Raw genomic sequence first — 115343 nt, 5'->3', positions numbered from 1 at the left:
TACCTTCGCCGTTAGCGCCGAATAATCCGATATGCTCGCCTTTTAGAAGACGGAATGAAACATCCTTGAAGATCGCACGATCTCCAAAACCATGACTTAATCCTTCTACATTTAATATGCTCATTTATGGACACCTTTTTCTTATTTTTCTCGCTATATTATAAGCAGGATTACACAAAAACTCAATGGAGAAGCAAAAAAATATCATATTATGGACCGTAACGCGCAATATCTCAGGTAGTCTGTTCCTATCTCTCTGATGGAGATATTGCGCTGGCGATTACTCACTATCTTTTATATGATAGTATGCAGAGATACATTATGGAGTTGAATTGAGGTTCTAAGGAGAGACAATGATGAACAAACTTGTATTTTTTCTAGGGCCAGCTGGGGCAGGCAAAACGACATTAGCTAAAGCGATCGCTTCCCGGCGTAAAGTACCCTTCTTTGATATGGATATTCTATTACGTCCAGCGGCAGACGCCATCATGACCTTACACGGATTGGACCCGGCAGACAGAGACTCTGCCGATTACAAAAGATTATGCCGTGATTTGGGCTACCGGATTACGATGGATGCAGCGCTAGACAATATAGGCCTGAATGTAGATGCATTTGTGGTTGGACCATTTACTAAAGAAGCTGCCAACCCTGACTGGATCAGCAGTGAGTTATCTCGAATCGGACGTTCGCTGCAAGATGTTGAGGTTAAAGTTGTCTTGGTCGAACTAGCCAATGAGGAATTGTATCGGACACGAATTCACGATCGACAATCACCATTAGATGAATGGAAGTTCCAGCATTGGGATGAATTTCGCAAATCATTTGGAAACCGCAGTGTGAAGTGGCCGCTTCCAAGTTCTAATGTGAAAGTGATCGATAATTCTGATCCAGACATAACTAAGACTGTGGCTGTGGTGGAGCATTTTATCTACGACTAGGAATTAATTAGCTCTTCAATGATCATTCGTTTACGAAAAAAAAGACCGGCAAAGAGAGAACTCTCTTGCCGGTCTATTAAAATATAATATCAAAAAGTTTGGAGATTCAATTAATTCTTACTTACTTTCCAAGGCTTTCGCAAGAAGTGAGGCGTAACACTTGGAGCCCTCTGGTTTAAGATGCACACCATCTTGGTAGAAATAATCGTCTTTTCCTTCACTTGCAGAGTACCAGTCTACTACGGTCGTATTACTATATTCACTGGAAACTTTTGAAATATTGTGATTCACATTATTCTCCCATTTTCTTGGAACCCGTGTATTGACCAAAAAAATCTGCTCAGCATCACTTAATGAATCCAGTAAATTACGTAATTGCTTTGAACTAAAGGATCCGTTAGTCCCAAGCTCGATTATAACCTTTTTACCCAGCCGGCCTTGAGCTTTAAGCTGATCCACTACCTCCTGAGCTTTAGCCATCTGCCGACCGATCTTTCCCTCGATGACAATGCCAGGTAATTCCTCTGAAAGGTATGGTGCTGCATCCAAAATGACAGAATCTCCAATGGCCGTAACATCCGTTCCAGCTTGACTCTTCTCAGCCACAGGTTTCTTTTCTTCAGGAACAGATTTTTCCACTTCTGATTCAGGCTTTGCTATTTCTGTATTTGTAGTTCCCACCTTAGTATCAGCTTTTTTTACTTCAGGTTCAGTTGTAGCTGTTGCAAAGGCTGGTATTGATGGTTTATCAGTTACATTTTCGTCTATCGCTTTATGATCTGCGGGATCATTCTTTCTTCCCATATCTTGTTGTTCTTGCTGCTGCAGTCGTTGTTCTTGCTGTTGCAGTTGTTGTTGTTCATACTGCAAATCTGCCAATTCGATCGCAGACGTATCCGATCCAGCGTTTAACAAATAACCTTTGCATGCGATTGGGATAAGAATCACAGCAATAATAGCCATTAAGAAGCCTGGACGAAGACCACCCCTTCGCTTTACACTGATGTTCTTCCAAGTTTCTTTAAATGAACCTCGACGAATGGGCTCCTCCACATACTTATATGACAATGCAGCTAGAAGAAAACTTACTGCTACCTGAATGATAATCCGAAGCATGCTGCTTTCTTCAGTACTCACATTCGGACTACTAAGGATAATGACTGGAAAATGCCATATGTACAAGCTATATGATCGCAGCCCGATCCAACGCAAAGGTTTACAGCCTACGATCGATCCCAGACGGCTAGCAGGATGAGCTAGAACGGCAATAACTACAGCTGCAATCAAAGAAATCACTAAAAACCCACCACGGTAAAGTAAATCATCGAACTCATTAACCTTATTAAAAAGTACCAACAATAGAATGAGTCCTAATCCCCCTACAATATCAAGCACACGCCGAGCCGGTTCTGAGACGTTATCATTAAGTTTCTGACTTGGCCAAGCAACTGCAAGTGCTGCTCCAATGAGAAGCGCAAATAAGCGGGTATCCGTTCCATAATATACTCTACTTGGGTCTGTCCCCGGTACGTAGATCAATGCCATGGCTAAAGCCGAGACTGCTGCGCAAGCCATAATCCATGCAATAAGCTTACCTCGCCGACGAGCGATTTTCATCACGATGATGAGAACTATTGGCCATAGAATATAAAACTGTCCTTCAATAGAAAGCGACCATAAATGTCCGATAGGAGATGGTGGGCCAAAGCTTTCAAAATAGGAAACATTATGAAATATTAGCCACCAGTTATTGAAATAAAATAAGGAAGACATAAAGTCACCCTTGAGCCCAAACAATCTTGATGGTTCTATAATTAAAAGCCATATGGCAACCACAAAAAGCATAACGGCCATCGCAGGCAACAGCCTCCGCGCCCTACGAACCCAAAAGTCTACAAGGTTCAGCCTTCGGTGCCGCTCCCACTGGCTAATGATTTGGTCAGTAATGAGATATCCGGAGATTACAAAAAATATTCCAACGCCGAGAAGTCCACCCTCAGCCCAATTCAGATTCAAATGATATGCGATTACAGCGAGTACTGATAAAGCCCTTAGACCATCAATTCCTGGCACATAACGCCTGCCGCCTACAGATTGTATAGAAGACTGGCTCCTCATATTATTTCTGAAAAGCTTCGTGTTGTCTTTCATAATGTTTCAGTCCTTACCGTCGATTTATCGTTCATAAGTAAGACGCTGTAAACGTATGAAAAGTTCTGTAATCAAGTGAAAATGTTATAAAATAAAAAAAGAATGAATGGTTGATCGTAACATTTGTCCATTGTGCTCCCTACATTAACTCAGAGGTTTCATTAGTTAGGATGCAGGGGGACCTCTAATAAGTTTGCTGATTTTCTAATTTAAAAATAATTTCTTCAACTTCGGTGCCCCGTAATTCTACAAAAAAAGGCTGAATAGCATCATTTAGACAATACTCTAGCCGCAATCTGAGGTTTTTCCATGTGAGCATATCCATCGCTTGTTCTATTGAAAAAAAACCCACATCCAAGCTTTCGGAACTAGTAGCAGGTTCGCCGCCGATGGCTTTCCCTAGAAATAGGTTAGTACAAATAGATCGATCAACATTTTGAAAAACTCCGCAGAACTTATTAATCTCTATATCAATGCCCGATTCTTCTTTGGCTTCCCTGATTGCTGCTTCTATAAGGGACTCCTCCTCTTCAACCTGTCCGCCTGGCATCTCCCATCCTCTACGCGGACCTTTTATTAATAAGATTTCTTCTTGATCATTGAATACAACTGTAGCTGCTGAAAGAATATGTTTGGGGGGATTCATATCCATTGTTACCTCGCTCTAAATTTATTCTAAGCCCTAATTAATTCTGAATACAGGTCCTTTGGGTGAGAAAGGCAAGTCATTTCCCTTGGGCAAAATATAAGCATGGTCTCTTTTAATGGTCAGCTTGTCACAATAACCATCTGTAATAATTAGAAATGGTCCTTTTTTCGGAAAATCCTCAGCTTGTTGAATCAAATCAATAGCTGGTTGTAAGATCGTTCCCCCTCTTCCCTTCACTTGTACCCGATCCGCGATAGCCTCGGGGGGCATGTAACCTGCATCATAAGGACAAGCATCACAAAAGATAATCCGTGCAAAAGGAACATCACGAGCCTGCGCATAACTTGAAATGGCCCCTAATGCTTTGGCCAGAAGCTTTTTATCCATTGAGCCTGAGGTATCTAAAATAACTCCAAAAGTACGGCCATCATCTGCAGCACCGCTATGAACCCACTGTGGTCGAGGGATATCAGGCGTAGAAGATTGACGTCTGCTAATTCGTGAATAAGATCTGGTCTTCTCAAGCGGTGAGAAATAATGATCAAACCAACGAGCAAGCTCTACATCCCATTTAATAGGTGGCTGGCCCAGCGCTCTAATCTCTTCAACTAGTCCTGATGGCAAAAGACCGCGGCTTTGCTCTTCATGATACATAAGTCCTTGTTGCATAGCATTCTTACAAAAATCATCAAGCGTTTGTCCTTCTCTCACATCCCAAAAGCTAGATGAACCGTTATCTAAAATATCACCAAGTCCATTCCCTCTCAAGGTTGCCCGTTTCTTATAAGTGCGGATATCTCCGACCATACGATCATAAATCGTTTCAGCAGATAAACCTTTAAGCTCAGGATCTAATAAGAGTCCAATTCGCGGATACTCCCCTACACTCATTTCTATTAGCCAAAGATTTATTACGTAGTCACAAGCCACATTCCAAAGATAATGATCTCGACCAAGACATCGCTCGTGATGCTGAAGCCCCGCATGCAGAAGCTCATGCGCCATCACGAAAATACACTCCTCGTCGTTTAGTCCGGCTGCAGGGTTCATAAATATTTTGCGCTCAATAACGTCAATGGCAGCTATGGAAATATCAAATCGCCGACATATCGCTGGATCTTCTATAATCTCAAAGCCGGCGGCAAGCGCACCTAATAAAGGATATCTGTCCATAAACCATCGTTTTGCACGTTGTGGAGCGGTTAATGAAAGTGCAGGGTCACTAATAGTATTAGCATGGCCTCCAGCAACACTTACTGCATTCGTCACAGCATTAGATAACCCATAAGCAAAATAGGCTTCCCAATCCGGTGCTTTTCCCCAGTATCTTTTGGTGGTTTCTCTAACATTCATATCCAGTTTTGAAACACCCGCAGTCCCAAAATATCTGGAGGTGTCCGGAATTCCTTTTATCATAAATTGCTCGTAAAGCTGTTGTTCATCTTTAATTGTAAGATCAATTCGCGACTCCATATCTGCGGGTACTTTCCCAAGCTTCAAGTCATTTAAAAACTTTGCTATGTACACATCACATGCAACGTTCCACGCCACTTGATTCTCTTTAATCTTTAAATGTCCAAGACCTAAATGAAGAAAACAATGTGCCAAAACGTACATCCATTCAGCAACCTCGCCACGCCTTTTAGGATGAGTGTAAATATAACCGTTATTAGTGACAATTGCCCAGCCGTCTTCAGGATAGGGACTATTTTCATTATGAATAATCGAAGCTCGAACAGATAACGGTGCAAAAATAGGATGATCCGCGATTAATGAACATGCTTCATTAAAATTTTTCAAAGCGGGATTATCTGGAGTTGTTTTTTTAGCCATATTTACCCCCGCTCTTTTATTGCTAGACGTGGTAAATCACGTACAATTTCAACCATTAACCAATCTGGAATATTATCACTTTGCTCCTGCTTAGCAACTACTAGCTGTGCAATTTCAAAGCTAATGACGGACAGGTCTTTAATCAGCTTTTTAACAGTGTGTGCAAATTGGCGATGTCCATCTCGTACGTTATCTTTAATCGGAGGGAGTTCTTTGATAATCTGGGCACGCAAGGATTGCGCCAGGAAATACAGGAGATCCCGATCTTCTGGAGCCGTTGGAAATGAGGATTTACCATCTATAATTTGATTAAGTTCATATTTTCCAGTTAGATTTTTATAAAAAGCCCTGAATTGTGTGGCGTGAGAAGGTGTCAGTGAACCATTCGCTAAAATCCCCACGGCATCCACATTTATATCATCCCCAAACTCATGTAGTGCATCACTAAGCATATGCCAAGAGCGTGGCGTGGAGAAAGGCTCTTCAGTCTTTGGAGGTGCACTCCACAGATGATCGGGACGCAATTCCAGATATTCAATAACCATAGGATGAATGCTATTCTCATATGCCCAAGAGATCCAATTCTGAAAAGATACATTTAGCTGTATATGGAACATCCGATTGATAAGCGCGGAGGACATAGGTTTAACAATTGCACTATCTTGTGCACGGTTACCAGCTCCTATTACTATAGAGCCCTCAGGTAGGTGATAATCGCCGATGCGGCGTTCGTGGATAAGACTATAAAAAGCTTTTTGCACCTCTTGAGAACAGGCATTAAGCTCGTCTAAGAACAAGCAATACGGTTCGTCCCGAGCAATCATTTTCGGAGGACAAAATTGGCTCTTGCCGTTAACGATTTGAGGTACCCCAATGATGTCTTCCGGTGCTAGTTGAGAACCCAGAAGAGAAACACATGGAAGACCCACCTGATCAGCAAAAGCTTCTACAAGAGAAGACTTTCCAATACCAGGCGCCCCCCAAATAAAAACAGGGCGGATCACAGAAACGTTTAGAAGTACTTGCATAAGTTGAATAGGTGTTACAGGAGTTGCTAGGTTCAAATAAATGCTCCTTTTTTATATGATATATCCTCATTATCTATTCTAAATATATTAAAAACTACTCAAAAGGATTTATTAAAGCTCTAAACAAGCTTTGTCATTTAGGGCATCCTGAATATTACGGGCAAGCCACTCTCTATCCTGCTCACGCTGTGACTCCGAAAACTCTTGAAATAACAAAAGCACTAATTCCAGTCGGCGCTTCTCAATAAAGAGCGGGAGCTCTTCTAGCCATTTATTGTCGAGTGCATACTCTCGATTATACCCTTTCATAAAAGACGTCAGCGTGGCTGCCGCAAGACTAGAAGTTCTACTCTGCTCTACCTCCGGTTTTCGCCAATCCCCAAAGATGGTCGAATAATAAACGGCAATGGCAATATCATGCACCATATAGTCGTATCCGCAATCATCAAAATCAAACACGATGATCTGCCCCTCATGCACGAAGAAATTACCCGGATGCAAATCACGGTGACATAGTCCATAGCCTTCTCGATTCCGCGGCAACTGGTTAATCCGATCATTTATTTGAATCAACTTTTCAAAAAGCTGCTGTTCAACAGTACCAAAGTTAGCAAAGTCAAAATCTAGCTTACCCTGATGTGGTCTTGCCAAAACAGTCTCCGGATTGTATTGCAGAGTTAAAGCATGCATTCTTCCTGTTACCTCACCCCATTGCTCAAAAAGCTCCGTTCCCCAATTGGGATCGGAAGCATTAACATGACCACCTGGTGCTTTCTCCATTACACAAATCATAAATCTTTCCTCATCTTTGAATAACGTTTGTACCAAGCTGCCATCCTGAAAGGGAATGGGGCGAGCCAGTTGCACGCCATGTTTTGCAAGATGGTCCATAAAGTCAAGTTCAGAGATGACCATCTCCTGCTCCTGATGAGAATGATGTGTTACACGTAAAATATATTCATGATCATCTTTTGGAAAGCTATAGACAACATTTTCAAAACCACCAATATACTTAATCGTTGTCCAATTGACTTGAATCTGTTGTGCAGCTTGTTTAAGCATTTCTTCATCGAATTTCACCTGCCAGTTAGGCATTTCAATCACGCTCCTACCTTCTAAGAAAACATCAATTTAAATGGTATATTTTGTATAGCAGTGCTTTATAAAGATATTTTAACACTTCACTACCAATAAAAGAAGCAATCAAAAAGGTAGGAGCAGCCTAGAACTTTAACAAAGTTCATGACTGTTCCTACCTTGATCATTTTTCATTACTTAAGAGCTTAATTTCTATTGGTTACTTTATTGCTGAAAGCTCATCTTCCGTTACCCATTTATGATTTTTCACTTTATCTCCACCCGTAGTAGGTGTGTAATCAATCATATATACCGTAGTATGTTCAGCTGAGTTAATTTGAGCCGTTGCACCTTTCATATCTTTCATATGGTCAGCTTCCATTATGACTTCCGAGCCGGATTCATAGGGTTTGTCGGCTGCTTTTTTGATTTCCTCATGAATAATCCACTTGTGATTTGTAACTGGAAATCCGCCTGTTGCGGGCCTATAAGAAACGATATACGCAGTGGTATCAAAAGCTCCAACTATCGTTGCTGTTGCCCCTTTCATACCTTCCATATGCTCCGCTTGGATAATCGCTTTACTTCCTATTTTAAAAGTAGGATTCTCTGACACCTTCAAATTTTCGGGTACGTCACTTGAACTAGAGTGTGAGGAATTTTCCATTATCTTATTGCCATAACTATTATCATTACCACATGCGCTTAGAGTGAGTGCGGCTACGATTATGAATAGATACAATTGCTTTTTCATATATAAAACCTCCGAAGTTGATGTGCCTCTGATTATTCATTTACCCATTTCATAGGATCACAAACCTAATGAAGTTTTTTCGAAAATGTAAAATGGATTATTAGATTACCAATAAATGAGTGTTGTCTCAGTTATTGAAGGTTATTTATAATGTTTTCTGAAAGGAGGCTACTACAATGAAGACTAAAATATTCACTTTGTTGCTTCTTTTGGGTCTGGTAAGTATGGCTACTATGATTGGTTCTGCTAGTGCTGCTCCGGTATTAACCGTAGGGAGTTCTTCTGGAGATGTGTGGGATCTTCAGTATCGATTAAAAACTCTGAATTTCTATACTCAGCCTTTAGATGGTGTATATGGAGCACAAACGAAAGCTGCCGTTGCTAAATTTCAAAAGGCCTACGGATTAAGTGCCGATGGAGTTACTGGTACAAAAACTTGGAATGCTCTAAAAAAATACACGCTTAATATTGAGGAAATGGATATTTTGGCGAAAGTAATCTACAGTGAATCGCGCGGTGAGCCTTATAAAGGACAAGTCGCAGTTGGTGCTGTAGTTATGAATCGCATACAATCTAGTCAATTTCCAAACAATATAAAAAACGTTGTATTTCAAAAAGGCGCATTTACAGCCGTATCTGACGGCCAGTATTGGCTTACTCCAAACCGGACTGCCTATTTAGCTGCTCTTGATGCTGTCCGAGGTTGGGACCCAACAAACAATTCGATCTATTATTTCAATCCAGATACAGCTACTAGTGCATGGATCTGGACTCGTCCTCAGAACTTAAAAATTGGTAAGCATATATTTGCGAGTTAACGCTTCAAATAAATGTAATAGCCTGTCAACCATTACGGTTGACAGGCTATTTTTTGCAATAAAAAATATTTCTTCTAAAATGAAAACAAAAAGCCCCCTAGTCCGAAAAGGGACGAGGAGCCGCGGTACCACCCTAAATTAGAACTATTCTGTACAACAAACAGAAATGTTCTCACTTAAATATTTAACGGTTAAAACCGGTACACCTCTACTTGCCAACAATGGTTTCAAGGGACTGCTCCGGAGTGAACTTCGATCAACCCTTTTCTCTAGAAACGCTCTCAATCTCCGGCGTTTCCTCCCTGTAAAGAGGTATTGAACTACTTTTCTCCATCAAAGCATTTGTTTTGATTAGCTTTATCCATTACAAAAATTAAAAATCATCTTTAATTCATCATCAAAAGACTTCTTACATTCTTCTTGAAAGCTGTTACCAGTATATTCTTTTAGTGTCTTTCTCCAAAAATGCTGGGCTCTCCTATTAGTAGCTGTGGGATTGGTTTGTAGCTCCCATTTTCCAATATGAAGATTAAATACCTCCTTAGCCGCACGTTCAGCGATTCCCGTACCTCGGAAGGGCCGCAGGATAAAGAATTCGTTTAAATAAAATTCACAACCTGGTGGTGTATGAGGTGGTGTCGCTACTAATGCAAAACCAGCAGGAATTCCATCCTCTTTTATTATATAAGGATATAAAATCCCCGGCTTCTCCCACCATATGTCGAAGACTTTATTCTGTTCATTCAGCGTCTGTGTTTCATTATCCTCGTATACCCCGTATTGATTAGGAAGGTTCCCCCATATCTCTGATAGATCGTGTAAGTATAGTGGGTAGAGATTGTTAATCTTAAACTTCGTTGTGCTGTCAGTTAATGTTACGGTGGTATTCATTTTGTTCTCCCCCTTCTATCGAATGCTTGAATATATTTTTGGAGATCATTCAGATAACGTTCTGTATAGTTGTCTTTTGTATAATCCTTAAGCACTTTTCGCCAGAAAGCTATGGCAGGTTTATTATTTTCCATTTGAGCTAGTTTCCATTTAGCTTCTTTAAATAGATCAAGTGTTTTTATTGCGGCAGCAGTACCTATTCCATTTCTTCTATATTTCTGTAAAATCATAAAGTCATAGATCACATGAGTTGGATCTGGGTCTGTATCTAAGTTTTCAAAAAGAACAACCACAAATCCAGCTACGTTTCCTGAAACCTCAATCAAATATGGATTCCATCGATGATCCCCTTACCTCTTTATCTTCAAACGTTACTGGAACAAGATTAATTTCCATCATACCTCCACGTTTTTCTCTAATTTCACTTCCATACTCAGTATAATTACGACCACACACTAGTAATATGCCATGTTCAATTAGAATTAAATTTTATATAACGTCATTATTCTTCTAAAATAAAAAGAGTTCATCTGAGTTTTACACTCAAATGAACTCCAATATAATTAACTGATGATTAAGTTAGATCTACAATAACCTTGATCGTTTCTTTTGCTGCAATGGCTTTATCGAAGGCGGCTTGAATATCCTCTAATTTATATGTCTGTGTCACCATTGTAGAGATATTCGTTTTCTTGTCGTTTATATGTTCAATTACCTTTACAATATCTTCATGTGTGTATCCACTAGCTCCAACTATGTTAACTTCTTTACTCATCACTTGAGCAAGGTTTATAGGTACTTCATTTTTATAAACGGCAATGATTGCTATTCTTGCTTGTGGCTTTACAATCTGCATCACTTGTTCAAATAAGATTGGAGCGCCCGCCGCGTCCACAAAAGCATCTACATTGGGTACACTCACACCGTATACGTTCACTTCGCCGAAGTGTTTGATTAAACCCTCTGCTAATGTTTCAGTCGACGTATTAACTGTTAATGCGCCTAATTCTTTTGCTTTATCCAAACGCCAGTTGTCAATATCCACTACGCAAACATCTTTAATGCCTTCACCAATTAATCCTGCAGCTGCAGATAAGCCAATAGGACCAGCACCAAGAACTACGATTTTGTCTCCATGTTTGGGCAGTACGCTAAAAGCGCCATGGAAGCCTACGCTCATGGGTTCCATTAATACGGCCTCTGTTGCCGAAACGGAATCATCAAATTCATAAAGGTTATAATTAAGTGCTGCATCTTCAATTAAAACATATTGTGAAAAGGCTCCTACCTCCAACGAATAACGGCGACCTGCACGTTTTGCAGTAATTGGATTCACACCTACACGCATGCCAACTGTCAAATCATTTTCCGCATCAGAACCTAATTCGACGATTTCACCAAACATTTCATGTCCAAACTCTGAGCCGAAACGGATACCCATTTCTGAGCCTGCTTTTACTATATTAATATCTGTACCACAAATTCCCCCCGCTAAAATACGAACCAACGCATCTTTTGCTCCTACTTGAGGCATCGGACGCTCTTCTATCCCCACACTATTTTGACCGTGATAAATGCCGACTTTCATCATTCATTAACACTCCTTATTACTATCTATTACTTTCATGGTAGTAGTTATTAAGGAGCTAAGCAATCTACAATAATACTGAAAGCGTTAATAAAGCAACAGTTGATAAATAAGTGTTAATTAAAATTTAAATAGTGAAACAATTCACTATATCTTTTTATTATTTGCAGGTATAAATGGATTTAACTGTATGATTCGTTCTGCTAAATATTTAGGTGTATAAGGCATATCATTGCCTAGCCACATGGAAATTGTACCAATGATAGCCGATGTTCCATACCAAGCTGCAATATCAGATGGAGTATCAACGGTTAAGAAATCCTCTGTTTTTTTAATCGATTGTTGTTCTGTAGTTGTAAATATCAATTCATATAACAGATCCATCAATTTCGGTGTGAAATAAGGAATGTTTTTGGTTACAAGCAACACCTTATACATATGAGAATTCTCTGCAATATGCTCAAGCAATAAAATCAGCGAGGTAAGTTCATCCCCTGGTTTATAGGATTCTTCAAATTTATCTATGAGTATTTTCTTTAAATCTGCTAATAAATCATCCAAGATACTATCAATCAAATCATTAATATCTTTGTAATGTAAATAAAATGTGGCTCGATTGATTTCAGCCTTTAGCGTAATAGCGTTGATCGAGATCTTATTCAGTTCTTTCTCTGCTAATAAATCTATAAAAGCATTCCGGATTGCTTTTCTTGTCTTTCTTATCCGTAAATCTAAGTATGTTTTGTCTGCCATGTATCTTCCACCTCGTAGTTAATGAACATACTGTCAATTATAATACAAAAAGCCACGTCAGAGCTTCCTCTAACGTGGCTTTTTGGGATTATAGCTATTTTTTTGTGTAAACAATCTTCTTAATACTGTCCCTTGATAGGCAATATTCATCCGAAAGCTGGTCAACCGTTGCTCCAACGGCAAACCTTAAACAAATCTCAATATTTCTAGATCTTAAGTATTTTCTGCTCCCTGACTTCTCGCCCCATTTTACATGTGCTTCTTCAGGCTTAGGGATATACACCAAACCACCGTTAATATATTTCTGAATTTCCTCTAATAATTCTTTTGGAAAAATCGTATCTGCATTTACATATTTCATAGTCGCTCTGCTCCTTAAACTTTTTTTGAGTTTGAAGGTAGCAAAGTCTATTCTAAAAACAACCCTGCACAGTGCACTGGCGGTAAATCAATTTTTATTCGCTCTATACAAACAACCGCCGTTGTTTATAGTCTAGACTTTGCATAGAGCTTATCGCTAATTTTCTCACTATTGTCCGCCCTCCTTTGTTTAATGTGTAATTACTTGTTCCAAAATGCGTTCCGCTGTCTTCTCTCCATTTGCAATACAATCAGGAATACCCACACCATAATAAGAACATCCAGCAAGGATTACATTCGGATAATGATCTGCAATCTTCTTCTCTAAGGATACTACAATCTCGTGATGGCGTTTGTGGTAATTTGGCATAACATCATGCCATTTGGTCACATCGTGGGTAACTGGATGTCCAGTAATTCCAAGACTGGTCTGTATATCATTCAACGCCACCTTTAATAATTCCTCTTCTGAAAGCTTAATCAAGGACTCATAATGCGGTCCTGAGCTTTTATAAAAGAGTCTGACAAGCAGACGTTGTTGACCAGACGTGTGCTCCCACTTGCGACTTGTCCACGTACAAGCATTACAAAGAACATCGTCACTGTTGGCTGTTATAAACCCTGTACCGTTCGCTGGCAGTTGACTGTCAGGGATATCAAATCCTATATACACACTAATCATAGAGCTGTTAAACAACTGTTTGAAATCTTCATTCAGCGCTTCGTCTTGAAGTAATGCTTGTGCAGTAGAATGCATCGTTCCTAGTACGGCAAAATCGCTCTTCAAGATTCGTCCATCTGCCAGTGTTACCCGGTACCGTTCTCCATCCTTTGCAATGCGCTCTGCCCGAATCCCTTTGATGATCTCAACATCGGACAGCTGTTCTTCCATGGCATCAATCAGAGCAGATACGCCACCCTTAAAAGACATAAACTTCTTATCGCCGTTCCCCTGGAATTTAGCCTTATTCGCGGACAATCCCTGAATAATACTTCCATATTCATTTTTATAATCAATCAAATAAGGAAGGGTCGAGGCAATGGTAAGTTCGCTCAATTTCCCGGAATATACACCTGATAGGACAGGTGATATTTGCTTCTCGACAAGTTCTTTTCCAAAGAAAGCTTCCAGAAAGTCACCTACAGAATCGTTTTTCGTAAAACGATCATTCGGAGTATAGAAATCTTTAAGTGCTTCAACTTTACCTTCAGCAGAGATCAAATCTGTAGTAGCAAGCGATTCAATACTGAGAGGGATGCCAAAGACTGCATCTTTAGGAATTTGCTTCAGCTTACCTTCTGTGTAGATGTATGATATTCCTGTCGCGTTATATACAACCTCATCCTGAATGCCTAATTCTTCAATCAATGGTGCTACATTTGTCTTGCGAGTGACAATTGAATCAGCACCAGACTCCATGATGAAGTCATCATGCTGAAGTGTTCTGATTTTGCCGCCCAGTCTATCGCTGGCTTCAACCAAAATGATTTTTACATCCAACTTATTATGCTGTATAGATTTCTGTAGATAGTAAGCGGTAGACAATCCAGTAATTCCCCCGCCAATCACGACGACCGTTCTCAAGCGTTGACACCTGCCTCTAAAGTTATAATCTGTTAAATTCAATTGAATACATTATATCATAGGGATTTATATGTAATAACATACCGTTCGTGTCTTATATGACACAAAACACCCCCCAAAAATATAAACCTTCAGAAAAGTCAAAAAAGCCGCGATTATCGCGGCTAATCCTTATATATTCTCCTGTTTTAAAGCATCAATAATATTTTCCTTCTTCACTTTTGAACTGGAGTACAGCATAGCTGAGCTAACGATGATAAATACAGCGACTATGACATACAAGATACTCATCCACGGAAGTGCGAATCCATAGGAGAAACTACTCATCATGGATCTATAAATCAAGTACATCACGACTATGCTAATCGGAAGCCCGTAAAGTAGTGATTTTATCCCATAGAAGATACTTTCATAATTAATCATTTTATTAAAACCGTTTGGCGTCATCCCTACAGACTTCAACATCGCAAACTCTCTTTTACGAAGTGATATGCTAGTTGATATCGTATTGAAAATATTCGCAATCGATATTAATGTAATCAAAGCAATAAAACCATAGGTAAAAATAGACATTAACATGATCATCTGCTCACTATTTTGTCTATTTTGAAACACATTTTGAACATAGACATTCCGTTCTTTCATCTCTTCAATGGCTTGTTGTGTCGCTAATGGATCAGAGCTGTTCAGGTTTAGTCGGCTTTGTATATCGTTACTCATCGTATCATTTGTTAATTGATCGAAGACTTGGTCAGAGACAATGATGTTTAATCCACCAACTTGTGCTGAATGAACACCCATAGGGCGTTTATCAGTTAATGCGACGATTTCTACTGGTGATAATTTCGTCTCTTTTTCTGTATCCCAATCCGTATAAATTAAATCAAGCTTCTGACCGATTTCCGAATGAAGAGCTTTGGTCTCAATAATCTTTTTGGCGTTCTCATCCTCAAAGGTGACGGTATCATTCACAATAGCTGACATCTGATTGAGATCCGTTAATTGTTCATAACTTACACCGACGGATTCTGCATAGGTTCTCAAACCCTGTTCATTTAGGGCATGGATCTGAATGTAGTAAGGATATTTCCCATTCTTTAAAATACTGCTATCCTTCTCCACGATCTCTTGCAATTCTTTTGCCATATCTTTTTCATCAATCCATGAACTCAAGCTTAGTTCCCTGACCACATTATATTCCGTTATATTAGGTAAGGCAGTTATCGATTTCGTCAGCCGATCTACTTTTTGAGCGTCCTCAGTCCCCATATAGACTTGGATATCATAGTTCAAACCATCCTGTGAGAGTTCTACCGACTTTCTCATATTAGAAGTGAACGAAGTTACGGATAAAAATAAAACGATACTAATGACAAGTGAGAATACAGTTGCTTGGTACCTGCGTTTATTTCGCTTTAAATTCTTCAAACCAATCTCTGCTTCAATTCCAAACAACTTGCGAACGAACTTGGATGTTTTCACCGCTTTACCAGAGAGCTTAACATCGGTTGATTGTCTGATCGCATCAATTGCCGAGATCTTTGAAGCTTTTCGGGCTGGAAGATAGGTGGATATAAAAATCGTCATAATTGAAACTACACAAGCGGTTAGAAGAGATAGAGGTGTAACAACCAACGTTAATTTTTCTGTTATCCCTAATACATCTTGAATCATCGAATTGATGAACATAAAAGTGATCCCGATTCCTGTAATTCCGCAAAGGATCCCAATAGGTATACTAATTAAACCGATGATCATCCCTTCAAAAAACACTGAATTCTGCTTCTGCCTCTTTGTAGCACCTACGCTGGAGAGCATTCCTAAATGGCGTGCACGTTCCGAGACAGAAATTGCGAAAGCATTATAGATTAAAGAAACGGAACCAATGATAATCACAGTCATAACGATGACTGACAATGAAAGAAGTGTGTTACGTAAGCCATCGTTATTCGTCACACCATAATAGCGGAGCAGACTATTATTATAAGAGATCGACTCGATATTGTTTTCTTGTGCCAATTCCTCTGCATGCTTGTATATGGAGCTATCCACCTTATTTAATACAACCGTCGCTGTGGTTTTTTCAGCTGCTCCAATCAAGCTTTCATCCACATAACTTAGAGCAGTATAACCCGGGGACCATGTTGGTTCCCAAGTAGGGCGCTTTATCACTCCCACAATCGTGTAGTTCATTGGTTTTTTATGAATGATCTCTTCATTCAGGGTATCCTCTTCAGTCCGTAATCGTTCGTTCTGAGATAAGGGCTGCCCACTATTTTTATCATCCCTAGTGACTCGCTCTCCGACATCGAGAGTTAAAGTTTCACCAATCTTGTATGTTACTTTAGCGTTTTTTGCAATTTCCTCAGAAATGACTACTTCATAGTTAGTCTTCGGGAGTCTTCCATCCAGAAGTTCAATCGGAAATTGTTTAAAACCAGCTAAATTATATTCCTTAATATACCAATAGGGCTTGTTCTCATTCTGTCCCCCCTCTAAAGGGGCATAGCCACGATCATTTGAGATGACAAGTGTTTTCGTTGCATCATCCGCTTCTATCGCTTTAAGCTGAGCTTTAGTAACATTTCTATATTGGACATGCCATTCTCCATTTGTTGAGATACTCTGCTGCCTCATTAATTCCATAAATGAAAAACCAAGCGTTGCCACAGCCGTCACCATAGCCACAGAAATGATGACTCCAATGATAGTAACCAATGTTCTTCGTTTATTTTGCTTCAAATGTCTAAGCGTTAATTTATTTACGATATTCACGGACGAATCACCTCATCTTTGGCGATCCTTCCATCTTCAATGGTAATCACTCTATCCGCTTGTAATGCAATCCGTTCATCATGAGTAATGACAATCAGTGTTTGATTATAGGTTTTATTAAACATTTTTAATAAATCTATAATTTCACCACTGTTCTTACTATCCAGATTACCGGTTGGCTCATCTGCCAGCATGATTGCAGGATTACTAATTAACGCTCTACCAATAGAGACCCGCTGTTGTTGCCCGCCTGAGAGCTGATTTGGGAGATGGTTTAAGCGATTCTCCAAATTTAACGCCTTTACAGTATCCGCAAATTGTTTCTTATCTACCTTGTGCTGATCAAGGAGTAAAGGAAGTGTGATGTTCTCTTCGACCGTTAAGACCGGTATAAGATTATAGAATTGATAAATCAGCCCAATTTGTCTGCGTCTAAAGATCGCCAGCTGTGTTTCATTCAATTCATAAATATCCGTGTTATCTACGAATACTTTGCCGCTTGTCGGTCTATCCACTCCGCCTAATAAGTGCAGAATGGTCGATTTCCCGGAGCCAGATGGCCCGATAATCGCTACGAATTCACCTTTTTTAATCGAAAAAGATACATCATCCAGTGCCGTTACCGCTGTTTCGCCTTTTCCATATGTTTTAGACAGATGTTCAATCTTTAAAATGTCCATTGTTAGACCTCCATTTGTTGATGAGATCAGTATATCTGTCTACAATGACTATCCAGTGACTCTAAAGTGACATTCTAGTCACTAAGCTACAAGTGCTAAATGACTTGCTTATAAAATTTAATCTGAAATTGTGAACCCTTTCCCACTTCACTCTTCACATCGATCGTTCCGTTTTGTCCTGTGATAATGCTTTGTGCCAAGGCAAGTCCAATCCCTACACTATCTTCGCTTGCATTCTTACCTTTATAGAATCGTTTGAAGATATAGGGGATCTCTGCCTTTGGGATTCCTTTGCCGTTATCTGTAATGATAATTTCCGTAAATAGTGCATTTTCTGCAAAAGAAATCGTAATCTCTCCCCCAGCAGGTGTGTGCTCTACACAGTTTTTCAGAATATTAATGATCGCCTCAGTTGTCCAATTGAGATCACCGGCAAATGTGGTACTATCTTCTCCATCAATCAAGATCCGTTGTTCTTTAATATCCATTGGAATTAACATGGGCTCCAAAGATTTTTGAACTAGCTTGTTCACCAGAACAAGATCTTTTTTAAAATGAATGGTTCCTGCATCGATCTTGGAGAATTTTAATAAAGAGGAGACTAGCCAGCCAATTCGTTCGAGCTGAATCGTAATTTTCCGGGTAAACTCCATTCTCTTCTCAGTGTGCAGCTCAGGATCACTTAATAAATCTGCCATCACAGTCATGGAAGTAAGCGGGGTTTTGAGCTGATGAGAGATATCCGAAATCGCATTGGTGAGCTTCATTTTATCTTGTTGTAATTGCGCACTCTGCTCGGATAACATCAGCGTCACTTTATAAATGTCATTCTTCAGGATACTAAGCTCACCTTCCTGATTATCACGAACATCGAGCGAATAATTCCCACTACTGATTTGGCGTAGATACCCTGAGAGCTTTTCAATTTCACCATATCTCCAGCGGGTAAACAATACACTGCAAATTATAAGCAAAGCTGAAGTCCCAGCTGTGAGCCCTACCGCCTCTAACGATATAAATGTCGCCATCGCTGTAGCCACAAGACTGATCAAGCACATCGTAAACAATAACCATCTAAATTCTCTATTACGAAGCATCCTAATCACCAACCTTATAAACCAACCCTCGAACTGTTTTGATCAGTGTTGGTTCTTGGGGGTTATCTTCTAACTTTTCCCTAAGTCTTTTTATGTAAACCGATAATGTATTGTCGTTCACGAATTCACCTGCCACATCCCAAATCCGTTCTAACAATTGATTTCTTGAGAGAACCTGACCAACATGGTTAGCAAAGATCAGTAATAATCGATATTCTAATGCGGTCAATAGCACTTCATTGCCGTTCTTATAAACCTTTCCTTCAAGCATGTTAATCCGTATATTCTCTAATTCGATATTGGATTGGGTCTGAGCCTGCTTGTTATATCTCCTTAAGACGGATTTAATCCGCGATAGCAGCTCCCGAATCCGAAAAGGCTTGGTTATGTAATCATCTGCCCCCATATCGAGTCCCATCACCACATTGACTTCATCATCAATTGCCGTTAAAAAGATTACTGGTATATCACTTTGCGCTTTCACGATCTTGCACAATTCATAACCGCTGCCATCCGGCAGTGAGAGGTCAAAGATGCATAAGGTGAGCTCTGATAACTGCTCAGATAACACCGCTTTGGCTGAGGTGGCGTCATAACATAGAAGGGTTTCAAAATGATCCTGCTGTAATGAATATTCAAGTCCTGATGCTATCGTTCTATCGTCCTCGACAAGTAAAATTTTCATGGATGATCATCCTAACCTTATAATATATTCAATCGTTCCATTCGTTCCGATGACCATTCTCTCATAATTATAGAGTTATACCAAATTACAATTCATATTAAAGTATTTACAACTCCACGGTAAATATAATAAAAACGTCTACTCCATGGAATAGACGTCTCTAAAAGGTTATATTGCAAAAGCACCACACTTATATTGATGTATCTGCTGAAACCCTAGCCGTAGTGCCGATTTTTTTGAAGCTTCATTATCTAGTGAACAATCCCAGTAAGGAATAAAGCCATTGGCAAGCACATCTTCAACTACTAGCGTTGCTAAATGTGTCCCCACTCCTTGTTTCTGATATTTAGGAAGGGTTTCAATTCCGATTGCGTGTGTATCCTGTGTAACAAAACTAGAATAACACACACCCATAACCTCAGATCCCTCAACAGCAGCATATCCGTAGCCTTTTTCGGCAAAGTCTTCTTTCGATGACCAGAATAAATCAATATTTTCATGTACAAATTCTATATTCTTTAGATCTAAGTTCTCCCAATCCAGCATTTTAAGATTTATAGTTCTAATCCCATTAGTCAGCGTCGTAGGCGGCTTGTGAAGTAACTTGAACACCATCTGTTCAAACGGATATAGCTTCCTTGAAGGAAACATCAATTCCAGATTCCATTCATCATGTTGACCAGAAACTTCGAAATGTTCCATCCCGAGTTCCTTCATTCTAGGTACAATATGATCTGTTACATAACTGTCCAGTGCATGGATAAAGGCTTGATTGGTGTGATCACCGATAAGATAAAACCCTTCAATCCCCTGACTCCATACTAACGCACTCTTTGGTGCTGTAAGTTGATCGACAAAGATCCAACCAGGATTATTGCCTTCAATCACAGAGAGAGTTTCGGGATGGATATGCTCGCCTTGAAGTAGTGGCTTCACTTTATAATAATCCTCATGAGGTATTTCATGCATACAAACACTCCCCTTATTTTCCTTACAGATGCTGTATACATAAGTATAAAGTAATCGTCCTTCATCGGCTGGTAAAGTTCATTCATAACTGAAAATTACTGTCCACGTATAACTGTTTTTCTAGCCTTAATTATTAAAAATGAAGGTCTCCTTCTTTCATTTATTAATTTGGGCATCTTCTCAAGACCCTCAAGGCTGGATTCAGGTTCAACAATTCCTTCAATAGTCAGTCCATTTTGGATCAAAGTATTAAGTAATGTTGAAAGTTTTCTATGATATTTTATGACACCATCGATTCCCCAAAACTGTGATCTGAGACCTTCTTCACCATAATTATCAATGGGCCAATGTAGGATATTATGATCGGAATCTTTAACCCACCCACTTTGAATCTTATTTGATAAAACAACAGGATGTTCTGAATTCGATTTCTTCCATAGAGCCCTGTATATAACGGATCTCAGGTCGTTTCCTTGCCATAGCTAACATCTTCTCTGATATATCTACACCTGTTACCTGTGAAACGTGGTTATCAATCATATAGTTTGCCATTTCACCAAAACCACAACCCAGATCGAGAACATTTAAATCTTGTAGGACAGGAAGCAAACCTCTTATCGCAGGTTGTTCAATAAAGTCATTGTATGTAATTCTTGACTCCCTTAAGTTCTTATACATTTGAAAAAACTCAGGGTTGTCATAAATGTTCTGTTGCATCATACACCTCCACGATATTATTGATGTTTACGAAGCCGGTTGTAATATAGCCAAGTGCGAGTAACATATGAGCCAAACATTAGAATTAATATGGCGTACAAGATCAGATTTATGATCTGCAATCGATCCAGGTTAGAATAAGTCGATAATCTTACATTTAAACCAATGATATACATATATAAAATAGTGAGGGGTAAGAACATAGCAGAATACGTTAAAGCTATACGTCTAGCTAGTTTCAACTGATTTAACTTATCGCTGTATATTTGCGGTTTGGCTTTACCTGGTACATATTCTCGGCCCCATAAAACCCATTTCTGACTCCATGAACTCGATTTATACAGACATACCCAGCCAGAATCCGTATGAATGTTGAAGTAATTGGTCTCAGCAATATTTTGTAAGTCCGCACAATAACACATCTTACGAGGCTTCCCTTTTTTAAAATAAAAGGCAGTTCCTGTTTTGCCAACGCTGTACAGATTATATCCCTTTTCTTCCATTCCCTCTAGCCACTCTTCAAGTCGATCCGGCGAATACATCCATCCAATCTTCCACTTCATAACAAGTTGACCTGAACTTTTCAAACGCTTCTCTTCATTCTTACTTAGCCTGTCTTTCAGAGGGGATGTCCCCTGACCATTTTGCTTGTTTGGTTGTATGAATTCTCCTGTTAATCTTTGGTTCGTCTTGTTTAATGTGATCAGCGAATATACGGTGAAAATGCATAAGATAATGCTAAGCCCTAATGCAGTAGCGGGAATAAAACCAAAAGGTCCGTTGAAGACATTAAAATGACCAGACTTGGAAATACTCAATGCTATCGTACTTATTAAAATTACATTGAGTAATGCAACCATTAAATAAATCAATATCCCCATAAAAATATACATGATCTTCTTGTTATGCTTTACGATTCCCTCTCGATCAGGGAGAGCTCTAATCTGTTCTAAAGGCAGCCGATTCATCGTCACAACCCATTTGCCGCTCTGTAACACCTTCGTCCATCCGAAATTTAATAGACCCTTAGAGAGGGATTGGTTGGGAACTTTATCGAATACGATTCGATAGTTTGCTGCTTTCGGTTCGCCCTGCTGAAAGTAAAAATATCTAGTTAAACGGTTGATTCGGATAAGTTCGTAGCCTTTTTGGGCCATAGAAGCTAACCATTCTTCAGTTTTCTGAACATCATAACTCCAAAGGGGTCTAAATATTTTGATAATCATCTATGTCACCTCCATATTTTATAGCATTCTCATGTAGCTCTTTAAGCCTATTAATCTCCGTAGCAAGAATTAGCATCCCTATGTCTGTTCTTTCGTAAACTGTTTTTCTCTCTTCATCAGCAAAAACAGTAATCATCCCATCTTTTTGCATCTTCGTTAACGTGCCATAAACTGTACCTGAACCTAACAAAAGACGTGCTTTCGTGATTTTCTCCACATGCTTCACTATTCCATATCCATGACGTGGTTCATCTAAGGATAGAAGAATATAGAATGCTGTTTCAGTCATGGGTACGTATTTCTTCAATACTTTCTCAGGGTTCAACATGCCCAGCTCCCTTTATTTATACGTCGCATTTAAATATGTCTTAACGTGACTATATCACGTCGTGACATAGTCTACAATATTAATGCTCGAAAAAAATAAAAAAAGTGTGTAGAATCGCTTCATCAGCCATTCTACACACTCTACATTTAACTGCTCCAACCTGCCTAACGAATATCTTTTACACGAATATTACTTCCTAACAGACTCGAATCACTACTTAATCGGAATGACGGGTAATTCTCATCTGCTTCAAGTCGCATCTGTTCATCAAATAAAGACTCCTGTTGCCGGTCAACAAAAAAAGTAAAAGGCTCTTTCTGAACTTCAATATCTGTAGCATGAGGTACACTAATGACCTGAATAACGATCACGCCATTACAACCACAGCCCTCTGTATCGAAGAATAATTTAAAATATCCTGGTCGTTCACCAAGGCTTTTTTCTAACTTTTCAATAGTTTGGGAGTTCAATTGTATGAACATAGGATGATCTACTCCTTATTTATAATCGAGCTATTACTTTCCCAAAGTATAATTTGATTTTCTTCCATCCTCGTGTGAGTGCCATCACTTCTATTTTGACAAACATGAGTCTGAGCATAAATTAAACCGCCTTCTGCGTCTCCCGTTCACCACCTAGCTTAAACACGAGAATACCTCCAACAATAACAATCACTCCGACCAACTGCTTCCAAGTAAAAGGAACCTTTTCAAGCCCTAACCAGCCTAGTGAATCCCAGAGCAGTGCAAACCCAAGCTGAGAGATTAATACGATCGAAATCGCATACGTAGGGCCCAACCGCTTAGTACCTTGCACAAGGCATATTACTACCCCAACACCGATCAAACCACTGATCCAATACCAAGGCTCCATATTTCTCAAAGTAAATATACGGTTTCCTTCAACGATAAGACTCATGATAAATGAAGCTAGGAATCCCATCCCTAACACTAAAGTTGTCGTGGCCCAAGATCCAACCTTTTCATTAACTTTTGTATTAAATATATTTTGCAGACTCACTAGTGATCCCGCGATAAGCGCTAATATCAAACCAATAATCATAACTTAACTCCTCCATTTATCGACTTTACGCAAGGCCATTAGAATTTCAGTATCACTACGCCAGCGATCATCAACCCGATGCCGATGAACTGCGGCAGTCTCATTTTTCTCTTTTCCATTCCAAACCAGCCTTTAATATCAATTAAGAACGTCAGACATAGCTGAGCAATCAACAATGAGGATATCGTAAACGTAACACCAATTTGCTGAATGGCCGTTACTTCACTAAAAATAATAACAGCCGCAAAAGCGCCACCGATCAAATATAAGGGTTTCACTTGCTTAAAGCCTCCCCTTTTCCCATCTCTAACGAACAAAAGAATGAGAAAGGACATGATGAACCCTGTTAATTGTGTAATTGTAGCCGCCTGCCAAGTCCCGATATCTTGACTAATTCGAGCATTTGACACGCCCTGTAGCGTAATACAAGCCCCCGCTAAAAATGCAAATATAATTCCTCTCATTTCTCTCTCTCCTCAACTTCGATCTCTTCCATATTAAATAGCAATTCAAGGGTTTAAAAAAGGACATCTGTCCTTAATGAGAAGAAACGTTGCTATCGCCCAACAACGACCTTTGGCTCGTAGAAATAAAAAGACCGTCTCAAGCCAACTTGCTGGCTTAAAACGGACTTCAAATGCTGTATATGGTTGATTATGAGAGCAAATTCTTCTCATGCAATTGATCAAAAATAATTCGGGTAACAACAGACACGCGATCCCGATCCTTATAGCTTAACCAAGATAATTCCTCGATTTCGGACGCTGGCATTAATGTCCCTTCATAATCCGCAATATAACAGGTCATTTTGACTGTAACACCCTCTGCTTTCCCATGAGCTTCTGCCTCAAACGTTCCAAAATAAGAAACAGTCTCTGTCTTGATCTGAACAGAAATCTCTTCCTCGATTTCGCGCACGAGCGTCTCTTCGTCTGTTTCTCCGGCTTCTCTTTTTCCTCCCGGTAAATAATACATATCTTTCCCTTTGGAACGCGCACATAAGACTTGTCCATTCTCGATATGAATCCAGGCGATTTTATCAATGATTGTTGTCATATTGTTCTCCCCATGCCTTTTTTTCAACAATTATATCATACAGCTGAACGTATACATTTATGCAACGTCAGCTTTAGATTTTTGAACGCGAAGCTTAGATTGAGGTAGGTGATGAAGCAAATAGTATACAGCAACTGAGATAAGCGTCACGAACCCTGCAACTTCGTACATCATACGGTAATCTGTATAAGAAGCAACTACACCCATAATATAAGAACCCGCTCCATACCCCAAATCAAATAACAAGAAAAAGGTTCCATTGGCGCTTCCTCTACGTTCTTTATCGGCTAATTTAAGTGCAAGCGTCTGAAAGCATGGCATAAGTGCGCCATACCCAACCCCCATGATGATGCCTGAGAACATCAGCATGAATCCGGATTTAGCTTGACTTAAGCTAAGCAGACCTACAGCGAAGATCAGAATTCCGGGATAAATGAGAATATGTTCATTATATTTATCGAATACTTTACCGATTAGCGGTCGAAACAGCACAATCATAATCGCAAAGGCCACAAAAAAATAACCGGTAAGCTGTGATTGGTTAATTTCTTTTGTAAAAGAAGCGATAAAACCAGATAAAGAACTATAGGAGAACGCAAGCGTAAATCCAACAAGCGAGATGGGCAGTGCTTTGGGTTCTATGACGTCACTCCAGCGAAGACCCTTTCGGATCTTCACAGGTTCCTTAACGGCTTCTTTAACCGTATCCTTCTCTTCTTTGGGCATACGAACGCCTAATGTGAATAACAGCGAAAGCGCAGCAATCACACATACACCTAACAGCAATACATGAATGTTCTCATCTTTCCATAGAAAAAGACCCAAAGCTGGTCCAATGACCATCGCAATGCTCATAAACATACTGAAATAACCGATACCTTCTCCTTGGCGTGAGAAAGGGATTAACGTGGAAGCTATTGTACTTGTCGCTGTCGAGGCAACCGCATAACTCATACCGTGAATGAAACGAATCACCAGAAACAATACAATTCCATTAGCTCCGAAGTATCCTATACAGGCGAGTAGAAATAAGACTAGCCCAATAACCGCCATTTTCTTTTTACCGAATTTATCAACCCATTGTCCTGAAAAAGGACGGATCAATACACCTCCGAGGACATAGATGGTAATGGCTAACCCCATTTGCTGCTGATTCCCGTGCAAGCTTTCCTTCACGTATAACGGGAATGTAGTCGCCAGAATGTAAAAGGTCAGAAACATAAAAAAACTACTCAAACAAACAACAATAAAATTCCGGGTCCATATCTTCTCTCTAATCACAGCAGACTCTCTCCATCCTACCTATATCTTTTTATATGTTACAATAGTATAGGACCGAAAATTAATTAAGTAAAATACAAATTATATGATGGATATATCACATTAGAGTTATGAATAAAGAGAGGTCAATGTTATGGAATTCCTTCAGCTTCAATATTTCCGTGTAGTTGCTCGTCTTGAGCACATGACTAATGCCGCCAAAGAATTAAATGTATCTCAACCCTCACTTAGCAATTCCATCCAACGTTTAGAGAAAACCTTAGGTGTTCCCTTATTTGAACGCCAAGGCAGAAATTTAAAATTGAACGAATTCGGAAAAACATATCTTCGTCGTGTGGAGCAAGCATTTCTGGAACTGGATGAAGGTCAGCATGAGCTCACGGATATGGCCGGACTTGAACATGGAGTAATATCTATAGCAGTAACACTACCGTATGTATTGCCCACTTTACTAAAAGAGTTTCTTACCCTTCACCCACACGTTCGGATCATTCAGCGTCAGCTTGGCTCAGCATTAGAAATGAGAAACGATCTGGAGAGTGCAGTGATCGATTTTTGCATATCTTCGACACCTGTCACCGGACCAGACATCGAATGGTTTACCTTAGCAGAAGAGGAATTATGTTTAAGTGTGCCTAAGAATCATCGTTTTGCCAATCGCGAGAGTATTTCTTTGATTGAAGCTGCTGGTGAGAATTTCATTTCTTTGTCTTCTAGATCTAATTTCCGTGAAATTACAGATGCATTTTGCCGTCAAGCTGGATTTGAACCGCTAATTGCTTTCGAACTCGAAGAAGTAAGTGCCGTTCAAACCTTAGTTGAGATGGGGCTGGGTATCACCTTTACTCTCCCTTTAGCCTTAAGCAGGAGAAGTAAAAACACAGAAATCGTTCAATTGAAAATAACCGATCCGCTTTGTCAGCGCACTTTTGGCATCGCTTGGAGCAGAAAACACTTTTTATCACAAGCGGCTATACAATTTCAGAAATTTGTTGTGGATTTTTTTAGTAAACCTCATGAGTATAGTTAAGGAGAATATGCCATCTTATATCAACCGTAATCACATCTAATAAGCTACTTATACCAAGAGGATTGTAAAGCGTACATGTTTGCATAAATGCCATTGTGATGTACTAAGTCTTGATGATCTCCTACTTCAGCAATTTCTCCATGATACATAACATAGATCGTATCAACATTCTTCGCCCAACCCAAGCGATGTGAAATAAAAATAGCTGCTTTATCTTGGCAGATTTCTAATAATTTCGTATAAATCTCCATCTCGGCATTCGGGTCAATTGCAGAAGTAGGTTCATCGAATACTATAAGTTCCGCATCATTGTATAACGCGCGCGCAATCGCCAGCTTTTGCCATTGTCCCCCTGATAGCTGCCTGCTTCCTTCTACTATTTGCCCCAAATTCACATCTAATCCGCCTAATTCATGGAGCAAATCTATCAGCTCACATTGTTCTAGAACCCTTAGTATTTTAGCATCATCTGAAGGTGTATTCGCATCGCCCAATAGGATATTTTCTCTTAGTGTCAGTTCAAACTTCACAGCATTCTGAAATACAACGGACACCTTACCGTGAGGTTCTAAATGATCCTTCCAGCAAATCGTTCCGGAGCTTGGTCTATATTGACCTAATAACATTTTAATCAACGTAGATTTCCCTGCTCCATTTTCCCCGACGATCGCTATTTTCTCACCCGGCTTTATGGTCATATTGATGTTAGATAAGACATTCTTGTTCGATTTGGCGTATTTAAAATAGACATTTGAAACGGTAATTGGGAGCATAGAATCAGTCGAATTATTTATGTTATTTTTGCGAAAATCCCTGTTCTTATATGTAAGTACTTCATTTAAGTCATATAATTTGCTACTGCTGATGTAAAGCTTGCTTAACGGCCAGGTCAAACTCATAATTTTACCACCACTCGATAACAGCGCCAGAAATAACACCGAAATTGTTCCAATTGTAACTGTATTAGACTCCCCCATTTTGTTTAACAGGTACACTAGAACTACAAAGATAGCACTCGTCTGGACCATAGCCACGACCATCCCTGTTTTGATCTCGAATTTTCTGGCACTAAATCTTTTATTATGCTGCTTCTTCATAATCATTGCCCAGAGATTTGTAAAATAAGAGATGGAGTTATAAATTCGCATTTCTCGAATCGCATTAGGATCTTCCAAAGTGTTAGCAAGATAGTCTCCCATTCTTCCATCGAAGGTGAGCTCTCTTCCTGTTCTTCTCACTTTGATTTCCGTAAATAATCGAATGCATAAGGTAGTCACGATCATAAGTGTTACCACGAATGTGACCAAGAAATAACCACTTGTCGCCGACAACCAGATGATGCTTATTAGTCCTGAGATAATTCCTACACTCGATACCAAAAAACCTGTAATCCCCTCTAAATCTTCTCCAACTACCTTTTTAGCTCTTTGCAGTTTATTTCCAAACTCTTCATCATCAAAATCCTCAAAATCAACCCGGTTTGCAATATCTATCAATTCGGATTGAAAAGCGAGGGTTAGTTCCGCATTCATTCGATTCTTCATCATGTTGGTTATGCTTAATGAACAAGCTTGTACGCCATGAATCACAACAAACCATAGAATAGGGAGCAGCGTCATAACACCGCGAGCCACACCGTTAATGATATTCACTTGGACAGCGTAAGAATAAAAAGTTAATAAACCACTGATTATAGGGACTATGATAGTGATTGTTGAGATCATCGGACTTTTTCTAACCATTCTCACGAGTATCATTACAAGATTAGTGATGTCAGACTTCAGCATGGATTTCTCCTTTCTTATACATATAAAGAGGACTGGCGATTAAACATCTTTTTGTATTTACCATCCACCCTCATTAATTCTTCATGCGTTCCACTTTCCACGATTTCTCCTTGCTCAAATAGAAAAATTCTATCGACGAATTTGGACATATACAGCCGATGAGTCACAATAATGGAGGTCCGCTGCTCTCCTAATTTCATAAAGGTATCGAACGCCTGTTGTTCCGCATAAGGATCCAGGGCAGCAGTCGGCTCATCAAAAATCATAAGAGCGCCGTCATTGAGATAGGCTCGAGCAATCGCTAGTCTTTGCCATTGTCCCCCAGACAAATCTATCCCTCCAAACTGAGGACCTACTAAAGTATCCAATCGAACACCATAATTATCGGCTTCTGCTTTTTTCATCGCGGCTAATAATCTTGAATCGTCATGAATAGTAGCCATATTACCTAATGCAATGTTTTCTCTAATTGGTCTTTGTAACTTAATGAAATCCTGAAAAACAACTCTGGTATCCTGTGTCACGTTATGCGCTAAGACTTCATTCTCACCTTTAAACCACTGGATGTTTCCAGCTGTTGCAGGATACAACCCTAAGATCAACTTAACAAGCGTAGATTTACCCGAGCCATTCTCACCTACAAAAGCAATTCGTTCACCTGGATGAATAGTCATGTTTACATTACTCAGGGTATTCTTAGCGTTGGTAGGATATCTAAAAAACAGCTGATGAACTTGGACCTTCATCGGATCGGTGTTCCTATTGGAATTCACTTCCTGATCTCTAAGCACCTGCTCTTCCAAATCTAAATAAGACGTATAATCCTCGTACCGTAAACGACTCTTCGCTAAGTCAGCGTAAACTCTTGTTAATGCAGGAATAACGATAAATAATTGACTGGATATCTGAAGTAATAACACAAAAAGCCCAGCACTCTGTCCGCTACTTCCGATCGAAATCGCTAGAATGGCAATCGTAGTCCCATTTAATAAGATCATGATTAAGCGTTGGGAGAAGTTGAGGGTTTCAGAATAAATAACCTTACGGTGCATTTGTTTGAAGTTATTCGTAAAGCTCTCTTTCATTGAGGAAAACAAATAGGAGGACATTCTGTACATTCTTACTTCCGGAATGGAATTTCTGTTAATCAACAAATCGACTAAATAGTTGATCATCCGCACAGAGGAGGTTTGATTCGCTGAAATGGACTCTACTTTCTGTGACATTCGCTTCATAAAATAAAGCTGTAGAATCTGCACCCCTAAAATAATCAAAGCCAGAATATAGAAGCCATAAACAGATAAGACAACCATTAACACAACTAATGTTATTAGGTGAACTGTCACACCTGTCCATTGGTCTAACAGATCAATCAAGGAAAGTCGTTTTGCTTTTTCTCTTTTAGTTTTTGTAGCGGGGTCCTCCAAAAGTGCCGTAGATAATTTAGAAGTCTTTTCCAAAATGGTATGTTCCAGTTCATATATACTGGTGGATGTTAAATTGGTGATAGCAATGGCTCGAAGAGAACTATTAAGGCCCGCGAGATATAACATTACCATAAGCAAACTTACTAATAACAAGATATGTTGGTAGGTGTTAGGATTGAAGTTCTGAATGAGGTCAACCACATATTTCGTTGTGAATAATTCTCCAAAAAGGATTGGGGCACTCAGTAAGTTAGTGATAAAATATAAAAGTGAGTTTCTTCTGTCTTTCACATATAATAGTTTTACAACATAGAGAAAGTCAGGCAGGCAGCATCTCTCCTTATAAGTGTATTCCATTCTGTAAACACTTTCATTGTTTAGACGTGGAAACCGATTATAACGTTTAATGTTTATAATTGGAAGAGGTAATTTTCGAAATGACCAAACGAACAGGAGTGTACATTCATGAAACTTCAATTTAACTTATTCCCGGGCGGATTGCCCAAGGCGCTCACCATGAGCTATGATGACGGACAGAAACACGATATTCGCTTAGCGGAGATTTTTGATCAATATGGGATTAAAGGTACTTTCCATTTAAATAGCGCAATGATAAACGCACCCGGATTCTTATCATCTGCTAATGTTAAACATTCGCTCAGAAACCATGAGGTATCTGCCCATTCCGTTACCCATCCACATCTAGAGCGTCTACCTTTACCTATGGTAATCGATGAGCTGTTCGAAGACCGTAAGCGACTAGAGAAACTAGTGGATTATCCGGTACGAGGCATGTCCTATCCATACGGTACATACTCTCAGGAAATCATTGCTCCTCTACAGTCTGTTGGGATTGAATACAGCCGAACTGTCCATTCTACCAAACAGTTTGATATGCCTTTGAATTTCATGGAGTGGCATCCAACATGTCATCATATAGAAGATCTGCATCACGTATGGGAGCGATTTACAACGGAAGGGCCATCCCAAAAACTGAGACTCTGTTATGTTTGGGGTCATAGTTATGAATTTGCACAGCAGAACAATTGGGAGCTTATCGAATCCTTTTGCCAACAAGCAGGTGGACATTCGGATATTTGGTACGCTACCAATATAGAGATTTATGATTATGTTGCTGCGCTATATTCACTGAAGATGAGTGCTGACAAAACGGTCATCCGTAACAACTCAGCTATTGATGTTTGGGTATCCGTAAATGATCAACCTGTTCAGATTAAGGGTGGAAGTACGATGATGATGAAATAATCCAAAATGCAAAAAAGAGCGATTTTAAACATCGCTCTCTTTTTGCTTATTACATAAAAGTGATTGAAATTATTTGGATTGAAGTGTAAATGTCACTGTTTTTGCTTTTTCCTCAAGGATTGGAGTATAGGTGAATGTCATTACATTCCCTTTGCGACTCTTCAACACTAACATTCTGGTCAATACATATGGATCTCTGCCATCATTTACTCTATCCCATTCCTTACGATCCTCACTGATAATTAGTTTTTCATAGAGATTAATGATTTCACCGGTGTTGCTATAAACTAAATATAAGTGTGTCGTATCTAATAAACGAACGAGCACAACGTCTTCCGCAGCATACTCCACGATAAAATCTCCGGTTGCTCCTGTTAACTTTTCCATCTCAAATAACTTGCCCAAACCGCCATCCTTAGTAATATATTGAACGTTCTTCCCATCGGTCATATACACCTGAGTGGAAGGCACTTGTGGTGCATGGATATAAGCCGAGTTATTGTAATGATAGTCCATTTGCTTGAGAATAGTGCCCGCTTTGACCAATACTTGATAGCTGCTATTGAAATCGGTGAACATGGCATAATGATTGTCCGTTAACTGGAGTAAGTCCGTACCATTGCCCATTTTTCCAATCTCAAAAGCGTAGTTGTACGCAGATTCCTTAAAAGGTAGTCGACCAATAATTACTGGTTTCCCAGTTTCCGTTGCACGGTAATACAAATCGCCGTTTTTTTGAGATATCCAATAGGATCTTCCATCTACAGAAGCAGAAACCAATCTAGCTTCATCTATAATTTGGATAACCCCATCCGTTTTATTAAGCCCCGCTTTACCTCCAAGTACACTGACCGCTGAGATCAATGGCACGTACACCGAGCCTTTTATAATACGTGGGGATTTTGTTAAAGTCACCACGGCCTCGTTCACTTTTGACTTTACAGTACCTGCCGTGAAGATAACCTCACGCTCAGGACGAACCAGTTTGGCCGTTTTGGACGGTTGATCCCAAGATAATGTATACCCCATAGTATCTGCGAGTGATTTCAAGGGTACAAAAGTTATTTTCTCCGTGATCACCTGTTTACTGCTGATTCCGATTTCTTTATAGTTGAATTGAATTTGGTTTTCTGCTTGGGCTGATACCGATCCATACCCCGTACTTAAAATCAAAACAGTCAAGATTCCTAGCGTTACCTTCCATTTATTCATTTCTTTTCGTCTCCCTTGACTCTATAGTCATATGTAATTAGACGACAGGATTTGGAAAAAGTTTCTTGTTTCCGTTTTACGTATAAAAAAGACCTGATCCACGGTAGACTACCGCAGTCAGGTCTTCTGTCTTTTATAAAGTAATCTTAACTTCTAGCAAACTCATAAAACGCCAAAGCGTCTCCCCATGTGGGGAATCCTGCTTGCGCTAGTTTATCACTGCCTCCGCCTTTTCCATTGTAGGTACTAAGATGCTCTTTGAAAAAAGCTCCACAGGAGATCTCCGCGCTGCCATTCTGTGCAAATACAACCTTATTCTCAGCAGAACTAGCCAATAAAACCGGAACATCGCATTTCGCGGTAAGCTTGTTAGCTAAACTTTGTAAATCTTTCAGCGATTTATCCTCGAACACTTTTGAGATCAGCTTTCCTTCTTGCTGTGCTAAAAGCTCCTGTACGACATAATCATCATTCTTCTCTTTAAGTAGGGTAATTTCAGCTTGCAGCTGCTTTTGTTCATTCTCCCATTTTTCAATGCGATCGATAATTTCATCTTTTCCCGTATTGAACTTGGAAGATAGAGCTCCAACAATTTGCAGACTGCTATTAAATTCCTCCAAAGCACGGTATCCACATTTAAAATAGATCCGCGTATTGCCTTTTTGTTTCTCCGCTTTCAGAAGCTTTATTATACCAATCTCACCTGTTGAAGATACATGCGTACCACCGCAAGCGTTATATTCAACATCTTTAATTTCTACAATCCGGATGTTTTCCGTCACTTTAGGTTGTTTGACCAATTTAAGCTGTGAAGCCTCTTCCCCTGTTACAAAATAGCTCAGGATACTATGGTTCTGGTAAATCTGCCGATTAACCTCCCACTCTATGGAATGAAGTTGTTTAGGCGACAGTTCTGAAGCTTCTATATCAATGGTGCAATAATCCTCACCCAAATGAAAGCTTAGAGTCATAAACTGGTACAAATTGAGACAGATGGCTGAGAGCAAGTGTTGTCCACTATGCTGCTGCATATGATCAAATCTTCTCTTCCAATCGATCTGACAAGTGACGGATAAATCATTAGGCAGACGTTCCAGCATATGCAAGACAAGATCTTCCTCACTGATTACATCAAGTACCGGAATATCCCCAATAGTCCCTAAATCACAAGGTTGTCCACCGCCATGCGGATAAAAAGCGGTCTCCTCCAAAACAACATAGAGTCCATCTTCTCGTTCTATGGTTTCAGTAATACAGGTCTCCCAGTCAGTAAGGTATGTAGAATTGTAGTACAGTTTGTTGGTCATATATGTATCCCTCTCTTTTATACGTTTTCGGCACATTAAGCTTATAGTATCATATCGGATTTCTAAGACAAACTGCACAATGAAAAACGCCTTGCGGCGCTTTTGGAAGGAATTCACTCTGTTGTTCTACTTTCAGTTGTCTTCTACCTTGTACATCAGTAATCCTGTACTCTCATCCAAGAATTCCGCTGTCATACTCTAGAACCATTACCCCTGTTCAAGGAAAATAATGCCCTAGCCGAGCAAGCGCTTCACAGTGTCATTTGGACTTTATGGCACCACCGTAGACATGGTTTGAATTTCCACAACGTGGTTCGCGAGCCAAGGACCCACCTGTGGGGGTATGGTTGGTTTAGTGCGAATGATATTGAACTGCTCTTATTAATCAGGACGAGTGGGATCAATTATGGAATAGTGATGATTATCTATGTAAGCATCAAAAGCATCTATGCCTTCATATAAAATTATACGCGATTCTTTTGGGGTAATTGGTACTACCCACAAGACATTAATTATTTCTTCACCTATTTTTATTTGTTCTAAATCCTCACTTTCTCCTCTTAGTTCATCAATCAAAAGGGCTTTTGTAGTCCAGTTTTCTGGTGCGAGTGCGCTCTCAGTCATTACTCGTGGTACTTCCGAAGATTGGATATGTTCAATATTATGGGCAATTATGTCACAGAAATATGAGAATATGCGATCAATGTTTTCTTGTCCCAAATCGGGTTTTAAAGCTATCATCCATTCATTCTCAATAGGTTTTCCAGTTTTCCGAATGGAATTAGATAGGCCGACTGTTGCGAATCTTGCAGGATTATTAACGTCAATTGATGGAAAATAATATAACTCAATATATACGCCAATCTCCGGTTTTGTCATTATGACTCTATATTCTGGCATAGACCATTCTTTAATATATAAATTGAGAATAATTGTTCTCCTAATGTCGAATTCCAGAATGATCCCTCGGCATGACTCTTTATTGATTTGCACATCCATCACCTTTTTTCAATATTGGTTTTTTGGTTTAGAATTTGGGCTGGTATCATCGTCCTCCTTCATCGTTCGCGGTCTGCCATTTCAGTAATTGAAAGGGCAGATCTCTCCAATTAAGAAGTTATTAATCTCTTTTCGATGAATGGTGCTTCATGACTGCTTCTTGAGCTTTAAGGACAATATCATCTACTTCGGAAAGCTGACGCTCAATAGAGGCTAGAGTCTTTAGTAAAAATAAGCCAAGACTTTCATCACCTAAGGATAGTTCCAATTCGGCGAAACATTCGATGTCTTGGAGTTTTTCTATATTTTTTTTGTTATTGATTTTTTTAGGGTATTCGATGTATTTATAGAGGGTTAAGACTGCTTCTTCCCCCTTGGTTTTAAAGTTGTGAACAGTTCCTTTGAATAGAGTGTCTTTGAATCCTTCCTTAAGCCTACCTTGTTCATTCAAGGCATCCAGATGAAAGGTTGCTAAATATTTTTCGTTTCTTACGGCATGATCATTAATGCTGTAGGATACATTCTCTTCGTCAAGAATCTTTATTATTTCATCAATTGACTTGAACTTCAATCTTGCAAATCTCGCCGGAGAAAATTGCTTGCGCAAAGAATCTTCATTATTTGAAAGGTATGCCTTAAAAGAAATTTCAGCATTTCCTTCCAGGAGTTCTTTGAAATAAACAAGATGCCTTTCATCTACCATATCTGCCTCCTGCAACTCTTGAGCTTTTGGGTATAATATGTTTACGAGTTATTTTTTTGACTTAGGATTGGAGATCATATTGAAAAATGTGGCCCAAAGAGTGTATGATGCCGGAGAACTGATATTTTGAAGCGATTAATCCAGATCTCTAGCCCAGCTAACTAACTCTTCATCGTCGAAGTTATATGGATATTCGTAAATATTAGAGTAATAGTACTCCGATTCTAATAAATCTCTAATTATATTGAAAACCTTATTGGTGGCATGAAATCCATTCCTGATGGGCGCGGTGAAGGCAAGCGAGCCATTATGAAATCCATCTAAAGAACCGGAAAGCTCTCGTTTGACTATAGATTCAGCTGTCTCTATCTTTTCTTTAATAAGCTCCTCTTTGTAAATTTGAATGCAGAAATTTCCACCATGTTTTATTAATTCAAACTCTCCATTGGGATGGAGTTTTATTGTATCTCCTTTCGCAAGCCCTAGAGCCAGCCCAGGAGATGCACATAATTTGAATATTTTATCGCTTATGCATTCTGCAGGAAGCTCTTCAAAGACTGCTTCCTCTGAATTTATGCCGGCAAAAACATTAATTAAGGTTAATTTATGTTCCATACGAATACTCCTCAAAACTGTCTTTTTAATGTATGAGATTTGAGATTACATCCTTCATGTATCCGCTATCGCTTGTAATTCAACGGGTCGATAATAAAGGAGGTTCCTCTTTTTTGAAAGGGGTTACTTCAAAATGCTTTCAAGGCGGCAATGTCATGTGCCTTGTTAATAATTTGGGCGTTGCTGGCCCTGTTTTCTCAAATCTAGGAAAGATATTCAAGAAATCATAGCAGGTACTAAAACGCCTCGTCAAGTGCTGGAAGCGGTAGTCAAGTCTTCGACGCCGGATATACTCGGATAACGAGATTCCGGTAATGAACGGAAACCCAACAAATCCGATGTATAGTAACATTGAGCTTTACTGCCAGTATGTAGATTGAGAATCACCAAGGATTGTGCAAGTAATTCAACAAAAGAAAAGTTCAAGTGGTATCTCTGCTTGAACTTTAAATGGTTATATTGAGGTGAATCTGGCGTTAAATCAATTCTTTCTCACTATTTCGTAACTCTACTTTCCGCTGTACCAAACCAAATACGCTATACGCATTTTACCAATAAAGCGAACGAATAAAATACTTATTTTCGGAGCGAGGCATTATATAGGTGAGTGTATACAAACCATGTAATGCTTGCTGTTAATAATGCCGACGAAATCAAAGCTGTAAGAATACTATATGTTTGCCAAATAAGTATCGTTGGCCAATCTAATGCACAGCACATTATACATAGGGCAATCGTAGCAATCAGCAAAATAGCTGTTACGATTATTTGCTTTTTTGTCATTGGCTGCCGCTCATTCGTTTTCCTTCTGCGTAATCCTAAGATAAAGAACAGAACAGCCAATAGGCAAAGAATAATTGTGGTAGACGATAAAATGATGTCCAAAAGCTGTGTGCCGCTTATTTCATATGACTGCGTTAGATTGCCGTCTAATATATCTTTAACTTTTAGTACCATGCTTCTATTGATATTTGCGCCGTTGGTCAGCAAGCAGACGGCTGTTCGTTCATTTGGCAGTATGGCCACTTCGGTTCCGAAATTGGGATTGCCCCCTGGGTGTTCTATAATCGTTTGGTTGGCGTTTACCGACCAGCCCGCTGCATAATACATTTCTTTGACTGCCGGAACAGACATATCGCCCTGATGTGACTTTTCGATAACCGTATGGAATATTTCGGGTATGTCCTGCACAATACCCATCTGTATGCCCATCCAACGCGCCATATCTTTTGTACAAGAAATGATGTAGCCTGCGGGTTTATTCCCGGAATAATCCGGTGCGTTATATGGAGTTGTCATAAAAAAGGAAGAACGGTAGCCCTGTGCCAACTGTCCGGTGGCTTGAGCATCTTCTTTATAAACATACGTCTGGTGAAGACCTAACGGCTGAAATACCTGTTCCCTCATAAAGTCTTCATAGCTTTGTCCCGACACAATCTCAATAACCAAACCCAATACGTCATAATTAACGGTTCCATAGCTATACTGTTCACCGGTAGGGAACGCCAACTCAGCATCTACCAGCATTTCCACAGTCTTTTGCAGCAAATCTGGTGTATTGCCTTGTGGAATATTTTGAGAATGCCTATTATTTGTTAGGCCGCTAGTATGGTGAAGAAAGTTATTGAGTGTAAGGCTTTGCATATCAACAGGTTTGCCTTGATATTTTAACGTAAACCAAGGTAAATATTTTTGGACTGTGTCAGTCATTGACAGCAGCCCTTGCTCCTCCAACAGCAGAATACCCATGCCGGTAAAAGCTTTACTGACCGAGGCCAACTCATATAGTGTATTTTCACTTGCAGACAACCCACTTTCACGGTCTGCATACCCGGAAGAAAAGTAGAACACTTCATCATCAGCAAGTATTGAGATCGACATTCCCGGCACACCTGATATACGACGGGCATCATCCAGCAACGCCTGTATTGCCGCAGATTGCGTATCTGACAACGACGCATAACTTTGTGTTGCGAATCCTGAGAATAATATAAGTATTGATAATACAAAAACAATAGTCTTTTTCATAAACTCTCCATTTCGAAAAAATATAAACAACCCGTAGTACGCCTTATCTGCCTAATGCGTCGTTCCATTATACTTAATGCTAGACGTTCAATGATTAGATTACTATTGTAAACTTCACAGACCCATGTATATTATTTCTTGTTTCGCAAAAAAGGCCCTCTGTCCCATCTTCCATTTCCTTTATAGTATTTCATTAGGTATCAGTGAGGTTTTTATTAAATGAAGTATTACCAAGCCCTTATCATTTTTCGACCAATCGAAATATAGACCTCTGTCAAGTTGGTCTAACAGCAAAAAGAAAGGAGACTAACTAATATGACTAGTCTCCTTTCTTTTATAAAAATTTCGCCCTATTATGATAAAGCTCAGTGTAGGCAAGTTTCATTAATCTTTCCATGTTACCTGCCATCCATATGACTGAAGTTTAAAGTATTTATTAAACTCCGCGACTACGGACTTTGCATTCTCTTTCGATGTTGCATGAAATATAGTTATATCGACTATATTACAGTCTGAAATTTCCTCCAACCCTTTAAGTCTTGATGCATCTACTCCAATCTGCTTTAGACTCATACAATTTTTGAGTATTGTTAAATCTCCAACCGGATAAGTGAATTGCTTTAATTTCTTCAATTCTCCTATAACCTCTATATGTGATTCATCTATTGCACAGCTATCCGTCTCAAAAAACGTTAGATTCTTTAAACCTTTTAAGAATGATAAATGTGGTATAGTCACTTGTTTGAGCTCTAGTTTTATTAACTTACTAAGGTTTGAAATATAAAGCAGGTTGCCAACCTCCATTTCTTCTAAACTTAGTTCCTTCAAATTTTTTATAGTTCCTATTAATCCCCTATCAATTGAGTTCATTCTACATAATCTCAAACTCTTTAATTTCTTTATATCTTTCAGTTTATGTATATCTTTTAATGGAAGTCCTATTAATGTTAGCTGCCTTAGCCCATCTAAAGAAACTAAGTACTCCAAATCAGACTCTTTAAAGGCTTCTGATCCTATCACAAGTTCTGCTAAAGAAGGCAACCGTTTAAGTACATCGAAATTAGTAATTTCATCCGCATGTATAATAAGTTCTTTAAGATTAACCATATGGGTTAAAATATCCAAAGATATTGCTCCGTATTTTTGAGCTTGATCAGCTCTAATAAATACCATTCTCTTTTTTTTCAATGTTTTTGAAGATACAAAACCACTCTCAACATCGTCTTTAAAATACTCTTCCCAAAATCCGCTTACAGGGATAAGGCTGTTCTCTTCGATATCCATTTTAGTCAAAGCCAAAATATCATCCAACAAACTTCCACTTTCACGGGATAATATGATTACATCATCTTCTTCACTAATACCAATACTACTATTTCTGAGGCTCGAATCGATAAATTCAAAGAAATGTCCCAAACTTTCCGCAATAACATATGAAAAACTAGAATTGTGATCTATCGTTATAATTTGCCCATAAACGCCCTTTTCTCCGGGGTCTAAATCAATTGCCAAATATGAGCCTCCACCATCTTCGGCAAAAGGAATCCAGCCTTCTCTGTAGTTCCCATCTTTTATTATATCTGGTTTGCTGGATATAATATCGTATGCTGATTCCAAAAGGGACTTCCAGTTGCTTACTATCGATTCAATGTTCATCCAACCAAGACCAGCCATAACGCCAAAAATCTGCTCTCCTTCTCCATTAGAATTCATGTATAACTTTCTAAAATCTTCTGGGAATTTGCAGTTCATCATGCTCTCAAAAAGATTTATTTCTGATTCCTCGACTGCTGGATTCAGTAATTCCTCTACATTTGGTATATGCGATTTTAATGTCTCGATAAGTAAACACTCTTCTTTTTCGTTAACTAATGACATATAGTGGCCCCCATTCTACAAAATCATAATAGTTTCAGTAAACGTCCTTGGTTGATCATCAATCATTTTGTTATGAATCATCTTCAACAGTTCCATCAATAATTAATTCTATCTTACATATGGAGCATCTATTTCCTGATTTAGCAATATCGTATCATGAATTTGTAAATATTGTTGTATTAAGTCATATAAAAAAAACTAAGAGTCATCTTAGGGGTTAAACCCTATTTATGATACGTTTTCCCACATTTGAACTTCAACTATCCTGCCCGTTTGCTGAATAAAGGCAGCCGATCACATTGACTGACCGGCTGCCTTATCGTGTTTATTGAGCTATCGTTACCCGTCAGATCAATAAGAAAGAAAAACAGTATCCTCCTAATGTGACAGGAAAAAGCTTTACTTTGATCGTTGATACAAGGATCAGAAGGTTCAGAAGTTCAACGAATTAACAAGCACAAGTAACGTCTTTTAAATTTCGTATAGCAATAGCATTGAGTCGGAGCGCTTCTATGATTGAATCTCTTACTGCTAACAATTCAAATCTTTCGCGACTGCCAATAGGCAATCTGCAAAGCAATGCTTCAATTCTTTTAAGGCTTTCCTTCAGAACCACTCTTTGCTTACGCAAAGCATTCAAAGCTCTTTGAATTCTTCTCTTCTCTGCAGCAGTCATAAACTACCACCTCTTTTCGATTGTGATAGTATATGAGATGCGACAGAGCTCCTATCTGCTTGTACATTCCGGAAGGTAAATGATTGATTTTACTGCTTTTTGCTAGCTTCCATGATAGGAACGGACCAATCTACATTAGTGTACAATCGGTTGACTATCGTGCGTATTAATTGAAGCTGATTAGGGATTTTAGTAAGACCAGCGGCACGGAACTGAAAAAAATACTTTTTGTTATCTGATTGTGATTCAACAATTTCAATATATCCATCTTTCCATCCAGATCCTCGGGGAGAATAAGCACCTCTTCCTGTAAGAGGCCACTCTTTGCCAGCGACATCCTTAAATATCCACTCACTGTTCATAAACTCATTTCTGAATTTTCCACTAAAGTGTAATGAACCCTCCTTCTCGTTGCTATTGGTATTTGGTGGCGATTCCACTGTAAAGTCAAATAACTTCAGCTCATCTCCATCAAAATCAAAGGGAATCGGATGTTCCTTCAACTTGGAAGGCTCAAATTGCACGCTCGAACCATCCTTCTCAGGAACAAAATATCCATCGAACACGAAAGTATATGGTGTATCCTGTGGTAAAGTTGGAAACGTATAGCTCCAATGCATTTGTCCAGGCTTATCACCTGGGATCGAAGAACTTGACATTACGAAACTCTTACTCGGAGATTTTCTAGGATTTACACTCTGAATCTCTTCTCCCGCGCTATTCTCAAAATGGAACTTCATGCCTTGCTGCTTCCATAGTTCACCAGGAGAACGACTCAGTGCCTCTTCACTTAACTTCGTATCAAATTCAAAGCGGACACCTTGAACCATATGAGTTAAACTTTTCAAGGTCACTGTTAAACCATCCGGAGATGTGTAACTCCCCCTCAGTGGAGTTGAAGTCGTTTGTTTATTCGCTTCAGTCATATCCATCGAAAAATTGAAATTCCAATCTCCTTTAAGAGTAGGAATGTTCTTTCGTTTACTTCCCAATTCAGTAATATGACCTTCGATTCTAATTTGGTCGGTTTGTAGTGGCTCCGAGAAATTAACGATCATATAGTAAAAATCATCGGTAAATCCCATATCATACAATTCCCCTACGACTTTCCCTTGATCATCCTTAACTTCTATGCGGTTTCCATCAGCAAAAACCAACCGTTTTCTGTCATGTTTCCCATTTGGGCCAAACAATTGTAATGCAATAATTACCCGTGTAGGATCTGCAACTGCTTCATCTATTTTTATTGTATAGCCTTTATCCTTCACCTTAATATTAGGATGTTCTACCAACCCAAATTCTTGTGCCCGAAGAAGGCCTATGTCCATATTATTTTTCACGAAAAGAGAACGTAAAGTCTCCGCTAACGAAGGTACGGAATACAAAATCACGGCACTCAGAACAATCAGTAACAATGCCGCTCCCATGGCTATTCTTAGTGACTTAAGTATCTTCGGATTCTTTCGCTTCCTGTCAGGTACCGTTACTTTCTCTAGTTCTACGAATTCTATTGAAGCCATAACTTGAGCAGTAAAAGAATCTGGAAGCTTCTCTTCAAACAATGCTTGCGACCACTCCTCTTGTTCTTCTAATAATGCATGATAGATTAAATTGCAATGGGCACAAGCAGCGATATGATCAACCTTTTCCAAAGGCTGGGAGGTCGGTGTACTTAGAATATATTGCTCTATCTCAAATGGACTTAAGCACTTCATCGCTCTTCACCTCCTGGGGTGTCATGATTTGCTTCAATCGCTGCTTTGCACGATAAAGGTCATTTTGGATCTTACTTAAAGGGACCTCTAAGAGCGTACACATTTCTTCATAGCTTAAATCATTGGTGTAACGAAGCAACAAAGCCGTCCGATAATTAGGCGGTAGCTTCTGCATTAACTGATGCAGCTCTGTGCGATGCTCCGATCGAATGAATTCTTCTTCTGGATTATCTGAAAGAGATAGTTCAGCAAGATCGTCTGGTAAGCTCGCTATAGGACGAGTTTTTTTCCACAAATCCTTCAGTAAATTAGTCGCGATCGTATACAGCCAAGCCGCAAAGTTTTTATCCAAATCATGTGAGGCTAGCTTACGATAAGCTTTTATAAAAGTATCCTGAGTGATGTCTTGTGCGTCTTGGTGATCGGCCCCCATTCCTCTCAAAAAGGCCATAGATTATATTCTTATATCGATTCACAAGATACGAATAGTCTTCCTTATGACCATCCAGAACGTTTAGGATCCATTGCCTTTCTTCCTCTTTTTCAACTTTCGGTACATGTCCCTTCACCCTTAAGCCTCCTTGAAGCACGATACTCTATAGACGATCCCTAACAGAAAAACTCTCACTTCATACAAAAAAAAGTAGATCTTCAATTGTATTGAAGACCCACTCTGTTATCTAACCTCGAACATGCCCCATCTTTAGCCCAAATAGGCTCACCCAAGTGCTAGTGATACAAGCCTACTCCAATATATAAGCTCTTCATCCTGCCCGTAAGCCCCAATACATTGAAATCCTAAAGGCATGTCATGAATAGTGGCTGAAGGAATGCTAACAGTTGGCGCTCCTGCGTATGACCAAATGGCCGTCATTCCAGCCCATCCTGTCCGTGTTCCCCACAATGGAGCAGTTCCTGCTTGAGCGGGCGAGACCCAAATATCAATCCCCTCTGTCTTTTGAACATCCAGTAGATCATATCTCAATTTGATTTGTCCTCTACGATATCGCTCCAGTTCTTCCTCTTTGATGGTTTGACCTGATTCAATACCAGCGCGCATCGCCGAACCATAGTAATCTTTATATTTTTCAAATCGTACAGCATGCACTTGAGCCATTTCCCCTTGCACTAATCTCAACATTGCATCCCCATAGATGAAACTATCTTCCCATGGCATCTTAACATTTTTTATGATGAAGCCCGCCTCTTCCAACTTCTTAATCTGGCTCCAAAAAGTATGTTTAGCGTCCTCTTCCAATAAAGTCATGAATACCCCTTCTGGAATACCAAGCACGGGTTTACGGTTAGATTCGAAAGGCCTCCATTCCGAGATGAGTTCTGAAGAGATCCGCTCCATGCTAACCATATCCTGTGTGAAAAATCCTATCGTATCAAATGAAGGGGACATCAACTGAACACCATCCAAAGGGATACGTCCATAGCTTGGCTTAAATCCAACAACACCACAGAAAGAAGCAGGTGCCATAACAGAACGTAAACTTTGTGTACCTATCGCAAATGGACACATCCCCGTGGCAACTGCCGCTGCAGACCCTGCACTAGAGCCGCCTGGTGTATGATCCAAATGATGAGGATTACGAGTTGGGAGATGCCCGGCATATGCGAACTCTTCGGTCACCGTTTTGCTCGTGAACCATACTCCTTTTTGCCGCAGCTTTTTAATAAAACTGCCTTCTGAACGTGTTAATTCCTGTGGAGGAAGATTTGAACCGGCACGAGTGGGCAAGCCGTCTATATGAATTAGATCCTTAACTCCTACTGGAACTCCGTATAATGATGGTTTTGGGAGCTCATGATAGGTTTGTCTTAGCAGCGCTACTTCACTCATGATTCTATCTGTTCTTTTCTCTTCCGATACAAAAGCATGGATGTGAGGCTCCAACTTATCATAACGATCTAAATGCTGATTAAGGAATAGCTCGAGTGATGAGTCAATTGGCTCTAATCCTTGGAACTGTGTTAAAGAAGATGTATGGATATACATACCTAACCCCCTCCACAATTTACCGAACTAAGATCCCCTGGACTATGATTGTATTTATTTGGAATAACTTCATGTTAATCGTAGTCCTTTGCTAAGGCAAGAAGTTTAATCACTGCATACAAAGCGCACATAATCACTGCAATTCCTGCGAATATAAGAATTGTCTCCACTTGGACTCTATCAGCTAACGGACCAAACAGCACCATCCCGAGTGGCAAAGCACATGAATTCGTTACTTGGACAAGACTAAATACCCTACCTTGCATATCCGGATCCACATTCTGCTGCAACAATACTGTCAAAGGAGCGTTAAAGCAAGGCATCGTTATGCCTATCAACAAGTTAAACAATAGGTACACTGCAAACATAGGAGCGACGCCAAGTCCAACCATCAGCAAACCGTAGAAAGCACATGCTAAAATGTTGGTATGCATACGAGACTTAAAGCCGCCCCATGATGCGATTAGAACCCCTCCAACTAACGCCCCAGCACTGAAAGTCATCTCACTTGCGGTCAATCTCCATACTTCTGGACCAAAGGATCGACTCACCATTAGAGGGGTTAAGAAGGCGGCTGGACTAATCAGTATCATTACGACAAATAAATAGATTAGTAATTGCTTAATAAAAGCATGATCCTTTAGATACTTAAATCCTTCCTTAATGTCTTGTACATTCGATTTCTGACCATCCTCCACTTTAGCGTGAGCTGGAATAACGATTATACACATCATACCGATCCCAATAATTGCAGTCATCACATCGATAAAAAAGGCAGTTTCAATGGTACTAATCGACAGGATCACGCCACCTGCAGCTGGAGCCAGAAACATCATCAAGGATGAAATACTGCTGTTTACTCCGTTTACCTTCATAAGCTGATCTTTTGGAACAATTTGAGGTATAAGTGCGTTCACAGCAGGAACCTGTATGCCCGTACCTGCTGCTCGGATCAGCAAAATTAAATATAGCAACCAAATATTGTTATAACCCATCAAAAACATCACAGCGAGAAGAAGTGTAGCGATCGCAATCGTACCATCTGCTAGCATGATCATTTTTTTACGACTATAGCGGTCGATCCATACCCCAGCAAACAGCGAGATGGCCATCTGCGGGAGAAATCCACAGACGGTTGATATCGTCATCATCACCCCTGAGGTAGTTGTTAGAGTGATATACCAAATAATCGCATATTGAACAAGCGAAGATCCAAATAAAGATATGGTTTGAGCTGTTAGAAATAGGGTTATTTTTCTTTTCCAATGATCATTCATGGTTTGCATTAGTACTTAACTCCTTTATTTCTGGTCTCATCTCCTATGTTGAGCACACGATCAACCCATCCCTTATAAAATTGTTCTTCATGAGAAACAAGAATCACAGTTCCACCAAATTGGATTAGAGCTTTCTGTAAAGCATCTTTTGTTTCAGCATCTAAGTGATTGGTCGGCTCATCCATGATTAGAAAGTTGTATTCTGAAAGCAGTAATAGGCACAGCTTAACTTTTGATTGCTCCCCGCCGCTGAGTGTACGTATTGACTGTGTTACAAGGTTATCTTTAACAACACACTGCGCTAGATAGCGACGTATTTCCTTTACAGTCAGTTTGGGATCATAAGCTGAAATCACCTGAATAGGTGTCATTGTATCGTCTTCCCAAGTTAAATCTTGCTCGAAATAACCCACTTTAACTTGTTCTGCGAACTGAAACCTACCGGTAATCCCTTGGATCTCTCCAACCAACGTCTTTAGTAAAGTTGATTTCCCGATTCCGTTGAACCCCGTAATCACGAGCTTTTGTCCACCGCGAATGGAGAACTTCAATTTAGGCAACAAAGGCTTATCGTAACCTACGACTAAGTGATCCACTTTTAGGGCTACTTGTGACGTGCACGGAAGCTCCTTAAAGCGAATAGACGCTTTGGAGACAAATGTCGGAGCAGCGATTCGTTCCATTCTATCCAGCTGTTTCTGGCGACCACGGGCAATTTTGGAATTAACACCTGCACCGTTTTTTCGAATGAATTGCTCAGTGGTTTCGATTTTTTTCTGCTGTGCATGATATTGCCGGATATGACTCTCTCGTAAATGTTCCTTCTGCTTCACAAAATCCGAGTATTTCCCGTGGTATTTTTTAATCGTTTCGCCCTCAATATCGCAAATACTAGTGGATATTTTATCGAGAAAGGCATAGTTGTGAGACACTACAATGAACGCTTGATTGAATGCAATCAGATACTCAGCGAGCCAGTTAACATGTTCCTTATCCAGATAATTGGTTGGTTCATCGAGTAATAACACATCAGGTTGTTCAAGTAAAAGCTTGGCCAGAATGACTTTCGTCCGTTGCCCCCCGCTTAACTGCTCGATGGGACGGTCGATTCCAATCGCGTTGATCCCTAGACCGGTAACCATCTTACTGATGTTGCTCTCCATCGAATAATAGTCTAACGCTTCTAATCGTTCCTGGTAGTCTGCTGCCTTTTGTAATAACGTTTCGTTGCCAGTAACAGCGCACTCTTCATAGAGCTCATTTATTTTTCGTTCTAGTTCATATAATTCTGAGAAAGCCTGTCTTAAATAATTATGAACCGTACGGTTTCCATCCATGACAGCATATTGATCGAGATGACCGATTGTAATATTGGGCTGCCACTTTATCATTCCATCATCCGGGATCACTTCGCCTGTCAAAATGCTAATAAACGTACTTTTCCCCGTTCCATTCTGGCCAACCACACCGACATGCTCACCCTTGTACAATTCCATAGAAACATTCTTGTATAGAACCTTATCGCCAAAAGCATGTGATAAATTAGAAACCTCAAGTAAACTCATTTCCTATTCCTCTTTTCTAAAATTAATTAAGAACGCAAAAAAAGCAGAAGACACTGCACCCTTAGGTGCAAGCCTTCTGCTTGTCAGTACACGAATGAACGGCACAAACATATAAATGTCAGTGTAGAAACTGAGCAATATAACACAAAAGGCTGTAGACGAAAATTGTCTACAGCCTCTTAATCATTAACATCGGAAGATGGCGTAATCAAATAAGCATGAATAATCACACTAAAATGACCTAGCTATCTTTCGATGATATAAAAAGCGATTCGCTTTTCGATTAAGCTCCGGACAACGTTTCATCGTTTGTATCCGTTTGTTCGGAGCAGCCTCTGGTATATAACTTTACAGTTTCTACATGAATCATGTTAAACCATCCCTTCGTTTGGCTACATTTTAAATCGTGTACCCGCACTTGTCAACCACCATCCGAGAGGTGCTGTTATTTTTTGCTGGCGCGTTTGACCGTACCGATCCTAGTCCCTTGAGGAATTGAAATGAACTGGCTCTTCGATACACCAATAAGCTGTGAAGTATAAATACTACTATGTCCGGAGAATAAATAACTCACCACGCAAGCGATGAACATGTATACAGCACCCTCTGAACCAAATAGCTCAATCCCCATTAAAAAGCAAGCGATAGGTGTACTGGTAGCTCCACAGAAGACAGCAATGAATCCGAGAGCAGCCAGAAACGGTCCATATACATGTAAAATTCCAGCCAAAGCATTGCCTAATGTGGCTCCAATTGCAAATAGCGGAGTAACCTCACCACCCTGAAATCCTGTTCCTAAGGTAAAGGCGGTAAAGATCAGCTTCCATAAAAAAGCGAACGGCGAGACATCTCCCTCAAAAGAATCCTTGATTAATGGAATTCCGAGGCCTAAGTAATCACGGGACCCTACAAGGAATACTAAGGCAATGATAATCAAACCACCCACTGCACCTTTTATCATTGGATTGCTTATCATGGCGGTGAAGGTTCTTTTTAGAAAATGAGTCAGTTCACTGAAAAGCATACTCACGAGACCAAAAATTACAGAGGCCAATACCACTTTTAGAATAATCATTAAACTTAAGGTTGGAAATTCATTCACGACATAGTGAGTATGATGAACGCCCCACAATTGAGTGGTGACCAGATCACCAACAAAGCTAGCCACAAAACATGGAAGTAATGCCTGTTGGCTAATAAGTCCAATGGTTACTACCTCTAGACCAAATAAGGTTCCAGCCAGCGGTGTTCCGAAAATAGAACCAAAGCCTCCGCTAATCCCGCACATTAATAGTATTTTGCGATCTAACGAGCTGATTTTGATTAATTTCCCAAACCACTCCGCGAGGCTTCCTCCCATTTGTACAGCTGTTCCCTCCCGTCCGGCAGATCCACCAAACAAGTGAGTGACCAGTGTTCCTAACAATACTAAGGGTGCCATACTTAATGGAATAGTCTCTGTACCATCCTGAATTTGTTCTATAATAAGGTTATTTCCTTTAGCGCTGTTTTTTCCGTAACGCATATATAAGAAACTAACAAATACTCCCCCAAGAGGCAGCAAATAAAGTAGCCATGGATGCTCTAAACGTACATCTGTTACATAGTCTAAGCTTTTCAGAAAGAAAGCCGAGGCAGTTCCCGATAAGAGTCCAACCACACTTCCGAGTACAATCCATTTGATAAATGTACTCCAAAGTGCAAATTGACTTCTTTTCTTCGCGAATTCATGCCATCGTGCAGACCATTGATTCATAACAGCAACTCCCAAAGTCAGTATAAATTAGTCTCTGGCAACAAAACAGACTCCTACCAGTGAAGCTTACTCTGGTAGGAGTCATTAGTCTGAAGAGACGGTTGTGGCGAACTCCATCGCCTTGTTATATGTTATTCTTAATCCTCAGAATCTACGTTATGATACACTTGTTGAACATCTTCTAAATCTTCTAAGGCATCAATCAATTTTTCGAATTGAGTTTGTGCATCTTCAGGAAGTGTTACATAGTTCTGTGGAAGCATGTTCAGCTCAGCAACCGTAAATTCAGTGATTCCTGCATTCCTGAACACTTCTTGTACGGCATGGAACTGATCAGGTTCAGCATACACGATAACCGCTTCATCCTCTTCCAGTACATCACGTACATCTAGTTCTGCATCGAACATCATCTCAATCACTTCATCGGCAGTTTTACCTTCTACACCGATAACAGCCGTTGAGTCAAACATGTAGGCTACAGATCCGCTGACACCCATATTCCCGCCATTCTTACTGAATGTAGAACGGATCAAAGGCGCTGTACGGTTAACGTTATTCGTAAGTGCATCGACGATGATCATCGAACCGTTAGGTCCAAATCCTTCGTAACGAAGCTCTTCATAATTCTCATCACCGCTGCCTTTGGCTTTATCCATTGCGCGGTCAATAATGGCTTTTGGTACATTGTAAGTTTTTGCACGTTCTAATACAACCTTCAAGGCCCGGTTTGCTTCTGGATCGGGTTCACCTTTCTTGGCTGCTACATAAATCTCAACACCAAACTTTGCATAGACGCGACTTGTGTTGGCGTCTTTGGAGGCTTTCTTTTCCTTAATATTATTCCACTTACGACCCATATTGTTCCCGCTCTCTTTCAACATGAATTAAAAACAATTGTTACTTATTATACCCTTGATTAATAGCTCTAGTAAAGTGCGCTGGTAGGTTAATCCTCTAAGCTGTCACAATACACGCATAAAAAAGACCCCTGAATCAAACAGGAGCCTTCTAAAAACTTATTTTATTTATACCCAAACCTCTTGGGCTGTTTCAATTACGAGACGTATTTTATCCCACTGCTCTTCTTCGGTTAGGATATTTCCTTCCTCGGTTGAAGCAAATCCACATTGAGTACTTAAGCAAAGCTTCTCAATATCAACATATTGTGCCGCTTCTTCAATACGCGCTTTGAGCTGCTCTTTGCTCTCAAGACCACCATGTTTCGTAGTTACTAGTCCCAATACCACAAATTGATCTTTAATAAAACGTAAGGGCTCAAAATCGCCCGCCCGCTCATTATCATACTCCAAGAAAAAAGCATCCACTTTACTATTCGAAAAAAGCTCTCCGGCCACAGGCTCATAACCACCAGCTGCGAACCATGTGGAGCGGAAATTACCTCGGCATACGTGAAGCGCAATCGTCATATCATCTGGACGACTGGCAATGCTCTCGTTAATCAGCCTAACGTAATCCCTAGCCAATTGATCTGGATCTGTACCTCTGCTTCGTAAATGCGCCCGATGTCTACCACTACACAGAGTTCCCCAAGTTGTATCGTCTAATTGGAGGTAACGGCAGCCTGCATCATAGAACGCTTGGATTGCAGTTCGGTAAACAGCAATAATATCTTGGAATAGGGTTTCTTGATCCGGGTAAACTTCATTCCCGTTAAAATCCTCCACAAAGTGAAATAAAGCGGGTGAAGGGATCGTCATTTTCGGAATTCGGTCTCCGGCCATTTGTTTCAAAGCGATAAATTGGTCGATCATTGGATGATCTTCAAAGGCAATCCGGTCCACGATTCGAAAAGATTCCGCGCGCTGAGCCGCTTCCGCTCTTCCTTGATTTAAGTTAATTTTCTCAGTTCCTTTAATCCCTACAAAGAAATCGAGATGCCACCAGGAACGGCGAAATTCCCCGTCTGTGACCGCCAATAAACCCACTTCTTTTTGCAGTTCTAGTAGTTTGGCGATTTCAATATTCTCAATTTCATGAAGCTGACTGCCCGTGATTTCACCATTGTCATATTGGAGGCGGGCTGTTTTTATCTCATCCGTTCGTAAGAAGCTGCCAACGATATCGTAGCGAAAGGGTGGAGCATTTCTCTGGGTGCCAATTACGGGTCTAATCATACCGATCCTCCTACTGCTATAGTAAAAAATGATTTAGATCAAAATAACTTCCTGAAACCAGGTCATTCAAAATCTCGATATACTTAGATGCCATTACACTCGGTCTGCGATCTTTATGCGCTATCCAGCCAACCGTAAATACTTCATTGCTCTCAAAAGGAATCGTCTTCAGTCCATCACCATTTAGATCAGACGCCAGAATTCCTGTGCCTACCGTATAGCAATCCGTACCCATTAATAAATTGGTCAGTGTCGCTCGGTCATTCACCTTAATATTCTTCTCAATTTGTGAAAAGCTTAACATTTCCTCTGAGAAGTGCAGTGAATTGTTCTCACCCTGTTCAAAAGTGATATAAGGGAACGGCACAATATCATCCTGTGTAATGACGTCCTTATGAGCCAGCGGGTGTCCGGTTCGAACATAAAGATGCGGATCGGTATTAAAAAGTGGTGTGAATTTCAGATTGCCATCACTAAACAGTTTATTCATATGCTTATAGTTACTCTCGTTAATATAAAGAATTCCTAAATCACTGCGCAAGGTACGTACATCTTCGATAATCTCGTAGGTTTGCGTCTCTCTCAAGCTAAAGTTGTATTCTGAGACATCATTGTGCTTCATGAGATTTACAAAGGCGTCAACCACAAAGGCGTAGTGCTGCGTAGAGATGGAAAAATAGATCGGACTACGCTTTTTCCCCGTATAACGATTCTCCATAAGCTCCGTCTGTTCAATAATTTGACGGGCATAACCCAGGAATTCCATTCCCTCAACGGAAATACTGATTCCACGGTTGGTCCGCTCAAAAATCGTAATCCCCAGTTCACTTTCTAATTCTTTAATGGCATTGGACAGGCTCGGTTGAGAAACAAAGAGCTTCTTTGCCGCCTCATTCATGGAGCCACTATTTGCAATTTCGATAGCGTAGCGGAGTTGTTGCAACGTCACTCCTATTCCCCCTGTTCCAGACCTGTTAGTTCAGTATTCTGTTTCATGCTAGGTGATATCGTAGCATATTTTCATATGGCAATCCAAGATAATCCTTATCTTATTTACGTATTAAGAGTGCTTTAGCGTGTACGCTTCTTAGCAGCATCAATTTTGGAGGGGTCAAGTCCCTGCCAAATATTCGGCATATCGACTTGCTCAGGGTGCTCAAACACAAGAAAAGCCGTAGGTAAATATCGTTCCCCATATTGAGAGGATGGCTTGTTCATAATCTCGTTGTCTTTTACCAGCACAGTAGAAGAACCTCCATCCAAATTGGCAGCAATCACTGCTCCATGCTTAAGAAGGATTTGCTGCACATCGTATAGATTTGCCCCAATACTATAAGTAGGTTGTCTTCCATCAATAATAACAAATATAATCGCTCCGTCAGCTCGCTGGCCCATCGCTGTTCTTGGTGCAATTCCCCAACCTTCAGCCGCGTTCTTAATCAATCCTTTTCCATTGACGATTAAACGAGGGCTAAAAGTCACTGCCTCCTGAACACCCATTTTACTAATCTCGTCTAAAGAATAATTTCCAGCAACCATCTTCCCTTGTTTATCAAGACCTACGATTTGCGTGGATTTCTTGCCACCGAGACCGTTGTAATATAACTTACCTTGTGAGATCACAATACCGATAGGTTTAAATCCGTTACCTTTCCAGTTGGGGTCAGCGAATCCACCACCGTTAACTCCAGCGATAGCACCTGTGCGCTTCACCATACTAGTTACTTTCTCACCTGACCCTACTTTATCCGGAATTCCCAAACGAACTTTAGTAGGATCATTAACGATCATGACATATCCGGAATATCCAGTACCTGATACATTTTCTATCTCGACCAGTGGTTTCTCTTTTACTTCTGGTTCAGGAGTGATGGTATGTGTGTCCTTTTCGACCCCCATCTCTTCAAATTGGGCGCTATATTCAGTCACTCTGTCCTTTAATCCGTCCTCGCCAATAATATATTTAGCCATGTAGCGGTGCTGTGTTGTAATCAGTGTATCAGCGATTGAATAGCGCAGATTTTTAGCCGAAGGTGCAAAGTAAAACCAGCCGCCCCCAGCAATCAACAAAATTAAGCAGAATAAAAATACTTTGGATAGTGTTCGGAAAAAGCTCCGTTTCTTACGTTTTTTTGTTGGCTTCTTTTTGCGTACGGTGGAACGTTGAGGTAATGATGAAGTGCTCACTTCTTTTTTCCTCCCTGACTATTACGGAATTTGAAAATAAATGTCTAACTTTATCATAGACGATAAATTTTATGAAAAGTTACTATTAAGTAACAACCTAAAACAAATAAGTAACCTCCTAAAACAAAAGAAGCAGGTTTCGGATAACCCGGAAACCTGCTCATCTTCAACATTTTTAGTGTCTACCCGCTCCGCCACCACTGCTGGCACTACCCCCACCACCTGATGATCCACCACCGCCGGAATAACCTCCTCCACCGGAAGAGCCACTATCATTGTTAGAGTAGCTGCTGCTGGAAGAGCTGGAAGAGCTGGAAGAGCTAGAAGAATGTCTACCTGCACCTCCGCCACTACTCGAACCTCCGCCTCCACGATTCTCGTTACTTGAGGAATATCGTCCCGCTCCTCCACCTCTAGTAGAGCCGCCTCCACCGCTGTTTCCCCAGAAGCTTGACTGTGTGTTATTTGATGGTGTGTTTCTATGATGGTGATGGTGATGGTGATTATTATAGTGATTATTATAACGTCTGTGCCAACGTCTACCATAACCGTAATCCGCTTGACCGTACCAATTCCCATACCGCCGAATATTTCTTGGGCTATACGGATTAAATGGCAAACCGTACATTTCAATATATTTATTGCGTCGTGAAAGACCATATCCGAACAGTATGAGCGGAGCAAATATCAACAAGTAAATTAGAAGGCCTTTTCCTACACTAACACTAGTCTCCTTTGCTGAAGTGGTTGTTGTGGAAGAATTGGCGGCTGTAGTGCCTCCACTATTTCCCGTCGCTCCAACGGATTGATCCGCTCTAGCCAATAAGAAGCTGTACAAAGCATTAGAAGTCGCCGTAGCTCCCGTTCCGTAATCTTTTTTCACAAATTGGGGCTCAAGTACAGTATCCAAAATATTGCTGATTGCATCATTAGTTAGAACCTTGTCGATGTCCTTCCCTTGCAGAACATGATAGTTGTCTCCACCTATGTCTAGCACGAGCATAACATCCTTAGGGCCAGCAGCAACGGAGGCAAACTTCATGTAGGTATAATCCTGAAGCGTTTTATCTCCTGCGTTCTTTACAGTAACCACATAAATTCCGCTGCCAGTTGTAGTTTTATATCTGTTGCTAGATTCGTTCAAATAATCCTTTGTTACTTTTTTGAGTACACCGGCATTATCGGATACATAGTTTTTGGTGCCGACATTCTCCACCCAGGTCCCACCCATGGCTTGAATAAAAGCGCCATAAGTTTTACGTGCACCGTTACTATAAGTTTTAGCTGCAAAATCCGGCTCAAGATATTGAGAGAGAATATCTTTAATCTTACTGTTAGGCAACGTGTCCTCAATACCCTTACCTTGTACCGCCCAGTAGTCATCATCTTTTATAGAAAGCAGTAGCAAAAGCCCGTTATTCTTATCCGCAGAGCCTACGCCCCAGCTATTGAATAGCGAAGTTGCATACTCTTCCATCGAAACTCCATTTGTAGAGTCGACTGTCACCACTACGACTTGAGCACCCGTATCCTGATGTAATCGAATCCCATAGTTCACCATGTAATTCTCAGCTTTCTCGTCGATCACATTCGCAAAATCATTCACATAAAATGACCCAGTATGCTTAGGTACAGCTGTCTTAGCTGAAGTTAAAACCGGAAGAAGCAAAACACTTAACATCAGGGTGGCAAGTGTGGTAAGAAGCATTTTTCTAAAAATTCTGTAGTTCATATGTACCTCCTGCTCTATCATAATCTCTTTTATTTATCGGTTACGCATGGCTTAAGCAATAGTTCCATTTTATTCTATTCTGTGTATTACACAGCGAAGAATGAACTGAGAAACTTTAGTCCCAATTAATTAATCTATTCATATTTTTCCCTCTTTCTTACTAATCCAAAAAAAACAATCCACTTCTTAATTCTACTAATCCATATGTACTTATTTCACTATCGTAAAATCTTTCTCACTCTCATTAAGAGGCAGATCACTCATAGTTACTTTCTTTACAGATGCCCGTTTCAATGATTTCATGCAATGGACTAGAAAAGAGATTCGCTGCTCTTCTCCTTGTACTTCTACCTCTACACTTCCGTCGTTTAAATTTTGTACCCTACCCGTTAATTTCATTCTTTCAGCAATCGTATATATTTCCAAACGGAATCCTACGTTTTGAACTCTACCTGAGAAAACCACTTTCTTTCTAACGACAGGACTTGAAGGAAAATCCAGTAACTGAATACGATTTGCATGCCAAATCACATAATTATTTCTAACTTTTTTGAACACATTCACACGTTTCATACTCCTTTTTTAGAGCTACTACGATTTATGCTATATTGTACCATAGCCATTGGTAAAATAAGGGGCTGAATTGATCACTCTTTAATTACTAAATACACAAAAAGACTCAGCATTCCGCTGAGCCTCCTTGTTTGTATTAACCTCAGTGCTAGAAATTAAAATACTCCTGATCTGCACCCATCCGATGGGTTTGATTCAATTCGTTAATTCTAGCCACTTCTTCTGTATTATCTTAGGTCAAACCAATCTATTCGTTAAAATCAAACAGAGTAGTTGTTAAATAACGTTCACCAGTATCCGGCAAAATCACCACAATCGTCTTCCCTTTATTTTCTGAACGTTTAGCAATTTCTGTAGCTGTGTATACCGCCGCACCAGACGAGATCCCTACAAGTAACCCCTCGGTCTTGGCAATTTCACGCGCTACATTAAATGCGTCTTTATTCTTCACCTGAAAAATCTCATCGACAACCTCTTTATTGTAAATCTCCGGAATGAAGTTAGCCCCAATCCCCTGAATTCCATGCGCACTAGGCCGGCCACCAGATAATACCGGTGAATCAAACGGTTCGATAGCGACGATCTGTACCGAAGGGTTCTTAGCCTTCAAAGCTTCCCCAACCCCTGATATGGTGCCTCCAGAACCAACACCCGCAATAAAAATATCTACATTTCCATCAGTATCCCGCCAAATTTCCTCTGCAGTTGTCGTTCTGTGAATTTCAGGGTTAGCTGGGTTGCTGAATTGTTGTGGAATGAAAGCATTTGGAATTTCCGCTGCCAATTCCTCTGCCTTTTTCAGAGCACCGCTCATTCCTTCAGCTCCAGGTGTTAATACAAGCTTAGCACCAAGTGCAGCCATCACCTTACGGCGTTCAATACTGAATGTATCCGGAAGTACGATAATCAACGGATAGCCAAGGCTAGTAGCAGCCATTGCAAGGCCAATGCCGGTATTGCCACTTGTTGGCTCAATAATTACAGAATCTTTGTGAATTAAGCCTTTATCCTCAGCATCTTTGATCATCGCATACCCTATACGATCCTTGACGCTACCTCCAGGATTAAAAGACTCTAACTTGGCAAGGATTTTTGCTTCAACGTTCTGAGATTTACTATATTTCGAAATTTCCAATAACGGTGTATTACCAATCAAATCTGTTACGCTTTTATATATTTTAGCCATAATAATCTCCTCATTTCATATTCCCCCATCAACTTACTTAGTATTAAGTCTAACAGGATTTAGAGGATTTTCAACCTGTCGTACTACGCTTAACCGAAACACTAGACTCTCGCACAATTAAACGCGGATCAAGCTGCACCCTTTGGTAGTCGCCCGTAATATTATCCTGAATGCGTTGCAACAGAAGCTGAGTAGCCAATCGGGCGACTTCATTGCCCATGATCGAGACCGAACTAATCTGCGGACTTGTAATGGTTGTCCATGCGTTATTATCCACCCCTACCACTGCCACATCCTCAGGAACACGAACGCCTAACTCTTTAAATCGGTTTACGATCCCTATAGCGACCATGTCATTTACAGCATATATTGCATCTGGCATATGGGTCAGGCTATAGAAATAATCTGCAGCTTGTACCCCCGTTTGCAAGGAGAAATCCTCGCCAAAATAAACCAAAGAAATATCCACTTGATTTAACGCCTGCTGATAGGCAAGATAACGATCTTCAATGAGATCCTTCTGAGCTCCTGCGTAAGCAATTCTGGTTCGGCCAATATTGCTTAGATGTTCCATGATTAGCTGGCCCTCAAAACGTGACAGGCTTACGATATCCGCTTTCACATTCTCTGTAATGCGTTTCCCGTAGTTAATGATCGAGACAGGAACACTCGATTTATTAATTAGCTCTACCATAGTCTTGGGATAAGCAAGAGGCATGATAATGAGACCATCAACATGTAATTTCTTGATCTCACGAATCGTTTCGAGCTCTGTCCGCGGATTTCCGGAAGTATTAATCTGAATGACTCGATAGCCGTCCTGTTTAGCTGCTTGCTCCACGGACCAGGCGATATCTGGAATAATGGCATTTCGAATGTCGGGAACGGCCAGAGCGATTTGCTTCGTTTGGCGAATCTTCAGACTTTGTGCAGAGGTATTAGGTGTAAAACCCATCTCCTCAATCACTTGCAGTACTAATGCCTTAGTCTTGGAACTAATTCCCTCCGAATTATTAATCGCTCTTGAAACAGTAGCAATACCTACTCCCGCTCGTTTCGCTACATCCTCTATGGTTACTTTGTTTTTATTAGCCAAGTTGATAGTCCCCTCATTTTCGGAATCGTTTCCGTAATCATAGCTAGTATTAAATCTATCCGTCTCATTCAAGCCGTTTTTCCAATGTATTTATTATAACATATATGTACTTATAAAAGCACTTATAGCAAGTACGACACAGTCTATATACCCCTGCTATTGCTAAGTTCAGGTGAATTTTTTCACTAATTTTCGATATTAATATTTTAGTATTTAAATTTGACAATATGAAAATTATGTGACATATTTGTTCTCGGAAACGTTTCCTCTTTTCCAGGAGAAAAACACTATTTATTATCAATTAATTAATCTAGGAGATGAATGATATGCAAGCATTAAGATGGCATAACGTCAAAGATCTACGGTTAGAAACGATTGAAGAACCAGCAGCACTTGAAGGAAAAGTGAAAATCAAAATAGAATGGTGCGGGATTTGTGGCAGCGATCTTCACGAATATGTAGCCGGTCCTATTTTCATTCCCCAAGGTACAGATCATCCCCTTACTGGTGAAAAAGCGCCAGTCGTAATGGGACATGAATTCTCTGGACAAATCGTTGAAGTAGGTCAAGACGTTAGCAAGTTTAATGTTGGTGATCGAGTTGTCGTTGAACCAGTTTTTGCATGTGGTGAATGTGTAGCTTGTCGACAAGGCAAATACAATCTTTGTGAAAAAATGGGCTTCCTAGGTTTGGCTGGAGGCGGCGGTGGATTCTCAGAATACGTTGTAGCAGACCAACATATGGTGCACAAAATTCCTGACAGCTTGTCCTATGAGCAAGGCGCTCTAGTAGAACCTTCTGCAGTTGCTCTGCATGCTGTTCGTTCCAGTCAATTGAAGGTCGGAGATAAGGCTGTAGTATTTGGCGCTGGTCCTATCGGTTTGCTTGTAATTGAAGCTTTGAAAGCTTCCGGTGCAGCTGAAATTTATGTTGTTGAACTCTCAGAAGAACGTAAAAGCAAAGCTGAGGAACTTGGTGGTATTGTAATCGATCCTAAACAATATGATGTGGTTGAAGAAATTCAAAAACGTACCGATGGCGGCGTGGATGTTGCTTTTGAAGTCACAGGTGTCCCTCCCGTTCTAACACAAGCTATCAATTCCACTAAATTAAGTGGTCAAATCATGATCGTTAGTATTTTTGAAAAAGATGCTACGATTACTCCAAACAACATCGTACTTAAAGAACGTAATTTAACTGGTATCATCGGATACCGTGATGTATTCCCAGCAGTAATTAGTCTCATGGAACAAGGTTACTTCCCTGCGGACAAATTGGTGACTAAAAGAATCAAATTGAACGAAGTAATTGAACATGGGTTCGAGGCGCTTTTGAAGGAAAAAAATCAAGTGAAAATTCTTGTAAGTCCTAAACAATAACCATAAACAGCCAAGTGGCTGATCTATAGAGCAAGAGTCCTTCTCCATAAGAGAGGGACTCTTGGCTTCTTTTATATAATTATGAGTACTTCTCATTTAATAAATAGTGCAGATTCTCTTTTACCGATGGCCATTCGTTATCCAAAATACTAAAGACAACATTATCATGAATCGAACCATCAGATCTAATTCTATGCTGGCGTAGAACCCCTTCTTTTACAGCCCCTAATCGTTCTACCGCTCTTTGCGACCTCAAGTTAGTCTTCACCACTGTAAACTCTACACGAATCAGCTTTAGCTCTTCAAAACAATAGTGAAGCAGTAATGACTTAGCCTCGGTGTTCACACTCGTTCTCCAATATTCAGGTGAGATCCACGTACATCCGATTTCAGCATTGCGATGAACCAAATCCGGATGCATGATTCGAGTGGTACCGACGATTTGTCCAGTAGCTTTTTCAAGGATGACGAAGGGAATTTGCGATTCATTGTTTTGATTTGCGAATGCGGTTGTGATTAAATCCTGTACCTGCTCGTCCGACGTTATTTTTCGCCAAGTAAATTCCCAGATGTTTGGATTTCTTAATACTCTCGCTAGCCCTTCTACATGGCTGTCATCCATTGGAATCAGCTTGACTGTATTGCCCTCCAAGATTGAATTACGAGGTTGGATCATTTCGCACACCGCTCTCTTAATGATATATGTTGGATGATATCCGCAATTTCTTGTACACGATAAGCGATATGATCTGCCCCAGCATTCTCCAGTTCTTCTTTAGGTCCGTAACCAAACGTCACACCAATAGATTCTACTCCACAACCTATAGCACCGATAATATCATGTTCTCGGTCCCCAATCATCACAGCTTCCTCCGGAAGGATAGCATTCTGATCTAGTACGTACTGTATCACGTCTTTCTTTTTAGAACGGGTGCCATCCAGATTACTACCACCGATATGCTCAAAATAATGAACTAGTTTATAATGCTCAAGAATTTGTTCAGCAAAAACAGTAGGCTTGGAGGTAGCTACATACAATGAAAATCCTTTATTCTTGAGGTCTTCCAGCAATTGCGGTATACCATCAATCACCATATTCTCAAGCATTCCAACGGTGCTGTAACGCTCACGGTAGAATACAACTGCTTGTTGCGCTTGTTCCTCTGAGAACTGATGCAGCTCGATAAATGAATCATAAAGAGGTGGGCCTATGTAAGGAAGAAGTTTATCCAAATGCTCGATCTGAATATCAAATTTGTTCAATGCGTATTCTACGCTTTTTGTTATGCCTTCTTTAGGGTCCGTTAATGTACCATCCAAATCAAATAAAATACTTTGTAATCCTCTTCCCACTGCTGTCTTGCTCCCCTCAATTGATATTAATGGATGTATTTATAATACCTTCGTTTCTACATACTTTCCACATACTTCTCGAATACGATCAGTACGAAAGTTATTTTTATATATCGGAGGAGTATTTTATGAACATGACCCATTATATGTCTTTGCTAGCGGATAATCAGCCTTGGAACTTGATTTTATTTATGGCGATCCCTGTGATTTTTGCTGAGACGATCACCGTTACAGAGTTCATTATTTTGTTCACCAAAAATCTAAAAGGCTCTTTACGGACCTTTAACAAATTCTGTAGCATTCTGGCGGGGTTGTACTTCACAGGGGTATTCCTCTACTTGTTTCCTACCGCATTCATCCCTTTGTCAGTGAATGGTGAGTGGCACACATGGGTTGACGTGGTAGCCGTAGGCTTCTATTTGAGCGGAGTGCTTTTCTTATTACCGCTAGCTTTGTTAGATCTTGGTCTGATCGCTCGTAAACGAACAGATGAACAGAAAATGAAGCTTCATTTTATACTCATCAGTGGATTCTTGGTTGTAGCACATATCGCGATGATATTCGGGATGATCAATCCGGAAATTGTGGGCAGCATGGGTGGAATGGGCGACATGATGCACTAACTTAACATATAAAAAAAGCAGATCAAGGCTAGCCCTTGGTCTGCTTTTCTAATAGGACGCGATAGTTATCCCGCGCTTTGAACAGATATCCCACTACGCTTCTTGCGCAATAAAAACATAAGTGGTAATCCAAACAACACGATGATAGAGCCGACTACAAATACATCATTCACACCCATAGTGAACGATAATAATCTTATCGAATCTGCATTACCTGCACCTGAACTGATCAATTCTTTAGAGTGCAGTATGGATCTTGTGGACAAAATAGAAGTGAACACCGCAATCCCAAGTGAGCTTAACACATTCCGAACCCAGTTGTTGATCGATGTGGCATGACCTGACCATTCGACTGGAATTTCCTCCATAGACGCTGTGCTACTCGGAACGTTAGCTAATCCAATACCTAAATTCCGAACCACCATTGCCCACATAATGAAGCTGTAAGAAACATTTGTATGCAGCCGACTCATCATGAATAAACCGATGAAAATAAATAAAATACCAGCAGAAATTAACTTCACAGGCCCAAACTTTGGATACATCTTACCTACGATTGGACTAAGTAAAGCCAGAAGAATCGAAGATGGCAATAAGATAAGCCCCGTTTTAAGTGTTGTTGCTCCTTCTACCGTTTGTAAGAACAATGGAGTTAAGTAAGTTCCAGCATACATTGCTATCGTCACCAAACTATAGATACTAAGCATGGCAGTAAAACGCCGATTTCGAAAGACACGCAGATTCAGCAGTGGTACTTCCGCCTTCAGCTCGTGCAAGACGAAGAAAACTAAAAGTACGATCCCCACAAGTATTAAGGATAGGGTCTTCCATGAGCTCCATCCCCAGCTATTGCCTTGGCTAAATGCGGTTAATAAAGATAAGCTGCCCAGTACAACAGTTAGGAAGCCAGGAATATCAAATGATTTCGGAACATTCATTCGATAGTATGGAATTAACGTTACGGTTAGAATAACAGCAATGATCCCAATGGGAATGTTAATTAAAAATAACCAGTGCCAGCTAGCATACTGAAGTAACCATCCGCTAAATGTCGGACCTATGGCTGGGGCTACCATCGCGGATAGCGACCATAGGCTCACGGCGAAAGGTCTGCGTTCAACTGGAATCACTTGGAATATAATCGTCATCGTACAGGCCATAATCAGCCCGCTGCAAGACCCCTGAAGCATTCGAAATACAATCAAAGAGGTTGGATTCCAAGCTATTGCACAGAGTAAGGAGAACATGGTGAATCCCATCAAAGCGAATAGATACAGTCGCTTATAGCTAAATCTGCCTCCCAGATATCCGGCAAGTGGTGCAGTTACTCCCGTTGCTAGCATAAAACCTGTAACCATCCATTGCATAGTGTTCAGGCTCGAATGGAAATGATTCATTAAAAGAGGAACAGCTATGTTGATGGTCGTTGTACTTAAGACAGAGACGAAGTTTCCGAAGAATATGGCAATCATAATAGGCCAAAAATGAATTTTACTTTCTTGTTTAACGTCCATGCTACCCCTCCTTATCTTTTTATATGTCTACTTTTACATATATAATTTAACTTAAATAATGTTATAATCATATTGAATATATGTCAATGATGACATATGCCTAAAAATCACAATAATAACGGATATATAATAACTGGAGGGCTTCAGAGTAATGAATACACTGTCTTATGGACTTCTTACTTTACTTAGTGCTAATTCGTTGTCTGGATATGAATTAACACAGAATATCAAACCGTTATGGCGAGCAGGACATAGTCAAATCTACCCTCTTCTAATGAGCATGGAGCAGCAAGGTTATATTTCATATCAGCTCATTGAGCAGTCGGATAAGCCGGATAAAAAGGAATACTCCATTACGGAAGCAGGACTTGAGCAATTGCGGAAATGGGTGGAGACTCCAGCGGAGCCTCCAGTTCTACGGGACGAGCTACATTTTAAACTGTATAGTCTATGGCTCTCCAAACCCGAGGAGGCAAAAGAACTTCTACAAAAACGAGCGGAATTTTGTAAAAGTGAGCTAGAACGATACAAGGTCTTGCTGAAAGCTAACGAAGTCTTACGTGATGAACGAGGTGAGACTCGTGAATTAAAAGCAACCACTTTTGGACGCTACTTACTCATTCAGAAACGAGTGCTGGATATGGAGAGCTCTATACAATTTTGCGAATGGGCACTTGAAGAGCTTGAGCCAGCAAAATAGCTTAGTTGACTGCAAGTAAAAAGAGACTTCGCGTATACACGCAAAGTCTCTTTTGGCTCTTACTTTTCGGATTTTGTTAATCTAGGCAGTTCTACCTCGCATCGGGTTCCAACTCCAGGCTGACTTGTAATTCGAATCTTACCGCCGTGTAATTCTACAAGCTTTTTAACAATTGAAAGTCCAAGACCTGTACCACCATATTGCCTGGATCGTGATTTCTCAACTCTGTAGAATCGTTCAAAGACATAGGGTAGTTCTTCCTCAGGAATACCTATTCCGGTATCCTCTACAATAAATACAATGGAATCCCCGTCGACATCCTCATCTACATGGACAGTAATCTCACCTTCATCCGTATAACGGATCGCATTCTCCAGAAGGTTCATCATAATCTGTTCCATACGCTTTTCATCTCCACGAACCCTATACGAAACTCCATGATACATAATCTTCAGCTGAATTCCCTTTTCTTTGGCTTTCAATTCCACTCTGCGTACCGCTTGTTCTGCCATGTGCTTAACATCTATCCAGTCCAGCGTAAGTGAGATCTTGCCTTCTTCCATCTTTGCCAGTTCAAATAAATCTTCTACCAGATGCTCAAGCCGATGCGCTTCCTCATGGATAATATCTAAATACAGATCTCGTTCCCCTTCGGTCTCATAAAGTCCATCCTTTACAACTTTGGTATACCCTTTTAAATAGGTGATGGGTGTCCGCAGTTCATGAGAGATGTTGGCTAAAAATTCCTGACGCGTGTCCCTGTATCTTTGCAGATCTATAGCAAGGTCGTTAATAGCTCCTGCCAAAAATCCGATTTCATCGTTACTACGTATGGAAAGTCTCGTTTCCAATTCACCGGCTGCAATTTTTCTAGTCGCCTTCTGCATCTTGATCAGCGGCCTGGATAACAACAAACTAATTATTCCCGTAATTCCTAGTGCCAATATAAAGGCCCCAATTCCTGCGAGCAACAGTAGGTTACGGATAGAAGCCAAGGATTGCTTCATGTTCTCTGTAGAGGACATTACATATAGTGCAGACTGGATGGTTTGACCCTTTGAAATTGGTTTTCCAGTGATGAAATATCTGTGTCCAGTAGGATCTGTATACTCAAAATTCACACTTTTTCCGGCAAATATCCGACTAATATCCGAAGCATTTATGAATGAACGATCTGCGCGGTCATGAACACCCGAATGGAGAATGACACTACCGTCTTTTGAAATATTAAATATACTCACGTCCGAAAACTCTGCAAAAGTACTCATCATCTGCTCGTTTGAACTATCCGGTGATTCAGCCATTCCGATAAAATGCGAGGTTAGCTCCTCAGTTTCTTTTTGCATCTCGTTGTAATAAAAACTGGTAAACATTCGGTCTATCGTTATCCCAAGAATAAGCAAAACAACTAAAAAAACAGACATAATAACTGACCCGAGCTTCAGTCCGATAATATTATTCTTCATAGATGATTACCTGGGATCTCAAATTTATAGCCTAACCCCCATACCGTTTGAACAGGATTATAAGACAGACCCGCCTTATGTAATTTCTCGCGAATATTCTTAATATGTGTGTCGATGACACGGTTCTCACCCTCATAATCATTGCCCCATAAACGCTCCACTAGTTCTTCTCTCGTAAAGACACGGTGCGCATTTTGTGCCAAGGCCGTTAGCAGATCAAATTCCTTGAGTGTAAACTCAACTGCTGTATCCAGAATATGTACCTCACGAGCATCCGGGTAAATCGCTAGCTCAGGGTAGCTCAGAACCTTTTTCAGAGGTTGTTGGGTCGATGTAAGCATTGAACGCCGTACCAAAGAATAAATTCTTGCCACTAATTCCTCTGGCTCGAACGGTTTGGTGAGATAATCATCCGCTCCTATGCCGAGACCACGAACCTTGTCCTTAGTTTCCGAGCGAGCTGTTAGCATTAGAACGGGGACAGAGCTTACCTCTCTAACGGCTTTACAGACCTGCCAGCCATCCATATCTGGCATCATCACATCCAACAGGATTAGATCAAAGTTCTGTTGTTTCAGCAAAGTGAGTGCCTCATGCCCCGTTGACGCTTCTCTAGTCGTTATTCCTTCTCTTGTTAAATAAATCCGAATTAAATTCCGCATGTTCCATTCATCGTCAACGATCAGTACCTGAAGCTTATTCAAGTTGTTCACCCTCTTCGTAGCCTAGTGACCGGAATGTGGATTGCCTCCTGCCGCCGGTGAGATTTCCAGCATATCATCGATTTCGCTTTGGGCACTTTCTTTTATTACGTTGATGTCCCCAGTTAACCAAGCATGATTATAGGGGCCTTCTGCTGGTGAATCTTGGAATTTAGGTTGAAGGGTCATCATATATTCCATCACGGAATCTGGCAACCCGTCTTTTTCCGTAAAGATAAGCGGTGCATGTTTCCCTAAATGCGAAAAAGGTGCAGCGGCGATTGCCAGCATCGTTGAATCGGTAGTCAACAAAGACAAGTTATGTCCAGGTGTCGTTATGCCCCAGCCGAAACCGTTGCTGGCGTCCTTAAAAGTAGCAAAAGCAATGGCATTCTCATAAATGTCTTTTCCAGCTATACGGGTTACTGTGCCGAATTCCTGTAATTGCTTTTCTACTGCTGTAGATACAACTTTTTCAGGTCCTAAGATATAAATTGTAGCCGAACCTCCACGCTCTTTCAAAGCATTAACCGTAGGGTCTGGAATTTCATCTTTTGTTACATAGAGAAGCGGCTCTGGCATATGGGCGATCCAATTCACTGCAGGCAGTGTGTACTCAGGACTATCCATAGAACCTACAATGACTGCCTTTGGAAGTTCACCGGAAGCTTTTGCATAATATGTATCAATGGCTTGTGCTACAGCTGCCGGCTCGTCCCCTTCAATTCGGTCTACTTTCAGATCCAGTGTCTTTAATTGTTCTTCGACATTGGAAGCCATGGGTCCGACGAGCACTACTTGTACACCATTATTACCTTCTGCGCCTAAAGGATTCAATCGCTTAAGCTCTGCTAACGTTGCCTCAGGGACACCCTCTTTAGTTGTAAAAAGAATAGGGCCATTATTCGGATGATGGATCAAATCCGCACTAACCGCGGCAATCTGCCAATTGCTTACATCCGTTAATACTACACTTGAAGGTCTGTTGTTCTTCGTCTGTGCAGTCCATAGGGTTTGTGAAACGATAACTGCTGCCTCAGTCGGGTCAGAAGTGTTTATACGAGTTGTGTTTTTTGATGAGATCCATGGTTGATCCACTGACGATATAGAAGCTTGCTTATCTGATCCAGATGGGGCATTATTGCCCGATTGACAGCCAGCTAACACTGCACTTAGAAACAATGTTACAGCAACTATGGGTATGATTTTTTTCATCTTAAACCCTCCATTTTAATTTCTCGCTTAATTTAGAGTAGTTTAGTCTATAAATGTGTAGAAAGTATGTAGAATTTAAAATATATAAAATTTGTATATGATGCAAAAAGAGCACCTGTAAGCCATGAACGACTTAGGATGCTCTTTTACTTTAGAAATTCCGTTTCTGCAATTACCAGTGTTTAGCGATAAAGGTATCCCGTCCGGATTGCTCACGATCCTCTTTATAATGCTTGGGATTCTTGTGATGATAGTCCTGATGATATTCTTCCGCTCGATAAAAGGTTGGCGCTGGAAGGATTTCCGTCACAACGGGTCCTGAGAATCTGCCACTCACAGCAACCTGCTCCTTCGAGGCAAGGGCTGCTAAACGTTGTTCTTCGTTATAGTAAAAGATGGCTGTCCGGTATTGTGTTCCTCTATCCTGAAATTGTCCACCATCATCCGTGGGATCAATCTGAGGCCAATATAATTCAAGCAGCTTCTTGTATGAAAAAAGCGATGGATCAAACGTAATTTGTACCACCTCGTAATGTCCTGTTGTTCCTGTTTTGACTTCTTCGTAAGTTGGGTTCTCGGTTAATCCTCCAGCATATCCTGATACAATCCCTTGGATACCTGGTAACTCCTCGAACGGTGTAACCATGCACCAAAAGCAACCACCTGCAAACATTGCTTGTTCCATATGTTCAAGTCTCTCCCTATCCATCATCATCTAGTAAATAACATATGCTATGACGATAATGCTTCTAGGTTATAATGTCAAAGGAAATCATTCATTTACATTCGAATTCGATGCTTTAAGGCGTTATAATATAACAAACAACGGAATTAGAAAGGAACAACCTATGAATAAAAATCGTTTGGGTCAGTCCGATTTATATGTAAGTGAAGTAGGACTCGGATGCATGTCCTTAGGTACGGATGAGGCAAAAGCCATTTCCATCGTCCATGAAGCGCTCGATCAAGGCATTAACTTTTTAGATACAGCCGATCTGTATGATGAGGGTCGTAATGAAGAGATCATTGGTAAGGCGATTCGCCACCGCCGCGGTGAGGTGATATTGAGTACAAAAGTGGGTAACCGCAGAATTCCAGGTCAAGAAGGCTGGAGCTGGGATCCATCAAAATCCTATATTAAATCCGCAGTCAAAGACAGCCTAAGACGCCTCCAAACGGATTATATCGATCTGTATCAGCTGCATGGCGGAACGATCGATGATCCGATGGATGAGACTATTGAAGCCTTTGAAGAACTTAAGCAAGAGGGGCTAATCCGATATTATGGGATCTCTTCTATTCGACCTAATGTCATTAGAGAATATGTAAAAAAACCAAATATTGTCAGTGTAATGAGCCAATACAGCATTTTAGATCGACGTCCTGAGGAGGAAATCCTCCCTCTGCTGGCCGAGCATGGGATCAGTCTTATTGCCCGGGGTCCTTTGGCGGGTGGCATCCTTTCGGAGAACGGCCGCAGTAAGGCAGAGAAGAAGTACTTAGATTACAGCAGTGAGGAGCTTCTGAAGTTGCATGATCAGCTTATCCATGAAACGAGCCACTCTCGCCCCTTAGCACAAACTGCACTTCATTATCCGCTAGATCATCCATCTGTAGCGGTTATCATTCCTGGAGCGAGTAGCATGGAGCAGTTGAAGAATAATGTAACGGCTGCTAAGTCAGCCCCACTGTCTTCGGAGGAAATTGAAATGATCCGCGGGTTGAGTAAAGCGAACCGCTACACACTACATTTGTAAAATAGTCTGTCATTCATAAAATTAAGAGCGCCAGTTAAGAAACTGGCGCTCTTTTTTATTTTCTTTTACCGATGTATAACAAATGGGATGAGATGCCTAAGATTGAGGGATCATTTGCTTTGGATATGAGAAAGTTAATCAAGCTCTCTTCCCCCTCTTGGTGAGTCCAATACTGTTGCTGCTCTGCAGATAACATGGCTGCAATACTTGATGAACCAATTAAATCTATCGACTCAAATCCATTCCTTTCCATGAAAGGCTGAATCTCATCAATATTAAAATAATATGCACCTGTAAATCGGCCCTTGTCACTATGATTAAAGATTCCGCTCTCATAGAATTCATTGATGGTGTTCATATTATCGTTCGGTTTCCACTGCTGCGGGGATTGTAACGAATTAATGGTCATTCTCATTCGACTTTGAAAAGCCACGAATACTAAGCCATCTTGCTTGGTCACGCGGTGCAACTCTTTTACTGCTAAAATTCGTTCCTCTTCCTTCTGCAAATGATACAAAGGACCGAGCATCAATGAAACATCATAATTCTCATTAGGTATTCCTTCTAAATCAATAGCATTTAAGTTATGAAACCCGTCAAATTGCTCAGTTAATTCTAGTTCAGCTGCCTTTTCCGTTGCAACTTCAACTAATTTAGGTGTGATATCTGAAAGGGTTACTGTATATCCGAGCTTAGCCAGTTCGATCGCGTATTTACCGGGTCCCGCGCCATTATCCAGCACCTTCCCAGCTGATGGCATATATTTCTTGATATAATGGAGATTAATAATGAACTCTAAGGGTTCTCTATCCAGCCTGCCCCACTCATCAAAGCTAGAGTAATAATCAATAATATTGCTCATCAACATAACACCTGCCTTCTTTTGAAATATATTATCTTCGATATGTCGAAATTTTTCTATAGTTCTTTCTTACATTTTACCATTAAAAAGTTTATCGACGGTTTATTGATCATGTCCTTGTGCGGCTCGTCAATTTCAGAGAACTCAACTAGTCCATAGGTTTCAAACTCTTGTGTAATGGATTCAGCATCATAAAAAAATATTTTTACGCCATAATCTGTCTCGTAGTAATTTTTATCCAATAGAGTACCTTTTCCAAACATAGGAGCTTTTTTCGAAACTGTTGTAAAAATCATATAACCACCTGGCTTTAACTGGTTGTAGCAATCCTTAATGAACTTTTCTCTTTCACTTTTATTCAACAAATGAATAAGACCATGGCAAAATATTCCCTCATAGAGGTTATTATCATAAGGCATGTCATTCACTGAACCATGAAAAATGCTAATATCAATTCCATTTTGCCTCGCCAAATCAATTGCTGTTTGAGAAATCTCAATACCCGTTACATTTATCCCACTCTCTATAAAAACCTTTGCATTTCTGCCATATCCAATCCCTGGTACCAATATGTCTTTAACATTCCTCTCAAGGAAAAAGTCCTTAGTGGCGATCGCAGAGTCTGTAGGTTCAAATCCCCACATCGTTTGTTTTTCTAAAAAGCTTGATTCCCAGAATTCCGTCATATTTCATTCTCCTTTATATTAAAGTTATTACGGACTTATATTATCTTTAATTATATTCAAAAAAGAACGGATCTTTACTCCGTCTTCATTGTTTTCGCCAAATCTGCAATTTTCTTGTTTTCCAAGTACTGCTCCATCTGTCTTTCAGCGTCAATAACAACCTGTTGAATCAGGCACTCGCTACCGTGATCCAAGCTACATTCGAACAAAGATGCAGTCCCTTCGATCGCATGGATAATATCCAGAAAAGAGATCTCTTCGGACTTCCGTCTGAGACGATACCCACCGTTTGCTCCGGGTGCAGATTGAATCAATCCAGCCTTGACTAGCTTGGTCATCATTTTGGACAGATAGGTTTGCGAAACACCCAGCTTCTCAGCAAGTAATTGAACACCTACAGGCTTATCGGACGCCGCCGTCACCAGATAAAGCATTGCATGAAGCGCATAGTCTGTCGCTTGGGAATATTTCATTCAGCACCTCCATTAACGACTTTAAAAATCCATAATAACTCTAATTGTTAAAAAAGACAAGCATGTGCAATCAGCTGCTTTCTTCTATACTCTGGAAAGAAATTCAGATCTATATAATTTCCCTTACAACTGGTTCCGATGTTGAAATAATATCAACGACATGGTCAATACAACAGATCCCATAGTGCTTATATGGTTTTGGAAAATCCTTTGATGCGAATATTCCATTAGAAATAAAATCAAGATACCTTGATTTCTTATAAATCCTAAATGTTTTTCCGTCAAATTCCTCGTAATCATCCCAAGAGGTAAAGAATTCATTTCTAATCGAATATGCAATATAGGAGTGAAAATCAACTTGTATTATGGGAGAGCTTTTCTCACCATCCATAAATGGTTCAGCTATATCACTAGCTTTGCTTTTACAAAAAGATAACCTTAGTTGATTTACCTCCGGCTCTATTAGACCAAAGAAAAACACATCCTGCAATTCTTTTAAATCTGTATATTCCATCTCATCTCCCCCTCATCACTAATTTGTTCTTACTCCATGTACTACTATTTCCTTTGAAGACAATACTCTACTCTTTCGCGTTACGGTTAGCTTTAACATGTTTAAGCTGAGCAACTATAATGACACTAATAATGACCAGAAGGAACCATGAACTGATCTTACTGACACTAACCACATGCCATACCTGATTCTGATCTGGGTATTTCCAAGCATTAAAGAATGTAGCGATATTCTCAGCTAACCAGATAAAAAAACCTACTAAGAAAAAAGCCAGTGTCAAGGGCATCCAATAAGTAGTGTTTCGTACCCGATAAATGATCCAAGTCTTCCAAAAAACAATGAGTACAAGCCCCTTTAGCCACCAGCGAAAATCAGGAATGAAGTGATGCGTGAAAAAGTTCAGATAGATAGCTGCTCCGAGCGATCCAGCAGCAGCAAGTCCCGGCCAGCCCGTCATATCCATTTTCAGTCTACGCCAAATTTGACACATATAGCTCGCGACGCTCGCGTACATAAACCCGCTATACAGTGGCACTCCAAACACCTTGGTTAGCCCGGGTTCAGGGTATGACCATGACCCCATTCTTATCTTATAAATTTCCAGCAGCAAACCAATAATGTGAAATACACAGATGACTTTAATTTCATCTAGCGTCTCTAATCCAGTACGGTACATAAGGTATTGAACGGTAAGCAATATAATAAGAATGGCATCATATCGGTAAATGTAAGGCAGATCTATTACGTTAGAGAGAGCTAAAGTCCCAAAGATCGCAATAGGAAATATGCAACTCATCGCCTGATGATAGCCAAAATGCAGAAACTGCGTTGTTGATTTCAATGATGATCTCTCCTTTCCAGGCAATGCTGTTCTTTTCAATCTGCGGAGTCGATTACTCATTACGATTTAAGCATCCTCGTCCATTAGGTATTCTAAAATATCTCCAGGCTGACATTCTAAAGCTTTACAAATCGCATCAAATGTTGATAGTCGAATCGCTTTTGCTTTTCCATTTTTCAATATAGAAAGATTGGCCATTGTTATTCCAACCCTTTCTGTAAGCTCTGTAACGCTCATTTTTCTTTTAGCTAACATCACGTCAATATTCACTATAATCGCCATTATTTTCACCTCAGACTGTTAAGTCATTTTCTGATTTTATTTCTATGGCATTTTTCAAGAGCTTTTGAAGAACAGCAGCAAAGACCGCAATCACAATTGGAGCACAAGTCATGACAAGTCCAAGTACGATTAGACCTGGTGCATCGGCTTCCTGTGCCATTTCGTAAATAAGTGGCATACCTGCCGCATATAAGATACTGATGATGATTGCACAGTAAATTATATTTTTTAAAGCCTTAATGGATAGTTCTGAGAACGCTTTGTTCTTGTCAATATAGCTTAGAAGTCTTAACGCCTGATATAAAGCTACGAAATAGGCTATCACTGTTACATACACCCCTATAAGAACGGGATAAACCAAATACACCGGATAATCTCCAGCTGCCTTGTTAGGTATCGTAGGTAACCAAAAAATACACAAAGCAAGAACCGGAAGTCCAATAAGAATTACAACTATCTTTAAAAAGAGTGTTTCTCGTTTCATAAACTGCACCTCACAAAGTTAATAATCTGGATTCAATTTATCACATAATTTATCGTTATTCAATATATTTTGATTGTATTACAATTATTTTTTATCATTAATATATCGCCTTATTATTTTTCACCTCCAATTATTGCACATCAAAAAGGCCCCCTTCTCATAAAGATTGAGAAAAGAGCCCTGCCTCTACTATTCATTTATTTCTTAAGTCTCCTCGTCACTTTTGTATTCTAAAATATCGCCAGGCTGACAATCTAAAGCTTTGCAGATCGCCTCTAATGTTGATAATCGAACCGCTTTCGCCTTTCCATTTTTCAATATAGACAGGTTAGCCATTGTTATTCCAACCCGCTCCGAAAGCTCGGTCACGCTCATTTTTCTTTTAGCCAGCATCACGTCAATATTAATAATAATCGCCATTGTTTTCTCCTCAGACCGTTAAGTCATTTTCTGATTTTATATCAATAGCTTCCTTCAAAAGCTTTTGGAGCACCGCAGCAAACACTGCAATCACCATGGAAGCAAAAATCACAACCAGCCCAATGACAATGAACCCTGGGGCATCATCTCTCTCCGCGACGAGATAGAAAAGTGGCAATCCCACTACATAAATTCCACTGATTGCAATTGCACAGTTCCTGATATTTTTTAATACCTTTACAGATAATTCTGAGAAAGCGTTGTTGTTGTCAATATACCCTAACAATTTGATCGCTTGATACAATGCAAAGTAAAAAGGTATCGCCGATGCATACAAATCAATGTACAAGAGATATTTAATATAGGTTTGATCAGGGTATAATTCTGCTGCATAATTCGAAATCGCAGGCACAAAAATTATACACAAGGCAAGAACTGGAAGTCCAATAAGAACAACAGCTATCCTTAAAAAAAGCGTTGATCCAAGTTTCATAAAACACACCTCACAAAGTTATTTTCAAAATTGAATCTAACATATAGTTTATCGTTTTACAATATATTTTAATCGAAAAATAGTGTTTAATGACTGTTTTATATTTCACGACTAAAAAGGCCGAGCTAATCGACTATTAAAAGTCATTAGCCCGGCCTTTGTCACCTTTTTATATCTCTTTATGTCTCTTTATATCTAATTTTCTATTCTAAAAATAATTCTAGAACTGACCGAGATCGATAAAATTCAAATCCATGTTAGCTTCATCTTCAGCCTGCTTGGCGGCCTCTGTTGATATTACTTTTCCTTCGTACTCAAGGTTACCGCTTGTCAAATTGAATACATATAGACGATTACCTTTGAAATTCTTATACCCCATAATATAGAGATGGTCTTGTTTAAAAGCATAGGTAATGTTTTCACTTAAATCTATATTTGTATTCTTCAGAGTAGTCTCATATTCTTTACTCACGAGATCGTAAGAAATAACAGTTAATCCTATATTTTCCTTACTCGATACAGCTTTTTGCAGGAAATAAATTTTCTGTCCATAGGCATTCATAATATTATTCAATAACATTTCATGCCCTTGGAATGTGAGTGGAGAGATTTGTCCTGTCTTAACATCCACTTGATATGCCTTTCTATGATTATCTCTACTAATCCTTAAAATCCATTGCTCCGTGTGCTCCAGATTTTGATTGGCTAGCCATGCATATTGAGTATCCCCGTCTGCCGCTACAGATTTACCGCCTGGTAACGCGAGCGGCTCATTCTTAATCTCTTTTGTGGTTAGATTGACACGGAGGATCTGCGGTTCAGATACATAACCTTTGGCACTGTGATTCATAAACACCATAGCAACAAGCTGCTGATCAATAAGCTGTACATTTTGTACATACATATCTGAAATATCATGATCTACATTGATATCGGATGTGATTTCAAGCGTATTGTTCTTCTGCTTGTTGAGTACAGAAATACTAAGCTTTGCATTTCTCTTCGCTGATGAATCATTTGATCGCTTCGTATCTACTGTCGCCTTAACATAAGCAAGCATTTCCTCATTCTCATAGAAACCAGATGTGTTTGTCTTACCGCGCATGAACTGACGATGCTCTTCAATCCACTGATCCAATTGCGTTTTCATTGGTCTTCGATTTAAACTTTGGCTAATCGCAGACTTTTCATCTGGATAATCTGTACCATTTGTCGTGATATAAGCTCGTTTGATGCCAAAAGTACTATCCTTAATCATGTAGTTTCCGTATACAGCTATACCTTCAACGAGGGAAGCATCCCCTTGAACCGTCGTCAGCTTATAATTAGGTGGTGTCTCTTGTGAAGCTTGTACATAATACGTCCCGATTGTAACAACCGCGAACACTACAAGAACGGCGGTAACCATATATTTTCTCATTCCTTAACCTCCATACCCCTTCAATTATACCGATATTTTCTTACGCAATAGATACAAGCTGTACCAAAGCGAACCTCCAACAATGATCACTATTAATCCGAGACAAGCGCCTATGATTTCACCTGGATAGAAGTAGCTATCGTAACTGCTATAACCCATAAGAAATGGTATTGAGGCTAGTCCAGCCAGAACCGCTAAATATAGTACGATAAAGCCAATCCCTTTCAGTCTGTAGCTCCGCTCGATTAGAATCACTGTGAACAAGACGATCAAGCCAATAATGCCCAGTCCATAGTATAGTACAAACTCAGAAAAGTAGGGCGGAACCAGAACTTTAAGCACAGTAGGATACTTCAAAAAATCAAATACCGAGATGTTCCGATATATTTCAGCAGGAAGAATCGACTGTGCTATCAAACGCTCCAGTGGAACAAGGATAATTTGCAGGGCAACAAGTCCAAATGCGAATAGCAAGATCGTAACCAGCTTGGCAAAATACAAATTCGCCCGATTGGATGGCAACGTGAGCAGGCGATATACTACCGTATTTTTACCTCTCCAGTCACGGTACCAGATGAAGCAGCTATATATTAGCAACACTGTGATGCTCAAAAATATGGGTCCGAAATATAGAAGTCCATTATAGCGAGCATACATCATACTGTTTAGCTGAATATATCCAGTCACATTGTGATATTGCTCAAGGGTCCATTGATTCACTCTCATTGCCTCATTCGCAGAATCCAGCCAATGATTAGCACCGAGGGTGACTGCTACAAGTTGCAAGGCGACTGTCAGCACCAGGAGTCCAAAATATATTTTGGCAAATCGGTTCATTTCAAAATTCAATAGCTTCACAAAAGCTCTCATTTCATGTACACCTCTCTCATTACGTCCGTAATGGACTTACCTTCCTGCTCGCGAACTTCTTCACAGTAGAATTCACGTTCTACCTTCCCATGCTGTAGCAAGACCACTTTATCAATTAAATGCTCAATATCGTTAATTTCATGAGTTGTAATAATCACACCACGATCCTCGATCAATTCACTCGTGAACACATCAGTAATTTGCTCGCGGCTGAACATATCAATCCCCGAGAACGGTTCGTCCATTAGGATGTAATCACAATCCAAGGCAAGTCCGAGCAACAAATTTAACTTCGCAGCCATCCCCTTCGACAATGAAGACACGCGATCTTTAGAGCTCAGTTGGAAGAACTTAAGCAATTCCTCTGCACGTTCAGCGTTCCAATTCCGATAAAAGTCAGCCATAAAGCTGAAGCAATCAGCAATTCGCATATTGGAGGGCATCGTTAACGAATCTGGAATAAAAGTCATTTTCTCATACATCGAAGGTATTAGTGATGCATTATCGATTAAGACTTCACCTTTGTACGGTGTCAGTCCCATGATGGACTTCAGCACCGTTGACTTTCCGGCACCATTGATTCCGATCAGGCAGGTGATCTCTCCCTTGGCAGCAGTGAAGCTAACGCCATTTAGTACCTTCTTGAATCCGTAATTCTTCACCATCTGATTCACTTGGATCATCTTGTGTCACCACCTTCTGGAGATCGCTCTGATGTATATTTTGTCTTTATGATGTCTACCAGTTCTTCAACTGGAATTTGAATATTCCGAATGGAACCGATGAATATATCCACTGCACTTTCGATTAATTCAGCACGAATCGAGCTTAGTATTTGCTGATCCTGTGTAATTCGACTTGGGGAATTTCCTTCTGTTACGATCAAACCCTGTTCCTCCATTTCCTTATATGCCTTCTGTGCCGTGTTCGCATTAATCTTCATTACTGATGCCAGTTCACGCCGTGAAGGAATCTTGTCTCCTGCTCCGATTTGCCCTGTAGCAATCTGTTCTTTAAAGTAACGTACAACTTGAATATATACCGGTTCTCGAATATTAAAGCTGACACCTGATTTTTGTTCTTCTGTCATACAACCAACTCCATATACTAAGTGTGTGTACTAAGTGGTTCATACATCTTATTTATGTACTATACGTGTAATACACTTTTGTGTCAATAGTTCAGATTTAAGCTTAGACTTGGCATACACATGCAAGGGCAATGGGTATATTTGCAGTAAATCTCATAAATATATTGACGTTATTAAAGTAAAAAACACAAGGATATACATAAAATAAGGCGAATTCTTACTCGAAATGGAGTGAGAATTCGCCTTTATTTATTTGTTATTCAGCAACCTTTTTATCGAGCTCATGCTTCTAATTTTAAAAAACGATAGTTATTTCTTATGTAGTTAAATCCTGAATAGATAGTTATGACTAGTGAAATATAGATTAGGATTTGATCGATAGGTATATTCGTAAAAAGGGTGAATGGATGGTTTGTAAACATAACTGCAGTAATTGCTACAACTTGCGATACCATTTTAATTTTTCCGTATCGATCAGCTTGCAACACTATTTTCTGAGAGACAGCGACAAGTCTAATCCCTGTAATGATCACTTCCCTCGCTACAATAACTAAAGCAACCCATGTGTATAACATCTGCTGACTTACCAGTAGAATCAACGCAGCAGAAATGAGCAACTTATCCGCTAATGGATCAAGTAACTTTCCAAGGTTCGTAACTTGATTATACTTCCTAGCAATATAACCATCTAGTTTATCTGTTGCTGAAGCGAGTAAAAAAACAATAGCTGCATAATAAATCCCCTCTGGCCAATCAGGATATTTTGTGAAAAGCACTATAAAGATGGGGATTAATAATATTCTGGCGATTGTTACTTTATTTGCAAGATTCATAATTCCCTCCTGAATTCATTTTCAAGAATATAACCTTCATTGGAATTTTTTATAATGATATCAAAGTTTCGATGAAAAGGATGCATAAATAACTCATATTGAATTCTACGGTCTTCATGAGATTTTCTTAAATATTTGATGTCCGTTCCTCTTTCAGAGACATCACGTATACTCCTTCTCATCAATTCAGTGTCTCCATCCGTATATAAGTAAACCTTCAAATCAAACAAATTCGGGTCTGCAAAAGCAACGCTCATGCCCTCTACAATATTCACTCTGTTTTGTGAAGCTATCATTGTACTCTTTAAATAATTGGTGTCTATTGTATAAAAATCTAAACCATCTCGCATCATTCGGATGTCTCTCTCTAGAGCAGATATATTATGAGCAGAAGGATGACAAGCTGTCATTTTATTACGATGACGTTCATTGTTATATTCATAATCGATTACAGTGTACTTTCTAAGATGAGAGCCGATAATATAGGGATCAGTATCCATATAATTCACTTTCTCATGACCCAGAAGCTTTAAAAGATTATGGGCAAATGTTGTCTTTCCAGATGCACCATGACCCGAAATCCCAATAGTAACTCTTTTTTCCTCACTGCTTATCAAATTGGCTATTTCATTTAATATTTTATCCATAGTTTCCACTTCCATCCTCTAACTCCGTTTCGGTTCTAATAAACCATGTATTGCCTAGACCAAATTCAATATATTTCATATATCTAGCACACTTTCCTCCCAAGAGATTAGATGAGCCCATTCATATTATCATACTAATTAGGATTAATCTGGTAAAGAACAATTATTGTTAAACTACCTTAACTGATAAAAGAACAGGCTGCCGAATATTTGCGGCAGCCTGTTGTGATTGTGTTATGATTTTATTTCTCTTAGATAAAACTCATATAATTGATCAATCGATGAACTTGAAAAGATAGACGTAGCTTGTTCAATTTTCTCACGTTTCCAATCAAACCAACGCATTTCCTTTAACTTTTCGATTTCACGATCTGTAAATCGTTTTCTAATCTCTTTAGCAGGATTGCCACCTACTATTGTATATGGTGGAACGTCTTTTACAACAACCGAGCCTGCCGCAACAATAGCACCTTCACCTATTTTCACACCTGGCATAATCATTGCATTCATCCCAATCCAAGCATCACTTTCTATGATCGTATCACCTTTAGGTTCGTAAGAGGTTTCAATCTGGTCCACAAAAGGATACACGGTAATCCATTCAGGATGATGATTGTGATTTCCACCCATTAAAATAATTACACCACTTGCAATACAAACATAATTTCCTATAATCAATTTATCTAAATGCCACCCAAAATCTTCGATCGGGTTAAATAACTTTCTTGACGTTTCGTCTCCCCAAAGATATCTGACGCACCCGTCTTCAAAATGATGACTATCGTAATAACCAGAGTAGTACGAGTAATCCCCTACCTCAATCATTGGGTTGGTGACAATATCCTTTAAATACTTCGTTTCTGACCAGTGGTTAAACAACTGTTGTTTCATTCTTTTCCCTCGCTTCTAAGTAATTTATAGCATTTATACTTAGAAGCTTGATACAGTAGCGACATTCTTAAACCGTTTCAAACGACGAACCATCGTCCTCATCCTTTTCCTAATTGATGGGGTCATTGTAACAAATGAATGATTTGTTCGTCAAATCAACCTTACGGTTTCCTTCTACCATACTGATAATCTTGTTCTGAAGTCATTCTCATTTGTAATGTACTGAACATCATCATATCCATTTGAAATTGCGTTATGACACAGTGCTTCAAGCATCCCCTGGTCTTTACAATAAACTGTAGCATATTCACAATCGACGACTAAAAGTACAAGCTGGCAATCACTATTTAAGAACTCCTCATAGGTCTGAACATCTATTACGTCCTTTTCTTGTGGAAAAGCCTTGAAGTTCGCAAAGATGATATAGTATTCGTTATTCTCCAAAAGTTCTTTCAGAACGCTGCCGTCCATTCCATAAATTTCTTCATGGAACATGACCTCTCCTAATGTATCGTTTTGAATAAAATAAGACTCCTCGCCACCTATATACCAATTGAATGTTTCGGTATTAAATGGCTTTAACAGATCTCCAAGTATTTTCCCGTATTCATTAGGAATTTTAAAAATGATGCCTCGTTTCATATTCATCCCCCCTTCTTTCTTTTCGAATTCCCTAAACAAAAAACCTATGAATGAAATCCATAGGCTTTCTTGAAGGGAATATCTGTAAATTATCATACTTTCGAGCGATTGATCATTGCTTAACTATGCACTCGCTCTTTTCCACCTAGACCCAATGTAGTCGCCGTTAATGTGTGCACTTCATGCAAAAGCTCTGGATTTTCCAGTAGTGACAGGCCATAAGAAGGAATCATTTCTTTAATTTTCGGTTCCCACTCTTTTATATGCTGAGGGAAACATTTATTAAGTACTTCAAGCATCACGTGAACAGCCGTAGAAGCACCTGGGGAAGCTCCAAGCAATGCTGCAATCGAACCATCTGCGGCGCTAATTACCTCTGTACCGAATTGTAGGATACCTTTGCCGTCCTCTGTATCTTTGATTACCTGTACGCGTTGGCCTGCTACGACTAAATCCCAATCCTCTATTTTGGCATTCGGGATAAACTCTCGTAATTCTTCCATGCGTTTTTCTTTCGATAACAACACTTGCTCGATCAGGTATTTGGTCAAAGACATGTTCTTTGCACCTGCCGACAGCATCGTTAGGAGATTATCCGGTTTTACGGAAGTGATCAAATCAAACATTGATCCGGTTTTTAAAAATTTTGGTGAGAATCCAGCAAACGGTCCAAATAACAACGATTTTTTGTTGTCAATAAATCTAGTGTCCAGATGCGGAACAGACATTGGAGGCGCTCCAACCTTAGCTTTACCGTATACTTTTGCATGATGCTGGGCTATAACTTCTGGTTTATTACACACCATAAATATTCCACTTACCGGGAATCCACCAATATGTTTCCCTTCAGGAATACCGGATTTTTGCAGGATATGCAAGCTTCCTCCCCCGCCACCAACAAAGACAAATTTTGCAGTATGGTGTTCAATAGTACCGCTGTCGTTCTTCACTCTCAAATCCCACGACCCATCGCTAGTACGTTTGATTCCATCCACACTGTGTTTATAATGGAGATCTACATTCTTACTCTTTAAGTGATCAAATAACATACGCGTTAAAGCACCAAAGTTAACATCTGTGCCTGAGTCGATTTTTGTTGCTGCTATAGGTTCATTCGATGGACGATTTTGTATAATAAGCGGTATCCATTCCATTAATTTGCTAGAGTCATCGGAAAATTCCATTCCTTGGAACAAAGGATTTTTTGACAGCGCTTCAAATCTTCTCTTCAAAAAAGCTACATTCTTCTCCCCTAGTACCAAACTCATATGGGGCAAGGGCATGATAAAGTCCTGAGGATTATGTATCAACTTACGATTTACCAAATAAGACCAAAATTGCATTGAAAGTTGAAACTGTTCATTAATTTGGATGGCTTTACTTATATCTACAGTTCCGTCGGATTTTTCGACAGTGTAGTTAAGCTCGCAGAGCGCCGCATGTCCAGTTCCTGCATTATTCCATTCATTAGAGCTTTCCTCACCTGCATTTTCGAGCTTTTCAAACACTTTAATCTTCCAATCCGGCACTAATTCTTTTAAAAGTGTTCCTAAAGTCGCACTCATGATTCCAGCACCAATTAAAATGACGTCTGTTTCAGTTGCACTTTTGCCCATTATTACCATCCTTATCCCCTGAATTTTGCAGAAAGGATGTGGGCGCTCCTTCTTAGGCGTCACACCTTTTCTGTCTCAATTATACCCTTATCCGAGTGTATTACAATTATTTATAAATTTAATATCTACTATTATATGAAAAAAATAAATTATTTAAAAGCTTGCAAAAAAGAGAGAAATAAGTCCTCCAGGTTATGGAACTTATGCTACAGCCATAAACCCGCTTCTTGCAAGGATTAATAACAGTTAAGCATTATAAATAAAATAAATGAACATACCGCCCGCAGCAGCAAGATCAACAATTGCCCATAAGAAGCTTTTTCGAATTAGCATGAGTAAAGCAGCAATTACACTAACAAAACAAGCAATGAGCATAATAAAAAAGGTGGTGAATAATCCACCAGAAAGAAACATCAGTACGTATAATATGACAAAGATAAAAACAATGGTCTGCACAATGGAAATTAGCTTGGTGTTCGTTCTAATGTTCAGTAGTATTTTCTCCATATTGTATGCACCCTCCAGATATCTTGCTGTTAATAACCTATACTTACTTTAGATTATTCCACTAAGGAGAATTAATCAAATCCATCTTCCTCTGCAAGTCGTAGTCTTCTTAGTGTTTAACCAAATGCGGGAAGTCACTAAGCACGAAAAAGCTGCCTCATTCGTAGATAAATCTACATATGGAACAGCCTTCGCTATATTTATGACTTATTTGTTCCTCTGCGATGAGCTATAAATACGCTTCACCAGTTCCAGCGCCTTTATCCCCTCAGGACCATCCAGCCAAAACTTTGATCCACTGAAAATATGGTCATAGAAGTCCTCAATTAGTCTCTTATGCCCAGTCCCCCAATACGATTTGCCTTCCGCAGGACTGAAAATAGGCTCACAAACTAAGGTTTCCTTCCCATCTTTCCAAAGATATAAGTGCTCTCGACGGAGGTTAAGCGTCCCCTCTTCAAAAACTAGCTCCAACTCCACCGGAGAGTTCTCAAGATAGGTATTCGTGCCATAAAACAGCCCGCGAACATTATTGGCAAAGTCGATACAAGCATGGGCAGTATCTTCTACTTCAATGACGCCATCAAGCACATCCGTGGTAATACTGCCTTTCACGGATTTAATCTCCCCCCCATACCACTGTAGTAAATCCAAGCTATGAATGGTCTGATTAATTAGAACACCTCCGCCTTCCGTGGACCACCTTCCTCTCCAATTGCTATCTTTGTAGTAACTTTCGTTTCGATGCCAGGTTACGACACCTTTCATACAAAGCAGTTTCCCTAAATCACCAGAATCTATAGTCTTCTTAATATAAACGGAAGCATCATTATAACGATTCTGGAACACCACACCAAGCTGGCCGGAGCTCACTTGCGCTGCTTTCAGCATGCGCATGGCTGAAGGAAGGTCCACGGCGATTGGCTTTTCAGTTAACACGTGCTTCCCCGCACGTAATAGCTCTTCAGCCATTTCTGCATGAAGATGATGAGGTGTACAGAGATGAACAACATCAATACGATTATCATTTAATATTTCTCTATAATCATCAGTGGCATCGCAGGCATATTCTATTCCCGCTCGTGTAGCTTTATCAGCATCAATATCTGCAACTAGAAGTAGATTTACATCTTTTATTGCTGATATTGCTTTAGCATGGAGAGGAAATATCGCCCCGCAGCCAATAATCGCTACTCCAAGTTTGTTCATCTTTACCACCTCCATTCATTATTCCATTCGCTATTTTAGTTGATTAGGAGTTAGATTCATCGCTTGGGCTTGAGCCTTCAAACATAGTTCAGAAGCTTTGAAGACATGTGCTTGAGTCATGGACAGCTCCGTCCGGTTCAGACAATCGAGGATAAGTTCACCAAAGAACGGAAATCCAACCTTTCCAGCTACATGTTCGTAATGCTCCCCTTCCCCGTTCACCCAGTACACATGATCCGGTGTATTTGAACGCCCGATATCGCTGTATTTGCGCAGTTCAATGTACCCTTCAGTTCCCATGATCATTGTACGTCCATCTCCCCAGGTTCCGAGTCCGTCTGGCGTAAACCAGTCTACACGGAAGTATTGGGTTGCCCCATTGTCCCCAACAAGCGTCGCATCACCGAAGTCCTCCAATTCAGGGTAAGACGAATGATTATAATTAGCTACCTTACTGTGAACAACTGAAGCATCCTGACAATCTGTATAATACAAAAATTGTTCAATTTGGTGGCTGCCAATATCGCATAGAATTCCGCCATATTTCTCCCGCTCGAAAAACCATTCTGGACGGCTAGATGCATTTAAACGATGCGGCCCTAATCCAATGACTTGAAGAACACGACCAATAGCCCCCTGACGGATCAACTGTCCCGCATAGATTGCGCTTTCAACATGAAGACGCTCACTATAGTAAACCATATACTTCTGATTGGTTGCTGCGACCATAGCTCTAGCATCATCCAGTTGTTCAAGTGTTGTAAAGGGGGTTTTATCCGTAAAATAATCCTTCCCGTGAGCCATAACCTTATTTCCTAAGGGGCCTCGTTCTGAAGGAATAGCTGCCGCTGCAACTAAGCGAACCTCTGGATCTTCCATTATTTCATCCATAGACTCAGCAGCCCTAACTCCAGGATATTTGGCTATGAATGCTCTAACTTTCTCTTCATCCGGATCATATACCCATTTCAGCTCTGCACCAGCCTCAACCAGCCCATTACACATCCCGTAAATATGACCGTGATCGAGTGCAATAGCTGCGATGATGAATTCACCTGGCTTCACTACAGGTTTAGCTTCATATGTGGGTGCATAGGTCATCCCATCTATTCTATTCATCAGAATCCTCCTAATGGTTTCTTATCGATTCTATAATAAGCTAATGAGATAGCGCAGACTCATCTCTAAGCTCTCAAAAGGATCACGTCTACAAACATCCTGCTCCACTACGTACCATTCAACACCCGTCTCACGACAAGTAGTAATGATCTCCGCATAGTTCATGTTTCCTTCGCCTATTTCAGCAAAAACCTGTTTTCTATCAACTATCGCCATATCCTTTAAATGCACAACCTGCATTCTGCCTTCAACTTTACGTATCCATTCTTCCGGACTCGCGCCACCTGCCTGCACCCAATATAAATCAAGTATGAAACCAACTGATGGATCAGTCTCATTAAGCAGTACTTCCATTCCAGTAGTACCTTCAAAGCGTTCAAATTCAAAATCATGATTATGATAAACAAATTGCAAACCGTGTTGTTCTTTTAATGTTATTGCAATTTCAGATATCAATTTCGCAAAGTTCCGGTAGCTTTCAAGTCCCGTACGAAATTCTTCTGGTAAACTTCCAAGTCCAATATATTTGCAATTCCACAGCTTATGCTCTGCGGCAAGCGCATCCAGATCATTCACTAACCGATTCCAGGACACATGGGTCGCACATATAGCCAGCCCCGCTTCATCTGCATATTCTTTAACGAGCATCGGATTAATCGGTCCAATGGATGAAATCTGAATGCTCTCATAACCCATTGCCGATACCTTTTGAAAAGTTGATCTTAAATCCTCCGCAGTTTGAGTATAATCACGTAACGTGTACATTTGAGCCGCAATCATCGAACGTTTCATAGGATTCAACCTCTCTCTTTCGATTTAATGAGTTCCTTTAACATTCAATGTTTTAGATTCTGAGGTTTCCTTTTGGAAAGTCGAGTTTTTTACTTTTTCCATCAGCTTATCGTAGAATAAATCCGAATCCATCGGAAGCTCCACCCAATTGTCCGTCCAAGCCGATAAATACATGGCATTTGAAAGGGTTAGCCCCTTAATCCCTTCCTCCCCAGGAGCAAGTAATGCCTCATCATGCAAAATGGCATTCGTAAAGTTCCGTAGAACTCCTTTATGCTGCTCCCCTCCGCCATCTTGTACAGGTATCTCACATTTCCAACATTCTGGACTACCGAAACCTCCCGTGAACTCTGCGTTGAACTGCGGCTCCGGTGTACGTAAACGCCAAAAGGTTAGCTTCCCGTCTTCCACTACGATTTTTCCATTATCGCCATTGATTTCAAAACGATTAGTTCCCGGTGCCTCTCCAGTTGTAGTAATAAACAGACCTGTAGCGCCATTCTCGTATTCCACATAAGCGGTTACATCATCTTCAACCTCAATGTTGCGATATTTTCCAAAGTGGCAAAATGCTCTTATCCGCTTCGGCATCATGCCTGTCGTCCATTGCCATAAATCTAGCTGATGAGGATCTTGATTAAGCAATACCCCGCCACCTTCACCCGCCCATGTCGCCCGCCAGCCACCAGAATTATAGTAGTTCTGCGATCTATACCAGTCGGTGATAATCCAATTCGTCCGGCGGATCTCACCTAACTCACCAGACTGAATAAGATCTCTCAGCTTCTGATACAAAGGATTTGTACGCTGATTGTACATGATTCCAAATTTGCGGTCAGACTGTGCTGCAGCATCGTTCATCTGTTGAACAGCTTTCGTATAAACACCTGCCGGCTTCTCCACTAGTACATGATAACCATGCTGAAAAGCTTCGATTGCAAGTGTAGGGTGATCATAATGCGGAGTACAGATTAATACCGCATCCATGATACGTGACTCGAATAATTCCTTCGGCGTAGAATACTTCCTAACATTCTCAGGTAACTGCTCTTCAGCCCATTTCAAACGTTCTTCTCTTATATCACATACGGCTGTAAGCTCAGCCCCCTTAATCTCACTCAGCAGACTTTGCGCATGTGCGGTTCCCATATTTCCAATACCAATAATCCCATAACGAACTGTACCCATCTCTGATCACTTCCTTATTAATGGTTATGGTTAGAGGATATACTTTATTTAAGGACATGAACATGATCGAAATTAAGAACTATTTGTATTTGAGTAAGATGTTTTAGTTAAATGAAACCGTTATAATGAGGATACAAAAGCTTTAAAGGAGTTAAATGATGAACAATTCAGGGAACTTATCAGGACGTCTCCTGCAGAATCTCAAGGTTACTGTGACCCATGCCCAACTTAGTAATAGATATCCCGGATGGAACCGCACGCTGGAAACCCCCGCTTTTAATCGGCTATATTTTATTGATGGGGGTGAGGGGAAAGTAATTATAAACGGGATTACCTACTATCCGAAGCCAGGTCAGCTAATGATCATGCCTGCGGGGAGCACACAAACTACCGAAACTTCTATTGATGATCCCTATATCCGTTATTACTGCCACTTTGATGCTGACATTGGAGAATGGCCCTTATTCCATGCGGAGAAAAAATTATACATCTGTGATTCGCCTAATCCAGATTCAATAAGGGCAATTTTCGTGGAGATGATCGAACAATTTCAAAAAGACGATGTCTTATCTATCCTTCGCACACAGGCTTGTTTGCTTAATCTCATTGCCACTTGTCTTGAATCGAGCGACAGTAGTCATACAGATTTTATGACGCAATTCATACACACCGGAGACCATGGTAAGCTGGCTCATGTGCTCCATTACATCGATAATTGTCTAAATAAGCCCATAGAGATTGATGAACTAGCAGAGCTTGTCCACCTGCACCCGAACTATTTTATACCTTATTTCAAAAGATTCATGGGGGTGACTCCAATGGCCTATGTTCAATTGAAACGTATGGAGCACGCTAAAAGACAGCTTTCTTACACAGATTACAGCATTTCAGATATTGCGGAACAAGTCGGCATGGAATTGGCTCATTTCTCTAAATATTTCAAAAAGACGATGGGTCTATCCCCATCCACTTATCGAAATAGTACGAAGTAATGCACATAGAGATGTTCCTCTGAATGAGATGAACTATAATAAAAAACAGCATGAAACAACATTTTTTTAAGGTGGCGGATGATCATACATATTAGGACAGCTACATTTAAAGACACACAAGATATTGCAAAACTATCCAGTGAGCTCGGATATCCTTTAAATATCGAACAGCTAGCAGATAGACTTCAAGATATCAGAAATCGTAAAGATCATGCTATTTATGTAGCAGTGTCGGATAGCCAATTCATCGGATGGATTCACGCCAATGTGCGAATGTTAATTGAATCTCCACCCTTTGTTGAAATTTGTGGTTTGGTGGTCGATGGGCAGTATCGCGTAGAAGGGATCGGCAGACAACTTGTTGAAACCTGTGAACGCTGGGCAGCACAAATTGGAGTGAACAAATTAAGAGTGCGCACCAACCAAACTAGAGAAGATGCGGTATGTTTCTATACACGTATTGGATTTTCGCAGAAGAAAGCTCAGTTCGTGCTTGATAAGGAACTTTAAATACATTCGAGACTTTTAGTGAGGGAATTCTATGATTGTGGATACATTACGGGTTTTCGTTACAGTTGCTGAGCAAAGTCATTTCTCTAAAGCAGGAGAATTACTGAATCTATCTCAACCCGGTGTCAGTCTACATATCCGGAATCTTGAGAATGAACTAGGCGCAAAGCTTCTACACCGATCTCCGAAACAAGTAAAATTAACCGAAGCAGGTACAATACTTTATAACCACGCCAAACAAATATTGGCCCACTTCGAAGAAGCTCATCAGGAAATACAAATGCTACAGGATGAGGTTACTGGCAGTATACATATTGGTGCGAGCTTTACGATTGGAGAGTATATATTACCCTCAAGACTTGCGGAATTTGCAAATCAATACCCACAAGTCAAGCTTCAGGTGACGATCGGTAATACTGAAGAAATTATTGGTGGGGTAAGAGCCAATGAATTGGATATTGGGTTTATCGAAGGAGAAGCCCATGAGAATGATCTGATCGTTACACCTTACATGAAGGACGAGATGATTATCGTTTCCCCGGCCAACCACCCTTTGTCAAAAATAGTCTCTGTGGAGCAAGGGATGCTACAAAATCAGGTTTGGGTTCTGCGAGAGCTTGGCTCTGGAACGCGTGCTTTCAGTGATCATTTCATTCAAGCAGAAGAGATTTCTGTCAAAAGATCCTATGTCTTCAACAGTAGTCAAGGAGTTAAGGAAGCCGTTGCCGCAGGTTTGGGAATCGCGATGCTCTCCAGATGGATTGTGCGCAAAGAATTAGCAAGTGGTGAAATCTGTGAGCTTCCCATCAGACAACATCATCTTGAAAGACAATTCTCCATCATTCGCCATAAAGAAAGCTCCTCCTCCATGGCTACCCATGTCTTTATTCAAAAACTACTTGTCTCTAGAAAAGATAAGTAGTCAGGTATTTCTAATAACTATGCCGGACAATCTCATAAAGATTGTCCGGCATTATGTTATTTATTCATCTCTATTATTATGTAATAAAATATAACATTAATATTATATTTCACTTTAAAAATAATATAATAAAATTCATAGCATACACAAGAAATCAATAGATATTCTTTATTAATAGTGTATTTAAGCGTTTTATTAATATGTTAGTAAACTTGTCATTATAATATATTCATAGATATAATCCAATCATGAATCACGTTTATGTAATATAAAATAACATGAATGTGAGAATACATAATCAAATGGGAGGTTACATCTATGAATGGATTACAATCAATGCTCGCCAAAACTACTGTTGCCGCAGGACTCTCTTTCACTCTACTCTTCTCTGCTACAACAATGCTTCCCGTTTCTACCACTTACGCCGCTGAGGTTACCCAAACGATTGAAGGAACGGTTAAGCTTCCAAAGGTCCAAGTCATAGCAACCGGTGGAACTATTGCCGGTAAATCTGTGGATGAGACCAGCTTCCAGAACTATAAAGCCGGGACTTTGTTAATGGAAGATATGGTTAAAGCACTGCCTAACCTTAAAAAGTTCGCCGATGTAACTAGCTATCAATTTGGGAATGCAGGCTCTGGCTCGTATACCATGCAACAACTATACGATCTCTCCTTAAAAGTAGATAAAGCACTAGAAACCCAAGATGGCATCGTTGTTACTACAGGTACGGATACGATGGAGGAAATTGCATATTTCCTTGATCTTACAGTGCGTAGCTCCAAACCTGTCGTAGTAACTGGCTCTATGCGTCCATGGACAGTTATCGGAAGTGACGCTCAGGCCAATCTATTTAACGCTATTAAACTAGCAGCTAGCGGAAAGACGAAATATTACGGTACTGTGCTCATGCTAAATGACGAGATTCATACGGCTAGAGAGGTTACCAAGACGAATGCCTATCGTACAGACACTTTTGAATCTCCACAACTAGGAATCCTCGGATATATCGATGAGAATAATATAAGAATTTATCGAGCGAATTCCAGAGCACTATTGACCGCTGACAAATGGGCAACGCCATTCGATCTAACAAAGATTAAGAGCAGTGATATGCCTAAGGTAGAAATTGCTTATGCTTATCAAGATGCCGGTTCTGGGGCAATTACAGGTTTTGTTCAAGATGGAGCAAAAGGTATTGTAACTTCAGGCACAGGGGCTGGCGGCGTATCTAAAGCTATGGGAGAAGCCCGTACGAAAGCTATTAAGGAAAACGGAGTTATCTTCGTGTCTACCACGCGTACGGGTTCCGGTTCCAACTATGCTTCAAGTGATGGCATAATTGCCGGAGATAATCTGAACGCAGCCCATGCCCGAATTCTATTAGAGCTGGCACTGTCATTCAGCAGTGATTTCAACACGATTAAAGGCTGGTTTGACACATATGGCTCAGGCCAAGTCACCATAGCTGACAAATAAAGAACAAACTATTGTTCACACACAAAAAAAACGATTCATGCCATAAATAGCATGAATCGTTTTTTTACTAAATTTTGCTTAACTCATGTTCAACCAAATGACCATCTTCCAGATGTAGCACTCGATCACACCATTCGAGCATCCGTTCATCATGAGTGACCATTACAGCAGCTTTACCCTCATTCTTTACTTCGTCAGCAATCATTTGCACAACTTCTCTGCCTCGTTTGAAATCTAAGCTTGCTGTTGGTTCATCTGCAAACAAGATTGCAGGTTTATTCATCCAAGCTCTTGCGATAGCTACACGTTGCTTCTCCCCACCTGATAGTTGCTCAGGGTAATGGTTTCGACGTTTCCAGATATCCAGACGCTTCATCAAATCAGCTGCCCGTTCCTTAGCTTCTTTAGAACTCATCTTCCCCTGTTTAGCTACAAAGAGAAGCTGCTCTTCTACCTTCAAGTAGGGCAATAGCTGTGCGCTTTGGAACATAAAGCCTATCTTCTCTAATCGTAGCTCAGTCAGCTCACTTTTACTTTTATCTGTAAGAGATTCTCCGTCTATGAAAATTTCACCACTCGTTGGCGTAAGAAGCGCCCCCGCTGCTGATAGGAATGTACTCTTCCCTGTTCCAGATGGTCCAAGGACAGCAACGAATTCTCCTTCATTGACTATAAGATTCAAATTGTTCAGAACAGATACCGTTGTATCGCCGTCTCCGTAAGTCTTGGTTACTTGCTTCATCAATAATTTCGCACTCATGCTCCAGCCCTCCCAATTGCTTCTAACGCATCTACTTTTGCCACTTTAGCGACAGAAATAAGTGATCCTAAAAGAGACATCCCCACGAACAAGCCGCTGGTTAATAGAATCGTAGAAGGTTCCAGTTGGAACGGCATAGTGTCTGGTAGTACCTGATTCATTCCAAAGGTTAGCAGCAAGCTAATGCTTAGACTTGCAATAGCCAATATCATGACCTGCCCTACAACGCTCCAAGCCAAGTATGACATTTTTGTACCCATGGCTTTCAGAATGCCAAACTGGCTTGTTTTCTGAATTGTAATGACATAGAAGAATACAGCCAGAACAAAACCAGCGATTACGAACAGGAAGGCAATCATCATAAGCAGTGAACCTTGTTCTGATGAATAACCCGGAATATTAGAGATCGCTTCTTTTTGCGTAATAACTTCCACATTTTTCGTACTAGCAGAGATCTTATCCACTTGCCCTGCGTTTGCATTAAGCGCAATTACATTAAAAGGCGCTCCGGATGTAGCCTCACTACCTTGATTAACGCCTTGTCTCATTTCCTGCCAATCTTTATTGTTAATATAGACTACTGGGGTATGGCTGTATGAGCTATTCTCAACATATCCTGTAACTTTAAATTCCTTCCCAGTTGCCTGATCTTGGATCGTGCTACCAATCTTAATGCCCGACTGTTCCAAGTCACGATCAACGATGACACTTCCCTGCGTATCATTCGTAATCTTGTCACCTTCAATCACTTTTGGAGCCAGTAAACCGTTCATATCCACTGCGAAAAAAGTTACGTCTGCTTTTGTATCCGTATCGTTCGTAGTCACTGTACTCATCTGTAGAGCGAGTGAAGAGGCATTATTATCTCCTACTACTGCTCGAACACTATTAAGCTCCGTATCCGTTAACTGAGAACGTCTAAACGTCTGATCCGCATCCTTCTGCACCACGTAATAGTTTGCCGGCATATTCTCTATTGCTGAGATATTAGCATACGCTAATCCTCTGGCCAGCCCCGTTACGAATAGTACAAGAAAGGAAACCAATAACATGATTACCATTATTAACAGGTATCTGGCTTTAGAATGTCGCATTTCTCTTAAGGCTAGAAACATATTACCACTCCTTCTAATCTGTATAGTCACAGTTTAGAAGATGAAAATGAACGGAGTATGAATAACGAGTTACAAAAGCGGAAGAGTTACAGTAAAGGTCGTGCCTTTGCCAACTGTACTGGATACATCTATAGTTCCGTTATGTGTCTCTACAATTTTTTGCGTAATCGCCAGTCCAAGACCGCTACTATGCGTTTCTCGTGTACGTGCCCGGTCGACTTTATAAAAACGGTCAAAGATGAGTGGTAAATCCTCAGCAGGAATACCTTCCCCAGAATCCAAAAAGGTTACTACACAGTTCCCTTCGTCAAGCTTTGCGGAAATCATAATGGATCCCTCAGCAGGTGTATATTTGATAGCATTAGTAATGAGGTTCATCCACACCTGATACAATAGATTGGAATCGCCATGTACGCTAATATCCGCAAGACTTAAACGAACCGCTAATTGCTTCTCTGTTAATCTCCACTCCATGATTTGTACAACCTGCCGAAGCTGTGCACGCAAATCTATAGGTTTCTTCTGCAAGGAATTCGGATCATAATCGAGGGAAGATAACGTTAGCAGCTGTTTACTAAGCATCGATAGACGATGGCTTTCTTGATCAATAATATTGAGGTACTCTATCCGTTCATCCTCTGGTAATGTAGGATCTTTAAGGGTTTGGGCAAATCCTTGAATAGAAGTTAATGGCGATTCGATTTCATGAGACACATTCGCAACAAACTCTTGACGCGCACGATTGGTCCGTTCCAGCTCACGACTCATAATCATAAAGTGTGAGGCTAACTGGCCAATCTCATCCCGGCGCCAAGTATTTAATTTAATATCATATCTACCTTTTGAAATCCGTTTAGTTGCCGTTGTCAAACGTGTAATGGGTCTGACCACATGCAGTACGCTGATCATGACGAATCCTAGACTGAATAACACGGTAAAACCGATGATGACAGCAAAAAACACGCGCAGTTCACCGAACTGAACCTCTGCATCCGGCCGCATGAATAACGCAAAAGTCTCATTATTGACTTCAATAGGTACGCCTATCGTATTGCGTAATTGATTATCAAAAAAACCTGTAATAAATGCGCTGTCAGGAAACTCAGCAACACCGTGATACACTTGTCCATTCAGGACCTTCTCTAATTGTTGCGGTTCTAAATCCTCTTTCCGAAATGGCTTGCCGTAAAACCGGGATTGACCTTCTGTATCGGTTAAATAAATCTTATATCCCAGTACAGCTACACTTCGCAGGTAATCCTCCATAGATTCCGGGTGAGATTCTGCAAACTGCTGGATTTCAATGGCCATCCCCGTAAGCTTCGCATCGTTCTGCGATTTAATCTGAGCTTGGTAATAAATATTAGACACCAAGAAGCCAAGAAGGCTGCTCACCACAATGGCCGAGCAAAAGAGAATGCACATTCTCACATACAAAGACTTCACGAGCTCACCATCTCCAATTTATATCCAATTCCCCGTACCGTCCGAATCACAAAGTCATTCTGATAATCCAAAAACCGTTGACGCAATCGCTTGATATGTACATCCACCGTGCGTTCATCACCTTCATAATCCATTCCCCACACTAGTTCAATCAGCTCACTGCGTGAATACAGTCTTCCTGGATATTGTGCCAGTTGTGCGAGCAGTTCAAATTCCTTTACCGGTAACAGTAGTACTTCATCACCATCAGTGATCTCATAATTTTTACGATCAATAACTAGTGAATTTAAACGAATCCGATCATCCGAAGCGATGGAATAACGCCGAAATAAAGCTTTGATCCGAAACAACAATTCTTCCGGCTCAAAAGGTTTCGTTACATAATCATCTGTCCCCCGCAAATAGCCTTGTTCTTTATCACTTAGCTGTTGCCGGGCTGTTAACAAAATGATCGGTATATCATACGTTTCTCTTATATGCTGGCATAGCTCTAACCCATCCACATGTGGCATCATCACATCCACAACGGCTAAATCTGCAATGCTTTCTTTCAGTTTATGTATCGCGTCCCGGCCATCGCTTGCCTCCATTACTTGGTAACCTTCTCTGGTCAATACATGCTTTAATAATGTACGAATATTACTATCGTCATCTGCTACTAAAATCTTTTTCATCGTTTACACTCCCTGAATAACGGATGAACCCATAGTATCAACTTTAAAGGGTTAGAACAACTAAAGAACCGAAAGAGACCATTTTGGGCATTCGTACATATACTACTCTAATAATAACGAACGAATCAGGAGGTAATAAGAACTATGAATTGGACTCCTTTATCTCAGAATAGATCTGATTTCAAACCTATCTGAGCAACCTCTCTTCCTCAAGCATTAAATTTAATCAAAGAAGCTGTGCAAGGTGAACGAAATGATGAGCTTTTCTATGATGAACTTATCAAACTGGCCCCAAATTCCGAGCAAGCCTCCATCATCACCTCAATACGAGATGACGAAAGGGGTCACAACTCCATGTTCCGCGGGATGTTCAAAGAAATTACGGGTCAAGATATCACTGGAATTAGTAGTGAGCAATATCAACGGATCAGTTCCTATGAAGAAGGTTTAGAAAAAGCACTCCAAGGTGAACTGGCTGCAGTCGAAAAGTATCGCAAAATATGGTTTGGTCTACCTGTTGGAGTATACCGCGATACTGTTTATGGGATTATATTAGATGAATTAAAACATGCCAGTAAATATAATTATTTACTTACCTTAGATCGAACCACTATATAGTTGAATTAGTTAGAGTCATTATTTAAACCTGAAGGAAAGTGATTATACTTTCCTTCAAAGAGGTAACAGGCCGTCCCATTAGTCTCTCCATATCTTTTGAAGTAGAAGCTGTATCTATCTTCCCAAGGAGTGAATAAATCCAGTGCTGAATGCTTGAATCCTGCCGATGAACGATTCTTTTTCCTGTCAGCTCGGATAATACCTCCGCAAGTTCGCTGAAGTCCCAAGAGCGCGGTGCGGTTAATTCATAAATCTGATTAATATGACCAGTAGTTGTAAGCACGACCGCCGTAGCTAAAGCGAGATCCTTTCGTGTCACCGAATTAAATAGCCAGTTCCCAGGATAGGTGATTAACTCACCGCTTTGGATCGCCTCTTTCAGCCCTAGTACATCTACAAAATCCATATACAAAGCGTTGCGTAGAAATGTATAGTCAATACCTGATTTAAGAATCATCTGCTCTGTAAGTAAGTGAACATGATTAGCTGGAATTTGTCCTTTAGGTGGAAATGCGAAGCTTGTATACAGCAAATGCTTCACCCCTGCCTTTGATGCTGCATGAATAACCTCAGAATGTTGAGTTAATCTGACGTTATCATCGGGATGTGAACTAGAGATGAATAATAGCTCTGCTACACCTGTAAAAGCTTGAATTAGAGTATCAGGCTGATCATAATCGCCAAAGCGAATCTCAACCCCTTTTTCCAAAAGATCATTTGCTTTCTCCCGATCACGAACACATGCGATAATCTCACCTGCCGGCACAAACTGAAGAAGATTGTCTATAATCAAACTTCCTAATTGACCAGTAGCCCCAGTAACCATAATTGACATAACACCCCAGCCTTTCTGTTCCATGTTTTCGAGACCACAACATTATTTATTTCTAGCCATTGCTAAGCTTTTCTAATAAAACGATGAGTTGCCGAAGCTCTTGTTTATCCAGACCCTGCATACGTTCAGAGACCGCTTGACGATTTCCGGGAAGATGCTCCAAAAGTAATCGTTGTCCTTCACCCGTAATTGAAATAACGCTCTTTCTACCATCCTGAGTATGGTTCGAGCGGGTAATCCAACCATCTTTCTCCAGGGGTATCAGCAACAGACTAATATTAGCTTTGGTAACCCCAATATTGTGAGCCAATGTAGAAGGTAAAATCGTTCCGCCCTGTTTAGATATTTCTACTAGGATACGAATTCTTGCGCCATTTAATCCTTTCGACTGCCAATATTTATCAGAGACAGAAACTAAGCTTGCAGTAGTATCAACTAAAGTGAAAAATGCCTGAGTATGTAGCGGCTGATTCAAAACCAACGGTTGTAAATGATCCATCTTAGATTTTTCAACTCCAATTTAGTTAAGTGCTTAACTATTTTAAACCATACTACAAGCTCTACTAATTGTCAAAAAAAAGAAACTGCCTCAGCTCGCAGAAAAATTCTACGGATTCGGGCAGCCTCATATCATTAAAAATTTCTTTTAGATTAACACCGTCTTTGTAGACACGGCTTCTTCACTGTATTGTTTAGTCCCGTCTAACACCACTTCAAGCTTAATAATCTCCGAACGGCTGGCTAAACGGATTGGAGGTCCCCAGGTCCCATAACCAGAGGAAACAACGACATGCAATTTATCCTTGCGGAGGTAGCCCCAGTCCAGTTCGAACAACCGCTTGGTGATCCAGTGATTAGGAGCAATCTGTCCACGGTGAGTATGACCTGAGAGTAGAATATCTACGCCTTCTTGGGCAGCGACATCAAATCCGGTAGGCTGATGATCCATCATGATCACAGGACGCGTCAGATCGAGGCCATCCAATAAGGAGTTTACGCTTAATCTACCTCCGGCTTCCATCGTCTCGGCAGTCTTATCTTTTCGACCTACAATATAAGTTCCCGCCACTTCTTCAACCTCATCCTGTAGGACTTTAATGCCTATGCTACTCATTAAATCTGTATATTCCTTGATCGAACCACCGTAATATTCGTGATTGCCCAGTACCGCGTAGACCCCATGGCGTGCTTTTAGCTGCTTTAGCTGTTCACTCATACTATTGCGAATAAAAGGCTCAATACTATCGTCAAGTACATCCCCAGCCAGCAAAATCACATCAGGCTTCATAGCATTCATTTGTGCAACCATTTTTTTGAGATGCCGATTGCCGACGATATTTCCTAAATGCAGATCGGATGCAACCGCGATGGTAAGTGGCGTACTAGTTCCGATAGATTTATCAATGGGAATAGGATGGGTACGAACTACTGTACTCCAAGCGTTGATCGAACCCCAGACTAGAAAAACAACCAGTAATATTAGCAATGTACCACCCGCTTCTGAGACGTAGTGCGTTCGATCGACACCCATCCAGCCCAGCAGCACATATAACAGATCAGTTAATGGCAACATGATAATAGCGAATTCCATGCAAGCTAGATAATACGACCCAATCACCTTAAAGAATCTGGCTAACGGCTTCATTATTGTAGGCCAAGGTATCATTCCAACGACATACGCAAAGGCAAGAAGCAGGAATAATGTCCAGAACAGAACAGAGGAAGCACCTGAGAACCATTCATGGACAAGCAGCCAACCGTGATACCCAATGTAAAAATTAACAAGGCCCAGAATAAGCAGCATAGCAAACCCTGAAGCTAACATTCGTAATGTTTTCATCGTTCCACTCCCCTTTACCATACTAACTCTATACGTCTTATCTCAAATCATAACACAAACCGTTAACCCAGTATAAATTACGATGCTGTCTTCGGAAAATGGATCAAATAACGCACTACAATTCTTTATCACATTCCCCGTCAAAAAAAAAGAAAATGCCCGTCGGCATCTTCGTTGGAGGTATTCAGTTATACTGCTCTATCACGCGTGGCCATACATTCGCCAATTAGCTTATCGCATTTATTAATGTGATTCAGAAGCCAATCGGTTAACGTACGGTTAAGCTTAATCGTCGAGAGAACGGAGACTCCCTTGGTTTTAATCGTTTCTTCTAATTCAAGAACGGCTTTCACAAAATTAGCGTGCGTCTTACGATGTTCCGCCAATTCAGGAAAATCGATCTCTTCCATCAATTGCTCTTCATTGCTAAAATGCTCGATGGTATATTCCTTCAAGAATTTGAGCGTTTCTTCGATCTTCTCTTTCCCCTGCTGCTTACTGCAAGCATCAAAAAATTCATTCAATTTCGCCAGCAACTGTCTGTGCTGACAGTCTATTTTCTCAACACCGATATCATAAGAATCCTTCCATTCAATCACGAAATCACCATTCCATTTCCTGAAATTAACATATCGATAAATACAACTAATTCTCCACCTTTCCGCACAAAAGATCTATTAACAACATCACAAGGAAAATCCCATATCCATCCAAGGGAAAGTCACAATTCATTGTCCGTTTCTACTTCATTACAGGTTCTATGTGGACAAGCACATTTGAAACTTGGTGCCGATCTTTCAATTGTTCTTCGATTTCTTCCGTAATATCATGGCTCTGCACCACACTAAGCTCGGAATCTACTAATACAGTTGTATCTACTAGTACGTTATTTCCGTGGATGCGAGCTTTAATATCTTTAATGGATTGCACACCGTCAATTTCAGCAACGGTTTCTTTCATGAGTTCAAGCTCTTCCGCATCAAAACCATCCGTTAAGTCATGTGTAGCTTTACTAAAGATATCCCATGCCGTCTTGCAGATAATCAGGCCGACAATAATCGCTGTAAGCGGATCAAGCCATGGAATTCCAAATCCAGAAGCCACAATTCCGACAAAAGCACCTATGCTAACTAAAGCATCTGATCGATTATCTAGTGCTACTGCTCGCATAGCGTTACTATTAATAGAGCGGGCCAGTCTAATGTTATACATATATACGCCCATCATTATCACAGCACAAAAAACTGCCGTCCAGGCTGCTATAAGATCTGGACTTTCCAGTTCGGGTTGAATAAATTTGTTCACGCCCTGGTACAGCACTTGAAGCCCTACAACGATCATAATAAATGAAGCAATTAAGGATGCCACGGTCTCTGCTCTGAAATGCCCGTAGCTATGATTGGAATCCGGCGGTCTCCTGGAGATCTTAAGACCGATTAGTATGGCGATAGAAGCGATAATATCAGTACTGTTGTTCAGGCCATCTGCAAGCAGCGCTTGAGATCCCGCGACCGTACCAATAAACAGTTTGATGGCGGACAGGAATATGTAGGCAACTATGCTTAGCCATGCTCCTTTTTCACCTTGTTTGATGTCGTTGTAATTTTCCAAAAAAAAGAACCCCCAAAGAATAGTATTGTTCTATACTACACTCCGAGATTCGGGTGGGTCTAGAGAAACAGTGTTGCTAAGAGGCGTAATAGTTCCCTCCGTCAAATAGAGTTGCTAGGTCATAACTGTTTTGCGGAGCGTAACATAGTTTGCCTTAGTTCAACTTTAAGTATTATATTTCTCGCTTAAACGCTTACCGTCCTTAAAAAAAGCCGTAGATGTTTATGCTTGTTCTACAGAAGTAGTAACTTTTTGCCATTTATAATGTCTAATTATAGTAATCACTATTTTTGAGGAGCGTGAAACGATGATTCAGTCTTTGCACAAGACAATGATTAAAGTTTTAGCTGTTACATGCATTGCATCCCCAATAGCTTACAACGGATCGTTATCCGACATTTCCGCGGAACAAGCAGTTATAAGTACAAGCAATCCCTATTACAATGAAGTCAAAGCACCTATTCTTGTACCTGTATGGTCATCACCGCTTGCCATCTTAAAAGAAGATAGAATCACTGGGCAGAACGTTACAGCCCTTGCCGAGAATGGGAAAGTCTTTGCCTTGCAGCGGAATGAAAAACTAGTCGCATTGAATGCTACAACAGGTAAAAAAATGTGGGAATTCGGAAGTGCATTAGCCCCGTTGTTCACGTACAGTAATGGATTTATCTATGGTTTGACTAAGAGTGGCTCTCTGTATGCCGTTAATGAAGCAGGTAAAAAAGCGTGGTCAGCTTCATTATCACTACCTAAAGCCACCAGTATACAACGGTTAGGCTCCACCATTTATGTAACACAAGAGAGTCAATTCGCAGCTGTCGATGCGGTCAGCGGGAAGATTAAATGGAAGGCTGCAGAGGAGAGTAATAACTTTACAGGCTTATCGGAACTTATGGAAACGGATGGGGTTGTTATTCGAAGTTATCTCTCACAGGGAGCATTAACAACTGCCGCACTTGCTGCTTATGACAGTCTGACAGGAAAAAAACTATGGGACCATACCCGTCAATGGTGGCCACTAGCAGTAAAGGACGGCCTCCTCTACTCCATTACCAATACGTTAATGATGGATGATGACGCTGTGAATCGTAATGTTAAAGTTTCTGTATTCAACGTAAAAACGGGTGAACTTAAAGGAGAACGTTTATATAAATGGACAGATACCGAGAATAAAGATGGAGCATTCACATTTGGTGGTGTAAATGGGACCGCATTCTTGGATGGAAATGACTTCTATATTTTTCAGGGCAAAAAGCTTGTGAAATATGATTTTTGGAATTACTCAGCGGAAGGTAAGCCAGTTCAAACCTGGACTTCTATGGCAAAAGAGAAAGATTATCCTCTAAACCAAGTCCATCAGCAAAGAATGTTATATTCCAATTATGATACAGGTACGTTATCCGCACTCAAACTTGGAAATGGTCAGGCGGTAGTCCTCAATAATGGTGAGAATCCTGTAGTTCAGACGGATCTTTTTGGAAATGTGGTTTATAGCGGACAATCAGATGGCCTATTTCACGCTTATGACATGTTGACGTTGAAGCCTATTTTTACCGTGAAGACAGGATCTCGTAACTTTGCCCCTTCTCTTAAAACTGGAGGCATGCTGATCATCCGAACAGATAATAAGCTGCTGGCTATTAAACTGCCTTCATCAATTAAATAAAAAAAGCCTGATTTCTCAGGCTTCTGATCTTAAGTAACTTTACTTACTCAGCAGGAGCTGTAAAAGTACGTGCAGCAAATTCAGCATCCAGCATGTAGAAGGCGTTGCTATCTTTATCAATTCGTTTCAGTTTACTAATGATGTTGCTAAAGAGCGCTTCCTCTTCTACTTGCTCGTCAATAAACCATTTCAAGAAATAGATCGTTGCATGTTCACGCTCATCCAGCGCCAAGTCAGCTAAATGATAGAAGCGTTTCGTGTTTTGTTGCTCATGCGCGAATGCATGTTCAAAAGCATCCAGCATTGAAGAGTATTCGTTCTTTGGCTCTGGTAGAGCTTCAAGTGTCGCCCGATTATCGCGATCATTAAGGAACTTATAGATTTTCATGGCATGGAATCGTTCTTCTTCTGCTTGAATTAAGAAAAAGTTTGCGAATCCATCGAGACTTTCCCCGGAACAATAGGCTGCCATAGCTAGATAAACATGAGCGGAATAAAACTCGAAATTCATCTGTTCATTAAGTGCGTTTACTAATCCATCTTTCATTTGACCGTCACCTCATAATTCAATTTTAATATGTAAAGATTTAAGTTCATCTTATCACCGTGTATCTAAGTCAGCAAGGATTCATCCTTCTGACATCTAAATAAGTAACGAAGGGACGACTATTCTAATGACCAGATTTACACGCAACATCCTTAGACCTACATCCTCTGCTAGCTTTTTAATGGCTTCTGCTATGGTATCTATGCTTCTGTTAACTAGCTGCTCCAATAGCAGTAACAGCTCCCAAGCTGCCGCTACAAATCCGCCGACTGCCGAATCCACATCTTCACCTGTTACCAGTTCCACAGCAGCTCCCTCCTCAGAGAGTGATCCAATTGCTGTTCAGGTTTCCAGTATGAGCCTAGAAGAGAAAATTGGACAAATGCTCCTTGTTGGCATCGACGGAACCGTTCTGGATGATCAAGCAAAAAGGATGATTGCCGAAGACAAAGTCGGTGGAATCATCCTTTATAAGAACAATATTCAAGATCTGAAGAGTATGGTCAGCCTTGTTAATTCCATGAAAGAGAGCAACAGCGGCAACCCTGCCCCTTTATTTATGAGTATCGATCAGGAGGGCGGAAAAGTCAGCCGGATGCCTAAGGAGTATGCTTCCTTCCCCTCTAATGGAAAGGTCGGTACCCGTAAGGATGCTAACGCTGCCGAAATGATGGGCAAGCTGCTCGCTAGAGAAGTATTGTCAGCAGGATTTAATATGAACTTCGCTCCCGTCCTTGATATCAATAGCAATCCAGATAATCCTGTAATTGGAGATCGTTCCTTCGGTAACTCCGCTGAACTAGTCAGTACGCTAGGGATTGCCGAAATGAAAGGAATTGAGAGCGAAGGTGTTGTTCCTGTCGTCAAACATTTCCCTGGTCACGGAGATACTTCCGTCGACTCCCACCTTGAGCTGCCGATTGTGAAAAAGACCGCTGCAGAGCTCGCTGAATTAGAATGGCTCCCTTTTCAAGCGGCGATTAAAGAGGGAACCGACGCCGTTATGGTCGCTCATATTTTGTTTCCTAAGCTTGATGCTGATAAACCAGCATCTTTATCCAGTAAAATAATTGGTGATCTGCTTCGTGGAGACATGAAATATCAAGGACTCGTAATCACAGATGACCTAACTATGGGTGCAATCATGAAGAATTACGACCTTACCACAGCAGCGTTAGATACTATAAATGCAGGCAGTGATATCTTACTTATCGCTCACGGCTATGATAATGAGAAACGGGTATTAGAATCGCTTCTGGACCATGTAAAAAAAGGTAAGATACAGGAATCACGGATTGATGAGAGCGTCTATCGGATTTTAGCATTGAAAGCTAAATATAATCTATCCGACGAGCCAGTTCCGGTTCCTGACCTTACCGAGCTAAATAAAGATATTAAATCTTGGCGACTCACGATTGAGAAATAGGCTTAGGTCTATTTCAATCTATTGAAGCACAACAACATCTCCAACCTTTAACCCTGAGACGGCCTCTGTTTTGTCAGCCGTCTCCATGCCCACTTTGATATCTCTTCGTTCATACTGCCCATCACCTTTATCCAGCATCACGTAGGAGAGATCTCCTTCATGCATTACAGCGATGCTGGATACAACGATGGCATTTTCTTTACGGACCGTTTCAATTTCTCCGCTCAAGCTAAGTCCACCAATCAAGTGCTCATCAGACTGCAATGAGATTACCACTTCAAATTGTGGAACCGAAGTAGCAGTAGTATTTTGACCTGAAGCCGTCTTAGCAAATTTGGATACCTTAGTTACCTCTCCAGATAGCTTTGAATCTTTTAAAGCTGTCATTTTAACATCGACCTTCATTCCCGTCTTAATACGGAAGACATCTTGTTCACCTACAAGAGCAATGAATTCAAGCTTGTTCATATCTACAATTTTGCCGATGTATTGATTATCTGTCACTGTTTGCGGTATTTCACTCGCACTGTCAAATAGAAAAACACCAGTTGCCGGAGCATAGAAGAGGGCCGTTTTAATCTTGGCCTTCTTTTCTTTTAATTCACGAGCCTGTATTTCAGCATTTACTTGGTTAAGCTCATCTCCTAACCGAGCTGTTTCTTGGGCTGCGAGGGCTTTTATACGTTCGGCTTCTGTTGCTCCGAGAGCTGCATTCTCCTGGTCCTGCTGACTAACAAATTCATTTAATTCCGCTTCTAGCTGTGCCTTTCGGATGGTCGCCTCCGATGTAGCAATCTCATTCTTTAAGGCTTCCTGATCGAGGGTAAACAGCAAATCCCCCTTCTTTACTTGCCCACCGTTCTCAACCTTCCATTTTGTTACTTTAGAAGCATATGGTGCATATACAAGTGTTTCTTGCTCATATCGTGAATTCCCCTTAACCTGAATGGAGTTCGTGATGGTTTCCTGTGTCACTTCAAAAGTTATCGCTTGTGGTGGTTCAATAGGTTCTAGCTGTGCCTCAGTTTTATACATCTTGCTGTATACAAAATAACCCGCTGCAATAATGATCAATACCAATACAATCCACTTGATTCTCCTCTTCATCACTTCTGCTTCCTTTCAACTTAAAAATAGCTAATCCCGTTTTATCGCCGTGAGCGCATTTGTTCTGGACGCGCTTATCGCCGGATAAATTCCCGATAGTACTCCTGTCATCACTGCAAATGCAATGCCAATTGGAAGGGTCATCAGAGGAATAGTGATAACCAAGGGTTCACCACCCATTCCCATGCCTCCTGTGGTACCAATGAGCTTATTTATGCCAAACACAATCAAGTACGAAAAGCCTATGCCGAGTAGCCCCCCCAGCATCCCGAGCAATGCCGCTTCTGTAATGAACATATTTCGGATCTGCCCCATATTAGCGCCCAACACTTTCATAATACCGATCTGCCGACGACGCTGATGGGTGGACATGGTCATTGCAACGATGATCGAGATCGAAGCAATAATTAGAATAAATATACCAATACCAAGCGCTGCTTTCTTGAACATGCTGAATGTAGAAGCCATCGCCTCTTTTTGATACAAATTCGTACTTGTATTTAGTGTAAGTTTCTGGATAAGCTTCTCCACTTGCACAATGTTGTCCGTACTGTCGACTTTTACAATGGCGGAGTTGTAGACATCCTTCTGCCCAGCAGTTCCATTCATTAGTTTCAGTTGTTCAACCAGACGCTCCCCAGTCTCTAGCGAAACATAAATCTTCTTGTCGTACATCGCCATATCAGGGTTCCCAGTACTATCCAATATCCCAACAATTTGAATGGGTGAGCTGATTAGAGACTGTCCAGTTTGAGAAGCAGGGTCATATGATTGTAATTGAACCTGTTGTTTGAACATATCCGACGGAAGCATGCTTAAACTGTTGTACTGTTCCATTATTTTATTATTATAAGGATCAGTACTCAGTTGTTCAAAAAGACGTTGCCGAGTCTCGACATCAATCAATCCTACAGTTGCTCCATAGTTTAGTACTGCCATACCAACCGAATCAGAAGGACCACCCTGCTTAAATTTATGGTCATATTTCGTTAGTAGTCGAAGATCCGTTCCGATTAACTGTACGTCCGTAATTTTATTATCGATAGTAGTCATTTGTATGTAGCCAAGCTCTTGAAAAGGTGCTGCTGCGGTAACATGCCGCAGGCCTTGAACAATTTTCAGCTTCTGGGCCGTTAGCCTGCCGGGGTCGAGCTTTGCATCAGAGGCAGAGGCTTCTTTTCCTTCTCCGCCCCCTTGTGAAGGGATGCCGCTGTTCGGAGTCACCGTAATTTCATCCATTTTGAAATTCCGGTTAATTTCCCGCTCCGTATAGCTTTGCGCGGAATCTCCTATACTTAAAGCAACAATAATAGCAGCACAGCCAATCGATATACCTGCCATACAAAGACCTGTGACAACTTTCCGTCGTTTGACTTGCTCCCAAGCCAAACGTGAAATATCACTAATCCTCAATGAGTTTACCCCCTTCGAGTTCTGTATCCGAAGAAGTTTGTTTCTCAGTAATCATATATCCGTCCTGAAGCGTGAAAATCCGTTGCATTTGTTCTGCTACTTTGAGCTCGTGTGTTACAACGATGAAGGTGGTCTTCATCTTCTTGTTCAGGTTAAGCAGGATATTGATAATTTCCTCTTCTGTCTTCGAGTCCAGATTTCCGGTCGGTTCATCTGCGAAAATAACGGACGGTTCTGTGATCAAGGAACGTGCAATACTGACCCGCTGCTGCTGTCCGCCAGACAACTGTGAAGGGAACAGGTCGGCTTTATCCGGAATGCCGACCCCTTCCAGCAAGGCCAGAGCTTTTTGCTTACGTATTGATGGTGAAACGGATTGGAACACAAGCGGCAACTCAACATTTTCACGGACAGTCAAGCTAGTAATCAGCTCATAAGCTTGAAAGATAAACCCGATATGCTTCCTACGAAATTCAGATAGCTTGTTTTCGCTCATCTTCACAATATCTTGGTCAGCAATGTAAATGTGGCCTTCCGTAGGCTTCATCAGACCTGCCATCAGGTTGAGCATGGTTGACTTACCGGAACCCGAGCTCCCCAGTAATGCAACCATCTCCCCCTTTTTCACAGAAAAATCTATTTGATGAAGGACTGCCGTCGTTTCATTACCATTCTTAAAAGAATGCGTTACATTTTCCACTCGCAACATTGGAGCTGCTCCTTCTCGTACATTAATAGATATGAATTCCTACTTCTCAGTTACTGTTCTATCAATCTTTATGCTATATGCCTGGCTGGCCAGCTCGATCCGTTCTCCTTGGAACTCATCATACAGTGTGATTCTGTAGGCGCCACCTGACAAGTTTTTATACATATTATTGGTAAATGTTGCAGTATAGGAGTTGTAATTCCCTTCAAGAAGTTCAGTACCGATGTTCAAGCTTCGTTCCTGTGATAGACCATATGGATCTGTCATTTTGAGCACCAGCTTATGAGTGAAGGTTCCCATGTCATAGGTACTGTCACGAAGTAAGTTGTAATTCATTACGATATCTATAGTGGTACTACCTTGCATCGATCGCCCTTCCGAACTCAGAACAGACATCGTGTACGGATATAGCGCAACCTTCGTCAAGTTATTCTCCGGTGGAGTAGAAACTGGATTTAGACTCAATGAAGCAATGTTAATGAATCCTGTTGGTTCCTGACCAGGTTCAGACAGCTTATTCCCAGTAATTCCTGGACCTAGATACATACTTACGTCTGATGGAATAACGGATTTAGGCAATTTTGCCCAGTACGTTATTAATTGCTTACCACCAGGTGTAGCTGAAGTATCTGGCTGATTCACTGTAGCTTCGAATAGCTGGCCATCTCCTGTTTTAAAGTAACCCTGAAGGCGAGCCATTTTGCTTTGTCTTTTTTCCTCACTGCTAAGCAGTAGCTCTGTATATACGATATTAGAATTGAGACCTTCATAAATAATTGTTTTGTTCTCTTGGACACTAGCGTTCTTGCCTTTACCGGTGATTGCATAACTTCCCCCACGTTCAATAGTCGCTACAGCATTCATCGTACTGTTCGTGCTAAGCGACAGGAACGAGCTCTTCTCTTCTTTTACCGTTGTAAAGAGGTTCACTTTTAATTTATCGAACTCTTGTGTGTAAGGGATTTTGGAAAATACATAGATTTCCGCATTTTTTCCTGGTGCAATCGTCGAGGTTTCCTTGTCCATAAACAGTTCTGTAGAGGAAGACACATCATCATTGTCTACTTGCACAGATCCTTTTAATTCTGGAAGTGTTAATGCCACCGATTGCGAATTCTTAATATTTATTCTAGCAACAACGATGTCATTATCTTTCCAAGGAAAGCGCTGTAAAGACAGCAAGTTATAAGTGAAAGAACCATATTCATTGGATGCACTATACTCCACGCCTTTTTGAATCTCAGGTCGTAATGTATAGGAAATTGTGTAGTAAGCAACAGGTACTGTCAGCTTGGCTGTATTGCCCGTACTTACATTATTCCCTTCAGATCCTGTTCCCTCACCTGTACTGCTCGTATCTGGATTAGCTGGAGCTGAAACAGCCTCTATCATTTGCAATTGCAGCGAACTCTGCTCAACCTCAAGCGGAATTTGTGCGGTAAGTGGAATGATTTTTTCTTCCAAAGGTTTTATGGTTAAGCCGCTCAATCCCTTCGCATTGATCGGAAAGGTTGTCCCTGTTGAAGATTTGACGGCAAGCTCATACGTTGGCAACGTAACGGCCGTCTTCCCAACATTTTTCACTCGAAGCTGGAAGGTCCAAATCCCTTTATTATTCTCAGCGTATACGTTTGCGTTGTTTAACTGAGTTTCTATCGGATTATTATTAATGGTGATTTTCTTGGTCACACCTTTACCTACCACCAAATTAGGTGTTGTAGCTGCCGGTAGCTTGTACGAGGATTTAGCGATCTCAAGCTTCAGTGCTTCATCTTTTTGCGTAAATTGCAGCTTCATATTATCCGTCTTCATATAAGGAGGAATCTCGGCAAGATAATAGATAGTCTTCTTCTCCTGCGGCTGAATCTTGTAACTAATCTGAGAACGATCAAGTGCTAATTCATACGAACTGCCACCTGCAGAGAGTAAATAAGCCGCATAACCAGGATCACTGAGTACCTTACTGCCCTTATTGGTCAGGCTTATACCCACCTTGGCATAAACTTTCCCATTATATTTATAGAGCTCCAAGGACTCACTTTTAGCGATGACAGGAATGTCATTCATTGTGGTGCTAACATTTTTTCCATTTACAGCAGTTGGGGAATAATTAGCTGGTACAGTAAAACTTCCTGCATGCTTTAAATAACCTTTGGTTTTGGAATCCCATACATACATGGGAATCTTAATCCCTTTTAACGAATTGGTCTTGCCTATGTTGACGTAATATGTAACCCGCAAGCTTTCTTTAGCACCAATCTTCTTCTTAGTCGCGTCAGCGCTCAGTGGGTTACCCGGAATAACCGAACCCCCTGGCGTCGTCACTCTCGAAAAATAATACATAAGGTTTGCGTTTTTACTGCTCCCATTCGAATAATTCAGGGTATAGGTTAAAATATTTCCACCAGGTTGTGACCAAATATTGACATCTTCTAATGTAGCTTTGATATTTGCTCCTAAAGAAATGGAACCCAGATTACTAGGGGGTGTTACTGTCGCCGCAGCTACAGCTGGATTGGTACGAACAGCATTAGCTGGTGCCGCTGAAACGGTATGGCCAGTCAGTTGACTGATGACAAAGGTACTTAATAGTAAAACAACATATGTACTGCTATGCTTTCTCATTTACTTCCCTCCACGAGTATTTTGCTAGAATTATTATAGTGGTAAGTACAAAACCAATTGTATCCATGTTGTAACACTTTTGAAGCGTTTGTAACCTATTTGTTCCTATTTGCATGAATTTGAAGAATATTCTATTCTATAATTTCAATTTATCTTTCAATGCAGCCACATCATTAGCAAGAGGTTTTTCTTCTCCATATCTAACTTTTTCATATAATTCAATCAATGAATTCGACGTATGAACCGTATGTTCTTCGCCCTTATGTTTAACCTTGTTAAGAGCAGTCCATTTTATAATATCGTCTTCTGTTTCCTTCGGCGTAAGATAACTCTTAACTTCATAACCATGATCGTGCTTCAAATGAAGCCAACGCCGATATAACCAACGAACACGCTCCGTTTCACTATTCATCTGCTCCCAGCGGTCTTTTCGATGTCTTGGCGTAAGGCGAGTACTCCAGAAATCCTTTAGACCTTGAAGCGTTTGTTCCCATGTAAATACACTTTTTTCCTCATCAAGATAAGTTGTATTGTCCTTTGGAGTATGTTCCCTGCGCAGCATGGATAGCAAGGCATCCATGGCTCTCTTTAATTTCCCACCAGCATTTCTATACAACCACCGAAGTCCATAATAAGCTGCAACGCCCAATAACACAGCTCCAGCAACATATAAAGCAACATCTAATATAGCAGCTAGTAGACCAGGCTTTTCATCTCCAACAAAAGGTAGTTCCGGACTCACTTGAGGCTGTTCTACTGGCGGAGGTAGCGGCTCACTTGACCCAGAGAATAAATTACTAATCCATCCGAAGAACGAGCGTACCATATTCCATAGCAGTGTCCCTATAGCTTTTCCGACTCCTGCCGCTAACACGGCCGCAACAATTCCTATTCCAATGACATAAATACGGTTATTCCTTTGTAATCCTTTTGGCAAAGCTTTGCCCTCTTGAGAAAGCGAACTATATTGTAAATAGCTACTATTAGAAATAAATAATGTGAGCAATAGACACAAACTACCGCACCAGGTCAGTAGTGTAACACTTTCCTCCAAATCGGGAATTCTCCCAAAAACAATGGTCGCAACAAAATAGATTACAATACCTATCCAATACTTCTTACTGGACTGATCTCGAGAGTCAGCAGTCATTCCGAGAAAAGAGCATATAAAACCTACGACACCTAAAGGCAGACTCTCGATAGACAGACTTCCTGCTGACAAAGCCCCAACCACCGTCCCAAGGATTAGAGCAGCCAGCAGTTGCTTCCATCTAACACTACACTGTTTTCGTAACAGAATACCTACTAATGATATTAGTGGTATGGCAGTCAGCCACATAGGTTCAACTTGCTTGGGCAGTACATAAACCTGAAACAGAATCCATACAGGTAAAACTAATAATAGTTCTAGGATAGAGTATATCCAGAGTTTGACCGTATTCCATACGTAACCAGATAACGGAAGTTTCATGCGCTCTCTCCTCCCTGTTCCGGAATATCCAGCCATTCTATACCATTGCCCAACACCAATAGGAGGTCAGCAGCCTCTTGTAATTCTGCTCCTCTATGACAGCTAATGATCAGAAAGTCTGTATCACTTATTCCGCTCTCGGCCTGCAGGGCTAGCAATCGACTCATAGGAAGCGTTCTGTCTAGCTCCAGTTTTGCTAACAGCTCTAGCAAGTCTTCCAGCTCAGCCATAGGTTTTGCTTCAACAGGATCTCTTTCGCCCCCGTTATCCAATCTGCCGTTACAGATAAATCCCGTCTCAATTCCATGGCGCATGGCGTATTCGGCGATAGTGGCTGCATACCTTATCCCTTGCTCGATACGTTCCACATCCGTTACCGCTCTCCACATGGAATCACTGTCCTCTATATTCAAACAAATGACGAGTCTGGAATCCGCAGTGTAGTCTTTCTTATGTACCTGCATAGTCCCTGTGCGCGCTGTAGCCTTCCAGTTTATAAGTCCCATAGAATCTCCTGAGCTATACTCGCGAATACCTGCAGTCAGGAAAGGATCTTCTACGATCCACCTTTTCACTGGAAGTTCACCCAGCCAGCTATGTATCGGTAGCGGAAGATCGTCTAGATTCAGCAAATTAGGATAGACTAATAACTCTAATTGGAGAGGATACGTTTTATTTTTCCGGATCAATCCAAAGGGATCTCCAGTGGTCATGGTGACTGACTCCAAACGGTATATCCCACGCCGTTCGCAAGTTACTTGATGACGCCGTTTAATATGACGGTAAGATTTAAGAAAGAACAAGCTGATATGATTCTGGTAGATTTCACCCGTGCTAATGCCGAGATTATCTTGACTTCCAAATTCCAAGCCTCTGGCAATACTAGATTCCAGTCGAAGCCATGGTAATGGCAGAAGTTTCGCGTTAACGATCTCCTCGATCATCTCAAGTTGATCCCCTTCATAAGCGAGCTTAGTTGAAAAATACCGAGTATAACTAAGCGCTTTCAGACCATTCCGTTCATAGATAACGGCAAGAAGGAACAGGAGAGCTACTGTAATGAAAATGAACCAAGGCAAAGCCATAGCTCATTCCACCTTTCCGCCTCTTAAGGACGCAACGAGTTCAGTCGGCACCTCTACCTCACGAAGCACTTGTAACACAATTTCCGCGGCCTGTCCCTCTTTTGAACCCAATCCACGATGAAGAAGTAGACGATGTGCAAGCACCGGAACAGCTACGGCTTTAATATCATCTGGTGTAACGTAAGATCTACCTTGGATTAGAGCATATCCTTGAGATGATCTGAGCAATGCTCCACTTGCACGTGGACTCGCCCCTAGTTTTACTGCCGTAGATTTGCGAGTAGCTTCCGTAATCCGAACGATATACGCTAGCAAATCATCACTAATACTCACGGAAGCGGCCAAACGCTGCGCAGCTTGTATATCTTGAGCGGCAGCCACAGCAAAAGACTCTTCAAGTGGATTATTCTCACGAAAACGCTGCAAAATATGAATCCCTTCGTCAAATGAAGGATAACCCGTAGTAATCCGCATCAGAAATCTATCTAATTGAGCTTCAGGCAACGGAAAAGTGCCTTGGTTATCAATCGGATTCTGAGTAGCAATAACGAGAAAAGGTGCTTCTAGGCCATGAGTCACACCATCGATCGTGATTTGCCGCTCCTCCATACATTCCAGCAGACTGGATTGTGTTCTGGGTGTTGCACGGTTAATTTCATCAGCCAACAAAATATTCGCAAATACTGGACCTGGTCTAAACTGAAATTCACCTGTCTTTTGATTATAAAAATTAATCCCGCTTAAATCAGAAGGCAACAAGTCTGGTGTAAATTGAATACGCTTAAATGTACAATCTAAAGATTTTGCAAGGACTTTGGCTAACAAGGTTTTACCTGTACCCGGAACATCTTCCAGCAGAACATGGCCATTGGCAAGTAATGCGGTTAATAGCAGGTCTACTCCATCCTCTTTTCCAACGATAACTTTAGCTAGATTGGTTCTAATAGATTTGATGAGTTCAGTAACTTCTTGAAGATTCATGTAAATACACCATCCAATCTGGGAAATTAATGTAATAAGTCCTTTCATCATAACAGAAAGCGTATCCAATATATAATTCACAAGAAAAGGCTCTGCCCATTAAAAAGACAGAACCTAGATTTCCCCTCTTAATTTCATTTACTTCGCAGTTTTGTTCCGAAATCGAAAGAAAGCTGTGATGGCGTAATAGATCGGGATGCTTTCAACGATTAGCCAAATAACGGCAATAGCATAGCTATTATAGTGTTTATAATAACTGCCTATGTGTCGTGAATACAAAAAAGCTATCGTGATTGAAGCTAATGTTAAGAAAGGAATATACATTTTTCTAGCTTTTGTATTAAACAAGCTGGATACACATCTAGAGGCTATGTAGATAAGGAATGAGCTGTGAATGAACATAGAAGACGACCATAATCCAATTATGAGCGGATCCGAATTGCCTAGTAAATTTTCTTGTTTGGAGCTGCGTACCAATTCAAGGAAAGGATATTGCAGTTTCTGACCCAAATGGGGTCCAAAACTCATCATCGTCAGTGACCAACCAATGAAGACAGTTACCATGAGAAAAATTCCAGTGAACACCAATCTCTTCAACATCTTTGCTTCAAGTTTCAGATCGGGCACCACAAACAAGAGAACAATCCATTCTCCAAACCATGACATGGCTACAATAGAGTCCTTCAGCGCAATTCCGGGATCATGATAATGAATGAAGGCGGGTAGCATATTGAAGTCCGCATTCGGGAGAAATAAATTAAATAAAATGATCATTGTAATAAAAAAAATAATAAAAAGTCCATCCGCCATATACGCCATCGTTGTAAAGCCTAAACTAGCCGTATACATAATCACTAGCCCAATTACACACTGAATAAACAGAGGTGGAGTTCCTCTCAGATAATTAGAACCAAAGAATAGCACAAAGTTCTCAATATCAGTGGATGCATAATAAACACACCAGCATAAGAGCAAAAGAAGCATGAACTTGTGTGGCCATTTACCTATGATATCTTTTCCAAAGCTTGCCCATGCTTGATTAGGCCGCAACATACCGACGTGGAAAGTAAACCATAATAATATCAACCCTAATAAAGATCCCACTAATAATGCAATCCAGCCTTGATAGGATGAAGTGGCAATTAGATTCGGAATCAAAAAAATAGTGGTTTGGGAGTTGAAAAAAATAATAAAAAAACGGAAAAGCTGCCATTTCGATGTTCGCATAACTTCTCCCTCTAAATGTTTTTATTTTGCTGTTCCATAATCTACAATATGAAAATCTGTCTTTACCTTAATATCAGCTTCATGGGCATAATAATTCTCCCACCGCTCTCGAATCTGCTTCCATAGCTTTGGATCGTTCCATTCCAGTAACAATCCGAGTTGCAGAACATCGGCACCTGCTTTTTGGGTATTACGAATGGCTTCGGTAAGATTATCAGAAACTTTCTCTTTAAGCTTCGCAATGATAATTTGGCTGAGTTCTTCTTCATCTCTATTCTTAGGATCCCTTAAATAAATAACACTAGCTTTCCCCTTTAAATTCACTGTGAACACAGGTCCTTTAACCGTTTGCTTTAACTTCTTTGATGATGTTGTGCTTACAAATATAACACTTGCGGCACTTTGTCCCTTATCCCAATCGACGGAATAAACTGCCAACTTAAGACTGCCTAACGCCCAAGCTAATGCCCTTCCCTCTTTAAGCTTAAGTATTCCTTTCATCTTATCTTTTTGAAACAGCATTGCCCCTTGGATTCCTGCCCAGAATTCCGGATTTCCATCTTTCGATATTTCTTCTTTTTTACCAAATGAAAGATTGTTTATAGCAAATCCAACACCGGATGCCTCTGCATACAGGCAATCCTTAATCGTAGTTGAAAACAAATATCTCTCTGATCCAAAGTTCCTTAGTACATCCGAGGGTATTTGCTCGTAAATAGGTGTTAAAGTATTCATCTCCTTTGCACTTCCCGGACTAGCCATAACAAAAGCACCTAGAGGAAGACTTGGTTCTCTTTCAATCCATAATAGTAGTTCGCTGATTCCTTGTTCAGCAAAGGTCTTCCCTAAGACAATTACTTTTAATTGAGCAAGACTAAGCTGACGTGTTAAGTCTTTTTGAATTAACAGCATAGCATCTGCAATCGTTCCTGCAGTCTTAGAAACGGTAGAATAAGTATTACCGTCTCCTCCACCGCCACTTGAAGGTTGTCCAGCTGCGTTAAGACGATTGGGCAAGGGTGAATTAATCGTAATTTCAACAGTCCCTGGTTCTTTGCCTTTATCGATAAACATTCCGTATACAAATGTTAGTTCATCCAGCTCAACCTTCGACGACCAACAACCTGTTATATTTAGGAGCAAGATTATAATCACTCCTATCTTCAGGATTCTCATTTCTCTTTCTGTCTCCTTTTATTCCTATCTGTATAGAGGTTGCTGCGTTTCTTCATAAAGTT

117 protein-coding genes, 1 riboswitch and 1 other annotated feature (2 of these 119 running past the window's edge) are annotated in these 115343 nt (G+C 40.5%); of the genes, 15 read left to right on the top strand and 102 right to left on the bottom strand.

Going from position 1 to position 115343, the window contains the following annotated elements; translation table 11 throughout:
* A protein-coding gene (locus tag NST34_RS14775; RefSeq protein WP_042188035.1) for an ABC-F family ATP-binding cassette domain-containing protein crosses the window boundary here: on the bottom strand, positions 1-124 show its beginning. Its footprint begins 1433 nt before the window's first position; 124 of the gene's 1557 nt are visible here — the first part of the coding sequence; its start codon is at positions 122-124; its stop codon lies off the left edge, out of view.
* A gap of 232 nt (positions 125-356) precedes the next feature.
* Here NST34_RS14775 and NST34_RS14770 point away from each other — a divergent pair, with 232 nt between their 5' ends.
* Positions 357-941: an AAA family ATPase gene (locus NST34_RS14770; protein WP_076298999.1), complete on the top strand. Its 585-nt coding sequence runs from the start codon at positions 357-359 to the stop codon at positions 939-941.
* A 117-nt stretch (positions 942-1058) separates the two neighbouring features.
* Here NST34_RS14770 and NST34_RS14765 read toward each other — a convergent pair whose 3' ends face one another.
* The 6 genes from NST34_RS14765 to NST34_RS14740 form a co-directional block, all read right to left on the bottom strand.
* Positions 1059-3014, bottom strand: coding sequence for an acyltransferase family protein (locus NST34_RS14765; RefSeq protein ID WP_445667664.1), 1956 nt, complete (start codon positions 3012-3014; stop codon positions 1059-1061).
* Positions 3015-3276: 262 nt separating this feature from the next.
* Complete coding sequence (locus NST34_RS14760; protein WP_341129547.1) at positions 3277-3738, bottom strand: NUDIX hydrolase; 462 nt, start codon at positions 3736-3738, stop codon at positions 3277-3279.
* A 36-nt stretch (positions 3739-3774) separates the two neighbouring features.
* On the bottom strand, positions 3775-5574 hold the full coding sequence (locus NST34_RS14755; protein ID WP_341128107.1) for a vWA domain-containing protein: 1800 nt from the start codon (positions 5572-5574) through the stop codon (positions 3775-3777).
* Positions 5575-5576: 2 nt separating this feature from the next.
* Positions 5577-6638, bottom strand: a complete 1062-nt coding sequence (locus NST34_RS14750; RefSeq protein ID WP_076298997.1) for an AAA family ATPase — start codon at positions 6636-6638, stop codon at positions 5577-5579.
* 75 nt (positions 6639-6713) lie between these two features.
* Positions 6714-7697 (bottom strand): phosphotransferase enzyme family protein, encoded by a 984-nt coding sequence (locus NST34_RS14745; protein WP_341128106.1) that lies wholly within the window; start codon positions 7695-7697, stop codon positions 6714-6716.
* Positions 7698-7899: 202 nt separating this feature from the next.
* Positions 7900-8433: a YdhK family protein gene (locus NST34_RS14740; protein WP_341128105.1), complete on the bottom strand. Its 534-nt coding sequence runs from the start codon at positions 8431-8433 to the stop codon at positions 7900-7902.
* Positions 8434-8609: 176 nt separating this feature from the next.
* Here NST34_RS14740 and sleB point away from each other — a divergent pair, with 176 nt between their 5' ends.
* Positions 8610-9251 carry a spore cortex-lytic enzyme gene (gene sleB, locus NST34_RS14735; protein ID WP_076298994.1) on the top strand — a complete coding sequence of 214 codons (642 nt, stop codon included), beginning with the start codon at positions 8610-8612 and terminating at the stop codon, positions 9249-9251.
* Between the two features lie 105 nt (positions 9252-9356).
* Positions 9357-9597, bottom strand: a binding site (T-box leader).
* A gap of 11 nt (positions 9598-9608) precedes the next feature.
* Here sleB and NST34_RS14730 read toward each other — a convergent pair.
* The 19 genes from NST34_RS14730 to NST34_RS14640 form a co-directional block, all read right to left on the bottom strand.
* The gene (locus NST34_RS14730; protein ID WP_076298993.1) at positions 9609-10142 is read right to left on the bottom strand and encodes a GNAT family N-acetyltransferase; all 534 of its coding nucleotides are present in this window, start codon (positions 10140-10142) and stop codon (positions 9609-9611) included.
* Positions 10139-10468 (bottom strand): GNAT family N-acetyltransferase, encoded by a 330-nt coding sequence (locus tag NST34_RS14725; RefSeq protein WP_341128104.1) that lies wholly within the window; start codon positions 10466-10468, stop codon positions 10139-10141. The genes NST34_RS14730 and NST34_RS14725 overlap by 4 nt, the downstream gene beginning before the upstream one ends.
* 248 nt (positions 10469-10716) lie before the next feature.
* A complete protein-coding gene (locus tag NST34_RS14720; RefSeq protein WP_341128103.1) occupies positions 10717-11733 on the bottom strand; it encodes a zinc-dependent alcohol dehydrogenase in 1017 nt (338 codons plus the stop codon).
* A 144-nt stretch (positions 11734-11877) separates the two neighbouring features.
* Positions 11878-12483, bottom strand: coding sequence for a TetR/AcrR family transcriptional regulator (locus NST34_RS14715; protein ID WP_341128102.1), 606 nt, complete (start codon positions 12481-12483; stop codon positions 11878-11880).
* A gap of 94 nt (positions 12484-12577) precedes the next feature.
* Complete coding sequence (locus tag NST34_RS14710) at positions 12578-12844, bottom strand: CD3324 family protein (protein WP_042127555.1); 267 nt, start codon at positions 12842-12844, stop codon at positions 12578-12580.
* Between the two features lie 189 nt (positions 12845-13033).
* Positions 13034-14428 carry a protoporphyrinogen oxidase gene (locus tag NST34_RS14705; protein WP_341128101.1) on the bottom strand — a complete coding sequence of 465 codons (1395 nt, stop codon included), beginning with the start codon at positions 14426-14428 and terminating at the stop codon, positions 13034-13036.
* A gap of 171 nt (positions 14429-14599) precedes the next feature.
* The gene (locus NST34_RS14700) at positions 14600-17203 is read right to left on the bottom strand and encodes an ABC transporter permease (protein ID WP_341128100.1); all 2604 of its coding nucleotides are present in this window, start codon (positions 17201-17203) and stop codon (positions 14600-14602) included.
* Positions 17200-17883, bottom strand: coding sequence for an ABC transporter ATP-binding protein (locus NST34_RS14695; RefSeq protein WP_341128099.1), 684 nt, complete (start codon positions 17881-17883; stop codon positions 17200-17202). The genes NST34_RS14700 and NST34_RS14695 overlap by 4 nt, the downstream gene beginning before the upstream one ends.
* A gap of 95 nt (positions 17884-17978) precedes the next feature.
* Positions 17979-18980 carry a sensor histidine kinase gene (locus NST34_RS14690; protein ID WP_341128098.1) on the bottom strand — a complete coding sequence of 334 codons (1002 nt, stop codon included), beginning with the start codon at positions 18978-18980 and terminating at the stop codon, positions 17979-17981.
* 1 nt (position 18981) lies between these two features.
* Positions 18982-19665 (bottom strand): response regulator transcription factor, encoded by a 684-nt coding sequence (locus NST34_RS14685; protein ID WP_341128097.1) that lies wholly within the window; start codon positions 19663-19665, stop codon positions 18982-18984.
* Positions 19666-19833: 168 nt separating this feature from the next.
* Complete coding sequence (locus NST34_RS14680) at positions 19834-20634, bottom strand: GNAT family N-acetyltransferase (protein WP_341128096.1); 801 nt, start codon at positions 20632-20634, stop codon at positions 19834-19836.
* Between the two features lie 393 nt (positions 20635-21027).
* Complete coding sequence (locus NST34_RS14675; RefSeq protein ID WP_341128095.1) at positions 21028-21354, bottom strand: class I SAM-dependent methyltransferase; 327 nt, start codon at positions 21352-21354, stop codon at positions 21028-21030.
* Positions 21355-21368: 14 nt separating this feature from the next.
* Positions 21369-22577: a DUF2812 domain-containing protein gene (locus tag NST34_RS14670; RefSeq protein ID WP_341128094.1), complete on the bottom strand. Its 1209-nt coding sequence runs from the start codon at positions 22575-22577 to the stop codon at positions 21369-21371.
* The gene (locus NST34_RS14665) at positions 22558-22905 is read right to left on the bottom strand and encodes a PadR family transcriptional regulator (protein WP_371915742.1); all 348 of its coding nucleotides are present in this window, start codon (positions 22903-22905) and stop codon (positions 22558-22560) included. The genes NST34_RS14670 and NST34_RS14665 overlap by 20 nt, the downstream gene beginning before the upstream one ends.
* A 164-nt stretch (positions 22906-23069) precedes the next feature.
* On the bottom strand, positions 23070-23387 hold the full coding sequence (locus NST34_RS14660; RefSeq protein ID WP_339803708.1) for an iron-sulfur cluster biosynthesis family protein: 318 nt from the start codon (positions 23385-23387) through the stop codon (positions 23070-23072).
* Between the two features lie 121 nt (positions 23388-23508).
* Positions 23509-23967, bottom strand: coding sequence for a DMT family transporter (locus tag NST34_RS14655; protein ID WP_042187996.1), 459 nt, complete (start codon positions 23965-23967; stop codon positions 23509-23511).
* Positions 23968-24005: 38 nt separating this feature from the next.
* Positions 24006-24431 carry a DMT family transporter gene (locus NST34_RS14650; RefSeq protein ID WP_042187994.1) on the bottom strand — a complete coding sequence of 142 codons (426 nt, stop codon included), beginning with the start codon at positions 24429-24431 and terminating at the stop codon, positions 24006-24008.
* 190 nt (positions 24432-24621) lie between these two features.
* A complete protein-coding gene (locus NST34_RS14645) occupies positions 24622-25023 on the bottom strand; it encodes an NUDIX hydrolase (protein WP_340969306.1) in 402 nt (133 codons plus the stop codon).
* 57 nt (positions 25024-25080) lie between these two features.
* Positions 25081-26259 (bottom strand): MFS transporter, encoded by a 1179-nt coding sequence (locus tag NST34_RS14640; protein WP_341128093.1) that lies wholly within the window; start codon positions 26257-26259, stop codon positions 25081-25083.
* Positions 26260-26437: 178 nt separating this feature from the next.
* Here NST34_RS14640 and NST34_RS14635 point away from each other — a divergent pair, with 178 nt between their 5' ends.
* On the top strand, positions 26438-27334 hold the full coding sequence (locus NST34_RS14635; protein ID WP_340969305.1) for a LysR family transcriptional regulator: 897 nt from the start codon (positions 26438-26440) through the stop codon (positions 27332-27334).
* A gap of 44 nt (positions 27335-27378) precedes the next feature.
* Here NST34_RS14635 and NST34_RS14630 read toward each other — a convergent pair whose 3' ends face one another.
* Positions 27379-29121: an ABC transporter ATP-binding protein gene (locus NST34_RS14630; protein ID WP_341128092.1), complete on the bottom strand. Its 1743-nt coding sequence runs from the start codon at positions 29119-29121 to the stop codon at positions 27379-27381.
* 14 nt (positions 29122-29135) lie between these two features.
* Positions 29136-30497 (bottom strand): ABC transporter ATP-binding protein, encoded by a 1362-nt coding sequence (locus NST34_RS14625; RefSeq protein WP_341128091.1) that lies wholly within the window; start codon positions 30495-30497, stop codon positions 29136-29138.
* Between the two features lie 516 nt (positions 30498-31013).
* Here NST34_RS14625 and NST34_RS14620 point away from each other — a divergent pair.
* Positions 31014-31814 carry a polysaccharide deacetylase family protein gene (locus tag NST34_RS14620; protein WP_341128090.1) on the top strand — a complete coding sequence of 267 codons (801 nt, stop codon included), beginning with the start codon at positions 31014-31016 and terminating at the stop codon, positions 31812-31814.
* Between the two features lie 69 nt (positions 31815-31883).
* Here the strand turns inward: NST34_RS14620 and NST34_RS14615 are convergent, their stop codons facing one another.
* The 22 genes from NST34_RS14615 to NST34_RS14510 all read right to left on the bottom strand — a co-directional run bounded on the left by NST34_RS14615 (position 31884) and on the right by NST34_RS14510 (position 58459).
* Positions 31884-33026 (bottom strand): copper amine oxidase N-terminal domain-containing protein, encoded by a 1143-nt coding sequence (locus NST34_RS14615; protein ID WP_341128089.1) that lies wholly within the window; start codon positions 33024-33026, stop codon positions 31884-31886.
* Between the two features lie 146 nt (positions 33027-33172).
* Positions 33173-34333: an alanyl-tRNA editing protein gene (locus NST34_RS14610; protein WP_341128088.1), complete on the bottom strand. Its 1161-nt coding sequence runs from the start codon at positions 34331-34333 to the stop codon at positions 33173-33175.
* A gap of 381 nt (positions 34334-34714) precedes the next feature.
* Positions 34715-35332 (bottom strand): suppressor of fused domain protein, encoded by a 618-nt coding sequence (locus tag NST34_RS14605; RefSeq protein ID WP_339302301.1) that lies wholly within the window; start codon positions 35330-35332, stop codon positions 34715-34717.
* 121 nt (positions 35333-35453) lie between these two features.
* The gene (locus NST34_RS14600) at positions 35454-36035 is read right to left on the bottom strand and encodes a hypothetical protein (protein WP_341128087.1); all 582 of its coding nucleotides are present in this window, start codon (positions 36033-36035) and stop codon (positions 35454-35456) included.
* A gap of 135 nt (positions 36036-36170) precedes the next feature.
* A complete protein-coding gene (locus NST34_RS14595; RefSeq protein ID WP_339247977.1) occupies positions 36171-36650 on the bottom strand; it encodes a DUF4265 domain-containing protein in 480 nt (159 codons plus the stop codon).
* A 576-nt stretch (positions 36651-37226) separates the two neighbouring features.
* Positions 37227-38678, bottom strand: coding sequence for a serine hydrolase domain-containing protein (locus tag NST34_RS14590; RefSeq protein WP_341128086.1), 1452 nt, complete (start codon positions 38676-38678; stop codon positions 37227-37229).
* A gap of 384 nt (positions 38679-39062) precedes the next feature.
* Positions 39063-40556 (bottom strand): SMI1/KNR4 family protein, encoded by a 1494-nt coding sequence (locus tag NST34_RS14585; protein ID WP_341128085.1) that lies wholly within the window; start codon positions 40554-40556, stop codon positions 39063-39065.
* 448 nt (positions 40557-41004) lie between these two features.
* On the bottom strand, positions 41005-41232 hold the full coding sequence (locus NST34_RS14580; RefSeq protein ID WP_076285799.1) for a hypothetical protein: 228 nt from the start codon (positions 41230-41232) through the stop codon (positions 41005-41007).
* Between the two features lie 89 nt (positions 41233-41321).
* Entirely contained in the window at positions 41322-42947 is a 1626-nt protein-coding gene (locus tag NST34_RS14575) for a DUF4179 domain-containing protein (RefSeq protein WP_341128084.1), read from the bottom strand.
* Entirely contained in the window at positions 42925-43398 is a 474-nt protein-coding gene (locus tag NST34_RS14570) for an RNA polymerase sigma factor (protein ID WP_341128083.1), read from the bottom strand. Before NST34_RS14570 ends, NST34_RS14575 begins: the two co-directional genes overlap by 23 nt.
* A 267-nt stretch (positions 43399-43665) precedes the next feature.
* Positions 43666-44952: an amidase gene (locus NST34_RS14565; protein WP_341128082.1), complete on the bottom strand. Its 1287-nt coding sequence runs from the start codon at positions 44950-44952 to the stop codon at positions 43666-43668.
* Positions 44953-45026: 74 nt separating this feature from the next.
* Positions 45027-46229, bottom strand: coding sequence for an MFS transporter (locus NST34_RS14560; RefSeq protein WP_445667692.1), 1203 nt, complete (start codon positions 46227-46229; stop codon positions 45027-45029).
* Between the two features lie 8 nt (positions 46230-46237).
* The gene (locus NST34_RS14555; protein ID WP_341128080.1) at positions 46238-47794 is read right to left on the bottom strand and encodes an ABC-F family ATP-binding cassette domain-containing protein; all 1557 of its coding nucleotides are present in this window, start codon (positions 47792-47794) and stop codon (positions 46238-46240) included.
* Positions 47795-48239: 445 nt separating this feature from the next.
* Positions 48240-49550 (bottom strand): voltage-gated chloride channel family protein, encoded by a 1311-nt coding sequence (locus NST34_RS14550; protein WP_341128079.1) that lies wholly within the window; start codon positions 49548-49550, stop codon positions 48240-48242.
* 68 nt (positions 49551-49618) lie between these two features.
* Positions 49619-49680, bottom strand: a riboswitch (Fluoride riboswitch).
* Positions 49681-49687: 7 nt separating this feature from the next.
* Complete coding sequence (locus NST34_RS14545; RefSeq protein ID WP_341129546.1) at positions 49688-50407, bottom strand: YebC/PmpR family DNA-binding transcriptional regulator; 720 nt, start codon at positions 50405-50407, stop codon at positions 49688-49690.
* Between the two features lie 168 nt (positions 50408-50575).
* The gene (locus tag NST34_RS14540) at positions 50576-51685 is read right to left on the bottom strand and encodes a 5-methyltetrahydropteroyltriglutamate--homocysteine S-methyltransferase (RefSeq protein ID WP_341128078.1); all 1110 of its coding nucleotides are present in this window, start codon (positions 51683-51685) and stop codon (positions 50576-50578) included.
* A gap of 16 nt (positions 51686-51701) precedes the next feature.
* Positions 51702-52634 (bottom strand): LysR family transcriptional regulator, encoded by a 933-nt coding sequence (locus NST34_RS14535; RefSeq protein WP_042187960.1) that lies wholly within the window; start codon positions 52632-52634, stop codon positions 51702-51704.
* Between the two features lie 122 nt (positions 52635-52756).
* The gene (locus NST34_RS14530; protein WP_341060697.1) at positions 52757-53872 is read right to left on the bottom strand and encodes a phosphodiester glycosidase family protein; all 1116 of its coding nucleotides are present in this window, start codon (positions 53870-53872) and stop codon (positions 52757-52759) included.
* Between the two features lie 175 nt (positions 53873-54047).
* Positions 54048-55604, bottom strand: a complete 1557-nt coding sequence (locus tag NST34_RS14525) for a TPM domain-containing protein (RefSeq protein WP_341128077.1) — start codon at positions 55602-55604, stop codon at positions 54048-54050.
* A 210-nt stretch (positions 55605-55814) separates the two neighbouring features.
* Positions 55815-56177 (bottom strand): acylphosphatase, encoded by a 363-nt coding sequence (locus tag NST34_RS14520; RefSeq protein WP_262495501.1) that lies wholly within the window; start codon positions 56175-56177, stop codon positions 55815-55817.
* 247 nt (positions 56178-56424) lie between these two features.
* Positions 56425-57363: a cysteine synthase A gene (gene cysK / locus NST34_RS14515; RefSeq protein ID WP_339247935.1), complete on the bottom strand. Its 939-nt coding sequence runs from the start codon at positions 57361-57363 to the stop codon at positions 56425-56427.
* Between the two features lie 70 nt (positions 57364-57433).
* Positions 57434-58459 carry a LacI family DNA-binding transcriptional regulator gene (locus NST34_RS14510; RefSeq protein WP_042193856.1) on the bottom strand — a complete coding sequence of 342 codons (1026 nt, stop codon included), beginning with the start codon at positions 58457-58459 and terminating at the stop codon, positions 57434-57436.
* Between the two features lie 326 nt (positions 58460-58785).
* Between NST34_RS14510 and NST34_RS14505 the strand changes: the two genes are divergently transcribed.
* Positions 58786-59838: a 2,3-butanediol dehydrogenase gene (locus NST34_RS14505; RefSeq protein WP_341128076.1), complete on the top strand. Its 1053-nt coding sequence runs from the start codon at positions 58786-58788 to the stop codon at positions 59836-59838.
* 79 nt (positions 59839-59917) lie between these two features.
* Here NST34_RS14505 and NST34_RS14500 read toward each other — a convergent pair whose 3' ends face one another.
* Together NST34_RS14500 and NST34_RS14495 are read right to left on the bottom strand one after the other, a co-directional pair.
* A complete protein-coding gene (locus NST34_RS14500; protein ID WP_341128075.1) occupies positions 59918-60490 on the bottom strand; it encodes a GNAT family N-acetyltransferase in 573 nt (190 codons plus the stop codon).
* 20 nt (positions 60491-60510) lie between these two features.
* Positions 60511-61191 (bottom strand): HAD family hydrolase, encoded by a 681-nt coding sequence (locus tag NST34_RS14495; protein WP_341128074.1) that lies wholly within the window; start codon positions 61189-61191, stop codon positions 60511-60513.
* A gap of 128 nt (positions 61192-61319) precedes the next feature.
* Between NST34_RS14495 and NST34_RS14490 the strand changes: the two genes are divergently transcribed.
* Positions 61320-61814, top strand: a complete 495-nt coding sequence (locus NST34_RS14490) for a DUF6803 family protein (RefSeq protein WP_076298958.1) — start codon at positions 61320-61322, stop codon at positions 61812-61814.
* Between the two features lie 65 nt (positions 61815-61879).
* Here NST34_RS14490 and NST34_RS14485 read toward each other — a convergent pair whose 3' ends face one another.
* Positions 61880-63328: an MDR family MFS transporter gene (locus NST34_RS14485; protein WP_341128073.1), complete on the bottom strand. Its 1449-nt coding sequence runs from the start codon at positions 63326-63328 to the stop codon at positions 61880-61882.
* Between the two features lie 151 nt (positions 63329-63479).
* Here NST34_RS14485 and NST34_RS14480 point away from each other — a divergent pair, with 151 nt between their 5' ends.
* The gene (locus NST34_RS14480) at positions 63480-64028 is read left to right on the top strand and encodes a PadR family transcriptional regulator (RefSeq protein ID WP_341128072.1); all 549 of its coding nucleotides are present in this window, start codon (positions 63480-63482) and stop codon (positions 64026-64028) included.
* Positions 64029-64087: 59 nt separating this feature from the next.
* Here NST34_RS14480 and NST34_RS14475 read toward each other — a convergent pair whose 3' ends face one another.
* The 4 genes from NST34_RS14475 to msrA form a co-directional block, all read right to left on the bottom strand.
* Positions 64088-65494 (bottom strand): sensor histidine kinase, encoded by a 1407-nt coding sequence (locus NST34_RS14475; RefSeq protein WP_341128071.1) that lies wholly within the window; start codon positions 65492-65494, stop codon positions 64088-64090.
* Positions 65491-66198 carry a response regulator transcription factor gene (locus tag NST34_RS14470; protein WP_179086671.1) on the bottom strand — a complete coding sequence of 236 codons (708 nt, stop codon included), beginning with the start codon at positions 66196-66198 and terminating at the stop codon, positions 65491-65493. Before NST34_RS14470 ends, NST34_RS14475 begins: the two co-directional genes overlap by 4 nt.
* A gap of 21 nt (positions 66199-66219) precedes the next feature.
* On the bottom strand, positions 66220-67410 hold the full coding sequence (locus NST34_RS14465) for a cell wall-binding repeat-containing protein (RefSeq protein ID WP_341128070.1): 1191 nt from the start codon (positions 67408-67410) through the stop codon (positions 66220-66222).
* Positions 67411-67582: 172 nt separating this feature from the next.
* Positions 67583-68095: a peptide-methionine (S)-S-oxide reductase MsrA gene (gene msrA, locus NST34_RS14460; RefSeq protein ID WP_341128069.1), complete on the bottom strand. Its 513-nt coding sequence runs from the start codon at positions 68093-68095 to the stop codon at positions 67583-67585.
* A gap of 163 nt (positions 68096-68258) precedes the next feature.
* Here msrA and NST34_RS14455 point away from each other — a divergent pair, with 163 nt between their 5' ends.
* Complete coding sequence (locus NST34_RS14455; RefSeq protein WP_341128068.1) at positions 68259-69167, top strand: aldo/keto reductase; 909 nt, start codon at positions 68259-68261, stop codon at positions 69165-69167.
* Positions 69168-69222: 55 nt separating this feature from the next.
* On the opposite strand, the gene NST34_RS14450 is transcribed toward NST34_RS14455, so the two are convergent.
* From NST34_RS14450 to NST34_RS14335, 24 genes are all read right to left on the bottom strand, one after another.
* Entirely contained in the window at positions 69223-70029 is an 807-nt protein-coding gene (locus tag NST34_RS14450) for a class I SAM-dependent methyltransferase (RefSeq protein WP_076285850.1), read from the bottom strand.
* A 56-nt stretch (positions 70030-70085) separates the two neighbouring features.
* Positions 70086-70715 carry a class I SAM-dependent methyltransferase gene (locus NST34_RS14445; protein WP_076298953.1) on the bottom strand — a complete coding sequence of 210 codons (630 nt, stop codon included), beginning with the start codon at positions 70713-70715 and terminating at the stop codon, positions 70086-70088.
* Positions 70716-70789: 74 nt separating this feature from the next.
* Positions 70790-71188: an RrF2 family transcriptional regulator gene (locus NST34_RS14440; RefSeq protein WP_042127470.1), complete on the bottom strand. Its 399-nt coding sequence runs from the start codon at positions 71186-71188 to the stop codon at positions 70790-70792.
* Between the two features lie 109 nt (positions 71189-71297).
* A complete protein-coding gene (locus NST34_RS14435) occupies positions 71298-71702 on the bottom strand; it encodes a hypothetical protein (protein WP_341128067.1) in 405 nt (134 codons plus the stop codon).
* A 67-nt stretch (positions 71703-71769) separates the two neighbouring features.
* A complete protein-coding gene (locus NST34_RS14430; RefSeq protein ID WP_341128066.1) occupies positions 71770-72543 on the bottom strand; it encodes a DUF817 domain-containing protein in 774 nt (257 codons plus the stop codon).
* Positions 72544-72609: 66 nt separating this feature from the next.
* A complete protein-coding gene (locus NST34_RS14425) occupies positions 72610-72825 on the bottom strand; it encodes a helix-turn-helix domain-containing protein (RefSeq protein WP_042187934.1) in 216 nt (71 codons plus the stop codon).
* Between the two features lie 10 nt (positions 72826-72835).
* The gene (locus tag NST34_RS14420; RefSeq protein ID WP_339271072.1) at positions 72836-73309 is read right to left on the bottom strand and encodes a DUF2975 domain-containing protein; all 474 of its coding nucleotides are present in this window, start codon (positions 73307-73309) and stop codon (positions 72836-72838) included.
* A gap of 204 nt (positions 73310-73513) precedes the next feature.
* Positions 73514-73729 carry a helix-turn-helix domain-containing protein gene (locus tag NST34_RS14415; RefSeq protein ID WP_042127458.1) on the bottom strand — a complete coding sequence of 72 codons (216 nt, stop codon included), beginning with the start codon at positions 73727-73729 and terminating at the stop codon, positions 73514-73516.
* A gap of 10 nt (positions 73730-73739) precedes the next feature.
* The gene (locus NST34_RS14410; protein WP_341128065.1) at positions 73740-74222 is read right to left on the bottom strand and encodes a DUF2975 domain-containing protein; all 483 of its coding nucleotides are present in this window, start codon (positions 74220-74222) and stop codon (positions 73740-73742) included.
* A 220-nt stretch (positions 74223-74442) separates the two neighbouring features.
* A complete protein-coding gene (locus NST34_RS14405; RefSeq protein WP_341128064.1) occupies positions 74443-75642 on the bottom strand; it encodes a hypothetical protein in 1200 nt (399 codons plus the stop codon).
* A 24-nt stretch (positions 75643-75666) separates the two neighbouring features.
* Positions 75667-76512, bottom strand: a complete 846-nt coding sequence (locus NST34_RS14400; protein WP_341128063.1) for a hypothetical protein — start codon at positions 76510-76512, stop codon at positions 75667-75669.
* Positions 76509-77195: an ATP-binding cassette domain-containing protein gene (locus NST34_RS14395; RefSeq protein WP_076285825.1), complete on the bottom strand. Its 687-nt coding sequence runs from the start codon at positions 77193-77195 to the stop codon at positions 76509-76511. Before NST34_RS14395 ends, NST34_RS14400 begins: the two co-directional genes overlap by 4 nt.
* Positions 77192-77602 carry a GntR family transcriptional regulator gene (locus tag NST34_RS14390; protein ID WP_042187923.1) on the bottom strand — a complete coding sequence of 137 codons (411 nt, stop codon included), beginning with the start codon at positions 77600-77602 and terminating at the stop codon, positions 77192-77194. The genes NST34_RS14395 and NST34_RS14390 overlap by 4 nt, the downstream gene beginning before the upstream one ends.
* Positions 77603-77883: 281 nt before the next feature.
* Entirely contained in the window at positions 77884-78435 is a 552-nt protein-coding gene (gene pgsA / locus NST34_RS14385; RefSeq protein WP_341128062.1) for a CDP-diacylglycerol--glycerol-3-phosphate 3-phosphatidyltransferase, read from the bottom strand.
* On the bottom strand, positions 78432-79082 hold the full coding sequence (locus NST34_RS14380; protein ID WP_341129545.1) for a uridine kinase family protein: 651 nt from the start codon (positions 79080-79082) through the stop codon (positions 78432-78434). The genes pgsA and NST34_RS14380 overlap by 4 nt, the downstream gene beginning before the upstream one ends.
* On the bottom strand, positions 79075-79161 hold the full coding sequence (locus tag NST34_RS14375) for a DUF3977 family protein (protein ID WP_149644592.1): 87 nt from the start codon (positions 79159-79161) through the stop codon (positions 79075-79077). The genes NST34_RS14380 and NST34_RS14375 overlap by 8 nt, the downstream gene beginning before the upstream one ends.
* 155 nt (positions 79162-79316) lie before the next feature.
* Positions 79317-79973: a CatB-related O-acetyltransferase gene (locus tag NST34_RS14370; RefSeq protein ID WP_076285829.1), complete on the bottom strand. Its 657-nt coding sequence runs from the start codon at positions 79971-79973 to the stop codon at positions 79317-79319.
* Positions 79974-80147: 174 nt separating this feature from the next.
* Positions 80148-80615: a DUF2691 family protein gene (locus NST34_RS14365; protein ID WP_341128061.1), complete on the bottom strand. Its 468-nt coding sequence runs from the start codon at positions 80613-80615 to the stop codon at positions 80148-80150.
* 119 nt (positions 80616-80734) lie between these two features.
* The gene (locus tag NST34_RS14360; RefSeq protein WP_042187913.1) at positions 80735-82231 is read right to left on the bottom strand and encodes a malate:quinone oxidoreductase; all 1497 of its coding nucleotides are present in this window, start codon (positions 82229-82231) and stop codon (positions 80735-80737) included.
* A 246-nt stretch (positions 82232-82477) separates the two neighbouring features.
* A complete protein-coding gene (locus NST34_RS14355) occupies positions 82478-82738 on the bottom strand; it encodes a hypothetical protein (protein ID WP_076285831.1) in 261 nt (86 codons plus the stop codon).
* 207 nt (positions 82739-82945) lie between these two features.
* Entirely contained in the window at positions 82946-83947 is a 1002-nt protein-coding gene (locus tag NST34_RS14350) for a Gfo/Idh/MocA family protein (RefSeq protein ID WP_076285832.1), read from the bottom strand.
* A gap of 30 nt (positions 83948-83977) precedes the next feature.
* Positions 83978-85066, bottom strand: a complete 1089-nt coding sequence (locus NST34_RS14345; protein ID WP_341128060.1) for a Gfo/Idh/MocA family protein — start codon at positions 85064-85066, stop codon at positions 83978-83980.
* Between the two features lie 30 nt (positions 85067-85096).
* Complete coding sequence (locus tag NST34_RS14340) at positions 85097-85858, bottom strand: sugar phosphate isomerase/epimerase family protein (RefSeq protein ID WP_341128059.1); 762 nt, start codon at positions 85856-85858, stop codon at positions 85097-85099.
* Positions 85859-85882: 24 nt separating this feature from the next.
* Positions 85883-87046 (bottom strand): Gfo/Idh/MocA family protein, encoded by a 1164-nt coding sequence (locus tag NST34_RS14335; protein ID WP_341128058.1) that lies wholly within the window; start codon positions 87044-87046, stop codon positions 85883-85885.
* 155 nt (positions 87047-87201) lie between these two features.
* On the opposite strand from NST34_RS14335, the gene NST34_RS14330 reads away from it, so the two are divergent.
* The 4 genes from NST34_RS14330 (at position 87202) to NST34_RS14315 (ending at position 90949) form a co-directional block, all read left to right on the top strand.
* On the top strand, positions 87202-88038 hold the full coding sequence (locus tag NST34_RS14330; protein WP_305953478.1) for a helix-turn-helix domain-containing protein: 837 nt from the start codon (positions 87202-87204) through the stop codon (positions 88036-88038).
* 78 nt (positions 88039-88116) lie between these two features.
* Complete coding sequence (locus NST34_RS14325; protein WP_341128057.1) at positions 88117-88548, top strand: GNAT family N-acetyltransferase; 432 nt, start codon at positions 88117-88119, stop codon at positions 88546-88548.
* A gap of 31 nt (positions 88549-88579) precedes the next feature.
* The gene (locus tag NST34_RS14320; RefSeq protein WP_341128056.1) at positions 88580-89470 is read left to right on the top strand and encodes a LysR family transcriptional regulator; all 891 of its coding nucleotides are present in this window, start codon (positions 88580-88582) and stop codon (positions 89468-89470) included.
* A gap of 318 nt (positions 89471-89788) precedes the next feature.
* A complete protein-coding gene (locus NST34_RS14315; RefSeq protein WP_076286350.1) occupies positions 89789-90949 on the top strand; it encodes an asparaginase in 1161 nt (386 codons plus the stop codon).
* 67 nt (positions 90950-91016) lie between these two features.
* Here NST34_RS14315 and NST34_RS14310 read toward each other — a convergent pair whose 3' ends face one another.
* The 4 genes from NST34_RS14310 to NST34_RS14295 all read right to left on the bottom strand — a co-directional run bounded on the left by NST34_RS14310 (position 91017) and on the right by NST34_RS14295 (position 94944).
* On the bottom strand, positions 91017-91709 hold the full coding sequence (locus NST34_RS14310; RefSeq protein ID WP_042187892.1) for an ABC transporter ATP-binding protein: 693 nt from the start codon (positions 91707-91709) through the stop codon (positions 91017-91019).
* Positions 91706-92803, bottom strand: coding sequence for an ABC transporter permease (locus NST34_RS14305; RefSeq protein ID WP_341128055.1), 1098 nt, complete (start codon positions 92801-92803; stop codon positions 91706-91708). The genes NST34_RS14310 and NST34_RS14305 overlap by 4 nt, the downstream gene beginning before the upstream one ends.
* Positions 92804-92893: 90 nt before the next feature.
* Entirely contained in the window at positions 92894-94270 is a 1377-nt protein-coding gene (locus NST34_RS14300; protein ID WP_341128054.1) for a sensor histidine kinase, read from the bottom strand.
* Positions 94267-94944, bottom strand: coding sequence for a response regulator transcription factor (locus tag NST34_RS14295; RefSeq protein ID WP_042187886.1), 678 nt, complete (start codon positions 94942-94944; stop codon positions 94267-94269). Before NST34_RS14295 ends, NST34_RS14300 begins: the two co-directional genes overlap by 4 nt.
* 237 nt (positions 94945-95181) lie before the next feature.
* Between NST34_RS14295 and NST34_RS14290 the strand changes: the two genes are divergently transcribed.
* Complete coding sequence (locus NST34_RS14290) at positions 95182-95562, top strand: ferritin-like domain-containing protein (protein WP_445667663.1); 381 nt, start codon at positions 95182-95184, stop codon at positions 95560-95562.
* A gap of 22 nt (positions 95563-95584) precedes the next feature.
* Here the strand turns inward: NST34_RS14290 and NST34_RS14285 are convergent, their stop codons facing one another.
* From NST34_RS14285 to NST34_RS14265, 5 genes are all read right to left on the bottom strand, one after another.
* On the bottom strand, positions 95585-96421 hold the full coding sequence (locus tag NST34_RS14285) for an SDR family oxidoreductase (protein WP_341044419.1): 837 nt from the start codon (positions 96419-96421) through the stop codon (positions 95585-95587).
* 28 nt (positions 96422-96449) lie between these two features.
* A complete protein-coding gene (locus tag NST34_RS14280; protein ID WP_076286354.1) occupies positions 96450-96896 on the bottom strand; it encodes a MarR family winged helix-turn-helix transcriptional regulator in 447 nt (148 codons plus the stop codon).
* Between the two features lie 147 nt (positions 96897-97043).
* Entirely contained in the window at positions 97044-98237 is a 1194-nt protein-coding gene (locus tag NST34_RS14275; RefSeq protein ID WP_341128053.1) for a metallophosphoesterase, read from the bottom strand.
* 188 nt (positions 98238-98425) lie between these two features.
* Positions 98426-98836, bottom strand: coding sequence for a bacteriohemerythrin (locus NST34_RS14270; RefSeq protein ID WP_081382799.1), 411 nt, complete (start codon positions 98834-98836; stop codon positions 98426-98428).
* A gap of 142 nt (positions 98837-98978) precedes the next feature.
* Complete coding sequence (locus tag NST34_RS14265) at positions 98979-99848, bottom strand: cation diffusion facilitator family transporter (protein WP_042187882.1); 870 nt, start codon at positions 99846-99848, stop codon at positions 98979-98981.
* A 307-nt stretch (positions 99849-100155) separates the two neighbouring features.
* Between NST34_RS14265 and NST34_RS14260 the strand changes: the two genes are divergently transcribed.
* Entirely contained in the window at positions 100156-101514 is a 1359-nt protein-coding gene (locus NST34_RS14260; RefSeq protein WP_341128052.1) for an outer membrane protein assembly factor BamB family protein, read from the top strand.
* Positions 101515-101557: 43 nt separating this feature from the next.
* On the opposite strand, the gene NST34_RS14255 is transcribed toward NST34_RS14260, so the two are convergent.
* Together NST34_RS14255 and NST34_RS14250 are read right to left on the bottom strand one after the other, a co-directional pair.
* Complete coding sequence (locus tag NST34_RS14255) at positions 101558-102061, bottom strand: ferritin (protein WP_042127399.1); 504 nt, start codon at positions 102059-102061, stop codon at positions 101558-101560.
* A 96-nt stretch (positions 102062-102157) separates the two neighbouring features.
* Positions 102158-102367, bottom strand: a complete 210-nt coding sequence (locus NST34_RS14250) for a hypothetical protein (RefSeq protein WP_231573442.1) — start codon at positions 102365-102367, stop codon at positions 102158-102160.
* A 49-nt stretch (positions 102368-102416) separates the two neighbouring features.
* Here NST34_RS14250 and nagZ point away from each other — a divergent pair, with 49 nt between their 5' ends.
* Positions 102417-103487 carry a beta-N-acetylhexosaminidase gene (gene nagZ, locus NST34_RS14245; RefSeq protein WP_341060676.1) on the top strand — a complete coding sequence of 357 codons (1071 nt, stop codon included), beginning with the start codon at positions 102417-102419 and terminating at the stop codon, positions 103485-103487.
* 18 nt (positions 103488-103505) lie between these two features.
* Here nagZ and NST34_RS14240 read toward each other — a convergent pair whose 3' ends face one another.
* The 10 genes from NST34_RS14240 to NST34_RS14195 form a co-directional block, all read right to left on the bottom strand.
* On the bottom strand, positions 103506-104594 hold the full coding sequence (locus NST34_RS14240; RefSeq protein WP_341128051.1) for an efflux RND transporter periplasmic adaptor subunit: 1089 nt from the start codon (positions 104592-104594) through the stop codon (positions 103506-103508).
* Between the two features lie 30 nt (positions 104595-104624).
* A complete protein-coding gene (locus NST34_RS14235) occupies positions 104625-106007 on the bottom strand; it encodes an ABC transporter permease (protein WP_341128050.1) in 1383 nt (460 codons plus the stop codon).
* Positions 105997-106716 (bottom strand): ABC transporter ATP-binding protein, encoded by a 720-nt coding sequence (locus NST34_RS14230; protein ID WP_042187870.1) that lies wholly within the window; start codon positions 106714-106716, stop codon positions 105997-105999. Before NST34_RS14230 ends, NST34_RS14235 begins: the two co-directional genes overlap by 11 nt.
* Before the next feature lie 39 nt (positions 106717-106755).
* On the bottom strand, positions 106756-109341 hold the full coding sequence (locus tag NST34_RS14225; RefSeq protein ID WP_341128049.1) for a hypothetical protein: 2586 nt from the start codon (positions 109339-109341) through the stop codon (positions 106756-106758).
* A 136-nt stretch (positions 109342-109477) separates the two neighbouring features.
* Positions 109478-110812 (bottom strand): hypothetical protein, encoded by a 1335-nt coding sequence (locus NST34_RS14220; RefSeq protein WP_341128048.1) that lies wholly within the window; start codon positions 110810-110812, stop codon positions 109478-109480.
* A complete protein-coding gene (locus tag NST34_RS14215) occupies positions 110809-111897 on the bottom strand; it encodes a DUF58 domain-containing protein (protein WP_341128047.1) in 1089 nt (362 codons plus the stop codon). The genes NST34_RS14220 and NST34_RS14215 overlap by 4 nt, the downstream gene beginning before the upstream one ends.
* A gap of 3 nt (positions 111898-111900) precedes the next feature.
* Positions 111901-112878: an AAA family ATPase gene (locus NST34_RS14210; RefSeq protein ID WP_076286434.1), complete on the bottom strand. Its 978-nt coding sequence runs from the start codon at positions 112876-112878 to the stop codon at positions 111901-111903.
* 138 nt (positions 112879-113016) lie between these two features.
* Positions 113017-114105, bottom strand: a complete 1089-nt coding sequence (locus NST34_RS14205; protein WP_341128046.1) for a GerAB/ArcD/ProY family transporter — start codon at positions 114103-114105, stop codon at positions 113017-113019.
* Between the two features lie 21 nt (positions 114106-114126).
* Positions 114127-115281 (bottom strand): Ger(x)C family spore germination protein, encoded by a 1155-nt coding sequence (locus NST34_RS14200; protein ID WP_341128045.1) that lies wholly within the window; start codon positions 115279-115281, stop codon positions 114127-114129.
* On the bottom strand, positions 115278-115343 hold the final stretch of the coding sequence (locus NST34_RS14195) for a spore germination protein (RefSeq protein ID WP_341128044.1). Its footprint extends 1377 nt past the window's final position; the window shows 66 of its 1443 coding nt (coding positions 1378-1443); the start codon falls outside the window, past its right edge — the gene reads right to left on this strand; its stop codon occupies positions 115278-115280. The genes NST34_RS14200 and NST34_RS14195 overlap by 4 nt, the downstream gene beginning before the upstream one ends.

The organism is Paenibacillus sp. FSL H7-0714 (assembly GCF_038003765.1).
GTDB lineage: Bacteria > Bacillota > Bacilli > Paenibacillales > Paenibacillaceae > Paenibacillus_AQ.
This window is presented reverse-complemented; position numbering and strand designations above follow the sequence as displayed.

Bases quoted from the DNA above. Each gene is read 5' to 3' on its own strand.
- NST34_RS14580 (WP_076285799.1), bottom strand. From the start codon at position 41,232: ATGACTGCTGCAGAGAAGAGAAGAATTCAAAGAGCTTTGAATGCTTTG.
- NST34_RS14610 (WP_341128088.1), bottom strand. From the start codon at position 34,333: ATGACCAACAAACTGTACTACAATTCTACATACCTTACTGACTGGGAG.
- NST34_RS14215 (WP_341128047.1), bottom strand. From the start codon at position 111,897: ATGGCTTTGCCTTGGTTCATTTTCATTACAGTAGCTCTCCTGTTCCTT.
- NST34_RS14620 (WP_341128090.1), top strand. From the start codon at position 31,014: ATGAAACTTCAATTTAACTTATTCCCGGGCGGATTGCCCAAGGCGCTC.
- nagZ (WP_341060676.1), top strand. From the start codon at position 102,417: ATGAGCCTAGAAGAGAAAATTGGACAAATGCTCCTTGTTGGCATCGAC.
- NST34_RS14210 (WP_076286434.1), bottom strand. From the start codon at position 112,878: ATGAATCTTCAAGAAGTTACTGAACTCATCAAATCTATTAGAACCAAT.
- pgsA (WP_341128062.1), bottom strand. From the start codon at position 78,435: ATGAATCTTGCAAATAAAGTAACAATCGCCAGAATATTATTAATCCCC.
- NST34_RS14715 (WP_341128102.1), bottom strand. From the start codon at position 12,483: ATGGCAGACAAAACATACTTAGATTTACGGATAAGAAAGACAAGAAAA.
- NST34_RS14420 (WP_339271072.1), bottom strand. From the start codon at position 73,309: ATGAAACGAGAAACACTCTTTTTAAAGATAGTTGTAATTCTTATTGGA.
- NST34_RS14440 (WP_042127470.1), bottom strand. From the start codon at position 71,188: ATGAAATATTCCCAAGCGACAGACTATGCGCTTCATGCAATGCTTTAT.
- NST34_RS14480 (WP_341128072.1), top strand. From the start codon at position 63,480: ATGAATACACTGTCTTATGGACTTCTTACTTTACTTAGTGCTAATTCG.
- NST34_RS14690 (WP_341128098.1), bottom strand. From the start codon at position 18,980: ATGCTTCGTAATAGAGAATTTAGATGGTTATTGTTTACGATGTGCTTG.
- NST34_RS14680 (WP_341128096.1), bottom strand. From the start codon at position 20,634: ATGCATGAAATACCTCATGAGGATTATTATAAAGTGAAGCCACTACTT.
- cysK (WP_339247935.1), bottom strand. From the start codon at position 57,363: ATGGCTAAAATATATAAAAGCGTAACAGATTTGATTGGTAATACACCG.
- NST34_RS14370 (WP_076285829.1), bottom strand. From the start codon at position 79,973: ATGAAACAACAGTTGTTTAACCACTGGTCAGAAACGAAGTATTTAAAG.
- NST34_RS14340 (WP_341128059.1), bottom strand. From the start codon at position 85,858: ATGAAACGTTCGATGATTGCGGCTCAAATGTACACGTTACGTGATTAT.
- NST34_RS14330 (WP_305953478.1), top strand. From the start codon at position 87,202: ATGATGAACAATTCAGGGAACTTATCAGGACGTCTCCTGCAGAATCTC.
- NST34_RS14670 (WP_341128094.1), bottom strand. From the start codon at position 22,577: ATGATTATCAAAATATTTAGACCCCTTTGGAGTTATGATGTTCAGAAA.
- msrA (WP_341128069.1), bottom strand. From the start codon at position 68,095: ATGGAACAAGCAATGTTTGCAGGTGGTTGCTTTTGGTGCATGGTTACA.
- NST34_RS14550 (WP_341128079.1), bottom strand. From the start codon at position 49,550: ATGAATCAATGGTCTGCACGATGGCATGAATTCGCGAAGAAAAGAAGT.
- NST34_RS14465 (WP_341128070.1), bottom strand. From the start codon at position 67,410: ATGAAAAAAATCATACCCATAGTTGCTGTAACATTGTTTCTAAGTGCA.
- NST34_RS14280 (WP_076286354.1), bottom strand. From the start codon at position 96,896: ATGGATCATTTACAACCGTTGGTTTTGAATCAGCCGCTACATACTCAG.
- NST34_RS14360 (WP_042187913.1), bottom strand. From the start codon at position 82,231: ATGGGCAAAAGTGCAACTGAAACAGACGTCATTTTAATTGGTGCTGGA.
- NST34_RS14665 (WP_371915742.1), bottom strand. From the start codon at position 22,905: ATGTTGAACCCTGAGAAAGTATTGAAGAAATACGTACCCATGACTGAA.
- NST34_RS14525 (WP_341128077.1), bottom strand. From the start codon at position 55,604: ATGAACTACAGAATTTTTAGAAAAATGCTTCTTACCACACTTGCCACC.
- NST34_RS14450 (WP_076285850.1), bottom strand. From the start codon at position 70,029: ATGAGCAATATTATTGATTATTACTCTAGCTTTGATGAGTGGGGCAGG.
- NST34_RS14760 (WP_341129547.1), bottom strand. From the start codon at position 3,738: ATGAATCCCCCCAAACATATTCTTTCAGCAGCTACAGTTGTATTCAAT.
- NST34_RS14220 (WP_341128048.1), bottom strand. From the start codon at position 110,812: ATGAAACTTCCGTTATCTGGTTACGTATGGAATACGGTCAAACTCTGG.
- NST34_RS14405 (WP_341128064.1), bottom strand. From the start codon at position 75,642: ATGAGAAAATATATGGTTACCGCCGTTCTTGTAGTGTTCGCGGTTGTT.
- NST34_RS14305 (WP_341128055.1), bottom strand. From the start codon at position 92,803: ATGCGACATTCTAAAGCCAGATACCTGTTAATAATGGTAATCATGTTA.
- NST34_RS14505 (WP_341128076.1), top strand. From the start codon at position 58,786: ATGCAAGCATTAAGATGGCATAACGTCAAAGATCTACGGTTAGAAACG.
- NST34_RS14755 (WP_341128107.1), bottom strand. From the start codon at position 5,574: ATGGCTAAAAAAACAACTCCAGATAATCCCGCTTTGAAAAATTTTAAT.
- NST34_RS14365 (WP_341128061.1), bottom strand. From the start codon at position 80,615: ATGAAACGAGGCATCATTTTTAAAATTCCTAATGAATACGGGAAAATA.
- NST34_RS14225 (WP_341128049.1), bottom strand. From the start codon at position 109,341: ATGAGAAAGCATAGCAGTACATATGTTGTTTTACTATTAAGTACCTTT.
- NST34_RS14285 (WP_341044419.1), bottom strand. From the start codon at position 96,421: ATGGAACAGAAAGGCTGGGGTGTTATGTCAATTATGGTTACTGGGGCT.
- NST34_RS14320 (WP_341128056.1), top strand. From the start codon at position 88,580: ATGATTGTGGATACATTACGGGTTTTCGTTACAGTTGCTGAGCAAAGT.
- NST34_RS14400 (WP_341128063.1), bottom strand. From the start codon at position 76,512: ATGAGAGCTTTTGTGAAGCTATTGAATTTTGAAATGAACCGATTTGCC.
- NST34_RS14240 (WP_341128051.1), bottom strand. From the start codon at position 104,594: ATGAAGAGGAGAATCAAGTGGATTGTATTGGTATTGATCATTATTGCA.
- NST34_RS14345 (WP_341128060.1), bottom strand. From the start codon at position 85,066: ATGAATAGAATAGATGGGATGACCTATGCACCCACATATGAAGCTAAA.
- NST34_RS14260 (WP_341128052.1), top strand. From the start codon at position 100,156: ATGATTCAGTCTTTGCACAAGACAATGATTAAAGTTTTAGCTGTTACA.
- NST34_RS14685 (WP_341128097.1), bottom strand. From the start codon at position 19,665: ATGAAAATTTTACTTGTCGAGGACGATAGAACGATAGCATCAGGACTT.
- NST34_RS14255 (WP_042127399.1), bottom strand. From the start codon at position 102,061: ATGAAAGATGGATTAGTAAACGCACTTAATGAACAGATGAATTTCGAG.
- NST34_RS14655 (WP_042187996.1), bottom strand. From the start codon at position 23,967: ATGATTATTGGTTTGATATTAGCGCTTATCGCGGGATCACTAGTGAGT.
- NST34_RS14355 (WP_076285831.1), bottom strand. From the start codon at position 82,738: ATGGAGAAAATACTACTGAACATTAGAACGAACACCAAGCTAATTTCC.
- NST34_RS14375 (WP_149644592.1), bottom strand. From the start codon at position 79,161: ATGAAATATATTGAATTTGGTCTAGGCAATACATGGTTTATTAGAACC.
- NST34_RS14600 (WP_341128087.1), bottom strand. From the start codon at position 36,035: ATGGTAGATGAAAGGCATCTTGTTTATTTCAAAGAACTCCTGGAAGGA.
- NST34_RS14445 (WP_076298953.1), bottom strand. From the start codon at position 70,715: ATGACGGAATTCTGGGAATCAAGCTTTTTAGAAAAACAAACGATGTGG.
- NST34_RS14565 (WP_341128082.1), bottom strand. From the start codon at position 44,952: ATGTATATCCATACATCTTCTTTAACACAGTTCCAAGGATTAGAGCCA.
- NST34_RS14660 (WP_339803708.1), bottom strand. From the start codon at position 23,387: ATGTTCATACAATTGAACTCCCAAACTATTGAAAAGTTAGAAAAAAGC.
- NST34_RS14650 (WP_042187994.1), bottom strand. From the start codon at position 24,431: ATGAGAGGAATTATATTTGCATTTTTAGCGGGGGCTTGTATTACGCTA.
- NST34_RS14630 (WP_341128092.1), bottom strand. From the start codon at position 29,121: ATGCTGAAGTCTGACATCACTAATCTTGTAATGATACTCGTGAGAATG.
- sleB (WP_076298994.1), top strand. From the start codon at position 8,610: ATGAAGACTAAAATATTCACTTTGTTGCTTCTTTTGGGTCTGGTAAGT.
- NST34_RS14350 (WP_076285832.1), bottom strand. From the start codon at position 83,947: ATGAACAAACTTGGAGTAGCGATTATTGGCTGCGGGGCGATATTTCCT.
- NST34_RS14335 (WP_341128058.1), bottom strand. From the start codon at position 87,046: ATGGGTACAGTTCGTTATGGGATTATTGGTATTGGAAATATGGGAACC.
- NST34_RS14395 (WP_076285825.1), bottom strand. From the start codon at position 77,195: ATGATCCAAGTGAATCAGATGGTGAAGAATTACGGATTCAAGAAGGTA.
- NST34_RS14560 (WP_445667692.1), bottom strand. From the start codon at position 46,229: ATGAATGATCATTGGAAAAGAAAAATAACCCTATTTCTAACAGCTCAA.
- NST34_RS14720 (WP_341128103.1), bottom strand. From the start codon at position 11,733: ATGATGAAAGTCGGCATTTATCACGGTCAAAATAGTGTGGGGATAGAA.
- NST34_RS14275 (WP_341128053.1), bottom strand. From the start codon at position 98,237: ATGAAAACATTACGAATGTTAGCTTCAGGGTTTGCTATGCTGCTTATT.
- NST34_RS14595 (WP_339247977.1), bottom strand. From the start codon at position 36,650: ATGGAACATAAATTAACCTTAATTAATGTTTTTGCCGGCATAAATTCA.
- NST34_RS14575 (WP_341128084.1), bottom strand. From the start codon at position 42,947: ATGAAGTGCTTAAGTCCATTTGAGATAGAGCAATATATTCTAAGTACA.
- NST34_RS14310 (WP_042187892.1), bottom strand. From the start codon at position 91,709: ATGAGTGCGAAATTATTGATGAAGCAAGTAACCAAGACTTACGGAGAC.
- NST34_RS14740 (WP_341128105.1), bottom strand. From the start codon at position 8,433: ATGAAAAAGCAATTGTATCTATTCATAATCGTAGCCGCACTCACTCTA.
- NST34_RS14315 (WP_076286350.1), top strand. From the start codon at position 89,789: ATGAATGGATTACAATCAATGCTCGCCAAAACTACTGTTGCCGCAGGA.
- NST34_RS14425 (WP_042187934.1), bottom strand. From the start codon at position 72,825: ATGGCGATTATAGTGAATATTGACGTGATGTTAGCTAAAAGAAAAATG.
- NST34_RS14710 (WP_042127555.1), bottom strand. From the start codon at position 12,844: ATGAAATATGTAAATGCAGATACGATTTTTCCAAAAGAATTATTAGAG.
- NST34_RS14410 (WP_341128065.1), bottom strand. From the start codon at position 74,222: ATGAAACTTGGATCAACGCTTTTTTTAAGGATAGCTGTTGTTCTTATT.
- NST34_RS14325 (WP_341128057.1), top strand. From the start codon at position 88,117: ATGATCATACATATTAGGACAGCTACATTTAAAGACACACAAGATATT.
- NST34_RS14570 (WP_341128083.1), bottom strand. From the start codon at position 43,398: ATGGCCTTTTTGAGAGGAATGGGGGCCGATCACCAAGACGCACAAGAC.
- NST34_RS14230 (WP_042187870.1), bottom strand. From the start codon at position 106,716: ATGTTGCGAGTGGAAAATGTAACGCATTCTTTTAAGAATGGTAATGAA.
- NST34_RS14435 (WP_341128067.1), bottom strand. From the start codon at position 71,702: ATGGAATATACAGATTTAAAAGAATTGCAGGATGTGTTTTTCTTTGGT.
- NST34_RS14730 (WP_076298993.1), bottom strand. From the start codon at position 10,142: ATGAATACCACCGTAACATTAACTGACAGCACAACGAAGTTTAAGATT.
- NST34_RS14200 (WP_341128045.1), bottom strand. From the start codon at position 115,281: ATGAGAATCCTGAAGATAGGAGTGATTATAATCTTGCTCCTAAATATA.
- NST34_RS14490 (WP_076298958.1), top strand. From the start codon at position 61,320: ATGAACATGACCCATTATATGTCTTTGCTAGCGGATAATCAGCCTTGG.
- NST34_RS14545 (WP_341129546.1), bottom strand. From the start codon at position 50,407: ATGGGTCGTAAGTGGAATAATATTAAGGAAAAGAAAGCCTCCAAAGAC.
- NST34_RS14380 (WP_341129545.1), bottom strand. From the start codon at position 79,082: ATGGATAAAATATTAAATGAAATAGCCAATTTGATAAGCAGTGAGGAA.
- NST34_RS14485 (WP_341128073.1), bottom strand. From the start codon at position 63,328: ATGGACGTTAAACAAGAAAGTAAAATTCATTTTTGGCCTATTATGATT.
- NST34_RS14455 (WP_341128068.1), top strand. From the start codon at position 68,259: ATGAATAAAAATCGTTTGGGTCAGTCCGATTTATATGTAAGTGAAGTA.
- NST34_RS14645 (WP_340969306.1), bottom strand. From the start codon at position 25,023: ATGACAACAATCATTGATAAAATCGCCTGGATTCATATCGAGAATGGA.
- NST34_RS14770 (WP_076298999.1), top strand. From the start codon at position 357: ATGAACAAACTTGTATTTTTTCTAGGGCCAGCTGGGGCAGGCAAAACG.
- NST34_RS14295 (WP_042187886.1), bottom strand. From the start codon at position 94,944: ATGAAAAAGATTTTAGTAGCAGATGACGATAGTAATATTCGTACATTA.
- NST34_RS14555 (WP_341128080.1), bottom strand. From the start codon at position 47,794: ATGAGTTTACTTGAGGTTTCTAATTTATCACATGCTTTTGGCGATAAG.
- NST34_RS14520 (WP_262495501.1), bottom strand. From the start codon at position 56,177: ATGAAACGTGTGAATGTGTTCAAAAAAGTTAGAAATAATTATGTGATT.
- NST34_RS14675 (WP_341128095.1), bottom strand. From the start codon at position 21,354: ATGATGCAACAGAACATTTATGACAACCCTGAGTTTTTTCAAATGTAT.
- NST34_RS14695 (WP_341128099.1), bottom strand. From the start codon at position 17,883: ATGGACATTTTAAAGATTGAACATCTGTCTAAAACATATGGAAAAGGC.
- NST34_RS14390 (WP_042187923.1), bottom strand. From the start codon at position 77,602: ATGACAGAAGAACAAAAATCAGGTGTCAGCTTTAATATTCGAGAACCG.
- NST34_RS14615 (WP_341128089.1), bottom strand. From the start codon at position 33,026: ATGAATAAATGGAAGGTAACGCTAGGAATCTTGACTGTTTTGATTTTA.
- NST34_RS14590 (WP_341128086.1), bottom strand. From the start codon at position 38,678: ATGAAAAAGACTATTGTTTTTGTATTATCAATACTTATATTATTCTCA.
- NST34_RS14585 (WP_341128085.1), bottom strand. From the start codon at position 40,556: ATGTCATTAGTTAACGAAAAAGAAGAGTGTTTACTTATCGAGACATTA.
- NST34_RS14205 (WP_341128046.1), bottom strand. From the start codon at position 114,105: ATGCGAACATCGAAATGGCAGCTTTTCCGTTTTTTTATTATTTTTTTC.
- NST34_RS14605 (WP_339302301.1), bottom strand. From the start codon at position 35,332: ATGGATGTGCAAATCAATAAAGAGTCATGCCGAGGGATCATTCTGGAA.
- NST34_RS14475 (WP_341128071.1), bottom strand. From the start codon at position 65,494: ATGAAGAATAATATTATCGGACTGAAGCTCGGGTCAGTTATTATGTCT.
- NST34_RS14745 (WP_341128106.1), bottom strand. From the start codon at position 7,697: ATGCCTAACTGGCAGGTGAAATTCGATGAAGAAATGCTTAAACAAGCT.
- NST34_RS14415 (WP_042127458.1), bottom strand. From the start codon at position 73,729: ATGGCGATTATTATTAATATTGACGTGATGCTGGCTAAAAGAAAAATG.
- NST34_RS14635 (WP_340969305.1), top strand. From the start codon at position 26,438: ATGGAATTCCTTCAGCTTCAATATTTCCGTGTAGTTGCTCGTCTTGAG.
- NST34_RS14540 (WP_341128078.1), bottom strand. From the start codon at position 51,685: ATGATTAGACCCGTAATTGGCACCCAGAGAAATGCTCCACCCTTTCGC.